Origin of the sequence: Micromonospora sp. NBC_00330 (genome assembly GCF_036136635.1) — a bacterium.
GTDB lineage: Bacteria > Actinomycetota > Actinomycetes > Mycobacteriales > Micromonosporaceae > Micromonospora > Micromonospora salmantinae.
In genome coordinates this window covers 1,609,775-1,725,117 of record NZ_CP108012.1, presented here as the reverse complement: position 1 = coordinate 1,725,117, position 115,343 = coordinate 1,609,775, and the positions used below count along the sequence as shown (strand labels likewise).

The 115,343-nt window shown below is 71.7% G+C and carries 90 protein-coding genes (1 of these 90 cut by a window edge); 48 read left to right on the top strand and 42 right to left on the bottom strand.

Annotated features, from left to right (window positions below):
• Positions 1-115: 115 nt before the first annotated feature.
• A complete protein-coding gene (locus OG598_RS07520) occupies positions 116-1,030 on the top strand; it encodes a DUF1996 domain-containing protein (protein WP_328653707.1) in 915 nt (304 codons plus the stop codon).
• A gap of 71 nt (positions 1,031-1,101) precedes the next feature.
• Positions 1,102-1,689 (top strand): DUF305 domain-containing protein, encoded by a 588-nt coding sequence (locus tag OG598_RS07515; protein WP_328653706.1) that lies wholly within the window; start codon positions 1,102-1,104, stop codon positions 1,687-1,689.
• An 8-nt stretch (positions 1,690-1,697) separates the two neighbouring features.
• Here OG598_RS07515 and OG598_RS07510 read toward each other — a convergent pair whose 3' ends face one another.
• From OG598_RS07510 to OG598_RS07500, 3 genes are all read right to left on the bottom strand, one after another.
• On the bottom strand, positions 1,698-2,381 hold the full coding sequence (locus tag OG598_RS07510; protein ID WP_328653705.1) for an alpha/beta fold hydrolase: 684 nt from the start codon (positions 2,379-2,381) through the stop codon (positions 1,698-1,700).
• 153 nt (positions 2,382-2,534) lie between these two features.
• Entirely contained in the window at positions 2,535-4,184 is a 1,650-nt protein-coding gene (locus OG598_RS07505) for an ABC-F family ATP-binding cassette domain-containing protein (RefSeq protein WP_328653704.1), read from the bottom strand.
• Between the two features lie 212 nt (positions 4,185-4,396).
• Positions 4,397-5,008: a TetR/AcrR family transcriptional regulator gene (locus OG598_RS07500; RefSeq protein ID WP_328653703.1), complete on the bottom strand. Its 612-nt coding sequence runs from the start codon at positions 5,006-5,008 to the stop codon at positions 4,397-4,399.
• A gap of 132 nt (positions 5,009-5,140) precedes the next feature.
• Here OG598_RS07500 and OG598_RS07495 point away from each other — a divergent pair, with 132 nt between their 5' ends.
• Positions 5,141-6,235 (top strand): aldo/keto reductase, encoded by a 1,095-nt coding sequence (locus tag OG598_RS07495; RefSeq protein WP_328653702.1) that lies wholly within the window; start codon positions 5,141-5,143, stop codon positions 6,233-6,235.
• Positions 6,236-6,371: 136 nt separating this feature from the next.
• On the opposite strand, the gene OG598_RS07490 is transcribed toward OG598_RS07495, so the two are convergent.
• The 4 genes from OG598_RS07490 to OG598_RS07475 all read right to left on the bottom strand — a co-directional run bounded on the left by OG598_RS07490 (position 6,372) and on the right by OG598_RS07475 (position 11,333).
• Positions 6,372-7,346 carry an alpha/beta hydrolase gene (locus OG598_RS07490; protein ID WP_328653701.1) on the bottom strand — a complete coding sequence of 325 codons (975 nt, stop codon included), beginning with the start codon at positions 7,344-7,346 and terminating at the stop codon, positions 6,372-6,374.
• A 75-nt stretch (positions 7,347-7,421) separates the two neighbouring features.
• The gene (locus tag OG598_RS07485; protein WP_328653700.1) at positions 7,422-8,318 is read right to left on the bottom strand and encodes an acetyltransferase; all 897 of its coding nucleotides are present in this window, start codon (positions 8,316-8,318) and stop codon (positions 7,422-7,424) included.
• A gap of 158 nt (positions 8,319-8,476) precedes the next feature.
• Positions 8,477-9,676 (bottom strand): low temperature requirement protein A, encoded by a 1,200-nt coding sequence (locus tag OG598_RS07480; RefSeq protein ID WP_328653699.1) that lies wholly within the window; start codon positions 9,674-9,676, stop codon positions 8,477-8,479.
• A gap of 115 nt (positions 9,677-9,791) precedes the next feature.
• On the bottom strand, positions 9,792-11,333 hold the full coding sequence (locus tag OG598_RS07475) for a flavin-containing monooxygenase (RefSeq protein ID WP_328653698.1): 1,542 nt from the start codon (positions 11,331-11,333) through the stop codon (positions 9,792-9,794).
• Positions 11,334-11,556: 223 nt separating this feature from the next.
• Between OG598_RS07475 and OG598_RS07470 the strand changes: the two genes are divergently transcribed.
• Complete coding sequence (locus OG598_RS07470) at positions 11,557-12,510, top strand: AraC family transcriptional regulator (RefSeq protein WP_328653697.1); 954 nt, start codon at positions 11,557-11,559, stop codon at positions 12,508-12,510.
• 70 nt (positions 12,511-12,580) lie between these two features.
• On the opposite strand, the gene OG598_RS07465 is transcribed toward OG598_RS07470, so the two are convergent.
• A complete protein-coding gene (locus OG598_RS07465) occupies positions 12,581-14,563 on the bottom strand; it encodes a pectate lyase family protein (protein WP_328653696.1) in 1,983 nt (660 codons plus the stop codon).
• 834 nt (positions 14,564-15,397) lie between these two features.
• On the opposite strand from OG598_RS07465, the gene OG598_RS07460 reads away from it, so the two are divergent.
• From OG598_RS07460 to OG598_RS07450, 3 genes are all read left to right on the top strand, one after another.
• The gene (locus OG598_RS07460; protein ID WP_328653695.1) at positions 15,398-17,014 is read left to right on the top strand and encodes a pectate lyase family protein; all 1,617 of its coding nucleotides are present in this window, start codon (positions 15,398-15,400) and stop codon (positions 17,012-17,014) included.
• 29 nt (positions 17,015-17,043) lie between these two features.
• On the top strand, positions 17,044-19,557 hold the full coding sequence (locus OG598_RS07455) for a pectate lyase family protein (protein WP_328653694.1): 2,514 nt from the start codon (positions 17,044-17,046) through the stop codon (positions 19,555-19,557).
• A gap of 217 nt (positions 19,558-19,774) precedes the next feature.
• Positions 19,775-20,878 carry a glycoside hydrolase family protein gene (locus OG598_RS07450; RefSeq protein ID WP_328653693.1) on the top strand — a complete coding sequence of 368 codons (1,104 nt, stop codon included), beginning with the start codon at positions 19,775-19,777 and terminating at the stop codon, positions 20,876-20,878.
• Position 20,879: 1 nt separating this feature from the next.
• On the opposite strand, the gene OG598_RS07445 is transcribed toward OG598_RS07450, so the two are convergent.
• Positions 20,880-21,773: an NAD-dependent epimerase/dehydratase family protein gene (locus OG598_RS07445; protein ID WP_328653692.1), complete on the bottom strand. Its 894-nt coding sequence runs from the start codon at positions 21,771-21,773 to the stop codon at positions 20,880-20,882.
• Between the two features lie 135 nt (positions 21,774-21,908).
• Between OG598_RS07445 and OG598_RS07440 the strand changes: the two genes are divergently transcribed.
• Positions 21,909-22,328: a PPOX class F420-dependent oxidoreductase gene (locus tag OG598_RS07440; RefSeq protein ID WP_196926210.1), complete on the top strand. Its 420-nt coding sequence runs from the start codon at positions 21,909-21,911 to the stop codon at positions 22,326-22,328.
• 59 nt (positions 22,329-22,387) lie between these two features.
• On the opposite strand, the gene OG598_RS07435 is transcribed toward OG598_RS07440, so the two are convergent.
• Entirely contained in the window at positions 22,388-23,272 is an 885-nt protein-coding gene (locus OG598_RS07435) for a bile acid:sodium symporter family protein (protein WP_328653691.1), read from the bottom strand.
• Between the two features lie 146 nt (positions 23,273-23,418).
• On the opposite strand from OG598_RS07435, the gene OG598_RS07430 reads away from it, so the two are divergent.
• Positions 23,419-24,762: a glycoside hydrolase family 18 protein gene (locus OG598_RS07430; protein ID WP_328653690.1), complete on the top strand. Its 1,344-nt coding sequence runs from the start codon at positions 23,419-23,421 to the stop codon at positions 24,760-24,762.
• A 58-nt stretch (positions 24,763-24,820) separates the two neighbouring features.
• On the opposite strand, the gene OG598_RS07425 is transcribed toward OG598_RS07430, so the two are convergent.
• The gene (locus OG598_RS07425) at positions 24,821-25,177 is read right to left on the bottom strand and encodes an effector-associated constant component EACC1 (RefSeq protein WP_328655290.1); all 357 of its coding nucleotides are present in this window, start codon (positions 25,175-25,177) and stop codon (positions 24,821-24,823) included.
• A 201-nt stretch (positions 25,178-25,378) separates the two neighbouring features.
• On the opposite strand from OG598_RS07425, the gene OG598_RS07420 reads away from it, so the two are divergent.
• Positions 25,379-28,156: a M14 family zinc carboxypeptidase gene (locus OG598_RS07420; protein WP_328653689.1), complete on the top strand. Its 2,778-nt coding sequence runs from the start codon at positions 25,379-25,381 to the stop codon at positions 28,154-28,156.
• A 72-nt stretch (positions 28,157-28,228) separates the two neighbouring features.
• Here the strand turns inward: OG598_RS07420 and OG598_RS07415 are convergent, their stop codons facing one another.
• Positions 28,229-28,420: a DUF397 domain-containing protein gene (locus OG598_RS07415; protein WP_328653688.1), complete on the bottom strand. Its 192-nt coding sequence runs from the start codon at positions 28,418-28,420 to the stop codon at positions 28,229-28,231.
• Positions 28,411-29,211: a helix-turn-helix domain-containing protein gene (locus OG598_RS07410; protein WP_328653687.1), complete on the bottom strand. Its 801-nt coding sequence runs from the start codon at positions 29,209-29,211 to the stop codon at positions 28,411-28,413. Before OG598_RS07410 ends, OG598_RS07415 begins: the two co-directional genes overlap by 10 nt.
• A gap of 445 nt (positions 29,212-29,656) precedes the next feature.
• Between OG598_RS07410 and OG598_RS07405 the strand changes: the two genes are divergently transcribed.
• Entirely contained in the window at positions 29,657-30,259 is a 603-nt protein-coding gene (locus OG598_RS07405; RefSeq protein WP_328653686.1) for a hypothetical protein, read from the top strand.
• Positions 30,256-32,607 (top strand): VWD domain-containing protein, encoded by a 2,352-nt coding sequence (locus OG598_RS07400; RefSeq protein ID WP_328653685.1) that lies wholly within the window; start codon positions 30,256-30,258, stop codon positions 32,605-32,607. Before OG598_RS07405 ends, OG598_RS07400 begins: the two co-directional genes overlap by 4 nt.
• 147 nt (positions 32,608-32,754) lie before the next feature.
• On the opposite strand, the gene OG598_RS07395 is transcribed toward OG598_RS07400, so the two are convergent.
• Positions 32,755-34,815, bottom strand: a complete 2,061-nt coding sequence (locus OG598_RS07395) for a cellulose binding domain-containing protein (RefSeq protein WP_328653684.1) — start codon at positions 34,813-34,815, stop codon at positions 32,755-32,757.
• 405 nt (positions 34,816-35,220) lie between these two features.
• On the opposite strand from OG598_RS07395, the gene OG598_RS07390 reads away from it, so the two are divergent.
• Together OG598_RS07390 and OG598_RS07385 are read left to right on the top strand one after the other, a co-directional pair.
• A complete protein-coding gene (locus tag OG598_RS07390) occupies positions 35,221-36,555 on the top strand; it encodes an extracellular catalytic domain type 1 short-chain-length polyhydroxyalkanoate depolymerase (RefSeq protein WP_328653683.1) in 1,335 nt (444 codons plus the stop codon).
• Between the two features lie 526 nt (positions 36,556-37,081).
• A complete protein-coding gene (locus OG598_RS07385; protein WP_328653682.1) occupies positions 37,082-37,786 on the top strand; it encodes a SanA/YdcF family protein in 705 nt (234 codons plus the stop codon).
• A 6-nt stretch (positions 37,787-37,792) separates the two neighbouring features.
• Here the strand turns inward: OG598_RS07385 and OG598_RS07380 are convergent, their stop codons facing one another.
• On the bottom strand, positions 37,793-38,776 hold the full coding sequence (locus tag OG598_RS07380) for a LacI family DNA-binding transcriptional regulator (protein WP_442931462.1): 984 nt from the start codon (positions 38,774-38,776) through the stop codon (positions 37,793-37,795).
• On the opposite strand from OG598_RS07380, the gene OG598_RS07375 reads away from it, so the two are divergent.
• On the top strand, positions 38,727-39,101 hold the full coding sequence (locus OG598_RS07375) for a hypothetical protein (protein WP_328653680.1): 375 nt from the start codon (positions 38,727-38,729) through the stop codon (positions 39,099-39,101). The genes OG598_RS07380 and OG598_RS07375 overlap by 50 nt on opposite strands.
• A 46-nt stretch (positions 39,102-39,147) precedes the next feature.
• Here the strand turns inward: OG598_RS07375 and OG598_RS07370 are convergent, their stop codons facing one another.
• The 3 genes from OG598_RS07370 to OG598_RS07360 form a co-directional block, all read right to left on the bottom strand.
• On the bottom strand, positions 39,148-39,771 hold the full coding sequence (locus OG598_RS07370; RefSeq protein ID WP_328653679.1) for a hypothetical protein: 624 nt from the start codon (positions 39,769-39,771) through the stop codon (positions 39,148-39,150).
• Positions 39,772-39,900: 129 nt separating this feature from the next.
• Entirely contained in the window at positions 39,901-40,614 is a 714-nt protein-coding gene (locus OG598_RS07365; RefSeq protein ID WP_328653678.1) for a hypothetical protein, read from the bottom strand.
• Positions 40,611-41,210, bottom strand: a complete 600-nt coding sequence (locus OG598_RS07360; RefSeq protein ID WP_328653677.1) for an RNA polymerase sigma factor — start codon at positions 41,208-41,210, stop codon at positions 40,611-40,613. Before OG598_RS07360 ends, OG598_RS07365 begins: the two co-directional genes overlap by 4 nt.
• 270 nt (positions 41,211-41,480) lie before the next feature.
• Between OG598_RS07360 and OG598_RS07355 the strand changes: the two genes are divergently transcribed.
• The 5 genes from OG598_RS07355 (at position 41,481) to OG598_RS07335 (ending at position 47,605) form a co-directional block, all read left to right on the top strand.
• A complete protein-coding gene (locus tag OG598_RS07355; protein ID WP_328653676.1) occupies positions 41,481-42,692 on the top strand; it encodes a chitosanase in 1,212 nt (403 codons plus the stop codon).
• 130 nt (positions 42,693-42,822) lie between these two features.
• Positions 42,823-43,215 carry a MerR family transcriptional regulator gene (locus OG598_RS07350; RefSeq protein ID WP_328653675.1) on the top strand — a complete coding sequence of 131 codons (393 nt, stop codon included), beginning with the start codon at positions 42,823-42,825 and terminating at the stop codon, positions 43,213-43,215.
• A complete protein-coding gene (trxA, locus tag OG598_RS07345) occupies positions 43,185-43,532 on the top strand; it encodes a thioredoxin (RefSeq protein ID WP_328653674.1) in 348 nt (115 codons plus the stop codon). Before OG598_RS07350 ends, trxA begins: the two co-directional genes overlap by 31 nt.
• A gap of 293 nt (positions 43,533-43,825) precedes the next feature.
• On the top strand, positions 43,826-45,076 hold the full coding sequence (locus OG598_RS07340) for an HNH endonuclease signature motif containing protein (protein WP_328653673.1): 1,251 nt from the start codon (positions 43,826-43,828) through the stop codon (positions 45,074-45,076).
• A gap of 636 nt (positions 45,077-45,712) precedes the next feature.
• Complete coding sequence (locus tag OG598_RS07335; RefSeq protein ID WP_328653672.1) at positions 45,713-47,605, top strand: ABC transporter ATP-binding protein; 1,893 nt, start codon at positions 45,713-45,715, stop codon at positions 47,603-47,605.
• Positions 47,606-47,709: 104 nt separating this feature from the next.
• On the opposite strand, the gene OG598_RS07330 is transcribed toward OG598_RS07335, so the two are convergent.
• The 4 genes from OG598_RS07330 to OG598_RS07315 all read right to left on the bottom strand — a co-directional run bounded on the left by OG598_RS07330 (position 47,710) and on the right by OG598_RS07315 (position 50,911).
• Positions 47,710-48,234: a PepSY domain-containing protein gene (locus tag OG598_RS07330; protein ID WP_328653671.1), complete on the bottom strand. Its 525-nt coding sequence runs from the start codon at positions 48,232-48,234 to the stop codon at positions 47,710-47,712.
• A gap of 106 nt (positions 48,235-48,340) precedes the next feature.
• Positions 48,341-48,895, bottom strand: a complete 555-nt coding sequence (locus OG598_RS07325) for a DUF5872 domain-containing protein (RefSeq protein WP_210781415.1) — start codon at positions 48,893-48,895, stop codon at positions 48,341-48,343.
• 28 nt (positions 48,896-48,923) lie between these two features.
• Positions 48,924-50,219, bottom strand: coding sequence for a sensor histidine kinase (locus OG598_RS07320; RefSeq protein ID WP_328653670.1), 1,296 nt, complete (start codon positions 50,217-50,219; stop codon positions 48,924-48,926).
• Positions 50,216-50,911: a response regulator transcription factor gene (locus OG598_RS07315; protein WP_328653669.1), complete on the bottom strand. Its 696-nt coding sequence runs from the start codon at positions 50,909-50,911 to the stop codon at positions 50,216-50,218. The genes OG598_RS07320 and OG598_RS07315 overlap by 4 nt, the downstream gene beginning before the upstream one ends.
• 102 nt (positions 50,912-51,013) lie before the next feature.
• Here OG598_RS07315 and OG598_RS07310 point away from each other — a divergent pair, with 102 nt between their 5' ends.
• Positions 51,014-51,478 (top strand): septum formation initiator, encoded by a 465-nt coding sequence (locus OG598_RS07310; protein WP_328653668.1) that lies wholly within the window; start codon positions 51,014-51,016, stop codon positions 51,476-51,478.
• 219 nt (positions 51,479-51,697) lie between these two features.
• Here OG598_RS07310 and OG598_RS07305 read toward each other — a convergent pair whose 3' ends face one another.
• A complete protein-coding gene (locus tag OG598_RS07305) occupies positions 51,698-51,835 on the bottom strand; it encodes a hypothetical protein (protein ID WP_328653667.1) in 138 nt (45 codons plus the stop codon).
• A gap of 52 nt (positions 51,836-51,887) precedes the next feature.
• Complete coding sequence (locus tag OG598_RS07300) at positions 51,888-52,682, bottom strand: MerR family transcriptional regulator (RefSeq protein ID WP_328653666.1); 795 nt, start codon at positions 52,680-52,682, stop codon at positions 51,888-51,890.
• 78 nt (positions 52,683-52,760) lie between these two features.
• On the opposite strand from OG598_RS07300, the gene OG598_RS07295 reads away from it, so the two are divergent.
• On the top strand, positions 52,761-53,123 hold the full coding sequence (locus OG598_RS07295; protein ID WP_328653665.1) for a nuclear transport factor 2 family protein: 363 nt from the start codon (positions 52,761-52,763) through the stop codon (positions 53,121-53,123).
• Positions 53,124-53,158: 35 nt separating this feature from the next.
• Entirely contained in the window at positions 53,159-53,947 is a 789-nt protein-coding gene (locus OG598_RS07290) for an SDR family oxidoreductase (protein WP_328653664.1), read from the top strand.
• A gap of 657 nt (positions 53,948-54,604) precedes the next feature.
• Here OG598_RS07290 and OG598_RS07285 read toward each other — a convergent pair.
• Positions 54,605-58,546 carry a ThuA domain-containing protein gene (locus OG598_RS07285; RefSeq protein WP_328653663.1) on the bottom strand — a complete coding sequence of 1,314 codons (3,942 nt, stop codon included), beginning with the start codon at positions 58,544-58,546 and terminating at the stop codon, positions 54,605-54,607.
• A 378-nt stretch (positions 58,547-58,924) separates the two neighbouring features.
• Between OG598_RS07285 and OG598_RS07280 the strand changes: the two genes are divergently transcribed.
• The gene (locus OG598_RS07280) at positions 58,925-59,215 is read left to right on the top strand and encodes a DUF1540 domain-containing protein (protein ID WP_328653662.1); all 291 of its coding nucleotides are present in this window, start codon (positions 58,925-58,927) and stop codon (positions 59,213-59,215) included.
• Positions 59,216-59,278: 63 nt separating this feature from the next.
• On the opposite strand, the gene OG598_RS07275 is transcribed toward OG598_RS07280, so the two are convergent.
• The 7 genes from OG598_RS07275 to OG598_RS07245 all read right to left on the bottom strand — a co-directional run bounded on the left by OG598_RS07275 (position 59,279) and on the right by OG598_RS07245 (position 67,642).
• The gene (locus OG598_RS07275; protein WP_328653661.1) at positions 59,279-60,052 is read right to left on the bottom strand and encodes an ABC transporter ATP-binding protein; all 774 of its coding nucleotides are present in this window, start codon (positions 60,050-60,052) and stop codon (positions 59,279-59,281) included.
• Positions 60,049-61,116, bottom strand: coding sequence for a FecCD family ABC transporter permease (locus OG598_RS07270; protein WP_328653660.1), 1,068 nt, complete (start codon positions 61,114-61,116; stop codon positions 60,049-60,051). The genes OG598_RS07275 and OG598_RS07270 overlap by 4 nt, the downstream gene beginning before the upstream one ends.
• A gap of 2 nt (positions 61,117-61,118) precedes the next feature.
• A complete protein-coding gene (locus tag OG598_RS07265) occupies positions 61,119-62,126 on the bottom strand; it encodes a FecCD family ABC transporter permease (protein WP_328653659.1) in 1,008 nt (335 codons plus the stop codon).
• Between the two features lie 31 nt (positions 62,127-62,157).
• Complete coding sequence (locus OG598_RS07260) at positions 62,158-63,180, bottom strand: ABC transporter substrate-binding protein (RefSeq protein WP_328653658.1); 1,023 nt, start codon at positions 63,178-63,180, stop codon at positions 62,158-62,160.
• Between the two features lie 151 nt (positions 63,181-63,331).
• Positions 63,332-64,792 carry a hypothetical protein gene (locus tag OG598_RS07255; RefSeq protein WP_328653657.1) on the bottom strand — a complete coding sequence of 487 codons (1,461 nt, stop codon included), beginning with the start codon at positions 64,790-64,792 and terminating at the stop codon, positions 63,332-63,334.
• Positions 64,789-66,645: a dynamin family protein gene (locus OG598_RS07250; protein ID WP_328655289.1), complete on the bottom strand. Its 1,857-nt coding sequence runs from the start codon at positions 66,643-66,645 to the stop codon at positions 64,789-64,791. The genes OG598_RS07255 and OG598_RS07250 overlap by 4 nt, the downstream gene beginning before the upstream one ends.
• 115 nt (positions 66,646-66,760) lie before the next feature.
• On the bottom strand, positions 66,761-67,642 hold the full coding sequence (locus OG598_RS07245) for an IniB N-terminal domain-containing protein (RefSeq protein ID WP_328653656.1): 882 nt from the start codon (positions 67,640-67,642) through the stop codon (positions 66,761-66,763).
• A 302-nt stretch (positions 67,643-67,944) separates the two neighbouring features.
• On the opposite strand from OG598_RS07245, the gene OG598_RS07240 reads away from it, so the two are divergent.
• From OG598_RS07240 to OG598_RS07210, 7 genes are all read left to right on the top strand, one after another.
• Positions 67,945-69,204: an Hsp70 family protein gene (locus OG598_RS07240; protein WP_328653655.1), complete on the top strand. Its 1,260-nt coding sequence runs from the start codon at positions 67,945-67,947 to the stop codon at positions 69,202-69,204.
• A gap of 5 nt (positions 69,205-69,209) precedes the next feature.
• The gene (locus tag OG598_RS07235; protein WP_328653654.1) at positions 69,210-71,771 is read left to right on the top strand and encodes a LuxR C-terminal-related transcriptional regulator; all 2,562 of its coding nucleotides are present in this window, start codon (positions 69,210-69,212) and stop codon (positions 71,769-71,771) included.
• A complete protein-coding gene (locus OG598_RS07230; RefSeq protein WP_328653653.1) occupies positions 71,768-73,720 on the top strand; it encodes a sensor histidine kinase in 1,953 nt (650 codons plus the stop codon). The genes OG598_RS07235 and OG598_RS07230 overlap by 4 nt, the downstream gene beginning before the upstream one ends.
• The gene (locus tag OG598_RS07225; protein WP_328653652.1) at positions 73,717-74,166 is read left to right on the top strand and encodes a roadblock/LC7 domain-containing protein; all 450 of its coding nucleotides are present in this window, start codon (positions 73,717-73,719) and stop codon (positions 74,164-74,166) included. Before OG598_RS07230 ends, OG598_RS07225 begins: the two co-directional genes overlap by 4 nt.
• On the top strand, positions 74,144-74,524 hold the full coding sequence (locus OG598_RS07220; RefSeq protein WP_442931461.1) for a DUF742 domain-containing protein: 381 nt from the start codon (positions 74,144-74,146) through the stop codon (positions 74,522-74,524). The genes OG598_RS07225 and OG598_RS07220 overlap by 23 nt, the downstream gene beginning before the upstream one ends.
• A 74-nt stretch (positions 74,525-74,598) precedes the next feature.
• Positions 74,599-75,336 carry a cellulose binding domain-containing protein gene (locus tag OG598_RS07215; RefSeq protein ID WP_328653651.1) on the top strand — a complete coding sequence of 246 codons (738 nt, stop codon included), beginning with the start codon at positions 74,599-74,601 and terminating at the stop codon, positions 75,334-75,336.
• 101 nt (positions 75,337-75,437) lie between these two features.
• Entirely contained in the window at positions 75,438-77,354 is a 1,917-nt protein-coding gene (locus OG598_RS07210; RefSeq protein ID WP_328653650.1) for a glycerophosphodiester phosphodiesterase, read from the top strand.
• A gap of 50 nt (positions 77,355-77,404) precedes the next feature.
• Here OG598_RS07210 and OG598_RS07205 read toward each other — a convergent pair whose 3' ends face one another.
• The 6 genes from OG598_RS07205 to OG598_RS07180 all read right to left on the bottom strand — a co-directional run bounded on the left by OG598_RS07205 (position 77,405) and on the right by OG598_RS07180 (position 82,171).
• Entirely contained in the window at positions 77,405-78,001 is a 597-nt protein-coding gene (locus tag OG598_RS07205; protein WP_328653649.1) for a hypothetical protein, read from the bottom strand.
• Between the two features lie 125 nt (positions 78,002-78,126).
• On the bottom strand, positions 78,127-78,675 hold the full coding sequence (locus OG598_RS07200) for an SLATT domain-containing protein (RefSeq protein ID WP_328653648.1): 549 nt from the start codon (positions 78,673-78,675) through the stop codon (positions 78,127-78,129).
• A gap of 1 nt (position 78,676) precedes the next feature.
• Entirely contained in the window at positions 78,677-79,444 is a 768-nt protein-coding gene (locus tag OG598_RS07195; RefSeq protein ID WP_328653647.1) for a glycerophosphodiester phosphodiesterase family protein, read from the bottom strand.
• Between the two features lie 125 nt (positions 79,445-79,569).
• Complete coding sequence (locus OG598_RS07190) at positions 79,570-80,133, bottom strand: GerMN domain-containing protein (RefSeq protein ID WP_328653646.1); 564 nt, start codon at positions 80,131-80,133, stop codon at positions 79,570-79,572.
• Entirely contained in the window at positions 80,130-81,485 is a 1,356-nt protein-coding gene (locus tag OG598_RS07185; protein WP_328653645.1) for a sensor histidine kinase, read from the bottom strand. The genes OG598_RS07190 and OG598_RS07185 overlap by 4 nt, the downstream gene beginning before the upstream one ends.
• On the bottom strand, positions 81,482-82,171 hold the full coding sequence (locus tag OG598_RS07180) for a response regulator transcription factor (protein WP_328653644.1): 690 nt from the start codon (positions 82,169-82,171) through the stop codon (positions 81,482-81,484). The genes OG598_RS07185 and OG598_RS07180 overlap by 4 nt, the downstream gene beginning before the upstream one ends.
• 151 nt (positions 82,172-82,322) lie before the next feature.
• Here OG598_RS07180 and OG598_RS07175 point away from each other — a divergent pair, with 151 nt between their 5' ends.
• From OG598_RS07175 to OG598_RS07100, 16 genes are all read left to right on the top strand, one after another.
• The gene (locus OG598_RS07175) at positions 82,323-82,652 is read left to right on the top strand and encodes an STAS domain-containing protein (RefSeq protein ID WP_328653643.1); all 330 of its coding nucleotides are present in this window, start codon (positions 82,323-82,325) and stop codon (positions 82,650-82,652) included.
• Complete coding sequence (locus OG598_RS07170) at positions 82,649-83,263, top strand: STAS domain-containing protein (RefSeq protein WP_328653642.1); 615 nt, start codon at positions 82,649-82,651, stop codon at positions 83,261-83,263. Before OG598_RS07175 ends, OG598_RS07170 begins: the two co-directional genes overlap by 4 nt.
• A 49-nt stretch (positions 83,264-83,312) precedes the next feature.
• Complete coding sequence (locus OG598_RS07165) at positions 83,313-83,693, top strand: YccF domain-containing protein (RefSeq protein WP_328653641.1); 381 nt, start codon at positions 83,313-83,315, stop codon at positions 83,691-83,693.
• A 115-nt stretch (positions 83,694-83,808) separates the two neighbouring features.
• Positions 83,809-84,657, top strand: a complete 849-nt coding sequence (locus OG598_RS07160) for a thioesterase II family protein (protein ID WP_328653640.1) — start codon at positions 83,809-83,811, stop codon at positions 84,655-84,657.
• A complete protein-coding gene (locus tag OG598_RS07155; RefSeq protein WP_328653639.1) occupies positions 84,654-91,304 on the top strand; it encodes a condensation domain-containing protein in 6,651 nt (2,216 codons plus the stop codon). Before OG598_RS07160 ends, OG598_RS07155 begins: the two co-directional genes overlap by 4 nt.
• 12 nt (positions 91,305-91,316) lie before the next feature.
• On the top strand, positions 91,317-92,705 hold the full coding sequence (locus OG598_RS07150) for an MFS transporter (protein ID WP_328653638.1): 1,389 nt from the start codon (positions 91,317-91,319) through the stop codon (positions 92,703-92,705).
• Positions 92,702-92,932, top strand: a complete 231-nt coding sequence (locus tag OG598_RS07145; protein WP_328653637.1) for an acyl carrier protein — start codon at positions 92,702-92,704, stop codon at positions 92,930-92,932. Before OG598_RS07150 ends, OG598_RS07145 begins: the two co-directional genes overlap by 4 nt.
• Positions 92,929-94,524 carry a hypothetical protein gene (locus OG598_RS07140; protein WP_328653636.1) on the top strand — a complete coding sequence of 532 codons (1,596 nt, stop codon included), beginning with the start codon at positions 92,929-92,931 and terminating at the stop codon, positions 94,522-94,524. The genes OG598_RS07145 and OG598_RS07140 overlap by 4 nt, the downstream gene beginning before the upstream one ends.
• Positions 94,521-95,552 carry a 3-oxoacyl-ACP synthase III family protein gene (locus tag OG598_RS07135; RefSeq protein ID WP_328653635.1) on the top strand — a complete coding sequence of 344 codons (1,032 nt, stop codon included), beginning with the start codon at positions 94,521-94,523 and terminating at the stop codon, positions 95,550-95,552. The genes OG598_RS07140 and OG598_RS07135 overlap by 4 nt, the downstream gene beginning before the upstream one ends.
• A gap of 81 nt (positions 95,553-95,633) precedes the next feature.
• Positions 95,634-97,517, top strand: coding sequence for an HAD-IIIC family phosphatase (locus tag OG598_RS07130; protein WP_328653634.1), 1,884 nt, complete (start codon positions 95,634-95,636; stop codon positions 97,515-97,517).
• Positions 97,510-97,758, top strand: coding sequence for a phosphopantetheine-binding protein (locus OG598_RS07125; protein WP_328653633.1), 249 nt, complete (start codon positions 97,510-97,512; stop codon positions 97,756-97,758). The genes OG598_RS07130 and OG598_RS07125 overlap by 8 nt, the downstream gene beginning before the upstream one ends.
• A complete protein-coding gene (locus tag OG598_RS07120) occupies positions 97,755-98,693 on the top strand; it encodes a thiamine pyrophosphate-dependent dehydrogenase E1 component subunit alpha (RefSeq protein WP_328653632.1) in 939 nt (312 codons plus the stop codon). The genes OG598_RS07125 and OG598_RS07120 overlap by 4 nt, the downstream gene beginning before the upstream one ends.
• Positions 98,686-99,699 carry an alpha-ketoacid dehydrogenase subunit beta gene (locus OG598_RS07115; RefSeq protein ID WP_328653631.1) on the top strand — a complete coding sequence of 338 codons (1,014 nt, stop codon included), beginning with the start codon at positions 98,686-98,688 and terminating at the stop codon, positions 99,697-99,699. The genes OG598_RS07120 and OG598_RS07115 overlap by 8 nt, the downstream gene beginning before the upstream one ends.
• The gene (locus tag OG598_RS07110; protein WP_328653630.1) at positions 99,692-100,900 is read left to right on the top strand and encodes a 2-oxo acid dehydrogenase subunit E2; all 1,209 of its coding nucleotides are present in this window, start codon (positions 99,692-99,694) and stop codon (positions 100,898-100,900) included. Before OG598_RS07115 ends, OG598_RS07110 begins: the two co-directional genes overlap by 8 nt.
• A gap of 154 nt (positions 100,901-101,054) precedes the next feature.
• Complete coding sequence (gene helR, locus OG598_RS07105; protein WP_328653629.1) at positions 101,055-103,190, top strand: RNA polymerase recycling motor ATPase HelR; 2,136 nt, start codon at positions 101,055-101,057, stop codon at positions 103,188-103,190.
• Between the two features lie 107 nt (positions 103,191-103,297).
• On the top strand, positions 103,298-104,065 hold the full coding sequence (locus OG598_RS07100; protein WP_328653628.1) for a hypothetical protein: 768 nt from the start codon (positions 103,298-103,300) through the stop codon (positions 104,063-104,065).
• An 18-nt stretch (positions 104,066-104,083) separates the two neighbouring features.
• On the opposite strand, the gene OG598_RS07095 is transcribed toward OG598_RS07100, so the two are convergent.
• The 4 genes from OG598_RS07095 to OG598_RS07080 are packed head-to-tail and all read right to left on the bottom strand — an operon-like array spanning position 104,084 to position 113,250.
• Entirely contained in the window at positions 104,084-104,290 is a 207-nt protein-coding gene (locus OG598_RS07095; RefSeq protein ID WP_328653627.1) for an MbtH family protein, read from the bottom strand.
• A complete protein-coding gene (locus OG598_RS07090; RefSeq protein WP_328653626.1) occupies positions 104,283-107,378 on the bottom strand; it encodes a type I polyketide synthase in 3,096 nt (1,031 codons plus the stop codon). Before OG598_RS07090 ends, OG598_RS07095 begins: the two co-directional genes overlap by 8 nt.
• Complete coding sequence (locus OG598_RS07085) at positions 107,375-110,671, bottom strand: amino acid adenylation domain-containing protein (protein WP_328653625.1); 3,297 nt, start codon at positions 110,669-110,671, stop codon at positions 107,375-107,377. Before OG598_RS07085 ends, OG598_RS07090 begins: the two co-directional genes overlap by 4 nt.
• Complete coding sequence (locus OG598_RS07080; RefSeq protein WP_328653624.1) at positions 110,668-113,250, bottom strand: non-ribosomal peptide synthetase; 2,583 nt, start codon at positions 113,248-113,250, stop codon at positions 110,668-110,670. The genes OG598_RS07085 and OG598_RS07080 overlap by 4 nt, the downstream gene beginning before the upstream one ends.
• A gap of 297 nt (positions 113,251-113,547) precedes the next feature.
• Here OG598_RS07080 and OG598_RS07075 point away from each other — a divergent pair, with 297 nt between their 5' ends.
• Positions 113,548-115,343 carry the 5' portion of a BTAD domain-containing putative transcriptional regulator gene (locus tag OG598_RS07075; protein ID WP_328653623.1) on the top strand. 502 nt of this gene lie beyond the right edge of the window, so the window shows 1,796 of its 2,298 coding nt (coding positions 1-1,796); the start codon lies at positions 113,548-113,550; its stop codon lies beyond the right edge, outside the window.

Here is a 115,343-nt window from a genome sequence, read left to right as displayed (position 1 = left end):
CGCTCTCTCGCACCGGCCCAACCGGCCACCACCCAGTCTGGCCAGGCACAACTCCGATGCCTTCGGCGGCGGCGCCGGAGCTGTCCCTGACCCGTCCCCCGACAGGAGTCACGAGATGGACAGGGCCGCACCCCTCTCCGGCATCCCCCGCCGACTGCGCCTCGCCACGGCGATCGGCGCACTGCTGGTGCTACTCGGCACGTACCTGGTGTCCACCACCGACCGGGCCGACGCCGCCCCCGGCCAAGCCGGCGCCGACTTCGGCGCCAACGCCATCCGGGTCGCCGAGTTCCCCGCCGACTGCACCTACAGCCACCGGCTGCCGGACGACCCGATCGTCTTCCCCGGGCTGCCCGGGGCGTCGCACATGCACAGCTTCTTCGGCAGCACCGTGACGAACGCCAAGACCACCCTCCCGGACCTGGTCAACTCGCCCACCACCTGCAACCCGCGGGTGGACGTCTCGTCGTACTGGGTGCCGACCCTGTATCGGGACAACGTCGCGGTGGAGCCGGCGATCGCCACGTTCTACTACCTGGGCGAGGGCGTACGCGCCGACGTCGTCGCGAACACCCAGCCGTTCCCGCAGGGGCTGCGGCTCGTCGCCGGCAACGCGAAGGCCACCGGGCCGAACGACAGCATCGCCCGCTGGTCCTGCCTGCACGCCGGGCACGTGCCGCCGTCGAAGGACTTCGTCAACTGTCCGTCGGGCACGATGCTGGAGTCGTACCTGGACTTCCCGCAGTGCTGGAACGGCCGTGACCTCGACTCGCCGGACCACAAGAGCCACCTGGCGTACCCGGTGAACCAGGCCTGCCCGAGCACCCACCCGGTGCACGTGCCGAAGTTGCGGCAGGTGCTGCGGTACCCGGTCACCGGCGACCCGTCGCGGTTCCGGCTGGCCTCCGGGCCGGGCTACACGATGCACGGCGACTTCTTCAACGCCTGGCCGGTGGCGGAGCTGGCTCGCCGGGTCCAGGACTGCATCCGTCCCGTCATCAAGTGCGGTCACGACGGCCGACCGATCTGAGCGACAACTCCGCACCACGGCGGCGGGTCCGGTCACCCGGGCCCGCCGCAGTGGTTGGGAAGGGAGATCGGATGCGCCAGCTCACGGCGTTCACACTGCTCATCGGCGTGCTGCTCGTGGCCGGCTGCGGCGACGGTTCACGGGACGCGGCCAGCACCCCCAATCCACCCGTGACCGCGCCACCGGCGACGACCGCGCCGACGGGCACGGCGTTCAACCCCACCGACATCGCCTGGCTGCAACTGACGGTGGCGATGACCGAACGTCTGCTGCCCGTACTCGATCTGGTGCCGGCGCGGACCACCGACCCGGCCTGGCGGCAGACGGCCACCCGGGTGGCGACCACCCGGCGCGCCGATCTGGACCGCGCCCGCCGGCTGCTGGCCGATGCCGCCGCCCCGACCACGAATCCGCACGAGGGGCACGACATGCCGGGCATGGCCACCGCGCAGGAGATGACAGCGCTGCGGGCGGCCAGCGGGCAGCCGTTTCACCGCCTGCTGGCCGGGCACCTGCGGGCGCATCTCGCGCAGTCGGTCCGGATCGCCAGCGCGGAGCAGCAGAGCGGAGTCCAGCCGGCGACCGTGGCGCTGGCGGCGGACGTGGTCCGGTCCGGCACCGCCGACCTCGCCCGACTCGATCATCTCGACCCCGCGTAGCCGCGCGCTCAGCCGCGAGCGGTGACGATCTCGTCGAGCAGCGCGGCCAGCTCGACCGGACGGGACAGGAACGGTGAGTGGCTGGATTCGATCCGCCGGGCGCTGCTGGCCCGAGCGGCCATCTTCTCTTGAAGCGGCACCGGAATGGCCTGGTCGTTGGTGCAGACGATGTAGGTCGACGGGATCGAGCGCCAGGCCGGCTCGTTCACCCGGTCCACGCATGCCCGCAGGCGCTGGTCGACCAACTGACCGATGGCGGCCTCGGCATCGGCGTCCGACAGGTCGCCGTAGAACGCCGTGCGCGGGTCCCCGGTGATCGGGATCAACACGTCGGTCTCGACCGGGTCCGGTACGCCGTGGAAGCTGAACATCGACTCGCCCCGGTCCAGCTGGTACGCCGTCAGGTAGACGAGGTGCTCGACCTCGGACAGGCCGGTGGCGGCCTCGCTGACCGGGATGCCGCCGTACGAGTGGGCCACCACGACGACCGGCCCGCCGATCGCCGCGATCTCCTTGCGGACGGCGGCGGCGTCGTCCTGCATGCCGCCGCGGGCGTCCGGCCCTGAGGTGGGCAGGTCGACGGCCCGGGTCTGGTAGCCGAGGACGTCCAGTTCTGCCCGGAGCCGGTCCCAGACGGCCGGCCGGTGCCAGGCGCCGTGGACGAGCAACAGGGTGGGGCGGGTCGAGGTCATGGCCTGCGCTTTCACTTATCGGACACAGTGCCGGACAGTGTGTCCGACGAAGCCAACGATAGCCGGCTCCGCCCAGCCGACCACCCGAGGCGGGTGAACTCCGGGCGTCGGTGCCGTGATCTGCGCGACCACCACCGGCCCAGCCCGTCGTCGTCACTCACCCCAGCTCCGAGCACGGCATCCTCCAGCCCCCGGGAGCGAGAGTTCTCGGGCTGGCCAGCGGGAGCGGAGTCTGCGGTCGTGGCTGGCCACGACGATGGCACCTGGGCCGGTGCCCAGGGCGTCCTCCAACTCGTCGCAGAGCGTCGGCGAGAGGTGGTTGGTGGGCTCGTCGAGCAGGAGCAGCTCCGGCGGATCGGCGACGAGCACCGCCAGGGCGAGCCGACGGCGCTGTCCCACCGACAGGTCGGCCACCGGGCGGTCGAGGTCCGCCGGGGCGAGCAGCCCGAGGGACGACAGCGGTACGACAGCGGCCCGCTCCATACCGACGGCCGCGTCGAAGACCTGCCGGGCCGTCCGCCGCGCGTCAGCGAAGACGGTGTCCTGGGCGAGCAGGACGACCCGCAGTTCCGGTCGTCGCCAGAGCGTTCCGGCAACGGTCAGGTGGCCGGCGAGCACGGCGAGCAGAGTCGACTTGCCAGTGCCGTTGGGGCCGGTCACCAACAGCCGGTCGCGGGACCTGAGCTCCAGGTGCGCCACCCGCAGTCGGCCGGGAACCTCCAGCCGATCCGCCGTGACGATGACCCCGTCACTGTCGCCGACGGCGAGCGCCGGCGCGTGGAAGCGCAACGGCTCCGACGGCACCGGAACGGGGTCGCGCTCGATCGTCTCCAGTCGACGGACGGCGTCGCGGACGCGACGGGAGATCTGGTTCTGAACGCGGCCGGCGGTGTGCCCGTACCCCATCTTCTCGCTGTCGCGCGGGCCCCGACCGTGGGCGACCTGGTGCCCGCTCACGGCGGCGGCCTCGCGCAGCTCGGCGAGGAGCACCTGCTCGTCGTCGTAGCGCCGTCGCCATCGTTGCGCCTCGGCCCGCTTCGCCGTCAGGTACGCGGTGTAGCCGCCGCCGAAGCGGACCGGTCCGTCGACCGCCGGGTCCAGGTCGATGAGATCGGTGCAGACCGCGTCCAGGAAGGCCCGGTCGTGACTGGCGACCACGACCACCCCCGGCATGGCACGAAGCTGGTCCTCGCAGAACGCCGCCGCGGCGTCGTCGAGATGGTTGGTGGGCTCGTCGAGCAGCAGCGCGCTCGGCCGGCGGACCAGCATCGCCGCGAGGGCGAGCCGGCCACGTTGCCCGCCGGAGAGCGCGCCCACCATGCGGTCGTGGGGCAGCCCGCCGAGACCGAGGCCGTCGAGGACCGTGTGGGCACGGCGGTCGGCGTCCCAGGCGTCGCGGTCCTGCGCCCGTTCCAACACCTCGCCGTACGCGGCCAGCAGCTGGTCGTGCTGCTCGGTGCCCTGCGGCGAGTCGGCGAGCGCGACGCCGATGCGGTCCAGCTCGGCGAGGTCGGCACGGGCCTCGCGCAGCGCATCGTCGAGGACCGCGGCGATGGTCGTGGCTGGACGAAACGGCAGTTCCTGGTGCAGGAAGCCGACGTCCGGTGGGCGTGTGACGGTGCCGGAGTCGGGTACGTCGACGCCGGCCAGGACCCGCAGCAGTGTCGTCTTGCCGGTGCCGTTCTCACCGATCAGGCCGATCCGGTGGCCGGGCGCGGCGGTCAGGGAGACACCGTCGAGCACCCGGCGGTCGCCGCGGACCCGCACGAGGTCATGGGCGATGAGAGCAGGTCGAACAGACATGGGGAACCTCGGAGACGACGATCCGGGGCGCACACCGGCGCCCCGGTGGAAGCAGGGCATGACGACGGAGGCCGCGGCGACGAGAACGCGATCACGCGCTCGTCGGCGGCCAGTCAGGGTGCTCACCCGGAGATGTCGTCGTCACCTGCCACGTCTGCTCCGATCTCCGAAAACTCGGGCGCAAGGATAACGCGGCCGTCGCTGGCCTCGGCTCAGCTCCCGCCCGTGCGGGCACCAGCGCGCAGCGAGTCGATGGTGAGGTCGAGGACGGCTTCGAGGTGGTCGATCTTGCCGGTGGAGAGCAGCAGCAGCACCCCGCCCTGGATGCCGGCGAGCAGTGCCGCGGCGGCCCGGTCGGCGTCGAGGTCCGGGTCGATGTCGCCGGTCGACTGCATGTGCCGGATGCCGTCGGTGATCGCCTTCTGCCAGCGCCACATGAGCCCGGTCACGATGGCCTGCGCGCCGGGCGCCCGCCGGCCGGTCTGGCCGAGCAGACCGTTGAGGGGGCATTTCACCCCCTGGGCGAGGTACCGCTCGATCAGTCGGTCGCGCCAGGCGAGCCAGGCCGGCCAGGACGTCAGGTTGCTGAGCATCGGCTCCTGGTCGATGAGCACCTGGTCCGCCTCGTGCTGGGCCACAGCGAGCAGCAGTCCCTCCTTCCCGTCGGGGAAGTAGTGGAAGAGCTGACCCTTGCTGGTGCCGGTGTGGGCCATCACATCCTCGAGGCGTACCTCGTCGACGCCGCGCTCGCGGATCTCGGCGGCGGCGCCGGCGACGATCCGTGCCCGGGTCGCCTCGCCCTTGCGGGTCAGAGCCCGTGTCATGACACCCCCTGGTCTGGACCTGTGGGTCCAACCCTATCTCGGTTTTTGGACTTGCAGGTCCATTTTTGCCGAGCAAAGGTCGGGAAACGCGCGGTCCGCAGGGGCCGACACCACGATCGGGAAGGCACCACGATGAACCACTACTACCTGCTCGGGCGGTCCGGTCTGCGGGTGAGCCGGCTGGCGCTGGGCACCATGAACTTCGGCGTCGACGGGTTCCACGCCGCGTACGGCAAGACCGAGGAGGAGGCCGAGCCGATCTTCCGGCAGTACCTGGAATCGGGCGGGAACTTCATCGACACTGCGGACTTCTACACCGCCGGGGAGAGCGAGAAGATCCTCGGCCGTCTGATCGACCGGGCCGGCGTACGCGAGCGGCTCGTGCTCACCAGCAAGGCCACCAACACGGTCGACCCGTCGGACCCGAACGCCAGCGGCAACGGTCGCAAGCACATCATGCGGGCCGTGGAGGCGTCGCTGCGCCGGCTCGGCACCGACTACATCGACCTGTATCTGCTGCACACCTGGGACCGGATCACCCCGGTCGAGGAGGTCGTGCATACCTTCGACGACCTGGTGCGCTCCGGCAAGATCAGGTACGCGGGGCTCTCCGACGTACCGGCCTGGTACGCGGCTCGGGCGCAGAGCTACGCCGAGGCGCACGGGCTGGCCCCGATGATCAACGTGCAGCTGCCGTACTCCCTGGTCACGCGGGACATCGAGGCGGAGCACGTGACGATGGCCCAGACGCTGGGCATGGGGCTCACCGCGTGGAGCCCGATCGGCGGGGGTCTGCTCAGCGGCAAGTACCGGCGCACCGGCGAGGGCATGAGCGGGACCGGCCGGTTGACGAACCCCGACGCCGCGGGTCGGGAGATCAGCTCCAGCGACTGGCAGGTGATCGAGGCGCTGGAGAGCGTGGCCGCCGAGTTGGGGCGCAGCATGGCGCAGGTGGCGATCAACTGGGTGGCCACCCAGCCCGCCGTCGGTTCGGTGGTCATCGGGGCGAGCAGCCCGGAACAGCTCGCCAGCAACTTCGGTGCGCTCGACTTCGAGATCCCAGCCGACGCCCGCCGCCGGCTCGACGAGGCAAGCGCCCCGAAGGTCCCGCTGCTCTACTCCATGTTCACCCCGCAGTACCAGTCCTGGGTGGTGAGCCCCGGCCTCGGCATCGGCGACAAGCCGGCCGGCTACACCCCTCCGGTCTTCAACGGCGCCGCTGCCTAGAACCTCGCACGCCCCGTGCCCCGGCCCCTATCCCCTGCCCGCGATCTTGTACTTGCTGTCCCGGCATAAGGGGCATCCCGCTCATGTCGACGACCACAAGTGCAAGATCGGCGGGGTGGGGGCGGGGGCGACGGCGCTACCGACGGATCGGCGCGTCGTTCGTCGGCGCCGGCTCACCCTCGTACAGCGCCACGTACCGCCGGCGCCACTCGTCGCCGTCGGCCCCGAGGGCGGCGAGGTTGAGGGTGTTGTGTTCGACGCCCAACGTCTCCGGCAGGGTGCACACCCGCAGCGGTATCGCGTTCGCGTCGGCGATCCGACGCGTCACGTCGACCGCCGCCCTGAGGTCCACCACGCCGTCGAGCGGGCTGATCGCGACCGCCGCGGTCCGCAGACCGGTCCGCCGGGGCGGACTCGGCAGGGTACGGGCGATCGTCAGGTACTGGGTGACGGCGGCGAGGGAGTATCCGCGCGACGTGACGCGGTCTTTCAGAACGCGGCGCCCGTACAGCACGATGAGCGGTTTCACCGCGTAGGCCGGCGCCTGTCGCGGATTCGGGCCGAAGAACGGCGACAGCAACAGCAGATGCCGTACGACGTTGCCCGGCACCTGGGCCAGCCAGGCGGCCAGCACGGCGCCGCCGGAGATCCCCACGACGCCGACCTCGTCGCCGAGGGCCGCCGCGACGGCCCAGCCCTGCGCGGCGTACGACGTCAGCTCACCGGCCTCGACCCGGTGGTGGGCCCGCCGGTCGACGGTCCCGTGCTGGGGCGCCCGGGGAACCCAGACGTTGTACCCACGCTCGAAGAACTCCTCGGCCAGCCCCTCGTACTGCTCGGGCGCGAGGGTGTACCCGTGCAACAGCAGCACGGCCCGGCCGGTACGGGAACCGTGGCTCAGCAGGCGGCTGCGCGACTCCGGTCGCACCTCCGGGTCGGCCGCCTCGGCGGCGATGATGGCCGCGGCGGCACGGGTGGCAGTGTCGAAGTCGAGCGGTCGGGCCGGCGCGACCCGTAGCCCACGGCGGCCCACCGGCCAGAGGTAGAGCCCGGCGACCGCCGCCCCGACGAGCGCCAGCCCGCCGACGAGGAGCGCGATGATCTCCGGCATGGTCAGATGCTGACAGGGGCCGCGCTCGACGCCGGCTGAGGGGGTGCGCCCGGGTGACCGGGCGCACCCGGTCAGCTATTCCTGGCTGTTCGGCGGCGCGAAGACGACCCGGGAGCGTAACTGCCGAAAGCCGGTCCGCTCCAACTCCGCGAGCACCGCCACCCGGTGGGCGTCCACGTCGGCGATGACCTCGCGGGCACCGCCGGCGGCCAGCACCCGGACCGCCTCGGCCAGCAGTTCGGGTCGGACGGCCTCGTCGAGCAGGCCGAGATAGGCGAGCAGGTGATAGCAGGCGTCGCCGGCCGTTCCGACCAGGCCCACCGGCCTACCCGCGTCCACCGCGACGCGCCACTCCTCGGTGGCGTCGCCCAGCCAGGCGAGCGGGTCGGTGGCCAGGTCGACGCCCCCGACCACCCGCGCGATCTCGACGCCGGTCAGTACGTCAGGCTCGGCGATCCTGGCGACCAGAGTGTTGATCTCTGCGACGTCGACGGGCGCGCGGAAGTCGTACCGTCCGGAGGACGCCGGTAGGGGTGTGCCCGTCCAGGAACAGCGGAGCCGCTCCCCCCGCTCGACAAGCCCGGCGAGCCGGGCGGCCTCCATGGGCGCCCGCACCACGGCCAGCACCTCGGGCCGACGCCGCCAGTGCGCCGGCAGGGCGGCGTAGTACAGACCGGGACCGCCCAGCGCCTGGTGGGCGGCGCGCAGCAGCTCGGCGCCCACCTCCGGCTCGGCGTCCAGGTCGAACCGTTCCAACCACGGGGCACCCACGGCGCCCGGCGGGAGGACCCAGGCTGCCCGACCGACCACCCGGTCGGCACGGAGGGCGACCCAGGTGTGCTCGGGACGGTAACCGCCGCCGGCGATCCCGTCGGCGTAGGCCACCTGGCGCAGTTGGGGCAGCGGATCAGGCATGGAGTCGAACAGCTTTTCCTCGCCCGCGACGAGCGGACGGATGACCAGATCAGTCATGGGTTGGTCCTCCGGGAAGCGCGCGCCCCGGATCAGATCCGCGCGGACGCCGGAGCGCGGAGGGGGCGCAGAACATCGGACATTGTTCTGACCTCCTTCCAGCTCGACGGCGTGCCCGACGACCATACGCGGGCTGGTCGCCCGCTCGCAACGGATCGTCACAGCGTCGGGTTGGTCTCCGCCCCACGCTTGTGGGCACGCTGGTCGTACACGGTGATGCCGGCCAGGATCACCGCCGCGACGGCCGCCACGGCGACCGGCGGGAGCAGCACCATCGGCGGAGCCGCCACGGCGAGCGCCACCGCGCCGTAGTACAGCGCCCGACACCGCGGCGCGGATCGGTCCTCCCGCTCCAGGGCGCTCCGCCCGATCAGGAACAGCACCGGGCCGCCGAAAATGATGGCCACGAGAGCCCAGTCGATCGGCGGGTGCGGATCCTCGATGACCTGACCGAAGCCGACGGCGGTGCAGATGATGCCACCGACGATCAACAGCAGGCTGTAGCTCGCCCACCGGGACAGCTGGATCCCCTGTCCGCTCGCGTTAGCGGCATGGCCGGATCTGACGTGGTAGAAGTAGATCCGCCAGAACGAAACGACCGCCACGAACGAGGCGACGAGGACGATGGTTCCCTCGGTGGTGAAGCCCGGGAAGCTGACCGCGGCGCCGGCTTCGAGCACCACCTCGGCGAGAGCGATCATGAAGAACTGGTTGTACCGCTCGGCGAGATGCTCCTGCGAGACGGTGACCCCCAGGCTGGTGAGCTGTGGCTTGCCCATGCGGGGCAGGGGGTAGGTGGCGGCGGCGCCGATCAGCTCGATCGCGAGAGCGAGGGTCCAGAAGATGCCCCGCCCGAGACCACCGCTGATGCCGCCACTGATCCAGAGCACGCTGGACGCCAGGTGCCAGGTCAGCACCCGGAGCGCGAACGCGTGACCCGCGTGACCCCGCAGGGCGAACGACAGAAAGAGCGGTCGGCCGACCTGGATGACGACGTAGGTGCAGGCGAAGACGACGCCGCGTTGGCCGAAGGCCTGCGGCAGGGTGACCGCCAGGACCAGCGTGCCGAACATCGTCGCCAGCAGGACGACCTGCAGTTCGGGGCGCCGGGGGTCGTAGGTGCTCGCCAGGAGGGCGTTGAGCGACCAGATCATCCACATCGCCGTGAAGAACAGGACGGTCTGGCCGGCCTCGGACAGCAGTGTGTGTCGGACGATGGTCAGGTCGTCCGCGACCCGCCCGGCGAGGCGGGCCAGCGCGAAGACGTAGACGATGTCGAAGAGCAGTTCCAGGACGGTCGCCGAGCGAGGGCTCCTGCTGTCCCCGAGCCCACGGAAGAACTCGGTGCGCGTCAGCACGGACGGCGAGACAGCTCAGCCGGCCAGGGCCGCCGGCACGGGCACACCACTGTGGTGACCCTGTTCCGCTGCCATCGTCCCCGAGCCTCCCTCGCCAACCGGCCCTGCTTGATCCCTATCTGCGTATTTTATCCATCTTCATCGGGTCTCCGTCGCTGATGGCGGATACCGGGTCGGCGGTACGCCGGATCATCTGTGCCGTCACCCTGCGGTACGAGCCCGGGTCGACGGGGAACAGCCACTGCCGGGCCCGGGTGAGCGGGCCGACGTTGAGCCCCAACTCGTCGAGCACCTCGTCGACGTTGTGCATCGAGAACGGGATGATGTTCGTGCCGCGAGCGTGGCGTCCGTTGGTGCGCTTCGTCATCCAGAACAGCCGGGCGCGCACCTCGTCGCGCATCCGGACCTCGGTCGGCAGCGTGAGACCACCCCGCAGGTACGCGGCCGTCCAGACCGCCGCCATCTCCGCGCTGAGCGGGCTGAAGAACGACGAGTTGTAGCCGGCGAACGTCAGCCTCGGCACGCCGATCGGCAGGATCTGCCGGTAGAGCATGAAGTTGCCGGCGTCGTCCTGGAGCCGGGCGTGCAACGCGTCGTCGAAGAACGGCACGTGCTGTCGGAAGCCGGTACCACAGATGACCAGGTCGGCGGGGAGCACAGTGCCGTCGGCCAGGCGGGCGGCGGGCCGGCCACCGTCGACCAGCAACTCGGTGATCACCTGCTCCCGGTGCACGGCGATGCGGCCGTCGGTGACCCGCTCGAAGAAGCCCTCGGTGGCGAGGCTGACAGTGCTGCGGGCGATGTCCTCGAAGCTGCCCTTCGGCACGAGACCCAGCTCGCGCAGGTGGAACTGCCGGGTCGCTACCGAGCCGACACTGTCGACCATGCGTTGGCGCAGACCGTTCCCCGGGCCGTGCAGGAACCGCTCGAAGCCCTTCAGGTGCAGGTAGCGGAAGAGCGCCTCACCCATCCGGGTGAGCAGCAGGTACTTGTAGTTGAGCGCATTACCGAGCTTGCGGGGCATCTTCCAGAGCAGTTCGCGTGCCACCACGTGGGTCTGGGCGGCGACCTCGCTCACCGGGACCGCCACGTCGCAGGACGACTTGCCGTACCCGACCACGAGGACGTTCTTACCCCGGGCCGCCTCGATGTCGTGGAACTCCCCCGTCGCCAGTACGCGCCCTCCGGCGGCGGTGAAGCTCGCCTGCCCGTCGAAGGACGGAACGAACGGGTCGCAGAAGATGCCGTTGGCGACGATCAGGTGGTCGTACCGTTCCACGGTCAGCGGGTCCTGGGCGCCCGCCGGCCGCGAGGTGACCAGCCACCCGGTCTCGTCGTTGACCAGCTCGGCCGAGGCGACCTCCGTGGACAGGCGCAGCGCGCTGGCCAGCCCGAACTTCTCCACGTAGCTCTCCAGGTACCGCTGGACCTGTTCCCCCGACGGCCACTGCGGGTAGTCGGCGGGCATCGGCAGGTCGGAGAGGTGGTAGGTGCCCTTGTCGTTCTGGGTGTGCAGGCCGGGGTATCGCCGGGTGCGGCTCCACACCCCACCGACGTCGGGCGCGCGCTCGAACACTGTGACGTCGAATCCGCTCTGCCGCAGCACCTTCGCTGCGCTCACACCGGCGAATCCGGCACCGACGACGGCAATCCTCATGGTCTCCTCCAAAGGAGTACGAACGGTGCCGGCGCTGACCGCCCGCGGTGCTCGCACGCTAGCGAGCAGGCCGGGACTGTCGCTATCCGCTCGACGCGGGCGCTGTCCGCGGTACGCGACAGCACCCTTTTCCTGTCGGGTCGACGGCTTTCGGGTCTGGTCCGGGCCGGTCACGCCTTACGGTCAGCGCGACGGGACGCCCGGGAGGTGTCGGATGGATGCGGTGACGGTCCGCACGGACGACGTCGACCGGGCTCGCGCCGAGGTGGGTCGGGTCTTCTGTCCACACCGGCTCACCCCGCAGGCGGGTGTTCACAGCGTGCAACTGCGGATGGCGGCTCGCCGGGCGGGCGGTGTGGGAGTCATCGACCTGGACTACGGGCAGGCGGTGCGCATCCAACCGCCCGCGCTGGAGAGCTTCTACCTCGTCCAGATCCCCAGGGCCGGCAGCACGATGGTCCGGCACGCCGGACAGAGCGTGACCTCGACCCCCGACGTCGCCTCGGTGCTGTCCCCGTACGACTCCTCGGACATGCGGTGGTCCGAGGGATCGCCCCACCGGATCTTCTACGCCGACCGGCGCGCCGTCGACCGGGAACTCGCCCGCCTGCTGGGCCACCCGGTGGACGACCCGGTCCGCCTCGACGTCGGCATGCTCATGACCACGCCGACCGCGCGGGCGTGGGCGCGCGGGGTGGCGTTCCTCGCCGACGAGCTGGCCCAGCCGGCCGACGCGTCCCTGTTCGACCACCCGCAGGTGGCCGCCCGTTTCGAACAGGGGCTCATCGGCAAGCTGTTGCTGGCCCATCAGCACAGCCACTCCCACCTGCTGGCCGAGCCGGGCCAGCACGCCCAGCCCGGGCGTCTCGTCCGCCGGGCGTGCGCCCTGATCTCCGAACACCACGGGGAGGCACTGACCGTCGGTGACGTCGCCGAGGCGCTACGGGTGAGCGTACGAACGCTTCAGGATTGTTTCCGCCGTGAGTTGCAGACCACCCCGACCGCGTACCTGCGGGCCTGCCGGCTCGACGCGGCGCACCGCACGCTCCGCTCGGCCGCGCCGGGGATGTCCGTGACGACGGTTGCCCTGCACCACGGCTTCGTGCACCTCGGTCGGTTCGCGACCGAGTACCGGTCGCGATTCGGGGAGTCACCGTCCGCGACGCTGCGGCACTGACCGGGCGGTCCCGCGTCGTACCGTCCAGGCCGCGTGCTGGGCACCACCTCGACGGTACGACCTGCGGGCGTCAGGTCAGCCGTCCGACCCCGGCACCCGCGGTGACCAGCGCCGGAACGTTCGCCGCCGGGTCGAGCTGGTACGGGTAGTAGGTTCGCGGCTCCGTGACCGTACCGGCGGTCTCGGGCTGGCCGGAGTTGACGAAGACGTTGCCGCGCTGCACGGCACGGCCGGGGCCGCTGTCCGCGTACCCGCTCGCGGAGTGCAGCGGGTACGGGACGTCCCGGAAGTAGTTTCCCTCGACCAGGACGCCGGCGTTCTCCGTCGACGCGACGCCGTAGAGGGCGTTGCCGAGGAAGTAGTTGTTGTAGACGTGCACCGGCTCGCCGAACCGGACCCGGGGATGGCGTTGGCGGCTGTGATCGAAGAAGTTGTGGTGGATGCTCACCTTCAGGTGTCCGATGTCGGTGGACGCCGCGCCGTCGGAATGCCCGATGAGCATGCTCTTGTCGGCGTGGTCGAAGTGGTTCCAGGAGACCGTCACGTAGTCGGCGCCCCGCACGATGTCGACCGAGCCGTCGATCGCGCCGGCGAAGCGGTTGTGGTCGATCCAGATGTGGTGGGAGTTCTGGCCGACGTTTATCGCGTCGTCCTCGGCCTCCGTGAAGTTGATGTTGCGGACGATCACGTTGTACGACCGGTAGAAGTCGAGCCCACCCCCGGTGATCTCCGCGTTCCCGACGCCGATGATCGTCTTGTGCGGCCGCACGCCCTGCTTGCTGCTGATCCGGATCACGCCGCTGACCTGGATGACCATCGGGCCGATGGTGTCGATGTAGTCGAGGAAGTCCGCCGCGTTGGTAGCGGTGACCACCGGGCCTCCGGCGCCGCCGGTCGTACCGTTCTGACCGAGCGCGACGACGCTGGCGAACCCGTCCGGTTGACCCGCCGGCACCGCGCTCGGCGAGGCAGCGGCGAGTGTCGACGACAGCTTGCCCACCCCGGCGCCGGCCGGCACCGTGGTCGGGACGTCGGCGGCGGGGGTGAGCTGGTAGGGGTAGTAGCCACGCGGATCGGGAACGGTGCCGCGGGTCTCGATCGGATGGTTGCAGGCGACGAGGATGTTTCCGCGGGCCACGATCCGGCCCAGATCGCCGCTGAAGTCGACCCGGCCGGGGTTGTTCACCGAGTAGAAGTAGTTGTTCTCCATGAGCACGGCGGCGTCGTAGGTGGACGCGACCCCGTAGCTGTTGTCGTAGTAGTAGTTGTTGTAGACGTGCGCCAACGCGGAGAACCGTACCCGGGGGTTGCGCTGGTCGGAACGGTCGAAGAAATTGTGGTGGTAGGTGACCCGCAGCCGGCCGATGTCCTGGGGTCCGGCGTCCTCGTCGTGACCCAGCAACAACGTCTTGTCGTGATCGTGGAAGTGATTCCAGGAGACGGTCACGAAATCGGACCCACGTTTGATGTCGACCGCACCGTCATCGCCATTCGAGAACTCGTTGTGGTCGATCCAGATGTGGTGGGAGAACATCTGCACGTTGATCAGGTCGTCGCTCGCGCCGGTCAGGTGCAGATTGCGAATGATGATGTTGTGGACGGCGTTCGCCGGCGGCGCGGTGACGTCGTCGTCGACCGGCACACCGATGTTCAACCCTCCTCCGGAAAGCGTGGCGGTGGCGCCGAGCCCGACGATGGTCTTGTCCGAGGCGACGTCGTGCATTCCGTCGTTGCTGCCCGCGGGCAGGTTGATGGTGCCGGAGACCTGGATGACGTAGGGCCCCGGCCGCGCGATGTAGTCCAGGAACTGGGCGGCGGTGGTGGCGGTGACCGTGGGTCCGCCGGATCCGCCGGTGGTGCCGGCCTGACCGAGCGCGGCGACGCTGGCAAACCCGTCGGCGGGGCCGGCGACGGCTCTGGTGGTCGGCTCCGCCGACGCGGCGGCGCGGGTGGCCTGGGCCAGCCCGGGTGGGGTGAGCAGGAGGACGGCGAGGCCGATGGCGGCGGGTGACCACCAGCGCGGCGGGATGCGGCGAGCGGGCGTGGAGAGCATGTGGCTACTGCCTTTCGCGGGACGGAACGCGGACCGGGCGTGGTCCGACGAGCCGCGGCGGGGAGCCCGAACCGGTCGGCGACGCCTGGACGTCGGCGTCGCGAGGCACGGGCCAGCGCCGGATCGGCCGGCGATCCGTGGCGGTGGGGTGCGAGGGCGGAAAGCGCTTTCCAGCACCCATGCTAGGCACGACGATTAATTCATGTCAATCAACAGATCTTGATATCCTGCAAACGGTTGCTACATTGATCATGGTCTACGTTACTGATCTAGCGACGACCGCGCGGCGGCACGGCCACACCCTCCCCCACCAACGTGGATAAATGCCACAGGTTCACGGCAGGACATTGACGTTGGTCTCGGTTCCGTGCTTACTTCGCTGCAAACCTTTGCAGGCCCGGAAGGCGCGCTCCGGTGTCACTCGGGCCCGCCGGCCGAAGCCTCACGACCCGACGCCGACCCCCCGCCCACCGACCGGCGTCGTGCCGGGCTACCACCTGCCGGGGTCGACGAATGGGCCTGCTCCACCGACCGATCCGTCATCTCGGAAAGAGCGCGTCGGGCATCGACAACTGAACGTCAGCAGCCGCACCAACAGCCTCCGGCGGCCGCACACAACGGGCACGATCATTCGGCGATAACCGGACCGAATGCCTACCGACTCGGCCGCCAGCGGCCGAGCAATAAGTGTTGCCCAAATAGGCTGCAACATACCTGCACATTCAATTTATTGACTCTCACCAGTACGTCTCCCTACCGTTCGTGTATGGCTCATTTCATATCCGTTACGCCGACGGACATCTGAGCCCGCCACCACCACAAGGGAGGCCAATGATGAAATCTTTGAATCCTCGGGGCCGGCCGAGGGCCCGGCTGATCGCGGCGGCGCTCGCCGCCGGAGCGCTCGCCGCCACGGCGGTGCTCATCGCCACTCCGCCCGCCTTCGCCGACACGCTTCTCAGCGACGACTTCTCCGACGGCAACTCGACGGGCTGGTCGCGGTCGGGAGGCAGTTGGTCGGTGGTGACCGACGGTTCACTGGCCTTTCGGCAGTCCGGCACCAGCAGCGACGCCCGGGCGTTGACCTCCGCCCCGGGCTGGACGGACTACGGCGTCCAGGCGCGGGTCAGACCCACCGGGTTCGGCGGCACGAACCGGCACGTCGGGGTGATCGCCCGGGCACAGAACAGCAGCAGCTACTACGCGCTGGCGGTCACCGCCAGCGGTGGCGTGCAACTGCTCCGGCGCGCCGGTGGAGACCCGGTGGCGCTCGACTCGGCCGCCGGCGGCGTGACCACCGGCAGCTGGGCCACGCTGCGCCTGGAGGCCGTGGGCACGACACTGCGGGGCTACGTCAACGGCGCGCTGGTGGTCGAGGCAACCGACAGCGCGTTCGCCGCCGGCCGCGCCGGGCTCGCCACGTCGTACGCCAGCGCGTCCTTCGACGACGTCCGGGTGGACACCGAAACCGGAGCGCCCGGGGAGCCGCCGGGCGAGCCGACACTGCCACCCACCGAGCCGCCACTGGACCCGGGCGCACCGCCGATCGGCTTCGCGTCGGTGAACGCCCTCGGCCAGAACGGCACCACCGGCGGCGCGGGCGGTCCGACGGTCACAGTCGACACCGCCGCCGAGTTCCTCGCCGCGATCGGCACCACCGGCGCGTTGAACATCCGGGTCAGCGGCGTGATCGCGCTACCCGGTCCGATGCACGACGTGACCTCGGACAAGACGATCGTCGGCGTGGGCGCCAGCTCGGGCATCACCGGCGGCGGCCTGAACATCGGCCTGCCGGTGAGCACCGCGACCAGCCCGCCCGCGAACGCGGTGCACAACGTGATCGTCCGCAACCTGAACTTCCGCAACACGGTGGACGACGCGATAAACGTGCAGATGTTCTCGCACCACATCTGGATCGACCACAACGACCTGGCGTACGGCTATGACGGGCTGATCGACATCAAGCGTGGTGCCAGCTACGTCACCGTCTCCTGGAACCACACCCACCACCACACGAAGAACATGCTGCTCGGACACGACGACAGCAACGCCGCCCAGGACACCAACTATCTGAAGGTGACCTACCACCACAACTGGTTCGACCGGACGCCGCAGCGCAACCCGCGAGTCCGTTTCGGCGAGCCGGTGCACGTGTTCAACAACTACTTCGTCTACAACACCGACGTCGGGGTCGCCTGCCAGCTCAACTCGGGCTGTGTGGTCGAGGGTAACTACTTCGAGGACGTCGAGGTGCCCTGGTCGATCAGCTACGCCGGGTCCAAGGGGCGGCTGATCGCCCGGAACAACGTGCTCGCCGGCACCAGCGAGCCGGGTGACGCGGGTGGCTCGGTGCAGGAGCCCGGCACCTACTACCCGTACACGGTCACCGATCCGAACACCGTCAAGTCGGTCGTCTCGGCCGGCTCCGGCACCGGAAAGCTCGGCTTCTAGCAGCGACACCCCACCACCAAGGAGGTTCCGTGCACACCACCGAAACCTGGCGAAGGCATCGCCGAGGTCTCCTGCTCACCATCGGGGCAGCGCTCGCCGCGGTCGCCCTCGCCCTCGGCATGGGCGCCACCGGCGCCTACGCCGACACCCTCTTCACCGACGACTTCGAGGACGGCAACGCCACCGGATGGACAGCGTCCGGGGGAACCTGGACGGTCGCCACCGACGGCTCCCGGGTCTACCGGCAGTCCGGCACCAGCAGCGACGCCCGGTCGTTGGCCGGTACGGCGAGCTGGACCGACTACTCGGTCCAGGCCACCGTCAAGCCGACAGCGTTCAACGGCTCCAACCGCTTCGTCGCGCTGCTGGCCCGGGCGCAGAGCAGCACGAGCTACTACTACCTGGCCCTGCGCAGCAACAACACGGTCGAGCTCAAGCGGCTCAGCGGTGGCTCCAGCACCACGCTGGACAGCGCCGCGACCACGGTGACCGTCGGCACTGCGTACACGCTGCGGATCGACGTCGCCGGCAGCTCGCTGAAGGGCTACGTCAACGGCACCCTGTTGACCGAGGCCACCGACAGCCAGTTCGCTACCGGCCGGATCGGTGTCGCCACCTTCAACGCCAGCGCGAACTTCGACAACGTCCAGGTCACCAGCGCCACCCCCGGGCCGGACCCGACCGACCCGACGGTCCCGCCCGGTGACCCGGGCACGAACGTGGCGGACGGCTGGGCGTCGGTCGACGCCTGGGGTCAGAACGGCACGACCGGCGGGGCCGGCGGCCCGACCGTCACTGTGACCACCGCGGCACAGTTCATCGCCGAGGCCGCCTCGGCCGGTCCGAAGATCATCCAGGTCAGCGGGCTGATCGCCCTGCCCGGCCCGATGCACGAGGTCACCTCGGACAAGACGATCGTCGGGCTCGGCGCCAACTCGGGCTTCACCGGCGGTGGGCTCAACATCGGTCTGCCGATCGACAACGCGGTCACCAGCCCACCCGCGAACGCCGTGCACAACGTCATCCTGCGGAACCTCAACTTCCGCAACTGGTCCGACGACGCGATGAACGTGCAGATGTTCTCCCACCACATCTGGATCGACCACAACACCTGGACCACCGGCTCGGACGGCGGCCTCGACATCAAGCGCGGCTCGTCGTACGTGACGGTGTCCTACAACCACGCCGACGGCACCAACAAGAACATGCTGCTCGGGCACGACGACGGCAACGCCGCGCAGGACACCGGGCGGCTGAAGGTCTCCTACCACCACAACTTCTTCGACGAGACCCGTCAGCGCAACCCCCGGGTCCGCTTCGGCGACCAGGTGCACGTCTACAGCAACTACTACCTCAACACCGGTGACTACGGTGTCGCCGCGACGGAGAACTCCGGCGTCATCGTGGAGGGCAACTACTTCGAGAACGTCGACGACCCGTACCACCTGGCCGAGGCCGACTCCGGCCCCGGTCGGCTCGTCGCCCGCAACAACTGCCTCATCAACTCGGGCGCGGGCGAGACCGGCGGCAGCGTGACCAACCCGCCGTACGCGTACACCATCACCACCGCCTGCGACATCAAGGCGGTGGTGACCGCGCAGGCCGGGGTCGGCAAGGTCGGCCTGCCGGGCGGGCCGACCAGCCCGCCCCCGACGACCCCTCCCCCGACCACCCCGCCGCCGACCACCCCGCCACAGACCGGCCTGGTCGGCTGGGCCACCCAGAACGGTGGCACCACCGGCGGCGCGGGCGGCCAGACGGTCACCGTCTCCGACGGCCCGGCGCTCGCCGACGCCCTGGAGTCGGCATCACCGCTGATCATCCGGGTGCAGGGATCGCTCACCATGCCGGACAAGATGAACGACGTGCGGTCCAACAAGACAGTGCTCGGCGTCGGCAACGCCACGCTGGACAACGGGCTGAACGTCAGCAGCGCCAGCAACGTCATCATTCGCAACCTCACCTTCCGGGGCTGGGACGACGACGCGGTGAACGTGCAGAACTCGCGCAACGTCTGGATCGACCACAACACCTTCGACGGCGGCTACGACGGCGCGTTGGACATCAAGCGGGAGTCCGACTTCGTCACCGTCTCGTGGAACCGGGTCACCAACCACACCAAGAGCATGCTGCTCGGTCACGACGACGGCTTCACCGCCGACATCGGGCACCTGCGGGTGACCTACCACCACAACTGGTTCGACGGCAGCAAGGAGCGGCACCCCCGCGTCCGGTTCGGTGACCCGGTGCACGTGTTCAACAACTACTACTTCGGTGCGGACTACGGCGTCGCGTCCACGATGGGCGCCGGCGTGCTCGTCGAGGGCAACTACTTCGAGAACGTGACCCGGCCGACAGCTGTCGGATACGCCGAATCGGACCCGGGCGACCTCGTCCAGCGCGACAACGTCTTCGTCAACTCCGGTACGCCGGAGAGCGCTGGCGACGTCGCCGCCATTCCCTACTCCTACCAACTCGACGCCGCCAGCGGGGTGAAGGCGAGCGTCACCGCAGGTGCCGGCGCCGGACGCATCACTGTCTGAGCCGTCGACGGGGCGGCGGTCACCGGACCGCCGCCCCACTCCTGCCTGTGGAGCGGGCCGTTCCGACCGCCCGGGCCACGCACGTCGGGCACTGGTCCGGCCGACGAAACTGTTATCCGGGTACGGCCGGCGAGTCTCCTGAGGTGAGGCGTTGGCGGGTTCCCCCGCCACCGCAGCATGGAACAGTGCTGCGACCACACACGAGGGAGTCGAGACGATGCGCGCAACCGGCCAGGGTGAAGCGGACGCCGCGAGGGGAAACCGGGGCGTCCACGCGGAACCCCGACGCGGGATGCTCGGCCGCCTCCCGATCGGCGCGAGACGGCTGCTGTGGCCGCTCCTCGTGGCCGCCGTGGTCGCCGTACTGGTGACGGGTGTGATCGTCGTGGTGCAGCCCACCGGGCCGACGCCCGCCCCGGCGGCGACGCAGGCACTCGACGCGCCGACGCCCACGAGCCCGCAACCCGGCGCACGCAGCGCGACCACGCCCGCCGCCACGACGAGCCCGGCGGGGGCGACCCCGACGCCGACGCCGACGGCGAAGCGGACGACCGGGCGTCCGGTCGCTCCGGCGGCCCCGGCGGCGACCTCGAGGCGCAAGGGCGTCGGGGTGTGGACCTTCGACGGCGTCAGCCAGGCGCTGGCCAACTCCGGGGCGAGTTGGTACTACACCTGGGACGTGGCCCACTCGGGCGTCACCAGCCCGAAGGACGCCGAGTTCGTCCCGATGATCTGGGGGGCGAAGAGCGTCACCGCCACCAACCTGCAACAGGCCAAGAACAACGGCCGCTACCTGCTCGGGTTCAACGAGCCGGACCTGAAGGGTCAGGCGGAGATGACCGTCGAGCAGGCGTTGGAGCTGTGGCCGCAGTTGCAGGCCACCGGTCTTCCGCTGGGCAGCCCGGCGGTGGCCTGGGGCGGCGACCGGCCGGGCGAGTGGCTCGACCGGTTCATGGCCGGGGCGAAGCAGCGCGGCTACCGCGTCGACTTCATCGCCCTGCACTGGTACGGCGGCGACTTCACCACCGCCAACGCGGTCAACCAGCTCAGGTCGTACCTCCAGGCCGTGCACGACCGGTACAAGCTGCCGATCTGGCTCACCGAGTTCGCCCTGATCGACTTCTCCAACGGCGTCCGCTTCCCCACCCAGGCACAGCAGGCCGCGTTCCTCACCGCGGCGACCCGGATGCTGGGTGGCCTGTCCTGGCTACAGCGGTACGCGTGGTTCGGCCTGCCCGCCACCGACAAGGACCAGACCGGCCTGTTCCGTACCGGCAGCACCGCCACCGCCGTCGGCCGCGCCTACCAGGCGGCACGCTGACCTACAGCACGTCGACGTGGTCCCGCCAGGAGTGCTGCGGCTCGTACCTCAGCACCCGGCGGGCCTTGTCGATGCTGAGCAGCGTCTCGTGCTCACCCAGTTCCCTACGGATCTCGACGCCCGGGTAGACCTCGGCCATCAGGCTGGCGCTGGACCTGCTCATGACGGTGTCGGCGTTGGCGATGACGAAGACGTCGGCACCGGGCTGGTCGTGCGCGAGCGCGCGCTCGACCGCCTGGGCCCCGTCGCGGGAGTCGATGTAGCCCCACAGGTTCCACCGGCGCAGCTGCGGGTCGGCGTCGAACGAGGGGAACGGCGCGTAGTCCTCGACGTCCATGACGTTGGAGAAGCGCAATCCCACCATGACCAGCTCCGGGTCCCACCGGCAGAAGTGCCGGGCCATCTCCTCCTCCAGGGCCTTGTTCAACGAGTACGTCGACTCGGGCCGTGGCGCGTACTCCTCGTCGACCGGCGCGTACGGCGGCGGGGTGTCGAACGGCAGCCCGAGCACCGTCTCGCTCGACGCCCACACGACCCGCTTGATCCCGGCCGCCCGGGCCGCGGCGAACACGTTGTACGTCGCGGCGGAGTTGTTGGCGAAGGTGGTCGCGTTCGACATCAGCCCGGGGGCCGGGATCGCCGCGAGGTGTACGACCGCGTCGACGCCGCCCGCGTGCTCGTCGGCGCCCCCGGTGAACGCCTCCACCACCTGCCCGTAGTCGGTCAGGTCGACCAGCAGGAACTCGCCGTTCACGTCGCGTGGGTCGCGGCCAACGGCGCGGTCCACCGCCAGCACGTCGACGCCCACGGCGCGCAGGTGTGCGACCACGGCACGGCCGAGCTTGCCGGTGGCACCGGTGACGACGACACGCCTGGGCAGTGTGGATTCGCTCATGACCACATCTTCGCCGCAGGCGACGTCAGCCCGGCAGCCGGGTGGGCTCGCCGCGCCGCGATCGCGATCCGAGCGCGATCGGGCGGGCGGGTGCGTAACGTGCAGGGGTAAACGTTGTCGCGACGAGGAGACTTCATGTCCAAGCCACCGCTTCCCGAGGCCGCGGTCGCCATGCTTCAGAAGCCGAACCCCGCCGTCATGACCACCCTTCGCAACGGTGGCCAGCCGGTGTCCGCCGCCACCTGGTACCTGTGGGAGGACGGCCGGATCCTGGTGAACATGGACGAGAGCCGTCGCCGGCTGGAGCACGTCCGCAACGACCCCCGGGTGTCCCTCACCGTGCTCGACGAGGCCGGCTGGTACACCCACGTCAGCATCATCGGGCACGTCGCCGAACTGCGCCCCGACGAGGGCCTGGCGGACATCGACCGGCTGTCGAAGCACTACACGGGCAACGCGTACCCACGCCGGGAACGGGCCCGGGTCAGCGCCCTTATCGAGATCGACCGCTGGCACGGTTGGGGCGCGCAGAAGGACAACAACCAGGTCGGCTGACCGTTGCCGTCCGCCCTGTCGCCTCGACGGCTGCCGTCGGGGCGACAGGGCACCGGCCGTCAGGGCGTCAGGGCGGTGGCGGACCGGGCGCCGACACGGGTCACCAGGTAGCCGAAGGCCGCCGCGGTGAAGAACATGACGATGCCGTAGACGGCGCCCGGGATCGCCATCTGGGTGCTGTTGAGCAGCGCCGGGCTGAGCGCGATGGTGATGGCCAGTGTGCTGTTGTGGATGCCGATCTCGAAACCGGCGGCCGTCGCGGCGCTCCGGTCGACACCGGCGAGGCGCGGCGCTCCGTACCCGATGGCGAGGCTGAGCAGGTTGAAGGCGAGCACGGCCAGGCCGACCGAGACGAAGTAGTCGGCGATGTTCTCCCGCTCGCCGAGCACCGCGCCGGCGATCACCGCGACGAGTACGACGACGGAGAGGATCCGGACCGGGCGGTTCAGCCGCTCGGCCAGGTGCGGCATCCGCGCCCGGATGAGCATGCCGATCGCGACCGGGACGAGCACGATGGCGAAGACCTGGAGCACCTTGTCGAACTGTAGGCCGATGCTCCTGCCGTCGGGCAGGAAGTACGCCGCCGACAGGTTGACCAGGATCGGCAGGGTGAACACGGCGAGCACCGAGTTGATGGCGGTCAGGGTGATGTTCAGGGCCACGTGTCCGCCGAACAGGTGGCTGTAGAGGTTGGCAGTGGTGCCGCCCGGTGACGCGGCCAGCAGCATCATGCCGACGGCCAGCTCGGGTGCCAGGTCGAACGCGAGGACGACGCAGAAGCAGAGCGCCGGCAGCACCAGCACCTGGCAGACCAGGGCGATGACGGCGGCCCGTGGATGGTGGGCCACCCGGCGGAAGTCCGCCATTGTCAGTCCGAGACCCAGACCGAGCATGATGATGCCGAGGGCGACGGGTAGTCCGATCAGAGTCACGGCGGAGTCCATGGCACAACATCGTTACCACCCGGTAACGCCGTCACAATCCTCCATGTGGCTGGACGGCTCTTGACCCCGGAGGGTGATCGGCTTAACTTCATCAATCAGATAAGTGTCTTTACTAATTCTGTTTGATGTCTCGTGGGAGTGTGCCGATGCGACCATTCCGCCACCGCCGTCTCACCGCCGTCGTCGCCCTGGCGACAGTGCTGGTCACCGCCGCTCCGCCCACCGCCGCCAGCGCCGGCGACAACCACCAGCGCCGCACCGGCTACCACCGGGTCGGCTACTTCACCCAGTGGGGCATCTACGGCCGGGCCTTCCCGGTCAAGAAGCTCGAAACCTCCGGGGCGGCGAGCCGCCTCACCCACCTCAACTACGCCTTCGGCAACGTCAGCGAAGACGGCCGGTGCTACGTGGACGGTGGGCCGGGCGAGGGCGACGCCTGGGCCGACTATCAGCGTCCCGTCCCGGCCGAGGAGAGCGTCGACGGCGTCGCGGACGCACCGGGCCAGGCGCTCAACGGCAACTTCGGCCAGCTCGCCAAGCTCAAGGCCAAGCACCCCGAACTGAAGGTGCTGATCTCGCTGGGCGGCTGGAGCTGGTCGACGTACTTCTCGAACGCGGCCCGCACCGACGCCTCCCGCAAGGCGTTCGTCACGTCCTGCATCGACCTCTACCTCAAGGGAAACCTGCCCGGTGGTGACGGCGCCGCTGGCGGCCCGGGCGCCGGGGCCGGCGTCTTCGACGGCATCGACCTCGACTGGGAGTGGCCCAACTGGGAGGGTGAGCCCGGCAACGTCATCCGCCCGGAGGACCGGGAGAACTTCACCAAGCTGCTCGCCGAGTTCCGCCGGCAGCTCGACGCGTACGGGCGCACGACCCGCGCGCACCACCCGCTGACCGCGTTCCTGCCGGCCAGCCCGGCCACGATGGACGCCGGCTACGAGGGCCGCAAGATCTTCAAGTACCTGGACTTCGCCACAGTGCAGGGGTACGACTTCCACGGCGGCTGGGACGCGCGGGCCAACCAGCAGTCCGCGCTTCGCGTCCCGGCGGGCGCCCCGGACAACCCGGACTTCTCCGTCGAGGTCGCCATCGACGGGTGGATCGCCCGTGGCGCGCCGCGGGACAAGCTCGTGCTCGGCATCCCCTACTACGGTCGCGGCTGGACCGGCATCACCGGCGGCGGCAACGGCCTGTTCCAGCCGGCCACCGGGCCCGCTCCGGCGACCTTCGAGGCCGGGTACGAGGACTACAAGTTGCTCAAGACCCTGGCCGGTAACGGCTACACAGTGCACCGCGACCTGCGTGCCGGGCACGCCTGGTTGTTCGACGGTACGACGTTGTGGACGTACGACGACCCGGCGGTCGTGATGCAGAAGATGCTCTACATCCGGCGGGCCGGCCTGGCCGGCGCCATGATCTGGTCGCTCGACGGCGACGACGACAACGCCACGCTGACCAAGACGATCGGCCTCGGCCTGACGACCTGGTAGCCGTACCCGATCTACCCGGCCCGTCGCCGGCCGACCTCTCGGCCAGCGGCGGGCCGTTTTATCGCTGCGCGGGTGTCACCGCGCGCACCGCTGCCTCGATGAGCGCGGTCACCTGGTCCATGTCCCGAGCCCGGTGCACGTCCACCTCGGCCGACCACCCGTCCGGCCGGGTGAGCCTCACCGTCACATCATCGCGGCGGTGGGTCAGCCAGCCGGCGATCGCCTGCACCAGCACCATGGCAGTGCCCGCGTCGCTGGCCGCCACCCGCAGTTCGTCAGTGGTGTCCGCCGACATCCCGTCGGGGGACGTCGTGGTCACCCCCTCCCGAAGCCGATCCTCGGCGCGCAGCCAGGACGCCAGCGAACGCCGAGCATCGGCGGACGGAAGATCCGGATGGACCGAGAGCGTGATCATCTCCGGCACGTCTCCTCCTCCCAGACGACGACAAGCCCACGCCACCATCCTGCCACTCCGCGTCGGGACCGGCACGCCGAGTAGTCAACAATATCGATCAACCCTTGACCGCCGTATCGACGGTTCATAGGCTCCGGCCACTGCGAGGTTGTCCCGAGAGGGGAAACACGACCCATGGCCCAATCGACACGTCCGATCCGGATGGTTCCTGCCAGGCGGCTGGCGAGTGCCGCCACGATCGCGCTCCTGCTCGGCATGACTCCCCTGCTCGGCGGCACACCGGCCGCGAACGCCGCCCAGCCCTCCCGGTGCAGCGACGACCCGACCGCCCGGCTGACCACAGTGCCCAGCCCGGACGCCGTGCTCGGCTTCCCACTCGGCGCGGGGCAGGACCGGGTCGTCACCAACGACGAGGTCCGGACCTACCTCGGGGCCGTCGATCGCGCCTCGAACCGGGTCGTGACCGGCGTGATGACCACCAGCGTGCTCGGCCAGCCACTGCCGTACGCGGTGGTGTCCAACGAACGCCACGTGCGCCCCGCCGCGCTACGCGAGATCGCCGACGACGTCCGGGACCTGCGCGACCCGCGCCGGACCAGCGCGCGAACGGCCGCCCGGACGGCGAAGGACAGCCCGGCCATCGTCTGGGTCACCGCGAACGTGCACGGCGGAGAGAAGAGCGGCGCCGACGCCGCGCTCAAGACGCTGTACGAGTTGGCCGCCGGCCTGTCCTGCGCTGTCGCCCAGCGCAACGACAACCTGGTCACCATCATCGTCCCCTCCCAGAACCCGGACGGCCGCGACGCGACCCGCCGACAGAACGAGTTCGGCTTCGACCTGAACCGGGACTGGTTCGCCCGCACCCAGCAGGAGACCGACGGCAAGCTCGAACTGCTGCGCCGCTACCCGCCGCAGGTCTTCATCGACGCACACGAGATGGGCGGCCGGCAGTACTTCTTCCCGCCCAACGCCGACCCGATCCACCACGAGATCGCCGGTGAGGCGGTCGACTGGATCAACCGCATCGGCGAGGCCAACAAGGCCGGCTTCGGCTTCAACGGGGCCTGCGACGAGACCGCCTTCACCGAGTGCTACTTCAACTACGACACGTACGACATGTTCTTCATGGGCTACGGCGACACGGTGCCCACCACCGGTTTCGGCGCGGCCGGGATGACCTACGAGAAGGGCAGCGCGTCGGCGGTGGCCGACCGGGTCCAGCAGCAGTTCCACACCCAGTGGTCGACGCTCGGCTGGGCCGCCGCGAACAAGCGCGAGGTGATGGACGGCTACTTCGACATCTGGACCGACGCGCTCGCCCAGGGCAGGGCGGCCACCCTCGAACCGAACGAGGTGGTGCAACCCACCAACGAGGTGCAGTTCCCGGTGCCGGACCTCACCATCCGCTCGTACTTCCTGCTGCCCGACCGGCAGCTCGCCGACGTCCGCCAACTCGTCGAGCGGCTGCGCCGGATGGACGTCGAGGTGTACGAGGTGCAGAAGGCGACCCGGGTGCCCACCGCGCGGGTCTTCGGCGGGCGCAGCGCCACAAACGTGACAGTGCCCAAGGGCGCGTACTGGATCCCGATGGACCAGCCGCAGAAGCACTGGATCCAGGCCATCATGGGCGAGGACCCGTACGTCCCGTTCCCGTACTTCTACGACGTGTCGTCCTGGAGCAACCCGCTGCTGATGGGCATCAACACCATCTACACCGGAGACACCGTCCGGCCGAGGGCCGAGCTGGTGCGCAAGGTCTCCGGCGGTCGCACCGGTGCGGCGTGGCCCTGGGGCTCGTACACGTACCCGCTCGACTCGGCCGCCGCCGCGGAGCTCACCTTCAGCCTGCTCGGCCGCGGCGTACCCCTGGTCCGTGACCTCACGACCAGTCGGGTCGCCATCCCGGCGACCGCTGTGAGCCGGACCGTGGACGGGCTGGCCGAATCCCTCGGGGTCACCCTCACCCCGGGCGGCCGGCCCGCCGGCACCCGCCTCGACCTGCCCGACGTGGGGTTGTTCCAGGGCACCGGCATCTCCACCACCTCCGGCTCGCACGGCGAGGCCCGCTACGTGCTCGGCAAGCGGTGGGGGCTCGACCTCACACCGGTCACCACTGCCGACATCAACGACAACACCGAGGCGTTCACCGGGCGTACCGTGCTGCTGGTGCCGGACGGCAGCAGCGCCACCGGCGGTCTGACCGCCGCCGGGCAGGCCAACCTGCGCGACTGGATCGGCCAAGGCCACACCTACCTCGGGCTGCGCAACGAGGGCACCCGGGTGGCCCGGGCCGCCGGGCTCACCTCGACCACGGAGAAGACCAAGCCGGCGGACTACCTGGTGATCGGCTCGCACCTGCGCGTCGACGTCGACCAGGACAGCCCAATGGCGCTGGGTCGCCCGGCGGAGGACTTCGAGTTCAACAACAGCGACCCGATCCTCACCCCGAGCACCACCGGAACGAACGTGCTCACCTACCCGACGGGTGACACCTTCTGGGCCAACGGTTTCACAGTCGGGGCGGAGACACTGAAGGGCACCGCCGCCGTCGTCGACGAGCCGACCGGCGCCGGTCGGGCGGTGCTGTTCGCGTTCAATCCGCTCTTCCGCGCGTACAACGAGAATGGCCTGCACCTGGTCGCCAACGCGCTGCTCTACCCGACGGCCGCCGGGCCCGAAGCCCGGCGCCCGGCCGGTGTCGCCGCGGCGCGCGCCAGCGCCGCCGCCGCGCCGGTGTCGCCGGACCTGGGCGGCGGCTGGCGGCCGATCACCATCCAGGTGGCGGCCGGCGACCTGCCCCGCACCCGGGCGATCGTCGAACGCTTCACCGCCGACGCGCAGGCGTCCGAGAAGAACGGTTCGGCGTACGTCGTGATTCCGAACCCGCAGGGGCTCCAGGTGGACGAACACCCGTTCGCGAGGGATCTGGTACGCGCGCTTCGCGACGCGCGAGTGCCGCTGCGGTCCGTGGTCAGCTAACCGACTCCCGCACGGCGAAGCGCCCGTCCCCTCAGTTGGGGGACGGGCGCTTCTGCGCGTTCGGGGTTGGGGCTATGGCCGCCGGGCGACCTCGGCGACGAACGCCCGCCAGGCCAGCGGCCCGAAGACCAGCGCCGGCCCTTCGGGGTCCTTCGAGTCCCGCACACCGACGATGCCGGGCAGGTTGTCGGCGACCTCGACGCAGTTGCCGCCGCCGGAGCCGCTGCGGGTGGACTTGCGCCACGTAGCGTCGATCAGGTCCATGACGTCACCACTTCCTTCATCAGATCCAGCGACTGCCGGCGGGGTAGCGCCTCGCTGCGAACCATCTCCCACCTCGACATGAGGGTATCCACATCGTCGTCGCGGTCGATGACGACGCCGCCGAGTTGGTTCTCCATCTCGGCCACCCACTTGTGGTCGGGCAGCCGGGCCAGGCTGAACGGCCCGGTGAGGCCGACGTGCATGCTGACCTCGTCCGGCAACACGTGAACGCTGATGTTCGGTCGCTCGGCGAGGGTGGTCAACTGCTTGATCTGCCCCGCCATGATGTCGCGGAAGTCCGCGCGGGCACGGCGGAGCACCGCCTCGGCGATGACGGCGACGAAGTGCGGGGCGTTCGCCTTCGTGAGGGTCTCCTGCCGGTCCATCCGGTGGGCGAGCCGCTTCTCGACCTCGTCGTCGCTCAACGTGTCGTTGCAGCGGATGACGGCGCGACCGTAGCTCTCCGTCTGGAGCAGGCCCGGAACGAGGCTCGGCTGGAAGCACCTGAGCTGCGTCGCCGTGCGCTCGGCGTCCAACCACGGCAGGAACCAGGATGGTGCCCCCAGCTTCGCGACCATGCGCTCGAACAGGCCGCCGTTCTTGAACGCCCGGTCGGCGCCCTTGATGAAGTCCAACGTCAGCGCCCGCGTCTCGCTCTCCACGGCGCTGACATGGGAGGCGCTGAAGCCGGCACCCCGACCGAAGGCGTCCTGGGTCATCCCGGAGGCCCCTCGGGCGCGGCGAATCTCGGCGACGATGAACGCGGCGAGCGGGTGCGGCAAGTCGGCCATTCGGTATTCCCCCACAACTACTCACACCGCTATCCGGCGTGGAGAGCTTTGTCAGCTCGCCCCGCACGGGCGGGCATCGCCTGAGCGTAGTTGCCCACCGAGCGGAGTGTCACCAACGGCGCGGCTGGTGGGAGGACTCGAAACGCGGCGGCCCCGTTCGCGCCGGGGCCCGTGCAGATCTTGGACACTTTCCGTTACGCCGGTTGAGCCCGCCGGCGTAACGGAAAGTGTCCAAGATCTGGTGGCGAGGAGGGGCTCAACGGCGAGGGCTGTCCGACGTCGGCGGTGGTGGGCCAACCGGGTTGCCCGTTCAGGACAACACCGGCCACCCGGGTCGGTTAGCGGACATCCACCGGGCCGGATCACGACAGCGTTCCCACCACCTGCGGCGCAGGCTGGCCGGGATCTGTGCCGACCGTCGGCACCTGGAGGAGGCTCGCGGCCCATGGGCGTACCCCGCGCAGGGACTGTGGTGCTCGCCGGCGGTCTCGCCGTGCTGCTGATGGTTACCGCGGCCGGGTGCAGACGGTCGCGTCCGTCGCCGACGCCGTCCAGCGGCACGGCGACGGTCGGTCTGACCGTCAGCGCCGGGCAACCGTCGTACCGGGTGGGTGAGCAGATCAGTCTGCGGCTGAAGCTTGTCAACAACCGCGACGCCGAGTGCCAACTCAGTCGGGTGCCGGACGGGGCGGTGACGGTCATGTCGTTGGCCCGCGACGGCACGGCGGTGGCGCCCGCGGTTGGCGGCGCCGCCTACTACCGGGACTTCACCGCGTACCTCGTCGAGAACCTGGTACGGGTGCCACCGCGTGGGTCGGTGGAGCTGACTCTGGGCAGCGACCCGCAGAGCCCGGTCGGCGCGGCGTTGGCCACCTCCGCGCCGGACGGGCGGGGTGGGGCCACCGTGACCTGGTGGCCGGTCGACCAACCGGGGGCGTACCGGCTGGTGTTGGGCTACCTGCGGGCGCCGCTGCGCGGTGTGCCGGCGGATGCCTGCGCCGCGACGGCCGAACAGGGCACTGTCGCGTTCGAGGTGAGGAGCCGATGACCGGGATACGCGTGATCCGGACGGGCGTGGTTCTGGCGGGCGTCCTGGTGCTGATCGCCCCACAGTCGGCGTCCGCCGTGGTCAGCGTCAACGCCGACCTGCAAACGGAGTACGCGGGCTGCGTCGGACAGATCCGTAGCTCTGGCAATGGCGCCGTGCTCGACGAGCTGGAACGCTCCGGCAAGCAGATCAAGGTGCGCAGACCCATCTTCGGCTCGGAGAGCAGCACCACGACGTACGTCCCGGGTAGTGACGTGCAGATCAACTGGGTGCCGGAGAACGACGGGCGGAAGCTGGACGACGAGGGTTCCGGCTTCACCGAGGACCAGTGCGCCACCCTCATCCACGAGATGAACCACGCCCTCGACGAGGTGAACGACACCGACCGGGGCCAGTTCTGCACGCAGGGCGGTCAACAGGCGAGCACTGTGGATCCCGCCGAGGTGCACGCGGTGTTGGCGGAGAACGCGTATCGCAAGGCGGTCGGTGTGCCGCTGCGCCCCTCGTACAGCGGTCAGAAGCTGCCGTCGAACGGCAAGGACTGCGACAAGCCCAGGCCCCGACCACCCGGCGGTGGTGGTTGTTCGATCTCGGTGATCGGCAAGGGTTACCGGTGCGCGAACAGCAACGGCGACCCGCACCTGCTCACCTACGACGGTCTGCGGTACGACTTCCAGGCCGCCGGGGAGTTCGTGCTGACCCGCTCGACGACAGACGGCTTCGAGGTCCAGGTACGACAGGCGATGTTCCCGGCCAGCTCGGTGGTGGCCGTCAACTCGGCCGTCGCGGCTCGGGTGGCCGGCGACCGGGTCGGTGTGTACGTCACACCGGACGGCCCGGCGGTCCGGGTGAACGGCGCCGCGCCGGTGTCGGCGCCCGACGGGGTGAAGCTGCCGCGCGGCGGCACCGTCACCTCCTGGGGAGACGGCACTGTGACAGTGGAGTGGCCGGACGGCGCCCGACTGACCGCGCAGCCGATCGGGGTGTGGGGGCTGAGCGTGAGCGTCAGCGCGCCCACCGCCCGGGCCGGGACGCTGGAGGGTCTGCTCGGCGACCACGACGGTGACCCCGGCGACGACCTGACGGTGCGCAACGGGAAGCGGGTGGCGCAGCCGCCCACGTTCGAGGCGCTGTACCCCGGCTTCGCGGACAGTTGGCGCGTCGAGGCGCAACGGTCGCTGTTCGACTACGAGCCGGGGCAGAACACCGGCACGTTCACCGACCGGCGCTTCCCGGACCGACTGCTCACCGTCGGGGACCTGCCCAACCGGGCCACCGCCGAACTCGTCTGCCGGCGGGCCGGTGTCACCGATCCGCAGATCCTCGCCGACTGTGTGCTCGACGTCGGCCTCACCGGGCAGGTGGCGTTCGCCGAGGACGCCGCCCGCGCGCAGCGCGACGCGCCCGCTGCCGGTGACGTCGACCTGGCGGTGACCCGGGCCGGTGCCACGGCAGCGATGAAGGTGCCGGGCCGGGCCGGCCAGAAGATCTTCGTGGAGGTGCCCGCCGCCACAGTGCCGGATCGCTGCGGTGTGTTGCTGCTGCTCGACCCGCAGGGCCGTCAACTGGCGACCGGATGCGTCATCTCCGGCATCGGCTTCATCGACACCACCACGTTGACCGCCACCGGCGACCATCAGGTGGTGCTCGACCCGTGGGATGCCGACCTCGGTCGAGCGACGGTACGGGTCGTTGCGGTGACCGACGAGGAGAAGACCCTCACGCTGGACGGGCCGGCGGTCCGGGCGACGCTCGCCCAACCGGGTGCGGTCAGCCGCCTGTCCTTCGACGGCCGCGCCGGTCAGAAGGTCTTCCTCCAGGTCACCGACGCCACACTGCCGGACCGGTGCAACCTGCTGCGCCTGCGCGACCCGGCCGGCGAACAGGTGACCAGCGGCTGCGTGATCGGCGGCCAGGGGCATGTCGACGGGTTCGTCCTGCCGGCCACCGGCCGGTACGTGCTGGAGGTCGACGGGACCTCCACCGACACCGGCTCGGCGAACGTGCGGCTACGCGACGCCACCGACGAGCAGCGGGAGACAGTCGCGGATGGACGCGCCAACGCCCTGTCGGTCAGCCGCCCCGGTGCGGTGAGCCGTCTGCGGTTTCCCGCCGACAGCGGCAAGCGCCTCACCGTCGAGGTGAGCGCCGCCAGCCTGCCCGACCGGTGCGGGATTCTGCTCCTGAACAGCCCGGCCGGCGACGCGGTGGGAAGCGGCTGCGTCATCGGCGGGACGGGGCGGTTCGAGACGGGTCCGCTGCCGAAGAGCGGCACGTACACCCTCGTGCTCGACCCGTGGGCGGACGACACCGGCTCGGCCACGGTCATCATCCGCCAGGGGCGCTGACTGCGGCGGCTGTTGTGGGGGCCGGCCCTTCCCGGAGAGCGTGATGCCTGTGAGTCATCTTGATGACCCACAGGCATCACACACTTCGGGGATTGCGTCAGGGGCCAACCCGAGCCGCCCTGACCATCGACGCGCCTGACCAATCGGTCAGCCGGTGGCGCAGACGGTGCCGTTGAGGGTGAACGCCGTGGGCAGCACGTTCGGTCCGCCGTACGCGCCGACGAAGCCGGCGCTCACGGTGCCGCCGGCGGCGATCTGCCGGTTGTCGGTGGTGGGCGTGACCCGCACCGCGGTGCCGACCTGCTCCCAGGTGGCGCTCCAACCGCTGCTCACCTGTTGCCAGCCGGTGGGCCAGGTCCAGGTGAGCGTCCAGCCGTTGATCGGGCTGGACCCGTTGTTGATGATCTCGACGCCACCGATGTAACCGTTGCCCCAGTCGTTGTTGGCGCTGAAGCGGACGGTGCACGCACTGGCGGCGGGGCTGCCGGTAGCGAAGGTGAGCGGCGGTGAGGCCCAGGAGACCCGTCCGGCGGTGTCGCGGGCCAGCACGTTGACGGTGTACCTGCTGCCCGGCACGAGGTTGTCGACGGTGAACGAGGTGGTCGTCGTCTCGCCGAGCTGCTCGCTGACCGCGCCGTGCTGCCGGTGCACCTCGTACTTGGCGATCGGGCTGGCGCCCGGGATGGACGCCGGCCAGGTGATCGTCGCGGCGCGGTCGGTGACACCGCTCGCGGTCGGCTGGCCGGGCGCCGCCGGTCGTCCGGCGGTCGCGCCGGCCGGGCGCAGCACCAGCGTGGTCAACGAGTACGCCGGCAGCGTCCGGCTGGTCGCCGAGCCGGACTGGCTGGTGGCGATGCCGGTGGCGCCGTTGGTGAGGGTGGACACCGTCGGCGCGACGGCCGACGGGGTGAACCCGGCGTAGTCGATGGTGACCGGGTGGTCGTTGTCCGGGTCCTTGTTCACCAGCAGCACGGCGAGGTCACCGTTGCTCCGGCGGACGGCGTGGGCGGTGACCAGGGGCTCGTCGGTGCCGGCGCGAACGAACTGGTCGCCTGTCTTCGCGAAGAGCTTCATCATGCTGAGCCCGTGGTACGGCGCGAACGGTGTGTTCAGCGACGGTTGGCAGACCGAGCCGTCCTCGGTGCAGGCCCCGCTGGAGAGCATCCCGAAGTCGCCGTAGTCGGTCTGACCGGCCACCTGCGTCACGGTGCCCATGCCGTTGTGCACGTTCCACCAGTGGGCGGTGAAGACGCCGTTCTCCAGCAGACCGCTGTAGACGTCGGCCAGGAACAGCGCGGCCGGTTGGGTGTTCCGGCCGGCGTCGACGTTCAGCTCGGTGAAGCTGATGCCGATGCGGTCGGCGTTCGGGCCGCCGTACCGGGCGAGCTGCTGCCGCAGCAGATAGGTGGCGTCGGGGAGGTGGTTGACGCGGGCCAGCGACTCGGCGGCGGTGCCGCCCGGGTACCAGTGCACGTCCACGAAGTCGATCTTCGGGCCGGCGATGGAGAGCACCGTCTGGTTCCACGGGCCCGGATCGCTGCCGGCGGTGATCCCGTCCGGCCAGTTGCCCGGCATGGTCAGCACCGCTCCGACCTTGATGCTCGGGTCGACCGCCTTCATCGCGTCGGCGTACTCGACGACCAGCCTCGCGTACTGTGTGGCGCTCTTGTCGGGGTGGTCGTCGGCCTCCCACGCGGACCCGTAGTGGCCGTTGCCGTAGTTCTCGTTGCCGACGGTCCAGTAGCGCGCGTCGTAGCCCTTTGTCACGTTGGCGTACCGCACCCAGTCGGCGGCCTCGGCGGGTGTGCCGGTGCCGTAGTTCGCGATGATCATCGGCTGCGCGCCGACGCGCCGGACCGCCGACATGAAGGTGTCGAAGTCGGTCCCCGGCGCGACGTAACCGCCGGGCGCGGTGTGGTCCTTCCAGTGGTAGATGTCGGCGTACGAGCCGCCGGGGTAGCGCATCATCTGCACGCCGGCATCTTTGAGCAGGTCCGACGTCTCGGCGGTGCCGAGGTTCGTGTCCCAGATGGCGTGGTTGACGCCGAGAGCGGTGTCCGGCACGGTCGCCAGTCCCGCGCGGGTGTTGACGGTAACGGTGACCGGGTCGGCCGCCGCGCTGGCGGTTGGTGGGTTGACGCCCGCGAGCGCGCTCGCGGCGAGCAGCAGGCCCGCCAGGAGTGCTGTTCGGGTCTTCGTTCTACGCATGGGCGGGGTTCCTTCACGCAGATGAGCCGCCCGGCCGGTCACTGTGCGACCCGGGGACGGGCGATCTCGTGGACGGCGGACCCTGGTTGGTCCATCGCTCGTGTCACCGTCCCCCGAGATCACATCTGGATCCCGGTTGCCCAGTGGACGGACGTCAGCCCCGCGCGCGGCTCTTCATCGACGTACCACAATGGCACTGTCGGTTCGACAATCTCAAGGTGCGTCAGTGAACGCTCGACACGAGATCGATAGACGTCATACGTTACGGCTTGACGAACGGCATGTTATCGCTCACAGTCGATGCGGGGCGATCAGCGTCAGTGGCTCACCGGAAGGCCCCCTCGCTGGTCTGACCTCGGTGGTCAGCACCGCCGGGTCCCCGACTCACGACTTGAGGAACCGCCGATGAGATCAAGGATCGCACTGTTGGCCGCCGCGCTGGCGACGGCCCTGGCGACGATGACGGCCGTGGTCACGGTCGCCACCCCGGCGTCGGCCGCGACGCTGACCCAGGTGACCAACTTCGGCACCAACCCGACGAATCTCCAGATGCACCTGTACGTGCCGGATCGGGTCGCGGCCCAGCCGGCCCTGCTCCTCGCCCTGCACTACTGCACCGGCAGCGGTCCGGCGGTGCACAGCGGCTTCGGCCTGAGCACCCTCGCCGACCGCTACGGCTTCATCGTCATCTACCCGTCGGTGACCCGGAGCAGCAAGTGTTGGGACGTCTCGTCACCGCAGGCCCTTCGGCGCGACGGCGGCAGCGACCCGGTGGGCCTCAAGTCCATGGTCGACTACGTCCGGAGCCGCTACCCGGTCGATGCCGGCCGCATCGGCGTGGGTGGGTTCTCCTCCGGCGCCATGATGACCAACGTCATGGTCGGCCTCTACCCGGACCTGTTCCACGCCGGGTTCAGCTCCTCCGGGGTCCCGTTCGGGTGCTTCGCCACCACCAACGGCGCGGAGTGGAACAGCGAGTGCTCCGGCGGACGCATCGTCAGGACCGGGCAGCAGTGGGGTGACCTGGTCCGCAACGCCTACCCCGGTTACTCCGGCAAGCGTCCCCGATTCCAGATCTGGCACGGCACCACGGACACCACGCTGAGCTACGTCAACTTCGGCGAGCAGATCAAGCAGTGGACCAACGTGCAGGGCGTGTCGCAGACCCCCAGCTTCACCGACTCCCCGCAGACCAGCGCCACCCGTACCCGGTACGGGGGCGCCGGCGGCACGGCGCCCGTCGAAGCGATCAGCTTCCAGGGGTACGGCCACTCCATCCCGTTCGACGCCGCGCAGGCCATCCGGTTCCTCGGCTTCGACACCACGAGCCCCACCACCCCACCACCCGGCGGCACGTCGGCGCCGCTGCGCAACACCGGTGCCAACCGCTGCCTCGACGTCCCGTCTCGGTCGCAGACCAACGGCACCCAGCTGACGTTGTGGGACTGCAACGGCGGCACCAACCAGCAGTGGACGTCGACCGCCGCGAAACAACTCCAGGTGTACGGCACGAAGTGCCTGGACGCCGAGGGCGCCGGGACCTCGCCGGGCACCCGGGTGATCATCTGGGATTGCACCAGCGGCACCAACCAGCAGTGGAACGTCAACACCGACGGCACGGTGACCGGCGTGCAGTCCGGCCTGTGCCTGACGCCCAACGCCGCCGGAACCGCCAACGGCACCCCTGCGGTCCTGTCGAGCTGCAACGGCACGAACAGCCAACGGTGGACCCGAATCTGACGCGGTGACCGACGGCGGCGTACCCCGCCGTCTGCTCGTGCGGGTGGCGTCCCGCTGCTCGGGCCCGGACTCCGAACAGCGGGACGCGACCCGGCGGCCAGGGCTGGGGCCGACGGTCGCCATCAGGGCGGCCCAGGTTCGGGCTCCTGGCCAGCGGCGTCCGCTGGGCAGATGAGCGGACCGGTTGTCGTCGCACGACTGTCCCGGTTGCTGCGGTGCCCTGGAATCCCGGTGGCCGTTCATGCCTCGGCCGCGTGGCGCGCGGGTCGCCCGGTGGTGGTCTCGGGCCGTCTCGCGCCGGCCACGTGCCACCCGCCCCACGCCACGATCGTCGTCCAGCACGCCCCGGGCCAATGGCGACAGCTCCGTCACAGCGGCCCGAAGTCCGTCGAGGATCGACGACTGTCCGTCACGTTAGCGCTAACAGTGAGCGATTGTCCATAGACAATGATCTTCGTTCCCTGGTCAGGATGGTTCGCGGGTACGCCGACGACAGTCGTGGGCGCGGGCGGAATAGCCTTGCGGCATGCGGGGACGATTCGGCGCGGCCAGACGGTGGTACGGGGAGCACCGGCTCGTCCGCCGTACGGTCCTCGCGCTCGCGGTGGGGGTCTTGGTGCTGACCGGCGGCACGGTGGCCAGCGTGACGTGGATCCGCGACACGGCGGAGGGCCACCTCTACGGCGAGGCCGAGGTGCCGGACGCCCCGGTCGCCCTGGTCCTGGGCACCAAGGTGGACGCCGACGGCACGCCCTCACCCGTCCTCACCGCCCGGTTGGAGATCGCGCGGCGGCTGTTCGACGCCGGCAAGGTGCGGGCGATCCTCGTGTCGGGCGACAACATGAACGCCGACTACAACGAGCCCGCCGCGATGCGGAACTGGCTGGTGCAACGGGGTGTACCTGCGCACAAGGTGGTGCCGGACTACGCCGGCTTCGACACGTACGACTCGTGTGCGCGCGCTGAGCGGATCTTCGGGGTGCGGCAAGCCACTGTGGTGACCCAGACCTTCCACCTTCCGCGCGCCGTGGCGCTGTGCCGGCGCCTCGGCATCGACGCCAACGGCGTGGGCGACGACAGCGCGAAGCGGTACGCCCAGACGTGGTGGTTCAGTTCGTCCCGGGAGAACGGCGCCTGCCTGAAGGCCGCGCTGGAGCTGCTCTCCGGTCGGGACCCGGCGCACCTCGGCCGCCGGGAGACGGGCGTCGACGACGCGTTGCGTGTCGGCTGAGGGAGGTCACGAGCGTGGTGGTGCGGCGCTGTCGCGGACGATGAGTTCCGTGGCGAGTTCGATCCGGTGGCTCTCGGTCCTCTCGCCGGCGGCGAGGCGCAGCACGGTCCGCGCGGCCAGCATGCCCATCTCGGCCAGGGGTTGCCGGACGGTGGTCAGCGGTGGCGAGCACCAGCGCACCTCCGGCAGATCGTCGAAGCCGACCACGCTGACGTCGTCGGGCACCCGCAGACCCCGTTTGCGGACCGCCTCGTAGACGCCGAGCGCCATCTGATCGCTGGAGGCGCAGATGGCGGTGGGCGGGTCGGGCAGGGCCAGCAGTTGGGTACCGGCGGTGAAGCCGGCCTCGTGGTAGAAGTTGCCGGGGCGGATCAGGGCGGCGTCGATGGGGATCCCGGCGGCGCCGAGGGCGGCCCGGTAGCCGTCCATCCTGGCCCGACTGCACATCAGGTGCGGTGGGCCGGCGATGAAGCCGATGCGGCGGTGGCCGAGGCTGATCAGGTACTGGTTGGCGCTGAGGCTGCCCGCCCAGTTGGTGGCGCCGATGGTGGGTGACTCCTGCGGGTCGACCCCGGCCGGGTCGATGATGACGACCGGCAGGTGGAGCCGGCGCAGCTCGGCCTGCAACGGTGGGTTCACCATCGAGGTCACGAAGATGATTCCCTCGGTGGAGCGCGTCCGCATGTTGTCGAGCCACTGCTTGGCCGAGGAGATGCGCCAGTGGATGGCCGACACCACGGTGCCGACGCCACTGGTCTGGCCGACGTCCTCCACCCCACGGATGATCTCGACGGCCCACGGGCTGTCCAGGTCGTTGAAGACCAGGTCGATGAGGGCGGCGTCGGTACGCCGGGACGGTGAGCGGCGGCGGTAGCCATGCCGGTTCAGTAGCGCCTCGACGCGTTCCCGGGTGTCGGGGGCGACGTCGGAGCGGCCGTTGATGACCCGGGAGACGGTGGGCACGGAGACTCCGGCCAACCGCGCGATCATGGCGATGGTGACGTTTCGGCCGTTCTCCGTGCCCACGGTCCCCCCTGCGGAGCTATGGATCTCCGAAACTTTCAACGCTTCGCCGATAATGCCGATCGATGGCCGGCACGCTACGAGCTGTTGTCCCAGCGGTCAAGACCTCTGTCCTATCGCGAAAGGACCGGCTAGCGTAAGCACGGCTTCCAGTGATCCGGGACCACGATTTCCGGAAGTTCCAGATACCGCGTGGGGCTTCACCGGGGCATTTCTCGGCCTGTGGGCGCAGGACCTGGGCGGCGACGACGTACACGCCGACTTCGACCTGGCCACCTATCGGGAACAGTGACCACGCGGACGGCACTCGTCGGGTGCCGTCCGCGTGCCCAATCGTCCTACTTGGCCTGGGCGGCGACCGCCCGCAGTTGGCCGAGAGTGGTGCGGAAACCGTGGCCGGACGCGGCCGGGTCCTCGGCGTTCAGCCCGCTGACGGCCATGGTCTGCGAGCGGGTCGTGGCGACGGCCTCCGCGCCGGACCCGTTCAGGTCGAACACGCCGAAGTCGCCGCTGAGCGTCCGGAACGTCGGGGCCGCCGGGTCCTGGGCGAGGTAGAGCACCACGACCTGGCCGGCCTCGAGCTTCGACATGTGCGTCATGTCCGGCACACCGGCGGGCAGCGAGGCGAGCGTGATCCGCGCCCCGGCCCGCACTGTCGATCCGGTCGTCGCGCGCAGCACCTCGTCGACCCGGAATCCGGCCGCCTCGACCTCACCGCGTACGACCAGGTCCGCGGTGTCGCTGAGCTGCCGCACTGTGGCGTACCCGCGCAGCTTGCCCTTGACCGGCGGGGGCGCGACCTCGGTCGGCGTGGCCGCGCTGCTCGGGGCGGCGCTGCTCGGGGCGGGCGCGGCGGCCGGGCCGGCGCCACCGCCGCTGCCGCAGGCGGACAGGGCCGCGGCGGCCAGCACGGCGGCGGCCGTGGCCCACAGCGGCCGGGTACGGCGAAGGTCGACTGCCATGGAACGCTCCTCGCGTCTCGGTGCCGTCCCGGGCCGTCTCGCTCGGAACGCGGCACTGCTTACGCCTTCTATCTGTGCGTCCCGGGCACCGAGTTCCATTCTTTTTTTCGCGCTCAGCTTTGCGGGGGTTCAGCGGCGCTCGCGCGCGAGCTGACGAAGCTCGGCCAACGTGGTGACGAACGCCCGACCAGCCGCGGTGGCGTCCTCGGTACGCAGACCGGTCACCGACATCGCCGGTGACCGGCTGGCGGCCGTCTCCCCGGCGAGGTCGAAGATCCCGAACTCGCCGCCGAGCGGGTGGTAGACGCCCGCACCCGGGTCAGCGGGGCCCAGGTAGAGGACGCTCGGTCGGCCGGCCGGCCCGGCCAGCTCCGCGGCCACCGTGATCTCGGTGGGCACCGAAGCGCCCGGGACGCGGTAGAGCACCTCCGCCACCCGGTAGACCGCCCGCCCGCCCGTCACCGTCGCCACCTCGCCGCGGACCACCAGGTCGGCCGTGTCGGTGAGTTGGCGCACCGTGCCGTACCCACGATTCTTGGCGGCCGTGCCCGGCGGCGCCGCCCGAGCGGCCGGACGGGTCGCCTCGGGTGACGGGAGCGCGGCCGGGGGCGCGTCGCCGGACCGGGTGGCGAGCCCTCCGCCGATCCCCGCCACGACCACTACCAACACGGCCGCCGCGAGCGCGGGCCGCAACGGCACGAAAGCCCTTCTTCGGGTACGCGGCTCCTGCGTGATCGCCGCCAGCAGGCGGCCCCGGTGCAGCTCGTGCCGACCCGCCGGCAGGTCGTGGTCACCGGGGTGGGGGGCGATCTTCGCCCACTCGGCCGGGTCCGGCGCGCTCACTGGCTGCCCTCCCGCACGAGCGAGGCGTCCACGACCGCCGGCCGCGCGACGCGCGGCGGGGCGTCGACGAGGGTACGGAGCCGGGCGCGGGCCCGCGACAGCCGGGAGCGCACAGTGCCGACCGGAACGCCCAGCGCCTCCGCAGCGGACTCGTAGTCGAGGCCCTCCCACAGGCACAGGGTCAGCACCTCGCGCTCGGGTCGGCGCAGCCGGGCCAGCGCGTCGATCGCGGCGGCGATGCGTCGGCTGTCGTCGAGTCGGCCGGCGACCTCGTCGGCGTGGTCGGGCACTGTGAAGTCGGCGGCGAGCAGCGCGGCGGCGACCCTGCGGTAGCGGCGGTTGCTGCGGGTGTGGTTACGGGCCTCGTTGGTGGCGATGCCGAGCAGCCACGGCCGCAGCGACCCGCCCTCCTCGCTGACCCGCTCCCGGGAACGCCAGGCCTGCAGGTACGTGGCGGCCATGACGTCCTCCGCCGTGGCCCAGTCGGCGGTCAGCCGGAACGCGTGGTTGTACACCGACCGCGCGTACGTGTCGAACAGCTCGGCGAACGCGCCGGGGTCACCGGCTCGCACCCGAATGCGCAGACTCGACTCCATGACCATCTTCTGTCCGTCGGACGGTGCTGGTTCCGACGGACCGGCCCGTTGATCAGTTGCGGCCACGACGATAGCCACCGGCAGGTACGTTCCGCCAACGACGGGATGAACAGACGCCGTCACGCCTCGCGGTCGTCGATTGACGAGGAATCGACGTACTGGTATCTGTTAATACAGTTTCCTATGCTCGCGGGTGCCCGCCGGGGCCGAACCGTCGCGCCGGGCCACCGACCGGCTGGCGGCACGCCGCCCCTTCCCCGAGGAACACCCATGGTTCACAAGAGAACAGCCGCCTACGTCGTGGGCACCCTGCTGATCGGCGTCGCCGCCGTCGGCTACGGCCTGCCGTCGGCGAGCGCCGCGACCGCCGGTCCGATCACCGGCCTCGGCGGCAAGTGCATCGACGTGGCCGGCGCCAGCTCAGCCAACGGCACGCCCGTCCAGCTCTACGACTGCAACGGCAGCGCAGCCCAGACGTGGACCGTCGGCAACACCGACAACTCGATCCGGTCACTCGGCAAGTGCCTCGACGTGACCGCCGCGTCGACCACCAACGGCGCCAAGGTGCAGCTGTACGACTGCAACAACACCGCCGCGCAGAAGTGGACCGCCAGCAACGGCGCGCTCGTCAACTCCGGCTCCGGCAAGTGCCTCGACGTCACCGACCGGAGCACCGCGAACGGCGCCCGGTTGCAGATCTGGACCTGCGGCGGCACCACGAACCAGCGGTGGACCCTGCCCGGCGGCGGCAGCACCCCCACGCCCACGCCCACCACCCCGACCGGCACCAACCTCGACGACCCGGCGAAGAAGAACGTCGCCATGCAACTCGTCTCGGCCGCGGAGAACTCCTCGCTCGACTGGCGCGCGCAGTTCTCCTACATCGAGGACATCGGCGACGGACGCGGCTACACGGCCGGCATCATCGGCTTCTGCTCCGGCACAGGCGACATGCTCGAACTGGTCGAGGCGTACACCCGCACCAAGCCTGGCAACGTGCTCGCCGGCTACCTGCCGGCGCTGCGCAACGTCAACGGCACCCCGTCGCACGCCGGCCTCGACCCCAACTTCCCCCGCGACTGGCGGAGCGCGGCCACCGACTCGGTGTTCCAGGCCGCCCAGGAGGCCGAACGCGACCGGGTCTACTTCAACCCATCCGTACGCGACGGCAAGAACGACCAGGTCCGGGCGCTCGGCCAGTTCGCCTACTACGACGCGGCGGTCATGCACGGGTACGAGGGCATGCGCCAGATCCGCAACCGCGCCCTGAACCGGGCCAAGCCGCCAGCCCAGGGCGGTGACGAGCGGACCTGGCTCAACGCGTTCCTCGACGAGCGGGTCATCGAGATGAAGAAGGAAGTGGCCCACTCGGACACCTCCCGCGTCGACACCGCCCAGCGGGTGTTCCTCAACAACGGCAACTTCAACCTGAACACGCCACTGGTCTTCGCCGTCTACGGCGACCAGTTCCGCATCGGCTAGTTCGGAGCCCGCAGACGCTCAGGGCGCCGCCTCGCGGCGCCCTGAGCCGTGCTCGGGACCGGAAGCAGCCTTGCCTTGACGCTGACGACAAGGTTTAGCCTGGTCGCGACAGGCTGGTCGAGGAGGTCTGATGCTGATCGGCGAGCTGGCGGAACGAGCAGGCACGAGCACTCGAACGCTGCGCTACTACGAGGCCCACGGGTTGGTACACCCGCAGCGCTCGGCGAACGGCTACCGCGTCTACGACGAGGCGGAGCTGCGGGTCGTCCGGGAGATCCGGGCGCTGCTCGACGTCGGCTTCGGCCTCGACGACGTCCGTCCGTTCGTCGCCTGCCTGCGAGCGGGTAACGCGTCCGGCGACGTCTGTCCGGATTCGGTGCTGGTGCTGCGACGCAAGCTCGCCGAGGTCGACGACTACCTCGATCGGCTCGGAGCGGTCCGTCAGCAGTTGCACACCCAGCTCACCCACGCAATCGCGCACCGGGAGGAAACATGCCCCAGGAGACGAGCGTCAGCTCCCTGATCACCGTCACCGACGACACGTTCGCCGAGCTGGTGCTGGCCAGCGACCGGCCCGTTGTCGTCGACTTCTGGGCGGAGTGGTGCCCGCCGTGCAAGATGATCGAGAAGAGCCTCGTCGAGCTGGCAGGGGAATTCGGCGATCGGATGGCGATCGCCAAGCTCAACTCCGACGACAACCCGCAGGCCACGCGGCGCTACGCAGTCATGTCCCTGCCGACGCTGCTGGTGTTCCGTGGGGGCGAAGTCGTCGGCTCGGTCGTCGGGTCCAGGCCGAAACTCCACCTGCGGCAGAGCCTGACCATGCACGCCGGCCTGTGACCGTCACCGCCGGTCGAGTGCCGCCTCCTGCTGTGGAGCGTGGCGACGGTGGTCCTCACGGTGGCGGCACGGGTCCTCGCCGGGCGGGTGGTGGAGACGATTGCCGATGGCGCCGACATCGGCGTCGTGATCTGCGGGTGAACTGACCCCTGCTGCTGCGGCGGTGTCCTCGACCCATACGGCAGTCCCAACCGCCGCCCGGGAGGAGTCCAGCACCGGCGAGTCTCCGGCGACCAGCCGGCACATCGATCATGGTGACTGAAAGTGTCGTACACCTGTTCTAGCGTCGGGTCATGCTCAAGGAGTTGGCGCAGGCAGACGATGCGGTCGCCGCCTGCGCTGATGCCGCCGCCTGGGCCCTGCCGGAACACGAGCTGATCGGCGCGCTCGACGCCGCGCACCGCCTTCAGCAACGCCTCGCCGCCGTCGCCCTCACCCTCATCCGCGAGATCGACGGCCGCGGCACCGCCCGCACGCACGGCGCCTCCAACACCGCGGTGTGGCTGCGCGAACGACTGCGACTCACCGTCCCGGCCGCCCGCCGCCTGATCGACCTCGCCACCGCCCTCGACACCGGCAACCCCGGGATACGACAAGCCCTCGCCGACGGACACATCACCCTGGACCAGGCCCGGGTCATCGCCGACACCGTCGACACCGTGAACAGGTCGGCCGACGCCGAGACCGCCGACAAAGCCCTCGGTGTGCTCGTCGCCTGGGCCAGCCAGTTCGACCCCACCCACCTACGCACACTCGGCACCCGCATCCTCGACCACGTCGCCCCCGACATCGCCGACGCCGCCACCCACGCCGCCCTCGACGCCGAAGCACGCCGCGCCACCCGCGACCGGCACCTCACCCTGTCCGAGCAGACCGACGGCCGACTCCGGCTCACCGCCACCCTCGACGCCGAAACCGCCGGCCTGTTCCGCGCCGCCATCGACCCACTAACCGCACCCTCGGGACCAGACGACACCCGCTCCCCCGGACAACGCCGCCACGACGGCCTCGCCGAGGTGTGCCGCCTCGCTCTCCGGACCGGCGAGCTGCCCGACAGCGGCGGCGATTCCGCTCAGATCGTCGTCACCACCACCTACGACGCGCTGACGGCGAAGCTCGGCGCCGGCACCCTCGACACCGGTCTGCAGCTCACCCCGGACACGGTGCGTCGGCTCGCCTGCGACGCCACCATCCTGCCCACCGTCCTCGGCGGCACCGGCCAGGTCCTCGACGTCGGGCGACAACGCCGCCTCATCACCGGGCCGCTCCGACGAGCCCTCGTCCTGCGCGACCGCGGCTGCGCGTTCCCCGGCTGCGACCGACCACCGCGCTGGTGCCAGGCCCACCACATCCACCACTGGGCCGACGGCGGCACCACCAGCCTGGCCAACGCCGTCCTACTCTGCGGCCACCACCACCGCCACCTGCACCACAACGACTGGACAGTGCACCTGGCCGGCGACGGCCGTCCCGAGTTCGTCCCGCCGGCCTGGCTCGACCCCGAACAACTCCCCCGCCGCAACCACTACCACCGACGAACGTAGAGGGCTGCCAGCCGAGAACGATCAGCCCCTGTCGGGTCGACACCGTCGTCCACCGCACACCGCACACCGCCTGAGGCATCCTAGGAGGCTGGTTGGCCAGGGGCCCGCCGCGAAGGCCGAAGCGCCGAGTGGCGCGTCCCCGGGCGCATGCCGGCTGAGTCGAGAAGAAAGCTGATCGCAGCGGCTCGCACTGACCCGCAGCAGCTCACGACGATCTGTGCCGGGCCGCAACGCCGCATCGGCCTGCGAGCCAGGTGGCGGTGTCGTCGGCCAGCAGGAGCCCGACCCGCAACAGCTCACGCCACCTTCGACGGCACACCACGACCCGCAACGCATGCAACCACCACCCCGCTGGCGACGACCCCTGACGACCCGCAGCGACGCGCGATGGCCCGCAGCGGCCCGTGACGACCCGCAGCGGCCCGTGACGGCCCGCAGCGGTTCGTGAACCAACCTCCACGCGCCAGTGCCTCACGGGCGCGAGGTCGTCGTTGTTGAGCGCGGTACCGCATGCCGTCGACGGCATCGATGCGTCGTTGGCTACGAGCACCGTGAACAACCCGCAGCCACAGCCTCGCGTGGCGACTTGACCTCAAGCTCGGGTGAGGTCCTAGCCTCCGGTATTGGAGGTACGGAATGAGCATGGAAGTTACCGCGTGGATGTCCCTGCACCACGCGATGAACGCGCAGGACGAGCGGCCGCTGTCCCGCGCCACCTTGAAGCGGATCGCGCAGTTCGCACGGCCACACCGCGCCTTGATCGTCAGGTTCCTGTTGTTGAGTGTGGTGACGGCGGTTCTCACTGTGGCGGCACCCGTTCTCGCCGGTCGGGTGGTCGACGCGATCGTCGACGGCGCCAACAGCAGCGTGGTGATCCGGTTGGCCGTACTGATCGCCGTGATCGCCCTCGCCGAGGCCGGGCTGGGTCTGGTGACGCGATTTCTCTCCGCCAGCATCGGTGAGGGGCTGATCGTCCAACTGCGGACGGCTGTCTTCGACCACGTTCAGCGCATGCCGGTGGCGTTCTTCACGAGGACCCGCACGGGTGCACTGGTCAGCCGCCTGAACAACGACGTGATCGGCGCGCAGCGGGCCTTCAGCGACACCCTGTCGAGTGTGGTCGGCAACGCCGTCACGCTGATACTGACGTTGGCCGTGATGCTGACCTTCTCGTGGCAGATCACGCTGCTGGCGCTCGTCCTGCTGCCCATTTTCGTCCTCCCGGCCCGCCGGATGGGATCGAAGCTCGCTCAGTTGCAGCGCGAAGCGGCCGAGCACAACGCGGCCATGAGCACCCGGATGACGGAGCGGTTCTCCGCACCCGGTGCCACGCTGGTCAAGCTGTACGGGCGGCCGGCCGAGGAGTCCGCCGAGTTCGCGGCGCGGGCCCGTCGGGTCCGGGACATCGGCATCCGCGCCGCGATGCTCCAGTGGGTCTTCATCACCGCGCTCACCGTCGTCGGCTCGCTGGCACTGGCCCTGGTGTACGGGCTGGGTGGTCTCTACGCCCTCCGGGGCAGCCTCGACGCCGGGACGGTGGTGGCCCTCGCGCTGCTCCTGTCGCGGCTCTACGCACCGTTGACCTCGCTGGCCAGTGCTCGGGTCGAGGTGATGAGCGCGCTGGTGAGCTTCGAGCGGGTGTTCGAGGTCCTCGACCTCAAGCCGCTGATCCTCGACAGGTCCGACGCCCGGCCCCTTCCGGAAGGGCCGGTCGCTGTCGAGTTCGACGGGGTCCGGTTCGGCTACCCCTCGGCGGACAAGGTGTCGCTCGCGTCCCTGGAGGACGTGGCGAAGCTCGATACCCGCGGTGGTGAGGAGGTGCTGCACGGGGTGTCGTTCCGCGCCGAAGCCGGGCAGATGGTGGCGCTCGTCGGCTCATCCGGGGCGGGCAAGTCGACGATCGCGCAGCTCGTGCCTCGCCTGTACGACGTCGAGGGCGGCGCGGTGAAGCTGGCCGACGTCGACGTACGTGAGCTGTCGGCCGAGTCGATCCGGACGGCGCTGGGTGTGGTGACCCAGGACGGGCACCTCTTCCACGAGAGCATTCGCGCCAACCTGGCGTTCGCCCAGCCGGATGCGACCGAGGACGAGATGTGGGACGTGCTCCGGCGGGCCCGTCTCGAGGACCTGATCCGCTCACTTCCCGATGGGTTGGACACCGTCGTCGGCGAGCGCGGATACCGCCTGTCGGGCGGGGAACGGCAACGGCTCACCATCGCGCGCCTGCTGCTGGCTCGTCCGCGCGTGGTCATCCTCGACGAGGCCACCGCGCATCTCGACTCCACCTCGGAGGCGGCGGTTCAGGACGCCCTCGCCGAGGCGCTGGCCGGCCGGACGAGCGTGGTCATCGCGCACCGACTCTCCACCATCCGGGCGGCCGACCAGATCCTCGTCGTGGAGGCGGGACGCATCGTGGAGCGCGGGCGACACAGTGACCTGCTCGCGGCTGGTGGCCGCTATCACGAGTTGTACCGCACCCAGTTCGCCCAGGACCAGCCGACGGTCCAGGAGCAACGCGTCGCCATCTGACGCACGCGGTGGTCGGTCAGCCCACGAGGGACGGTCCGACCACCGCGTCACAGCACGCCGCCGCTCATCCCCATGCGAGCACCCGGGGTGAGCGGCGAACGCGGTCAGTCGTTGTCGTCGTCGTCGTTGTCGTCAGCGTCTTTGTCGTCAGCGTCGTCGTCGTCAGCGTCGTCGTCGGCGTCGACCGGCTCCTGCTCGGCCTTGACCACCGAGCCGTTGTCCCGGTCGACGTCCACCTCGTGCTCGGTGTCGCCAGCGACGATCTCGACGCTCCACACCGGTCGGCCGTTCTCCTGCTCGGCCTCGACCTCGACGATCTGACCGCCACCGGCCTTGGCGAGCGCGATCTCACCGGCGCGCTTCTCGTCGACCGCGCTGCCCGCGGGCGCGCCGCCGGTCGAGGGCGTACCGGACGGCGTGCCGGACGACGGCGTACCCGATGGGGTGCCGGCCGACGGCGAACCGGTGACTACCGGCGCATCGGTGGCCGTCGGCGCGACGGTTGCCGCGGCGAGTGCCGTGCCGCCGGTCCGCGAGTCGTTCGCGGCGTTGACGCCGAGCGCGATCCCGGCCACCGCCAGCACCGCCGACCCGCCGACCGACGCCAGAAGCAGATTGGTGCCCTTCATCGTGGTGTCCACCTTTCCTCGGTTGTCGACTTCGAGGATCGGCCAGATCGGGATAGCACCGCGCTGTCCGGACACTAAGGGCGGGTTAAGGCGGTCGAGGGCCAGGTCAGCCGCGCCGGTTGAGTTCCGCTTCGAGGCGCTGGACGAGCGTCTTGCGGTCCTTGCTGGCGCGCTCGTTACGCAGCGCGGTCTTGAGCTGTCGCGTGTCGAGGCCACGGACCAGCTTGGCCGCCTCCGCGACCGACATCTCCGTCATCCGTCCGGCCGTGGTGGCGTCCCGACGCGCCCGTTTGGCCGGCCCGGTGTTGGCGACGTACTGCTTGCCGGATCGGGACGCTTCGCGCTTCTTCGTGTCGGTCGCGCGCTTCTGGTTCTCCGACATCTCCTCCCAGGCCTTCTTGGGCAGGTAGCGACTCGTCGTGGCGCCCTTGCGCGCACGGGTGTCGCCCTCCTTCGTCTGCCATTTCTCATTGCCCCAGCGCTGGAGAGACTTCTGCCGCTCGTCCTTTTCGCCCAGGAATCCGCCGCCGCGCTTCTTGTACTCCTGAGTGACCAGCTGCGACTTGCGCGCCGACCACTGCCCCGGCCGGCCGCCCTTGTCGGAAGCCTTGATCTCTTCCTTGATCTGCTCTCTGAGCTCGGGTTTCGTATACCGCGCCATGACTGGCAGCTACCCGGCACCGCAGCGGCTATGCGTCCCGCGGCGACGCCGGAGGCCCGAGCCGGAGCAGCACCTGTGCACCGCCGTGCGGGCCGGCCCGCAACTCCAGTCGACCGCCGGCGGCCTGCGCGGCACGACGGGCGATGTCCAGGCCGAGGCCTGTGGACCCGGCCGCGCTGGCGCCCCGCCGGATCGCCCCGGCGGGCATGCCCGGGCCCTCGTCGGCGACAGTGAGGACCACCTCGCCCGCCTCACCCGCCTCACGGGCCAACCGGACGGCGAACGGCGTCCCGTCGGGGGTGTGCGCGAAGACGTTGCCGAGCAGAGCGTCCACTGCCGCCGTCAGATTGTCGGCGGCCACACCGACGGGAAGAGGGCCCGGCGTCAGGTCGAGGGTGACGGCCCGGCCGGTGTCCTCGGCCAGCACCGACCAGAACGCGACCCGGTCGGCGACGATCGCCGCCGCGTCCGAGGAAGCCGGTTGCGCCGGTGCGTGCCGCCACCGGGCCTGCCGGATCAGCCCGGTGACCGCCCGTTCGAGCCCGTCGGCGGCGGCGGTGATCCGGGCGGCGTCGTCCGGGTCACGCAACGACTCCGCCTCCAGCCGCAACGCGGTCAGCGGCGTACGCAGCTGGTGGGACAGGTCGGCGACCTGTTCGCGCTCCTGCACCAGGAGCACCTGGATGCGGGTGGCGAGATGGTTGAGCGCGCCGGCCACCTCGCGCAGCTCGGGCGGGCCGGCCGGCGTGACCCGGGCGTCCAGTTCGGCGTTGGCCAGCCGGTGTGAGACGGCCGAGAGGTCGCTGATCGGCCGGACCAGGGTGCGCGCCAGCCGGTCGGCGACCAGCAGCCCGATCAGCACGAGGATCACGCCGAGCAGCGCCAGCACCAACCAGGCCCGGGTGACCCCGGCGGTCAGCTCGTGCTGCGGCACCGCGATCCGGATCACCCCGGTGCCGTCCGCCCGACCCTGAACGGCGATGACCACCTCCCGGCCGGCCGCCGACTCGCCGGTGAGGCTCTGTCCGCGCGCGGCGAGGGCCACCGCGGGCGTACGCGGTGTCTGGGCGCCGAGCACCGTGCCGTCGGGCAGGAAGACGCTCACCGGGCGACCGGAGTCCGCGGCGAGTTGTTCGACGGTGAGCCGGATGGTCGCCGCGTCGGCGGTGCCGACCACCGGCACCAGGCTCTGCGCGTCGGCGGTGGCCCGAACGGTGGCCCGGTCCTCGGCGACGGTGCGGACCAGCAGCGCCAACGGCACCAGGAACGCGATGAGGGTGAGGACGCTGACCGCGGCGACCAGCAGCGCGAGACGTGCCCTCACCGCTGCGCCGCCGGGGCTTCGAGTCGCACCCCGACACCCCGCACGGTGTGCAGGTAGCGGGGCTGTTGGGCGTTCTCCCCCAACTTGCGACGCAACCAGGACAGGTGCACGTCGACGGTCTTGTCGGCACCGCCGTACGGGATCTGCCACACCTCCGTGAGCAGCTCACGTTTGGTGACCACCTGACCCGGTCGGCCGGCGAGGTGGTGCAGCAGATCGAACTCACGGGGCGTCAGCTCGACCGCGACCCCGTCCAGTGTCACCTGCCGCGCCCGGGGGTCGACGCGGAGCCCGCCGACGACGAGCGCCGGGACCTGCCCGTCGGTGCCGGAGGGGCCCCGCCGCAGCACCGCCCGCACGCGGGCGTCGAGCTGCGCCGCGGTGAACGGTTTGACCACGTAGTCGTCGGCGCCCGCGTCGAGTACCCGGACGATCTCGGTCTCGTCGTCGCGCGCCGTGGCCACGATGACCGGCACCGAACTGACCGCGCGCAGCATCCGCAGCAGCTCGCGGCCGTCCAGGTCGGGCAGGCCCAGGTCGAGCACGACGAGGTCGGGTCGGTCCTCCAGCGCGTCGCGGAGCCCGGCCATCGCGGTCGAGGCCGCCGCCACCGCGTGGCCGCGTTCGCGCAGGGCCCGGATCAGCGGGGTACGGATCGTCAGGTCATCCTCGATGAGCAACAGGCGGGCCACAGCTGGCAGGCTAACCGCTGCGCCTGGCAGCGCGGCGCACGTTAACCACGCCTTAGCGTCCGGATGTGCAAACGACAAGGACCGATCGGGGATAGTCAGGGGATGGGCCGTCGTTCGATCCTCGTCGCCACCGGTTGGGTGGCCACCGCCGCCATCGCCACAGTGATCGGCCTGGGCGCGATCCGGTTGGTGGGCGAGAGCCTCACCGGGACCCCGGGCGGGGTGCGCAGCGAGGCCGAGATCGAGCGGGCCCTCGCGTCGCCGGAACCGGTGCCGACCGGCACCACGGGCACCGCCTCGGCCGGGCCGGGCACGACGGGCCCCGCACCGAGCGCCAGCTCCGGGGCCCGCCGGGGGTTCGCCACCGACGGCGGCACGGCGGTCGCCGAGTGCGGCGTTGGCGGCGTACGCCTCGTCTCCTGGGCGCCCGCGCAGGGTTACCGGGTCCGCGACGTGGACCGGGGCCCGGACGACGACGTCGAGGTCACGTTCCAGGGGGCGACCCGGGGGTACGAGTTGAAGGTGCGCTGCATCGGCTCGGAGCCGGTGGCCGTCGCCGATGACTAGGCGGGACGTACATGAGTGACTTTTCGCCTACCACCACCGAGGCGCACGAGGCCATGCTCGCGTGGGTGGTGCCCAGTGCGATCCGGTGGTACGCGGTCGAGGCGGGTCCGGTCTTCCGTGCCCACCCGTGCCGGAGAACAGATCCGACCAGATGATGCAGACCTAGGCGGTGAAGTTGGTGAAGCCGGGCACAACATTTCGCACCCGGCCTCGCTCGCACTAGTGCCGGCTCCGGGCGGTAAGTCGCTTCCGCAGCACTACCGCGATGGCGCTGATCGCGGCAACCCCCACCGCGCTGGCCGCCGCCTGGCCGATGGCGTCGATCCGCTGGCCGTAGGCCAGAGCGATCCAGAGCACGGCTCCGATGGAGATTACCGTGACGTTCTCGACCGTCGGTCCGCCGACCCACTCAGGTCACTCGGAACACCGGCCACCCGATCTCGGTGCGCCACGCGGCCGGATCGCTTGCGTCCCGAGGTCCGACGAGGTAGACCTCCCGCACAGGACCCGCCACCGACATGGCGTTCTTCACGACCCAGGTACCGAGCTCGCCGTAGGTGACCTCGATACCATCATGCTCGCCAACATGGGTGGCCACTGCCAGTTCCGCGGCGGGTAGGGTCGCGGCGTGCACCCGCCCGGTACGAGGTGGATCGGCCGTCGGCAGGTAGACCAACACGTGACCGCGGCCCTGCTCGAACAGGGAGTTGTCGTAGGTGCCACCCGGTGGACCGGTCACCGCGTCGCCAACGGCCACCTCCAACTCGGCCATTGCGCCCGCAAACCAGGCTTCGACCTCGCCCTCGTCGACCACGGCCGCCACCGCCGCGACCGTGCGGGCGGGCTCGGCGCGGAGCTCCACCTTGATCGTTGCGGGGTCGGGCCGGAGCAGGCGGCGCAGCGACGCGACCGCGGCTCGGGTGCGGTCTAGTTCGGCCTCCAGGCGTTGGAGGTGGTCGGCGATCAGGGTCGCGCGGACACCGGGGTCCGGGGATCGCAGGATCCGCTGCACGTCGCCCAGGGGGACGTCGAGTTCGCGGAGCCGGTTGATGACCTGGGCGGTCGGGATCTGCTCGATGGCGTAGTAGCGGTAGCCGGAGGTCTCGTCCACCACGGCGGGTTCCAGCAGGTCGCTCTCGTGGTACCGACGCAGGGTCCGGACGCTCAGGTGGGTCAGGCGCGAGAACTCCCCGATCGTCAGCACCTTCGCAGTATGAAGGCTCCCCCAGGGGGAGAGTCGAGCGCTTGACCTTCCTGCACCGCGAGGCCACACGGTGGGCTCATGACACACCACAACGACCTCCGGTCCGATCCACTCCCAACCACCGTCCGCGGTTTCCTCGCCGCTCACGTCGTTCGCGACGCCGACACAGCATCCTCGTTCTTCGCCGAGGACGCGGTGGCCGTCGATCAGGGCGAGTCCTTCCGCGGCCGAGAACAGATTTACGCGTTCCTGCGGGACGCCGGCTCCGAGTTCGAGTACACGACCGAGCAGATCGGCGCCGCCTGCATCGACGACAACCACTGGGTGGTGACCCTGCGGCTCGAGGGAACCTTCCCAGGCGGCGTCGCCGAACTCGACTACCGGTTCACGATCCGTGAGGACCTCGTCACTGAACTCGTCATCGCCAACCACGGGTCCTGATAACCCGCACCACGTCAGTCTTCGGAGGAGAGAGAATGCCTACTTCAGATCGCGATCGTCTCGATGGACGCCGTGCGTTGGTCACGGGCGGATCGAAGGGCTCAGGCAAGGCCGTCGTCGAGAGACTGCGGGAGATGGGCGCCGACGTCTACGTGACGGCCCGGACGATGCCCGAGGGGTACGAGCACCCCGACCGGTTCATCGAGGCCGACATCTCGACGGTCGAGGGCGCCAAGGCGGTGGCCGACCGAATTGCCGAGACCGGCGGCGCACTGGACATCCTGGTGCACGTCGTCGGAGGTGCCTCGACGCCGTCCGGTGGGTTCGCGGTCATCACCGACGAGCAGTGGATGATCGAGCTGAACTTGAACTTCCTCGGAGCGGTGCGGCTCGATCGAGCTCTCCTCCCGGCGATGATCGAGTCCGGGTCGGCGGTCGTGCTGCACTTCACCTCGATCCAGCGCGAACTTCCTCAGTACGACGCGTCCCTGGCCTACGCGGCAGCGAAAGCCGCGTTGCGCACCTACAGCAAGGGGCTCGCCAACGAGCTCGCCCCGCGCGGCGTCCGCGTCAACGCGATCAGCCCCGGCGGGATCGCGACGGATGCCTACGAGAGGTTCGTGGACCGAATCGCCGAGGGCAACGGGATCAGCCGCGAACAAGCCAAGCAGAGCATCTACGACTCCCTTGGAGGCGTACCCCTGGGGCGGTTTGCCAACACTGAGGAGATCGCCGACCTGGTCGGGTTCCTGGTCTCGGACCGCGCCTCGGCCATCGTGGGCGCCGAGTACGTGATCGATGGCGGAACAGTCCCGACCGTCTGAGCCCGCAAACGGGTTCGAGCAGCCACGTGCGAGTACTGCGAGCAGGCTTAACCTGACCGGCCTGGCACCGACCTCGGATGGCGCCGCCCTCGCGCAATGGCGCCGCAGCACCGTGACACCGGGCGGCGCCTCCGCGTCCGCCACGTTCGGGCACTGCCGGGGTGTCGGTGTATGACCTGCCGCTGCTACTCGGCGAAGAGGAGGGCTAGTTTGGCGAGCCAGGAGCGGCCACGCTTGCACGTCTTCCACCAACCACACCGCTCCCCCGGCCAGCCGATCGAACGGCTCAGGGAAGTCTGACCGACTGGTGATCTGCACGACGCGGGCGCGGGACACGCTCAAGGCGCACCGCAGGTGATCGAGCGGGAATTGCCCCGGTCAGTGCGGGTGCCGATGCTGGCCCGGCAAACCATCACGCAGCACCAGGCGCATGGATCGTGCCGGCGCTGCCGACCGGACGGCTGCACGGAACTGCGGTGGGCGAGGGACCGGTTGAAGACCCGCCACGCGCCGTGGCGGAACAAGCACAGGGTCGCACCGTGATCACTTGATGAGGAGTAGTTGCCAGACGGCCCTCGGAGCTACTGAACATCACGTGATCGAGGCGAGTCCGCCCCCACCGTCCAATCGACGGTGGGGGCGGACTCAGGTGGTGGTTCAGCTCGCGTACGCCTCCAGCTCCCAGAGCGAGTGGCCATATCCGGTGCCCCGGGCCGTGCCGTTGATCCGCAGGTAGCGGCCGTTGGCGCCGAGGGCTGTGTGCTCGTCCACCCCGCCGTCGGCCCCGGTCACCGTCTTCACTGTGGTCCAGGTGGTGCCGTCATTCGAGGTCTGGATCTGGTACGCGCTGCTGTACGCCGCCTCCCAGCTCAGCTTGACCCGGCCGATCGCGGTGGCGCTGCCCAGGTCCACTCGAATCCACTGCGGGTCGGAGAACGTGCTCGACCAGCGGGTGGTGAGGCTGCCGTCGACCGCCTGAGCGCCGGACACGTCGGCCCCCTCGTTGCTGGACGTCGACGTGGGCTTGTTCAGCAGCAGGTTGCCGCCGGTCGGGCTTCCGGTGCCGCCGTACACCTCGAACTCGAACAGCGAGTAGCCCCAGGCGGTCCCCCGGGCCGTGCCGAGCAACCGGATGTACCGGCCGGACCCGCTGAGCCCGGTCAGGTCTTCCACCCCGCCGTCGCCACCGGTCACCGTACGGATGGTGGTGAAGTTGACAGCGTCCGGTGAGGTCTGGATCTGGTATCCGCTGCCGTACGCCGCCTCCCAGGTCAGCTTGACCCGGTTGACGGCGTACGTGGCGCCGAGGTCCACGTCGATCCACTGTGGGTCACCGAACGCGCTGCCCCACCGGGTGCCGGCCACGCCGTCGAACGCGTTGGCCGCGGTGAACGCGCCCTCGAAGCTCGACGCGCGCGCCGGCTTGCCCCGGGCCAGGTTGGCGCCCGGCTCGGGATCCGGGTCCGGGTCCGGGTCAGGTCCGGGACCACCGGGGCTGGTGGAGAGGGTGAACTCGTCGATGTCGAAGTACGGGCCGGTGCCCTTGAAGACCAGGAACAGCGTCCGGGTGCCGGTCACGGCGGTGACCCCACCGGTGACAGTGGCGAAATTGGCGTACCCGCCGGTGGGCACCACGGTCGCCGAACCGACCAGCGGCCCGGTGGGCGAGTCGACCCGCAACTCCACAGTGCCGCCGCCACCGGCCGGGGCGCCGACCCGGGCACTGAACGACTGGACGCCGGTCAGGTTGTACGGGCGGAACGAGATCCAGTCGTTGTTGTCGACGTAGCCGACCGCCGCGCCACCGTGCCCGGCCGCCCCGGCGACGACCTGGACGCCGGACGAGTCACCGAAGTGCTCGGCCTGACGTACGCGCGGTTGCAGCACCGCCTGGGTGTGCGTGGTCAGCGCCGGCTGGCCGCCCCCACCCAGGTCGGTGTACTCGGCGTCGATGATGCCGAAGATGTTCGCCGCCGTGTCGTGCTCGCCGTCGGCCGAGGTCTGGATGACGCCGGTGCAGCCCTGCACGCTGCCGAGCTGGTGGCCGTGCGAGTCGTGGCCGAGGACGTAGTTCACAGTGACCCGGGCGCAGTTGATCGCACCGTCCTGGGCGTCGGTGACGGTGACCGAGAACGGCACCGCGTCCCCGAAGGTGAAGGTCTGCCCGTTCAACGGGGTGTTGACGGTGACCACCGGGGCGCTGTTCCCGACAGTGACGACCACGCTCGCCGTGGCCGTCTTGCCGGTGGTGTCCCGGACGGTCAGCGTCGGGCTGCGGGTCCCGTTGGTGGTGTACGTGAAGCTCGGGTTCGCAGCCGTCGAGTCGGTGGTGCCGTTGTTGTCGAAGTCCCAGGCGTAGGTGAACGGGTCGCCGTCCGGGTCGAGGGTGCCGGCCGAGGAGAAGGCCACTGTCAGCGGCGCGGTGCCACTGGTCGGGGTGGCGGACGCCTTGGCGATGGGTGCTCTGCCCTCACGGGCGTACTCGATGCGGTAGAGCGCCGAGTTGGCGTCGCCGTTGAACCAGCCGGTGCCGTAGTCGAGCACGTAGAGCGCGCCGTCGGGGCCGAACTCCATGTCCATGACCTGGGTGCCGGTCCACGGGAACGGGTTGATCTTCAGTGGTTGGCCGGACGCGTCGAGCTTGATGTTCTTGATCCAGCGGCGACCGAACTCACCGGCGAAGAAGGTCCCGTCGTAGTACTGGGGGAACGCCACGGGCGAGGCGTTGTTCGGGTCGTAGCGGTAGACCGGCCCGCCCATCGGCGACAGGCCACCGCCGGTGAACTCCGGCGGCGAGCCGGAGCCGCCGTACGGCAACCAGGCCGAGACGGCCGGCGGTAGCTGGGTGATGCCGGTGTTGTTCGGCGAGTTGTTCACCGGCCCGCCGGCGCAGTTGAACTTGGCGCCGGACGGCCCGGACGGGAAGGTGTAGTCGTTGTAGGCGTCGTTGCGGGCGGTGCAGTACGGCCAGCCGTAGAAGCCGGGCCGGTCGATGCGGGCGAACTCGACGTTGCCCGCCGGCCCCCGGTTCGGGTCGGCGGTGCCCGCGTCGGGGCCGTAGTCACCGAGGTAGACGATGCCGGTGGCCTTGTCCACGCTCATCCGGAACGGGTTGCGGAAGCCCATCGCGTAGACCTCCGGGCGGGTCCGCGCGGTGCCCGGGGCGAACATGTTGCCGGCCGGGATGGTGTAGCCGCCGGCCGCGCTCGGCTTGATCCGGAGGACCTTGCCGCGCAGGTCGTTGCTGTTCGCCGAGGTGCGCTGCGCGTCGAACGCCGGGTTGCGCCCGGCCCGCTCGTCGATCGGGGTGAAGCCGGCCGAGTCGAAGGGGTTGGTGTCGTCACCGGTGGACAGGTAGAGGTTGCCGGCCGCGTCGAAGTCCATGTCACCGCCGACGTGGCAGCACATGCCCCGGCTGGTCGGCACGTTGAGGATCAGCGTCTCGCTGGCCAGGTTGATGGTGTTGTCCGCGTTGACGGTGAACCGGGCCAGCCGGTTGACGCCCTCCCAGACGGCGAATTGGGCCGGTGTGCCCTCGGCGGGCGCACCGCCGCCGGGGGTGCTCAGTGGTGGGGCGAAGTAGGCGTACACCCAGCGGTTGGTGGCGAAGTTCGGGTCGGCCTTGATGCCCTGCAAACCCTCCTCGTCGCCGGTGTAGACCGGCAGGGTGGCGGCGATCTTGGTGTTGCCGGCGGCGTCGGTGTGCCGGATCACGCCGTTGCGGGAGGTGTGCAGCACGCCCCGGTCCGGCAGGACGGTGAGGCTCATCGGCTCACCGGTCTCGGCCGCGCCCTTGGCCAGCTCCACCTGCTGGAAGCTGCTGGTGACGGTGGGGCCACAGTCGGCGTCGACAGCGCCGGCGGCCGTCCGGATGCCGCCGAGCAGGTGCTGACGGAAGTTCGCCTCGGTGTACGACGCGTCGGTGTGCCCCAGGCCGGTGTACCAGGCTCGCCCGCCGGAGTAGTTCTGGCACCAGGAGATCGGGTGGTCGGCGCCCATGCTGCCACCGGTGTAGGTGCTCTCGTCCAGGGTGGCCAGCACGTGCGCGTTGCCGCGGGGGTTGGTGCGGTAGTTGTACAACTCGTCGAACCGGCTCCACCGCTGCGGCAGCGTCGCTGTGGACGGGTGCACCTGGTCGGCGACCTTCACCGTGACGTTCTGCTCGGCCGGGTGCGAGGCGAAGTACGCCCCGACCAGTCCCCCGTACCACTGCCAGTCGTACTCGGTGTCGGAGGCGGAGTGCACGCCCACGTACCCACCGCCGCCGGTGATGTAGCGCTCGAACGCGGCCTGCTGGGCGGCGTTGAGCACGTCGCCGGTGGTGGAGAGCCAGATCACCGCGGCGAACCGGTCCAGGTTGGCGTCGGTGAACTGGGCGGCGTCCTCGGTGGCCTCGACGGTGAAGCCGTTGGCCGCGCCGAGCTGCTGGATCGCGGCGATGCCCGGGGTGATGGATCCGTGCCGGAACCCGGCGGTCTTGCTGAAGACCAGCACGGTGAACGGTGCGGCGCTGGCCGTGGGTGGCGAGGCGACGATGCCGCTCGCCACGAGGATCGCGCTCAGCGCGAGGCCGAGCCACGATCTCAGGGATCTGCGCACAGTGGGGTCCTTTCGCGGTGCGAGGGACGGCGTGCGCCGATCACGCCAGGCGGTGGTGGGAAGGGACATGTAAATGCATCGTTGCGTTCGGATCACGGGCGCGTCAAGCACTCTCCCACCATCCGTGAGAGCGTTATCTCCGCAGGTCAGGGTGACCGTGTGGAGTGAGATCGAATAACGGTTTTCGGGTCGCGATCCACCCGCGAGTCCGCCGGGAGCGCTCGACCCTGGGGGGTCCGATTCACGCTTCGCCCTCGTCGGCGGTTAGGCAAGGCTCGCCTACGCAGAACATCCCGAAAAGAGACGGCTGGTAGGGAGTTGTCCCGTCGAGGCCGGGTAAGACGGTGACCCGGCACCACCGACGGAAGCGAGATCGCCATGACGGACATGCTGGAGATGCCGCGGGTACACGAGTGCACCGTCACCGACTGCGGCTACAACCACGACGGCTGCCACGCGTTCGCCATCACCATCGGGCAGCAGAACGCCAGCTGCGCCACGTTCATCGACACCTCGGCGAAGGGCGGGTTGGACCGCGTCATCGCGCAGGTCGGTGCCTGCAAGCGAGACGACTGCCGGCACAACGCCGAGCTGGAGTGCCACGCGCCGTCCATCCGGGTGGGTCCGGGTCAGGACATCGCGGACTGTCAGACGTACGAGCCGCGCTGATCCCGGCGCGACGCGGATGAGGGACGGCCGCCACGGCCGTCCCTCATCCGCATTTGGGGCCGGTTACGCGGGGACGACCATCGGCGTGCCGGCGATCGGATCGGGTACGACGAGGCAGCTGAGACCGAACACCTGCTCGACGAGGTCGCCGGTGACCACGTCGACCGGCGCCCCCTCCGCGACGATCGCACCGCCGGACATCGCGATGAGGTGGTCGCAGTAACGGCAGGCGAGGTTCAGATCGTGCATGACGATGACGATGGTCTTGCCGGACTCCGCGTTCAGTTTCCGCAGCAGCCGCAGCAGCTCGACCTGGTGGTTGATGTCCAGGTAGGTGGTGGGTTCGTCGAGCAGCAGCAGGTCGGTGTCCTGTGCCAGGGCCATGGCGACCCAGACCCGCTGGCGTTGGCCACCGGACAACTCCCGGATCGGACGGTCGATCAGGTCCGCGGTGCCGGTGGCGTCGAGAGCCCGGGCGACGGCGTCGTGGTCGTCGTTGCTCCACCGTCGAAACCACCCCTGATGGGGGTAGCGACCACGGGCCACCAGGTCGGCGACGGTGATGCCGTCGGGCGCGACGGGAGTCTGCGGGAGCAGCCCGACCACCTTTGCCACGTCGACGTTGCGCAGATCCGCGAGGGGTCTGTCGTCGAGGAAGACGGCGCCGTCGCGCGGTGCCAGCAGTCGGGCCAGGCCGCGGAGCAGTGTGGACTTACCACAGGCGTTGGCACCAACGATCGCGGTGACCTTGCCGTCGAGCACGGCGACGTCGAGGTGGTCGACGATGGTCCGGTCGTCGTAGCCGAGGGTGAGGCCCTCGGCGCGTAGTCGGGTCATCCACCCGCTCCTTGTCGGTTGGTGGTGGCCAGCAGCCACAGCAGGTAGGGCGCGCCGACCGCACCCGTCACCACGCCGGTGGGCAACGGTGTGGGCAGCACGTGCACGGCGACGAGGTCGGCGGTGAGCAGCAGCGCGGCACCGACCAGGGCGGCGGGCAGGACACCCTGGGCCGCCGGGCCGAGGAGCCGGTTGGCGATCGGCCCGGCCACCAGGGCGACGAAGGCGATCGGGCCCGCCACCGACACCGCCAGGGCCACCAGTACGACGGCGGTGCCGAGCAGCCCGGCCCGGCTGAGCTCGGCCCGGACACCCAGCATCCGCGCGGCGTCGTCACCGAGCGCGAGGGCGCTCAGTGGCCGTTGCAGCAACGTGGCGACCGGCAGCAGGACGATCAGGGCGCCGGTGAGCACCCACAGCTCCGTGGTGCTGGCCTGCCCGACCGACCCGATCAGCCAGTGCATGGCCTGGCGGGCCTCGAAGAGCTGCGCCCGGCTGAGCACGTAGCCGATCAGGCCCTCGAAGAAGACCGCCACCCCGATGCCGATGAGGATGAAGCGGTAGCCGCTGACGCCGTCGCGCCAGGCCAGCAGGTACATCGCCAGGGCGGCGGCGACCGCGCCACCGAGGGCGAGACCGCTGACGACGAGCCCACCGGCCTGGAGGAGCACGATCCCGGTGACGGCCGCCAGCCCTGCCCCCGAGGTGATCCCCACGAAGTCCGGGGACGCGAGGGGGTTGCGCAGCAACTGTTGGAAGATCGTCCCGGACGCGCCGAGGGCGAGCCCGACTGTCAGGGCGGCGGCCGCTGTGGGCAGCCGCAGGCCACGGACGACGAAGTCGACACTGGGATTGTCGGACAGGTGCAGGACCGAGGCGATCACCTCGGCGGCGCCGATGCGGAAGCTGCCCACCATCATGGTGAGCACGAACAAGGCGATGACCGTCGCGGTCAGTGCGCCGGTCACCACGACGGACCGGCCGGCTCGACGCCGCCGGTTGGCGCGCAGCGCCGCTGCCGTACCGGACGGAGCGGAGCGGCGGGCGCTCGTTGTCGTTGCCATGCTCAGACCTCCGACAGCCGGCCGTAGCGCACTATCGCGATGAACGCGGGCGCGCCGATCAGCCCGAGGATCACGCCGACCTGAACCTCGTCGGGGGCGGCGGCCATCCGGCCGAGCACGTCGGCGAGGAGCAGGACGATGGGCGCCAGCAGCATCGAGTACGGCAGGATCCAGCGGTAGTCGGGGCCGCAGATGAACCGCGCCAGGTGTGGCACGACGAGCCCGACGAAGACGATCGGCCCGCAGGCCGCGGTGGCGGCGCCGGCGAGGATCGCGACCACGGCGAAGGCGGCCGCGCGGGTACGTGTCACGTTCTGGCCGAGGCCACGCGCGACGTCCTCGCCGAGCGCGATGCCGTTGATGGCCCGCCCGAAGCCCAACGACGCGGCGAGGCCGATCAGCAGGAACGGCGCAACCCCGGTCAGGATCGGGGTGTACCGACCGGCGAGCGACCCCACCTGCCAGAACCGCAGCTCGTTGAGGGCGTCCACGTTCGTCATCACGATCCCGCTGGTCACCGAGGCCAGGCCGGCGGTGACCGCCGCGCCCGCCAGGGCCAGCTTCACCGGGGTGGCGCCCTCCCGGCCGAGCGAGGCGACCGCGTACACCAGGGCCAGCGCCGCTATCGCGCCGGCGAAGGCGAACCAGACGTAGACACCGATGCCGCGCACCCCGAGCACAGTGATGGCCAGGACCACGAACGCGGCGGCGCCGGAGTTGATGCCCAGGATCCCCGCGTCCGCCAGCGGGTTGCGGGTGACGCCCTGGAGGATCGCCCCGGCCACCCCGAGCGCGGCGCCGACCAGGATGCCGAGCAGAGTGCGGGGTACGCGCATCTCCAGGGTGACGGTGCTGCTGATCGGCCCGTCGCTGTCGAGGCTGAACAGGGCGTGCAGCACCTCGGAGAGCCCGATCGAACGCGAGCCCATCGTCACGCTGAGGAAGCCGACGAGGGCGAGGACCGCACAGAGGACGGCGAGCCCCGGCCCGAGGGCAGAGGCTCGCCGCACGCCTCCCGTCGAGGTGCGCGTCCCGATCTGGTTAGTTGCCGACATTCGGATCAGCGGCCTTGACCGCCTGGGTCAGCTTGTCCAGCTCGGTGGCGAAGTCCCCGTACGTGTGCAGCCAGAACGCCGGCCAGGAGACGGTGGCACCGACCTTGGCAGCCTTGATCCTGGACCAGGTCGGCTGCTTCGTGGTCCACTCGGCGTTGGCGGTGGGCGTGAAGGATCGGCCGTCCCACAGGATCAGGTCCGGCTGGTACTTGTCGGCGTTCTCCCAGCTCAGGTTCTCCCAGTACGGGAAGGCCGGGTCCGGGCTGGCCGGGTTGATCACCTTCAGGCCCCAGGTCTGCAGGTCCAGCAGCTCGGGCGCGTACTCGGGGTTCGCGACGTAGACCTTCTCCGTCGAGGGCGACATCGCCGCGACCGTCAGGTCCGGCTTGGCCGAGGTGGCCGCCTTGAACGCGGCCACCGCGTCCTCGAAGCGCTTCTTGTTCGCCGCGATCTGCGGGCTGGCCACGTCGGCGCCGAGGCTCTCGGCGAGGTCCTCGTACCCCTCGGCCAGCGCGACGATCGACTTGCCCTGCGTGACACCGACGACGGGGGCCAGTTCGGCGAGCTTCTTGCTCTTCTCGTCGACGCCCTCCTCCATGCCGCTGTGCGCCTTCTCGGCCGGCCACCAGTCGCCGACGATCAGGTCGGGACGCAGCGCGGCGGCCTTCTCCACGTCGATCTTGCCCCACTCCTCGCCGAGGATCTCGATCCCGGTGAGGTCGAGGTTCTTCAGGTTGGGGTCGGTCTTGACCGACTCGTCGGCGTAGACGCCGACCGGCTTGATGCCGAAGGACATGAGCGCCGCGGCCTCGCCGGCGTGCGCGATGATCCGCGTCGGCGTCTTGTCCGCCTTGACGACCTTGCCCGAGCCGTCGTTGAAAGACCAGGGACCGGAAGCGGTGGCAGCGGCGGCGGTGTCACCGGTGCCCGTGTCGGTGCCACAACCGGTGAGCCCGCCGAGCACGGCGCTCAGCGCCGCGACGGCCAGGACCGGACGCCATGAGTGCATGGTGAAGTTCCCGATCTTTCGAAGAGAAGCGAGCCATCCGGCCCGAAAGTTAGGTTAGGCTAACCAACACTCCCGGTTTTGGCCAATGGCGGGTGCCCGGCCCCACCTCGAAAGACGGCCCACCACCGCCGCCAGAACGGCGGTCGGACGCTCAGCGCCCGCCGGCGGCCAGCTCGGCAATCATCCCCTCGCAACTGCGGACGACGACCTGAGCGCCGCGCCGCTGCGCCAGCGGGAGCAGCGGATCCTCCGCCCGGTCCCGCCACCGCCACTGCGCGTCGGAGGCGACCTCCCAGAGCTGCCGTACGTCGGCCTCATGCTCGACACCGAGCCGGGCCGCGAGGCCCACGCCGTCGCCGCCGACAAGCCGTTGCGCCTCGGCGGCCAACTCCGCGTCGAACCCCAGCCGGGTGTTCCGCAGCGCCACCAGCAGGCGCAGCTCCCGGAACTCGTGCGCACCGGCGAGGATCTGCTCCACCGCGCCGACCAGCTCGGCGGACCCCCGGGTGGGCTCGGCCCGCAGCAGCGCTTCCACCGCGGCCAGCGCCGACCGCGCCTTGAGGGCGTCGCGGCGATCGATGAAACACCGCGTCACCGACTCGCGCAGCTCGGTGAGACCGCTGCGCCGAATCAACTCCGCGGAGAGTTTCACCCGGCTGTCGAACCCGCTGCGCACCAGCGTGGCCGCCAGCCGGACACCGAAGACCCCGAACCGGCCCAGCAGCGCGGCACGCACCTCGGTGTCCAGCCGTACCGGCAGCTCGCCACGGAGGAAGCGATCGGCGGAGATCAGGTGGGTGTCCAGCTCCGCCCGGGGCACCTGGGCCAGGGTCGCGAGCGCGGCGAAATCGGACTCACCGAGCATCCGGCCGGCCAGACCGATCATGCCGCTGCACGCCACGACGTTGACGCTGAGCGCGTTCACCCTCGGGTCGCGATAGTGCCGGCGGGCGATCTGGCGGGCCGTGAGCAGACCGTCGATCCGGCCGCCGCCGGTCTCGTCGGCACGGGACAACACCATGATCACGTTGACCGGAGCGGACTGTCCGACGGCAGTGTCCCGTGCGGACTCCAGCACCCGCAGGTCGCTGTCGCGACCGTCGGGGGTCAGGTACAACACCGCGTCCGAGTCGCGCAACACCCGCTCCAACACCGGTGGCCGGCCCTGCTCGGCGCCGCCGCTGACCGCCGGGGTGTCGATCAGCGTGATCTGTCGCAGCGCCCGGGTCGGCCACCGCACCACGATGTCCCGCACCTCCCCCGCACCCCAGCCCAGATCCACCCGCAGCCCGGTCGCCGACTTCACCACTGCCAACTCCTGCGGTGGCTGCCCGACCGGGTAGGCGGTGGCACGCGGCGCGGCCCCGTCCTCATACCAGGTGAAGGCCCCGTCCGCCCGCTCGACCGGCGCGACCTCCTCGCCCATCAGCGCGTTGAGCACCGTCGACTTGCCCGATCGCCACGGACCGACGATGGCGATCCGCAGCGGCTGCTCCAACCGGGCCACCTGTTGCCGAAGCTCAGCGACGGCCCGGGGATTGTCCTGGTACAGCTCGATGGCCTGGTGCAGCAACCCCCACGCCGCCTCGTCCAGGCGCACCCCCACCGTCATGCCTGCGGCTCCAGCAGCAGCGGGGCGGAACGGGCGCCGGTCAACTGCTGAGCCTGCTCGTACACCGCCGCCAACCGGGTCATCTTCAACCGGATCTCGCGCTGCCGCTGCTCGCGCAGGGAGGCGTCCGTGTCGGCCTCCTGCTTCGCGCTGCGGAACGACTGCACGATGGCCTCCTGGAGCTCCTCGGTCAGCCCCGTGAAGTGGTCCCGCAGCATCCGCTGCACCTGCCGGGCGGCGTCGCGACAGTCTCGGATGATCCGGACGAAGAAGTCGTCGACATGCCGCTGGATGGCCGTCTTCACCGTCGCCTGCCGACGACGGAGCAACTGCTTGCTCTCGTCACGGATGCTCTTGCCGCCGAAGAGCGCCCCGATACCGACCGAGACCGGATTGATCATCGGCATACCGGCCAGGGTGGTCGCCAGACCGAACATCAGCATGCCGCCGTAGGACCCCTTCATGCCGGTGAACAGCTTCTGGCCGGTGGTGAACCGGTCGATCGTCGGCCGTTGCAGCTCGGGCAGTCGCTCGCCGATGTCGTCCGGCATCGTCATCGACCAGGGCGGCAACACGTCGTAGCCGTACCTGTCGAAGTTGGCGGCCACCCGCCGGGCGATCCAGTCACAGCGCTGGATCAGCCACTCGTGGTTCGCCTCCGCCGCCTCCACCAGGCTCCGCTCCAGCCAGTCCTGGAAGGTGTCCCAGGCGACCAACGGGTCGGCGGTGTCGAACGCCTCGTCCACCGCGCGCAGGATCTGTCGGGTCCGGTCACGCAGGTCGTACTCGAGGTCGGCGAGCAGGTCGGTGATCTCGTCGGTCAACGTGTTCTGCCACCGGGTGGAGCACCGGCGCAGCTCGTCGACCTCGCGCTGCGCCGCGTGCAGCCGGGAGATCGGCCCGGACTGCTCCTCGGCCTCCTGGGTCGCCAACTCGGCACGCAGCGGCGCGGCCAACTGCTCCACCACCGTCCGGGCCACCGTCTGCACCGCAGCCCGGGCCAGGTGGTCGGCCTTGCCGCCCAGGTCACGTTGCAGGCGGGCGATCAGCGCCGGGAAACCCGACTCGGCGTTGAGCACACGGTCGTCGGCCGCTGCCGCGCGCAGTCGCAGCGCCGCCGAGACCGGGATCAGCGTCGCCGGAACCCCCGCCTCGGCCAGGTGCTGCCGGTTGCGCTCGGCGACAGTACGCCAGTCCGCCACCAGATCGGTCTTGCTCTGCACCACCACCACGTTCGGATGCGAACGCATGATGTGCAGCAGCATGTTCAGCTCGGCGACCGACAACTCCCGAGTGGAGTCGGAGACCAGCAGCACGGTGTCCGCGCGGGCTGGCGAGGCGACAGTGGCGGCGGCGCCGATGCCGGCGACCTCGTCGGTGCCGGGAGTGTCCACCAGCACCAGCCCGGCACCGAGCAGCGCACGGGGCAGTCCGATCTCGACGTACGCCGGGCCGCCGCCCGGTCGACGGCCGACCAGGCCGGCCACGCCCGCCGCGACCTGGTTGAGCGCCACCGGGATCCGCTCGACGGCCACCGCGTCGGCGGTGCCGGTGGGATGCCCCGGGGCTGGTGGCGGCGCCTGCGCCACCGCCGCGGTGGGGGCCTCGGCGTGCCGCACCACTGTCGGCAGGACCGTCGTCCGGCCGTCGCCGACCGGGCACGCCGGAGCGTTGATGATCGCGTTGATCAGCTGACTCTTGCCCTGGTTCGGCTCGCCGACGACCAGGACACGCAGCGTCGGGTCCAGCAGTTGCGCGCGCTTCTGCCGCACCGTCTGAAGGAGGTCACCGCGACCGTGTGCAGTGCACGTGCGGGCGATCTCGTCCAGCACGTCCAACCAGATCCCGGCCATCACCGCACCAAGTGTGCGGATTTCGGCTCAATTATCAAGAGGGACCGGATGTGGAACCGGGAAGGGCCGGATCGCCCGAGACGATCCGGCCCTCCGCTCCGACCGGAGATCCGGGTCAGAGCAGGCCGCCGGTGATACCCAGCAGCCCGTGATCGGACGAGGCGTGCGAGTCGCCGAGCACACCATCGGTGACCCCACCGGTCACGTCACCGACAGTGTCGGTGACACCGGGGAGGAGGCTGTCCACCTGGTGCGTCACGCCGCCCACAGTCGACGGCACGTCGAGCGGCGGGACCCCGCCGACGAGACCGTCGCCGTGCCCGAGGCCCAGCCCGCCCAGGGTGTCGTCGACACCCAGCGAGCTGACGACCCCGCCGAGCTGACCGTGGGTGCCGGAGAGGACACCACCGGTCAGGTCGCCGCCGATCAGGTTCGAGTCGGTGACGCCGAGCAGACCGCTCGGGTCGCCGACGGTGCCGGTGACGTCACCGAGCACCGGGTCCGCGATCGCGTCCACCGGCTGCACCACATCGGCGTCGAGGGTGTGCGCCACGTCGGAGACACCAGCCAGGTCGGTGTCGAGGCCGTACGGACCGACACCCAGACCGATGCCCGGCAGCACGGTGACCCCGGCGGCGGCGGTCGACGGGTCGACAGCGATGGCGCCGAGCACGCCGGCCTTGACGTCCACGCCACTGGGCGAGCTGGTGACGCTGATCTGCTGCGCCACGCTCTGCAACTGACCCACCACGTCGGTGGTGTCGGTGAGCAGCGGGTCCAGCCCGAGCTGCCCGACCGGCGAGGCCAACGGCGCGAGGCCCGCACCCGGCGCGTAGTCGACGACCAGCGGTACGACGTCCTGCACGTCCGCAGCGGTGATGTCGGTGAGCCCGGCGCCCCGCAACGCACCCTCGGGGTCGAGGTCGAAGGCCGACCGCGCGTCCGGGTTCGTCAGTAGGTCGAGCACGAAGTCGTGGAGCGTCTGCTGCGAGTCCATGTGCCGGTTCTCCTCGGATATGGCGTGGGCGGGGTGTCGTACGTCGACAGTGACGACGCTATTGCCGGGGGTCGCCCCCGGGCATCGGGGCTGAGCCCGCATCCGGGCCGGTTGAACTAGGGGCTCCCCCACCTCGTACGTTAGGGGGACAGGGGGAAACCGTCCCGGCGAGATTAGGGTCCCGACCAGGGACTGATCTCTGGTACGAACGTAGGAGCCCGCGGGGTTCGCCGGGGGTGGGTCGTCGGGGCAACCGACGCCATCGCCACCGACCGGCCGACTCACGGGGAGAGACAGAGACGATGCCGTACGTCCTGGGGATAGACATCGGAAGCAGCAACACGGCCGCCGCCGTCGCACGGCGACGCGGCGCGACCTGGACCCGTCCCGAGGCCGTCCAGTTGAGCGCCGGCTCACCTCTCATGCCGTCGGTGTTGTGCCTGGCCGAGGACGGTTCGCTGCGCGTCGGCGAGCCCGTGACCGACGACGGCAGCCGCACCACCCGGGACTTCGTCCACCGGATCGGCGACGACGTGCCGGTGCTGCTCGGCGGCGAGCCGTGCGCGCCGCAGACCCTGACCGCCGAGCTGGCGGCGTGGGTGGTGGAGCGGGTCCACGCCCTGGAGGGCGGGGCGGCCGAGGCGATAGTGCTCAGCCACCCGGCGGGGTGGCGCCCCTACCGGCGGGAGGTGCTGCACCGGGCCCTGTCGGACCTCGGCCTACGGCACGTGACGCTGCTGCCCCGCACGGTCACCGTCGCCGAGAGTCACGCCGCTCGCGGGTTCGCGGGCAGCACCGCTGTGGTCTACGCCCTGGGGGGCAACAGTTTCGAGGCGGCTCTGGTGCGCCGCACCCCGCGCGGCACGTACGAGACGTTCGGCACCCCGCAGGGTCTCGACTCGATCGGTGGCGCCGACTTCGACGAGGCGCTCGCCGAGCACGCACGTACCGTGCTGGCCCGGGAGTTGGCCGCGACCGGGCGTCGCGGGGCCCAGGTCGCGCTGCGCGGGCTGCGCGCGGAGTGCGACCGGGTCAAGCGGGTGCTGACCGTCGACCTCACTGCCGACGTGGTGCTGACCCTGCCGAGCGGCCCGGCGCGGGTGCCGGTGACCCGGGCACAGTTCGAGGCCATGATCCGCCCGACGGTGCAGGCCACCGTCGACCTCCTGCTCCGGGCCGTGCGCAGTGCCGACCTGACTCCGGCCCAGCTCGACGGCGTGCTGCTGTCCGGCGGCTCCACCCGGGTTCCGCTCGTGACCGAGCTGATCGGCGCGGCCCTCCCGGTGCCCGTCGAGGTGGAACCGGACGCACAGTTGACCGCTGCCACCGGGGCGGCGATGGCCGCCTGTCAGGTGGTGTCACCACGCCCTCGCCAGCCGCCACCGGCCCGCGTTCCGGCACCGGTCAGCGGCGCCGGGCGGGCCACCCTTCCGGCACCACGCCGAGCCCATCACACCGTTCCGGGCGATCCGCCACCGCGGCCCCCGGTCCGGGTCCTCCCACTGGAACTGCCGAAGCCGTCCCGCCTGGCGCTGGCCCGCGGTCGCGGACGCGAAGGATAAACCGGATGATCATGAATGACCTCGCCGCACCAGGGTTGACAGTGGACAAGGGGTTGCAGGCGCTGCTGGACACTGTCGCGCAGGACCCGACCGGCCCCCTCGCCGTCGGCGTCGCCGGCCCGGCCGGTCACGGAAAGACAGCGCTCCTCGCCGAGCTGGAGCGCATTCACCAGCGCGCCGGGATCGCCGTCCGCACGGCCGCCCCGGAGCCAGACGAGCCGGTCGACCCCGACACGGTGCTGCTGGTCGACGACGCGCACCTGCTCGACGACGCGCGGACCGAAGCGCTGCTGCGTCTGGTCGCCGGCCGGCGTCACCGGTTGGTGGTCGCCCACCGCCCGTGGCCCCGGTCAGCGGCGTTCAGCGAGCTGGTCGACGCCCTGCGACGCGACGGGCAGGCCGTGCTGCTCACGCCGTTCACCCGGGAGCAGACGGCCGCCCATCTCGCCGCCACACCCGAGCTGGGCCGCCCCGCCGACCTTGTCGACTTCGTCCACACGCAGACCGCCGGCGTACCCCGGGACGTGGAACGGTTGGCCCGCGGCCTGGTCGGCACGGAGACCCGGACCGGCACCGTGGACCCACCCCGGTCGGTCATCCTCGAATTCGGGCCGGACCTGGACGTTCAGCCCGCCGCGGTACGACGACTGCTGCTGGCTGTCGCGGTCGGCGGGGCGATGCCGGTGAGCATGCTCGGCGAGCTGCTGGGCCGGGACCCGGCCGGGGTGGACGAACTGATCGCCACGACCAGGGCGGCCGGGCTGCTCGGGGCGGACGGCCGGCTCGCGCCGATCGTCCGACGGGCCGTCGCGACGCTCAGCCCCACCACCGAGCGGACGGCGGTCTGGCGGCGGCTCACCGAGTTGCAGCTCGCTCGGGGTGGCGCGGTGCTGCCGCTGGTCCGCTCCCTGCTCGCGGTCGGCGCGCTCGGTGACTGCCCGGCCGCGACCCTGGCCGGCGCGGCGGACGAGGCGCTGGCCGACGAGCCGGCGTTCGCCGCCGAGCTGTTCGCGGCGGCCACGGCGGCCGGGCGGCCACCCAACGCGCAGCAGGCGCTCGCCGCCGCGCTCGCCGGTGACCTCGACGACGCGCTTCGGCTGGCGGACCGACTCCTGGCCACTGCCGCTGCCCCGGAGCGCTCCGAGGCGGCAGTGGTCGCCGCCACCGCCCTGGCCCACCGTGGTCACGTCGGTCGCAGCGTCGAGCTGTTCCGGTGGTCGGGCACCGCCTCGGCGGCGGCGTTCGCCATCGTCGGCGGGCTGGCCGCCGGCGACCCGGCCGCCAGCACCGAGTCACCGGCGGGTGACCGGGCGGGCGAACCCCCGACCCTGCACGCGAGCGCCGCCCGACTGATGGCCAACGGTGTACGGGAGAGCGTGACCGGCCCGCCGACCGCCGCGCTCTCCGCGCTCGTGCAGGCCGCCGCGCTGCTGGAGCCGGACGGCCGGGCCGCGCTGCTGCCGGACAGCCCAGCGGCCCTCGCGGCATTGACGGCGGTGCACTGCGGTGAGCTGGACATCGCCGAGCGGGTGCTGCACCGCGCCCTGGGCGCCGGTGTCGGCGGCCCGCTGATGGCCCGCCGCCACCGGCTGTTGCAGGCCTGGATCCTGATGGTCCGTGGCGAGATCCACGCTGCCGGCGAGCGGCTCGCCACCGTGACGCTCGACGGGCGGCCACTGGAGTCACGCGATCAGCTCTTCGCCGCCGCGATCCGGATGGGCATCGGTCGGCGCAACAGTGACCTCGGTGCGCTCAAGCGGGGTTGGGGGCAGGCGCTGGAGGCCGTGGTGCGGCACCCCGTCGACCTGTTCACCCTGCTGCCGCTGGGTGAGCTGGCCATCGCGGGCGCGCGGCTGGGTGACCTGGCCCGGCTGGAGCCGTACCTGCACCAGGGGCGTGCGCTGCTCGACCGTCTCGGCAACCCGCCACTGTGGAGTGTGCCGCTGCACTGGAGCGGGCTGCACGCCGCGATCCTGACCGGCGAGCCGACGATCGCCGACGAACACGTAGCGGCGTTGCTCGCCGCCGCTGGTCACAGCCGGTACGCGGCAGTGGTCGCCGCCGCCGCGGAGAGCTGGGTGGAGGTGCTCAGGGGGGTCGTCGACCCGACCCGGGTGGAGGCCGCCGCCCGAGGGCTGCACGACACCGGGTTGTGCTGGGACGGCGCCCGCCTCGCCGGGCAGGCCGCCATCCGCACCGCGGACCGACGGGCGATGACCACCCTGCTGGAGTGCGCCCGAGCGTTGCAGGGGCGGCCCTCCGGCGGGCAGAGCGGGCAGACACCGACAACCGGCGCGAGCACGGCACGGGTCGCCGGCCCCACGCAGCACGGGCTCAGCGACCGCGAGTACGAGGTCGCCGAGCTGGTGCTGGCCGGATTGACCTACCGGGAGATCGGCGACCGGCTCTTCATCTCGGCCAAGACCGTCGAACACCACGTGGCGCGGATGCGCAACCGGCTCAACTGCGCCAACCGCACCGAGCTGCTGGCGCTGCTGCGCACCCTCGTCGCCGACCGCGCGAGCGACACGGCCGGGCAACCGTGGCCGCAGCGGGCGACCCGATGACCCGCAGCGACGTCCGGCTGATCCGGACCAGGCTGGCCGTGCTGGCCGCCGTGCTGGTCACGCTCTGGTCGTACGCGGCCTACGTGTCCACCCAGGACGCCGTCGACCTGCTACGCGTCCGGGCGCTGGCGGACACGCTGGGCCAGCCCATCGACCGCCTGATTCTGAGCCTCCAGACGGAACGCCGGATCACCGCCGAGACGATCGCCGGAGCGGTGCAGACGACGCCCGCGCTGGTCGGGGCCCGCGAGGGCACCGACCGGGCCGCCGCCGAGATCCGCGAGTTCAGCAGGGGCCGCGACCTCCGGTTGCTCAACGCCGGCGCCGTCCGCGACCGGGCCGGCGAGCTGGTCCGACGGCTCGACGGCCTGGGCACGACCCGATCCCAGGTGGACACCGGCCGGCTCGACCAGGGCGCGGCAGTCGACGGGTACGACGAGGTCATCGACGTCGCCTTCCGGGTGTACGGCCCGGAGTGGGGCGCGTACGAGAGCGGGTTGGCCGCCGACACCCGCGCGGTGATCGCGCTGGCCCGCGCCCGGGAGTTGCTCGCCCGGGAGGACACACTGGTCAGCGCAGCCCTGACCGGCGGGCAGTTCGGCGTCGACGAGCGGCGCCGGCTGACCGCGCTGGTCAGCATCCAGCGGTACGCGCGCACCGAGGCCGCCACCGGGCTTCCGTCAGACGACCAGGGCGAGCATCAGCCCCTCGCGGCCGGCCCCGAGTTCGCGGATCTGCTCGCCCTGGAGGACCGGCTGCTGCTCCAGGCCGGCACCGCCAACGCCCTGGCCGGTCTCACCGTCCAGGGCTGGCGGGCTGCGGCGGACGCCGCCCTCGGCGCGTTGCAGACACTGGTGACGAACACCGCCCGCAGCAGCGTCGAGCGGGCCACCCCCGGTGCCGCCGTGCTCATCGCGCGTACCGGGGCCGTCGTGGGGCTCGGCCTCATCGTCGTGCTCGTGCTCCTGCTGAGCTGGGCGGGCACCGTCCGACGCCTGACCGACGAGCTGACCACTACCGACGCCGGCCTCCCGACTCCGGTGCCGGACACGCCGGCCCCGGCCCAGCAACCGGCGACGCCGGGGGGTGACGCCCAGCGGGAGCTGTTCCTGGGGCTGACCCGACGCAACCAGGTCCTGCTGCGCGACCAGCTCAGCCTGCTGGACGGGATGCAACGTCGCGAACGGTCCACCGAGGAGACCGGCGAGCTGTTCCAACTCGACCACCTCACCACCCGGGTCCGCCGCAACGTGGAGAAACTGATCACCCTGGCCGGCGCGACACCCGCCCGCCGCTGGCGACGCCCGGTGCCACTGCTCGACGTGGCGCGCGGCGCGGTCGCCGAGGTGCCGGACTACCACCGGGTCCTGATCGCACCGCACTGGCCGTGGTCGCTGGCGGGGCCGGCCGTCACGGACGTCATCCACCTGCTGGCGGAGCTGATCGAGAACGCTCTGGCCTTCTCCGGGCCGGAGACCACCGTCCGGGTCAGCGGCGAACGACGACCGCAGGGGTGCGCCGTCCTCGTCGTCGACGACGGGCCCGGCCTGGACGCCGCCACGCTGGTCGAGGCGAACGACCTGCTCGGCAACCCGCCACCGGACGGCCCGCCCGCGGGTCTCGCCGGCTGGTACGCCGCCGCCGTCCTGGCCGGCCGCTGCGGTGCCCACGTCTCGCTGCGCCCCAGCCGGCGCGGTGGGACGGCCGCCGTCGTGCTCCTACCCTCCCGGCTGATCATGGTCACCGACACCGGCCGCACACCGGCCGACGCACCACCCGACAGCCCGCACCCACCGGCCCGCACCGGCGCCGACCTGACCGACCCCAACGGCAACGGCGCGCTGCCGACGCGGGTGCGCCACCCCGGGCCGACCGGCCCGGAACACGGCGGGACCAGCCTCGACACTGTTGAGTTGCCAGTCGCCAGAACAGCAAGGAGACAACAATGACGTCTGCAGTGGTCACCGAGGACGGCCTGACCGACGCCCTGAACGACCTGGTCGACCGGGTGCACGGCGCCGAGTTCGCTGTGGTGCTCTCACCGGACGGGCTGCCGCTCGGCGGCTCACGGCAGGTGGGGGCAAAGCTGGCCGAGCAGATCTCCGGCGTGGTCGCCGGACTGATCGCATTGGGGCTGGCCGCCACCCGGACCTGTGACGCGGGTCGGCTGCGTCAGGTCGTGGTGCAGATGTCGCGAGCGTTCCTGTTCATCGCCACCATCCCGAACGGGACCATCCTCACCGTGCGGATCGCCGGTGACGACGTCGAGGTCGGTGACATGGCGTACGAGGTGGCGCTCTTCGTGGGGCAGGCCGAGCAGCACCTGCCGATCACGCTGGGCCCGGCCTCCTCGGTGACGATCGGGGACACTGGTGCACACCAGCGGCACCCCTGACGAGGCGTGGTACGACGACGACGCGGGCCCGGTCGCGCGGCCCTACACGATGACCGGAGGGCGCACCGCGCCCGCACGCGGCCAGTTCGACCTGATCTCGCTGGTCGTAGCCCGGAGGGGGGTCACGCCTGCCACACCGCTCTTCCCCGAACAGGCGCGGATCGTCGAGCTGTGTCACCATCCAGTGTCGGTGGCCGAGGTGGGCGCCGAGTTGGATCTTCCGCTCGGGACGGTCCGGGTGCTGCTCGGTGACCTGCTCGCGGCCGGGCTGATCGAGACGCACGAACCGCCGATGCTGTCGGAGCTGCCGACCGAGGACCTGCTCGAGGCGATACTCGTCGGGCTTCGCGGGTTGTGACCGGGCAGGCGCCACCCGCGATCCGGACGGATCGTGGGCGCGTACCCGGCGACGAACTGAAGGAGAGACTGGCAGTGCCGGCAACACCACCCCAGCCACGCCGTACCGTGGCGATCATCCTGCTGGATCGGGTCGTGGCCCTCGTCACGGCCGCACGGCGGGTGCTCACCGGTCGGGAGGACGTCTCGCGGGCCACCTGGGTGGCCGTCGTCGCGGCGCTCGGGGTGCTGATCGCGACGGCCGTGTCCGTCGTCGGGGTGCTGCGTACGCCGGAGAAGTTGACGCCGGTGACCCTCGACCCGCCGCCGTCGGTCGAGCAGGTGGGCGCGTCGCCGTCCGCTACCCCCCGGGCGCAGGCACGACCGGCGGCCACCAGCCCGGCGCTGCCCGCTCCCCCGTCCGCCTCGGCCTCCTCTGTCCCACCGGCCGTCGCGTCGTCGACCCGGCCCACGCCGACCGGTGCGACAGCCGAACCCACCCCGGCGGCCCTGGGCGCGGCCTTCGCCATCACTGACAACGCCCTGCTCAGCTACGGCGCGGCAGTGACGATCAGCAATCCCGGCTCGGTCCCGGCGCCGGGGTGGACGCTTGTCGTCACCCTGCCCCGGGAGTCGCTGGGGGTCAGCGGGGTCGAGGGGGCGCAGGCCAGCCGGGACGGTGCGGTGTGGACGTTCGTACCGGACCCGAGCACCGGTCAGGTGCCCGGCAACGCGTCGGTCCGGGTGACGTTCCGGGTCAATGGATCGTTGACCGGTTCCGCCCCCAAGGCGTGCACGATCGACGGGGTCGCCTGCTCCGGCCTGCCGAACTGACCACTCCGAGACGCCCCGATCGAGCGCGGTACACCCGGCGTTCCGGCGGCCGCCATGCTTGATTGATCATCAGTTCGGGCGTGCTTCGTACCGTCGCGACCATGACTGTCCTACCCGCATCACCGTCGCCTCGCCGCGCCGGGTCACGCCTCGGCGTCCTGGGTACCCGGGCCGCCGCCTCCGTCGCCGCTCTCACCGTCACCGGCGCTGCCGTCGCGGTCGCCGTCGCGACCTCGTCACCCGCCACCGCCGAGCCGGGCAACGTCGTCGTCTCGGAGAACTTCTCGGCCGGGTCGCTGCCCGCCGGTTGGCACGCGGTCGACGGCACCTGGAAGGTCGAGAACGGCCGACTGTACGGAACCTCCGCCAGCTCCAGCGAGAACAACAAGATCACCTTCGGTCGGCACCTGAACGACTTCCGCCTCGAGGCGACAATGCGCTTCGAGTCGGTCTCGGCCGCCACCCGATGGGCCTCGCTCGGCATCGACGTCCCCGCCAGTGGCGCGACCCCCTGGTGGATCGCCACCATGCGCAGCGGCACCACCGCCGCCAACGGCCTCGAATTCGCCCAGCGGACCACTGCCAACGCCTGGGTCGTGACGAACACCGCCTCCGCCCCGTCCGCCGCCGGCACCGGCCGGGACGTGCACGTCGCCGTCGAGGTGCACGGCAACCAGGCCCGCTGGATCTTCGACGGGCGGGAGGCGATGCGGACCAGCAGCCTCCAGCGATCCGCCGACGGCGTCCAGGGGCTCTTCGTCAACGGCGCGACAGTGTCGTACGACGACGTCACCGTCACCGAGCTGGCGCCGAACGGCTACCTCCGCCCCGAGGGCAGCCCGTTCACCGTGATCGCCCACCGGGGCGCGTCCGCCGCCGCACCGGAGAACACCCTCGTCGCCCAGGAGATCGCCCGCAAGGGCGGCGCCGACTGGATCGAGAACGACGTCCAGCCGAGCAAGGACGGCATCCCGTTCATCCTGCACGACGGCACCGTCGACCGGACCACCGACGGGACCGGCAACATCCGGGACCTGACCGCCGCGCAGATCAAGGCCTTCGACGCCGGCTCCTGGTTCGGCCCGCAGTACGTCGGCGAGCGGGTGCCCACCCTCGCCGAGCAGCTCGCCGACCTGCGGACGCGGGGCGGCAACCTGCTCGTGGAGATCAAGGGCAAGCACACCCGCGACGAGGTCGCCACGATCATCCAGGTGATCCGGGACGAGCAGATGACGGGCCGGGTCTTCATCCAGAGCTTCGAGGTCGACGCCCTGAAGTACACCTACGAGATCGCCCCCGAGCTGCCGCTCGGCCTGCTCCGCAGCACGCTGGACGCCGACCCGGTGGCGATCGCGAAGGAGCTGCACCTGACCGCGTACAACCCGGACGGCAACGCGCTGTTGGCCAAGCCGGAGGTGCTCGCCCCGCTGCACGCCGCCGGGGTCGCCGTGATGGCCTGGACGATGGACTCCGCCGGCCTGTGGCAGCGGCTGGAGCGGATCGGCACCGACGCGATCATCACCAACCGCGCGGCGGAGCTGGTCGGCTGGAACTCGGCGTTCGTCCAGCGGGCCTCCGCCGACCCGACCGTGCAGATCACCTCGCCCGCCAACGGGGCTCGGCTGGACCGGGCGCAGTCCCCGGTGATCGCGGTCGCCGCGACAAACGCGGACACCGTCACCGTGACGCTGGACGGTAAGAAGTCGGCCGCCGGGCGCAAGCTCGACCTGGCCAAGCTGACCGCCGGACGGCACACCATCACCGCCGAGGCGACCGGCCCCGAGGGCACCGCCACCGCGACCAGCACCTTCACCGTGACGGTGAGCCAGGCCGGCCTCGGCTACCTGATCCTCACCTCGGGCGCGGACCCGGCCGCCGTCACGGCGATGACCACCAAGCTGGCCCACGCCCAGTACGCCGAGCTGGCCACCTACGCCGACCGGCAGGCCGGCAAGCTGGTGCCGGCGGAGGTCGCCAGCGTCATCGCCGCCGACGCCCGCACCCTCGCTTTGAAGTAACGACTCGAAAGGTGGCGCTGGTCCGAAGGGACCAGCGCCACTTCGAATCCTCAGTGGACGGCGACGGGCGACTCGGCCCGCTCGCCCTGCTGTCGCACCAGCGGCAGCGCCGGGGCCAACGCCAGCGCCATGCACAAGCCGCCGATCGGAAGCAGGTCGAGGGTGACCGCCGGCAGGACGATGCCGGTCAGGAGCAGCGGCACACTCCACCACGGCAGCCGCCGTCGGGCGGCGAGCATGCCGGCGAGGACGAGCAGGCCGAGGAAGAAGAACTGGGGTACGACGTCGTAGAAGGCCACCTCCACGCCGGGGATGTCCTTGAACTCCGCGCCGAGCCTCGACATCTCCGCCCGGTCCGCGGCCAGGAGCCCTTCCACGATGTCGGCGACGAACTGCACCATCGTCGCGGCGAGCCCGACCAACGTGAAGGCCACCACCCCGGTGCGCCACGGACTGCTGGGCAGCAGGCGGGACAGCGCGAGCACTCCCGGCACGAAGAACACCATGCCGGCGAGGGCGACCAGGTGCGCGGCCTGCCAGTCGGGGCCGGGGCCGTACACCCCGTCAGATCTTGCCCAGAGACGGACGAGGCCATAAGCCGTGATGCCGACCGGACCGGCCAGCACGTAGAGCGCAGCGCGTTTCATGCCCGCCATCATCTGGCCGCCGACGCCAGCCGACCTCCGGGAGCTTCCCTCGGGTCGCCCTGGCTTTCGTCTCAGGTCTTCCACCGAGCAACCCCGAGACCCGCCCGACCGCCACGTGCCGGCGGTCAGGGACGGAACGGCTTGCCGGTCAGCGCGGACTCCTCCGGGAACGCCAACGAGCTGAAGAACTTCTCCGTCTCGGCACTGCGGATGCCCTCGATCTTCGCCAGCAGCACCTCTGTCGCCGCGTAGGCGCGCTGCTCCCGCTCGGCCGGATCAGCGGTCGCCTCGGCGCGCGTGAACGCGAGTCTCCACTGGTTGCTCGCCTCCATGAGCCCGAAATGGGTACGCCGCAGCAGTGCCCACATCTGATCCCACTGATAAAAGGTGCGTAGCGCGGTGGCCGTGGCGATCACCACGCCCGAGACCGCGATTACCAGGTTCTTACCCGGATAGCTGAAGCCGGCGAGCAGCGGCAGTGACGCACTGACGACGATGACCAGGATGCCGGTGAAACGAAACAGTCGACGGTGCCATTTCGCCCGCCAGTCGTAATGATCCCTGAGCTTGTTGACGCTTTCTTCGGCCAACGCGCGGTAGATCTGCAACGGATCACCGGGAGCGCCGTTCTGCGACTCGGCGAGCAACCGGCTCTGTCCTTGGTCAACAGACACGTCACGATGCTAGATGCCGGCCATGCGACGGTCTATAGCCCGAGAATACGATGTTGTCGGAGTATTGACGGGCGAACATCTCCCGCTCCGGTGAAGCGACTGGCCAGGCAATCACCGGAACACCGCGGCGACGCCACCACGCCGTCAGATTGGACGGAAACGCGTCCACCTCGTAGGCCAGAAAATCGGGTCGAGTGACCAGGTTGCTGACCATACTGCGACCCACCATCCGGGTTAGCGGCCCGGCGGTGCGCAGCAGGCCGCAGATGCGCCCCACCGGCACCCGGCGGTGCGGCGGCAGCTTCCGCACCGCGACCCGCAGCGCCGCCACGAGTAACGGGTCGAAGGATTCGACCGCGTACCGCCCCGGGTAGTCGGAGGTCTGTCGCAGCACCTCGTCGACGAGATCGAAGTTGAGGGCGAGCGTCGGCCGTTTCAGCTCGATCAGCAGGGGCACCCGTCCGGCGACCCGGTCGAGCACCTGCGACAGCGTGGGCACCCGCTGGTCGGTGCCCTGCAACCGGAGCCGCTGCCGATCGGCTGGGGTCAGCTCCACTGTGGCGATCGCCGCACCGGTGAGCGCCGTCAGGTCGTAGTCGTGGACGACGACGAGCTCGCCCGAGCGGGTGAGCTGCACGTCCAGTTCGCAGGCGTAGCCAGCGTCGGCGGCTGCCTCGAACGCCGCGAGCGAGTTGGCGGGTCGGTTGTCGCCGGTCAGCCCGCGATGCGCGATCGGGGTGTCGAGTAGCCAACCGTCGTCGGACGACACGCGACCTCCTGAGCTTCCGGGAGCGGGCTACCCGCACTCCGGAGCACGCCGTGGAAGGGTTTTCGCGTACCTTACAGCGGCCGGTCCCGCGGCGGCGGTCTCCGTGCTTCCGGTGGTGCGCGCGCTCAGCGTTCGCTGATGAGGGGGGCGTAGTCGCCGCGGGTGAGCGGTCTGCTGGACAGGGAGCCGTCGGCCCGGGGCACGCCGAGAGCCCTGCCGTCGCGCAGGAAGGCCACTGTGGAGACGTCCTCGCGGCTGGTGAGAGTGCAGACGATCTGCCCGAAGGCGAGGACCTCGTCGCTGCGACCGCCCACCTCTGCGGGTTCGTCCACCGCGACGAGGGCCTGCGTCCCGGTCACTGTCGCGCGGGCGGCGTTGACCGCCCCCGGCAACGCGCTGGTCAGACCGCTGTCCCGTTCGGCCCCGCTGGGCCCGGCGAGCAGGTGCCGCAACTGGTCCGCGATGGTGGGTGCACTGTCGACCCGCCGGACCACGGGGACGATGCGGTTGTCCCGGACCAGGCAGAGCGTCTCGACGGCGCTGCCGGCCGGTGCTGTGGTGTCGGCGGGTGCGGCGCTGCTCAGCGGCCCTCGTGGCGGCGGCACCGTGCGCGGGGTGTCGTCAGTGGGGATGCCGCATCCGGTCAGCAGCACAGCGAGGGCCAACGGGACGAGACGACGACGCCTCACGACAGGCTCCCCGGCACTGTGACCCGGAAACAGGCACCCCCGCCCGGACGGTCGGCGACCGTCACCTGCCCCGCGTGCGCGGCGGCATGCTGGGCCACCAACGCCAGCCCCAGACCGGTGCCGTCGCCGGCGCCACGGGTGTGGGCGGCTCGCCCCCGGACGAACCGGTCGAAGATCGCCTCGCGGTCCTCGACGGGAACGCCCGGACCGTCATCGTCGACCTCGATGACGCCGCTGTCCCCGTCCCGGTCCAGGCGAACAGCCACCGGGCCACCGCCGTAGGTGACGGCGTTGTCGAGCAGGTTCGCCAGGATCTGGGCGATCCGCCGCCGCTCGACCTGCCACGTCGGGGGCACGTCCGGTGCCAGCCGGACGAGGGTGCCCGGCAGGTCGTACGCGTCGCAGGTCTCCCGGGCCAGCTCCACCACGTCCACCGGGACACGGTGGGCCGGCTGGTCGCTGCGGGCCAGGTCGATCAGGTCGTTGACGAGCCGTTGGAAACGGTCGATCTCGTCGGCGACGAGCCCGGCGGCGGTGGCCGTCCGTTCGTCCTGGTGTTCCCGACGGCGGGCCAGGACGCTGGCCGCCGCGGCGAGGGTCTGCAACGGGGAGCGCAGTTCGTGGCTGACGTCGGCGGCGAAGCGGCGGTCCCGTTCGATGCGCCGGGCGAGGCGGTCGACCATCTGGTTGAACGACGAGGAGAGGCGGGTGAGGTCGGGGTCGGTGGCCGGGTCGAGCCGGGCGGTGAAGTCACCGGCGGCGATCTTCTCGGCCGCGTCGGCGACCGCTGTCAGCGGTTGTAGCCCGTGCCGGGTGGCGTACCAGGCGAGGGTGGCGCCGGATCCGGCGACCAGCACCGCGACGCTGGTCAGCGCGAGGGCCAGCACCCGGAAGGTCTCCTCCAGCTCGCGCAGCGAGTTGACCTCGAAGTACGTCGCGGACGCGGACAGCGGCACACCGACCACCAGGGCGGGTTGCCCGTCGACGCGGACACGCTGCACGGCCGGCTCCCCGGCGGAGACGACCCGGAGCAGTTCGTCGGGGATGGCGGCAGTGGTGCCGGGATCGGCGGCGCGGGCGTACCACTCGCCGTTGAGGTGCAGCACCGGTCGACGGCTTCCGCCGGTGTCCAACGACCGGAGCACCTCCACCACGTCCGGGGTGTCGGTGTCGAGGCCGGCGTGCACCACGGCGGCGTCGAAGTAGGCGGCCCGCAGGGCGATGCGTTCCCGGTCGTCGAGCAGGGACCGGCGGGTCAACTCGTAGGAGATCAGGGCCATCGACGCCGAGAGCAGTAGCGCGCCGACGGCGAACGCGGCGGTCACCCGGGTGCGCAGTCCGAGGCGTCTCATCGTTGCAGCTTGTAGCCCAGGCCCCGCAGGGTGACCAGGTGCCGGGGGTTCGCCGGGTCCGGCTCGATCTTCTGCCGCAGGCGGCCGACGTGCACGTCGACGAGCCGTTCGTCGCCGCTGTCGTACCCCCAGACCCGTTGCAGCAACTGCTGACGGGACAGCACCCGCCCGGCATGCTCGGCCAGCTCACAGAGCAGCCGGAACTCGGTGCGGGTGACAGTGACCTGTTGGCCGGCGCGGCGCACCTCCCCCGCCTCCGGACTGATCTCCAACTCCCCGAAGGCGACCGCCGGCACGGGCTCCGGCGTCGAGGTCGTGACCACCGGCCGGGCACGGCGGCGCAGAGCCCGCAGGCGGGCGGTCAGCTCCCGGATGGCCACGGGTTTGACCACGTAGTCGTCGGCGCCGGCTTCCAGGGCGGCGACGATGTCGTCGGTGCCGTCGCGGGCGCTGACCACCACGATCGGGACGTCGTCGTCACGGCGCAGCTGGCGGATGCACTCGAAGCCGTCGAGGCCGGGCAGCATCAGGTCGACGAGCACGTAGTCGGCCGGGTGGTGGCGTTGGGCGCGCAGGCCCTCCTCGGCCGTGGCCGCGCCGAGGGCGTCGTAGCCCTCGTCCTCGAGTGCGAGCAGCAGCGCGAGCCGAATGCGGTCGTCGTCCTCGATCACCAGTACGGCCGTCATCCCGGAATCATGCTCGGCGGACCGCCGGGCGGCCAACCGTGCCCACCGGCCGGCGGTTTTGTCACACAACTGTCACAGAGCCTTGCAGTGACCGCCAACCCCGCGAAGCACGGTGGGGAGCGAGCGAGGGGCGACGGAGAGGGGTGCGGCGATGGCGACGCCGGTGCTGCCCGCGAGGTACACGCTGCCGCTGGTCGAGGTTCGCGTCACCGAACTCGATCTGGCCTGTCTGCCGGAGGTCGGCGCGGTGTTCGACCGGCTGCTGGCGCTGCGCCCGACGCAGGTCGTGCTCGACCTGTCCGACTGCCGGCACCTCGACGCCGCCGCCATCGGCCTGCTGCTCGACGTGCACCGGCGGCTGACTCGCGCCGACGCGGCCCTCACCGTCCGCGATCCGAACCCCCGGGTCCGGCGCATCCTGCACATCACCCGCCTGGATCAGGTGCTCTCGATCGTGAGCGAGGAAGGACCAGCAGCATGACCGTCGTCCCGGACGAGTATCTGATGACCCTGATCTGCGACACCTGCGGTGAGACCATCCGCGGCACCGCCTGCGTGCTGCCCGACGCCGAGGTCGTCTGGACCCTGGTGGCCGAGCACGGCTGGAGCGGTTCCCCCTTCGCCACCGGGCCGCACCGCTGCCCGCACTGCAGCCTCCTGCCCGCCTCGACCGGTGGCCACGCGCCGCGCGACGACCATGGCCCCGGCGGCATCCTCGGCATCGACCACCTCGACGGCACGACGGTCATCGCCGCCACGGGTGACATCGACCTCGACACCGGCGAGAACCTGCGCACGGCGCTGCGGCACGTGGCCGAGGTGGGCGGGCATGTCGTTGTCGACCTGAGCCGGGTGCACATCATCGACTCGACCGGCCTCGGTCTGCTCGTCCGCGCCCACCGTGACGCCCGCGAACGCGGTGTCACGCTCTGCCTGGCCGCACCGTCGCGGTTCATCCGCACCGTCCTGCACACCATGCGTCTGGACGGGGCTTTCCCGATCTTCGACAGCCGCGACGACGCCCTCGCCCAGCTCTCCGACGGTGGCGAGAGGCCCCTGCCCGAGGGCCACGCGGTGGCCGTTCCCCGCTGAGGGAACGGGGCGAGCCGACCGGGTGGCGAGCATGTTTCATGCTGGAGTAATGATTCGGTTCGTACTGAATGTGCTGTGGCTCGTCTTCGGCGGTGGCCTCGTGCTGGCGGTCGGCTACGGCATCGCCGCGCTGATCTGCTTCGCCCTGGTCATCACCATCCCGTTCGGCGTCGCGTCGCTGCGCCTCGCCGTCTACTCGCTGTGGCCGTTCGGCCGCACAGTGGTGCCCAAGCCGGGCGCGGGCGTCGGCTCCGGCCTGGCGAACATCCTCTGGGTGGTGCTGGCCGGATGGTGGCTGGCGCTCTCCCACATCCTCGCGGGCATCGCCCTCTGCGTCACGATCATCGGGATCCCGTTCGGCATCGCCAACTTCAAGCTCGTTCCGGCCGCGTTCTGGCCCCTCGGCCGTGAGGTCGTCGAGGCACCGTGACCCGCTCCGGGTCGGTCCACAGCGGACCCGGCCCGGCCACCCGCAGCGCACACCGCAGCTAACCCTCATCCGACGCTAAGACCGCCGTCACGGGCCGTTCCTAGCGTGTGCGGGCATGGCGACACCACCCGTCGTCGCCGTGCTGAGCAGGAACGGGGTTCGCATGCCACCGCCGACGACCGCCACCCGACCGACCGGTGCCGCCGCCTGGTTGAGCTGCGCCACACCACGCCCGACCGCCCGACTGCGACTGGTCTGCCTCCCGTACGCCGGTGCCGGCGCCGGCGCGTACCGGCAGTGGTCGACGCTGCTGGGCGACGACGTGGAGGTGTGGACCGCGCAGTTGCCCGGCCGGGAACGCCGGCTGGCCGATCCGCCGCTGAGCACGATGGCCGACCTGGCGCCGGCGCTGGTCGACGCGATCGTCGAGCGGGTTCCGGCCCCGTACGCGATCTTCGGGCACAGCATGGGCGCCCTCATCGGGTACGAGGTGGCCACCCGCCTGCTCGCCCGGGGCGGCCCAGCGCCGCAGCGGCTGGTGGTCTCCGCGGCCCGCCCGCCACAGGACAGCGCACCGATCGGGTCGGCGCACCACCTCGACGACGCGGCGCTGACCCGGTGGCTGCGTGACCTCGGCGGGGTGTCCGACGAGGTGCTCGCCGACGCCGGCCTGCTGGGTCTGATCCTGCCCACCGTCCGGGCCGACCTGGCCGTCGTCGCGTCGTACCGACCGGCCACCGTGACGCCGCTGCCGCTGCCGGTGGACGCGGTGGCGGCGGCCGACGACCCCCTGATCAGCCCGGAGGAGATGGCCGGCTGGGCTTCCTGCACCGCCGCCGGCTTCTCGTTGACCGTCGTGCCCGGTGGCCACCTCTACCTGCACGACTCCCCTCCCCCGCTGGCCCGCCTGTTGAGCGGCCCGCCGACGACTGTGGACGCGGACGTCGAGGGGGTCACCCGGTGAGCCAGGACCTGCACCCGGACCTCGCCGGCCTCACCCCCGAGCAGCGGGAGCTGCTGGCGCTGCGACTGCGCCAGGCTCGTCCGCAGCGCCCCGACGCCGCCACCGCCTACCCGCTCTCCTTCACCCAGGAGCAGCTCTGGTTCCTCGACCGCCTGGAGCCCGGCACCCCGGTCTACAACGTGCCGTTCGCCGAGCGGATCACCGGCCGGCTGGACGTCGCGGCACTGCACCGGGCGGTGAACGCTGTGGTGGCCCGGCACGACGCGCTGCGAATCGTCTTCGTGCCGGGCGACGCCCGCGACGACGTCGCCGTCACCACCCAGCGGGTCCGCGACGCCGTCGAGGTGCCGCTGCCGGTGGTCGACCTGACCGCGCTGCCGCCGGAGCAACGGCGGGACGCCGCCGACCGGGAGTCGGCCGCCCACGCGGCGATCCGGTTCGACCTCACCACCGGCCCACTGCTCGCGGTACGACTGCTCGCGCTGGCCGACGACGAGCACCTGCTGCTGGTCGCCGCGCACCACATCGTCTTCGACGCCTGGTCGGCCGGCGTTTTCGTCGAGGAGGTGGTGAGCTGGTACGGCGAGTTCGCCGGTGACGTGCCGGCAGGGCTGCCGGCGCTGCCCACCCGGTTCGTCACCCACGTCGCCGCCCGCCGCCGTCCGGAGGCCGAACGGGAACTCGCGGGGCACCTGGCGCACTGGCGGGAGCGGCTCGCCACCGCGCCGGCCCGATCGACGCTGCCACCGGACCGCCCCCGGCCTCCGGTGCAGACCCACCGGGGCCGCAGCCTGCCCTTCACCATCGACGCCACGACGACGGCGGCGCTGGGCGGGCTGGCCCGCTCGGCCGGCGCGACAGTCAACGCGGCCGTCCTGGCCGGGCTCAGCGCACTGTTGGGTCAGGCCACCGGCCAGGACGACCTGCTGCTCGGCATGCCGGCCGCCGGTCGGGCGAGCACCGACCTGGAACCGCTGATCGGCTGCTTCGCCAGCATGGTGGTGCTGCGGGTGGACGCGAGCGGCGACCCGACGGCGCGCGAGCTGGTGCGCCGGGTCCACCGCACCATCAGCGAGGCGTACGCGCACCAGGAGGCCCCGTACGCGCGGGTGGTGGAGGAGGTCCGCCCGGTCCGCGACCCGAGCGTGAACCCGCTGTTCCAGGTGCTGGCCACGATGACCGACGGTGGTGTGGCGCAGCGGCAGGCAGCCGGCGTGACCTTCACACCGGTGGCCGCCGAGAACGGCCTCACCGACTTCGACCTCTTCGTCAGCCTGACCAGGCACGGCGACCGGATCGAGGGCGCCGTCGACTTCAACGCCGACCTGTACCTGGACGAGACGATCGCCGCGACGGTGGGCCGGCTGCCGGAGCTGCTGCGCGCTCTGGCGGACACCCCGGAGCGGCAGTTGTCGCAGGTGCCGGGGTTGCACCGGCAGCGGATCGCGCTGGCGGCCACCTTCACCGTCGACCCGGTACGCGATCCGGTGGAGTTCTGGCTGCGCTTCCTGCGGGTGCCCGCCTCGGTCGAACTGGTCGGGTACGGGCAACTGGTGGCGCACCTGCTCGCCGGGCCACCGGCCGACGCCACAGTGTGCCTGTTGCGCTGGGAGGACTGGCTGCGCCGGCAGGACGGCAACGCCGGGGCCCTCGATGCCGCCATGGACGACCTTGTCGCGGCGGTGGCGGCGTACCGGCGGCGCACCGACGCACCGCTGCTGCTGGTGGTCTGCCCCGCGTCGCCGGGCGTCGACCGGCGACCGGCCGACGGTCGGCTCGACGACCGGCTGACCGCGCTGGCCGCCCGCACCCCGGGCGTGCACGCCGTCTGGGCCGCCGATCACGCCGACACCTACCCGGTGAGCGAGGTCAGCGACGAACGCGCCGACGCGCTCGGGCACGTGCCGTACACCGGCGAGTACTTCGCGACCCTCGGCACGATCCTGGTGCGCGAGCTGCGCCGGGCCGCCGGTCAGCCCCGCCGGCAGGTGCTTGTCGACGGCGACCGGTTGCCGGTCGACCGGCTCACCGGGGCACTGCCCGGCCACGAGGTGCGGGCCTGCCCACCGGATGCGCTGACCGCCGCGCTGGCCGCCGCCGACCCGGCGACGACTGTGGTGCTCGACAGCGACCCGGAGACGGTGGCGGCGCTCCGGCGCGACCACCCGGGCCTGCTGGCGCTGGCGGTGCCCGCCGGGTGGGACGACGTGCGCCGATTCCTCGCCCATGTCTGGCCACTGGACCCGCCCGGCCCGCGAACCGACGCCGGACTGGCCGCGCCCGACCCGCGAACCGACGCCGGACTTGCCGCGCCGATCGGGCCGGAGCGGGCCGCGTACCTGATCGAGGAGTTGAGCACCGCCGCCGCCGTCGCCGAGCGGAGCCGACCCGCGCCGACCCGGGCGGCCGGGCCGGACGTCGCGGAGACGGTCGCGCCGCGCACCCCGACCGAGCAGCGCCTGGCCGACCTGTGGGCCGCCGCGCTCGGCGTCGAGCAGGTGGGTGTGACAAGCGACTTCTTCGGCCTCGGCGGGCATTCGTTGCTCGCCACCCACCTGCTGTCCCGCGTGCAGGCCGAGTTCGGCCGGGAGGTGTCGCTCTACACGCTGTTCACCAACCCGACAGTGGCCGGGCTCGCCGCGCTGCTGGACGCCGACACCGACGCCACAGCACTCGCGCCGCTGAGCACCGCCGCACCCGGCACACCCGCCGTCGCGTCGTCGGCGCAGGTCCGGCTCTGGGCCCTCGACCAGCTCGGCGACGACGTCGTCCGGCACAACACCACCGCCGCGCTGGAGCTGCGCGGCGACCTGGACGAGGCGGCGCTGCGCCGGGCGCTGGACGACGTGCTGGCCCGACACGAGGTGCTGCGGACCACCTTCCGGGACCGGGGCGGTGAGCCCGAGCCGGTGGTGCGGCCGACGGTGGATCCGTGGCTGGAGACACTGGACCTGACCGGTTCGCCGGCGTCGAAGCAGGCCCGTGCGTTGCGGCGGGCGGCCGGCGACCTGGCCGCCCACCGGTACGACCTGGCCGCCGGCCCGCTGCTGCGGGCCCGCCTGGTCCGGCTGCCCGAGCACCGCTGGCACCTGCTGCTCGGGATGCACCACATCATCTGCGACAACACCTCGTGGAGCATCCTGCTCGACGAGGTCGCCACCCGGTACGCGCACCACGCCACCGGCGTCGACGGGCCGCTGACGCCGTTGCCGGTGCAGTTCGCCGACTACGCCCGCCACCAGCGCGACTGGTTGACCTCCACGGCGGTCGAGCCACACCTGACGTACTGGCGGGAGCGGCTGCGGGACGCGCCGACAGTGCTGGAGCTGCCCACCGACCACCCGCGTCCCGAGGAGCGCTCCGACGTCGCCGGGTACCAGTCGCAGCGGCTCGCCACCGGCCTCGGTGCTGCCGTACGGGAGCTGGCCCGCGCCGAGGGCGTCACCCCGTTCGCCGTCCTGCTGGCCGGATTCGCGGCCCTGCTGCACACCGAGAGCGGCCAGTCGGACCTGGTGCTCGGCGTACCGACGGCGGGCCGGGAGCGGGCCGAACTCGCACCGCTGATCGGCTGCTTCGCCGATTTGCTGCCGCTGCGCGTCGACGTGGCCGGCCGGCCCACGTTCCGTCAGCTGGTGGCCCGGGCCTACCGGACCGCGCGGGAGGCGTACCGGCACCAGGGGTTGCCCTTCGCGTCCATAGTGGAGGCGCTCGGGCTACCCCGGCAGACCGCGCACCACCCGCTGTTCCAGTGCGTGCTGAACGTCATCGACGGCCCCGACGAGGTGCCGGAGTTCGCCGGACTGACCGCCACCGGTGTGGAGGTGCCCAGCGTCGGCGTCGACTTCGACCTGTTCCTCAGTCTCACCTGGCAGGGCGAGGAGTTGCACGCCGACCTGGCGTACCGCGCCGACCTGTTCGAACCGGAGCGGATGGTCCGGCTGCTGACCGGGCTGGGGCGGATGCTCGACGACGGGATGCGGCGACCGGACGAGCCGATCACCGGCGCGGCGCGACCCGCGGCGACCCCGCGTCGACCCGCGCCGGCGACGCCCCGCCTGGTGGTCGGCGGCACCGTCGAGCTGCCCGAGCTGGCCGCGACCGTCCGCTTCTGGACGCAGCTGCTCGGCCTGCCGTACACCCTCGGCCAGCTTCCGTCCGGGGCGCTGCTGCGGCTGCTGCGCGACCCGGCGGCCGGCCTGGCGACCACCGCGCGGGACCGCAACGTGCTGGTGCTGCGCTGGGACGACCGGCTGGTGCCCGGCCCGCTCGCCGCGGCGGCCGTCGCCCTGCGTGACTTCCACTGCGAACTGTTGGCGGCGGTGGACGTCTACCGCGCCCGGAGCGCGGCCCCGTTGACCATCGCGGTCTGCCCCGCCGCACCGGCCCACCGGACACCGCCGTGGGAGGCGCTCTTCGCCGACCTGACCGGGCGGTTGCGCGACGCCCGGCCCGATGTCGACGTCGTGTCGGTGCAGGCCTGGGCGCGGCGCTACCGGGTGCCGGAGCTGAACGCGAGCGACGAGTGGTCGCCGGAGCTGGCCGCGGTCGCCGCAACCCTGCTGGTGCGACGCGCGGTGCGGCATCCGGCGGTCGGCCGGCTGGTCGTACCGGCCGGGCCGGCGCCGCGCCAGGCGGAGCTGGCCCGCCTGCTCGCGACCCAGGCCGGGACCGGGCGCGAGGTGCTGCTCAGCTCGGCGCCGCAGGCCCCGGAGCTGTCCGCGCTGGTCGCCGCCGGGATCATCGGGTACGCCCCGACGCCGCCGGTCGACGCGACGACGCTGCTCCTGCACCCGGGCACCGAGCCCGGCCCCGTGGACACCCGGGCGCTGCCCTTCGACCCGGCGACCGGGCCGGCGCCGGTGCTGCGCGGCCTCTGGTCACTCGACGCGGCCCCGAGCACGCACGCCGACGAGCCGGTCGACGCGATCGCGCCCGGCCTGCTGGCCGAGGTCGCCACCGAACTGGCCGACGCCGCGGCCGTGCGGGTCGCCGTCACCGACGGGTACCGCCGGTCGGCCGACCGGGCCGCCGCCGCCCCACGCACCGAACGGGAACGCCAGCTCGTGGCGATCTGGTCGGAGCTGCTGCGCACCAACCAGCTCGGTATCCACGACGACTTCTTCGCCGTCGGCGGCGACTCGCTGCTCGCCATGCAGCTGGTGGCCCGCTGCGCGACGGCCGGCATCGACGTCACCCCCCGCCAGCTCGTCCGTCACCCCACCGTCGCCGAGCTGGCCGCCAGCCTCGGCGAGCCGGCGGCGACAACGCTCGACGCCGAGCAGGGCGAGGTACGCGGCGACGCGCCGCTGACCGGAGCGCAGCGCTGGTTCACCGACCTGCTCGCCCCCACGATGGCCCGGCCCGCACTGTTCAACCACCCCTACTACCTGGAGCTGGCCCGCCCGCTCCCTGCCGAGCTGCTCCGCGAGGCGGTACGCCGTCTGGTCGCCCAGCACGACGCGCTGCGGCTGCGGTTCACCCGCCTCGCGGACGGAAGCTGGCAACAGCGGCACGCCGACCCGACCGACGCCGTGCCGTTCATCAGCCACGACCTGACCGGCGTGCCGGTGCAGGAACGGGAGGCGGCGGTGCAGGCGCGCTGCGCCGAGGCACAGACCTCGTTGGATCTCGGCCTCGGCCCACTGACCCGGGTGGCGCACTTCCGGCTCGGCCCGGAACTGCCCGACCGGCTGCTGATCGTCAATCACCACCTGGTGGTGGACGCCGTCTCCCGCGGTCTGCTCCTGGCCGACCTGGAGACCCTGTGCGGCCAGCTCGAACGCGCCGAGCAGCCGGCCCTGCCGGCGAAGACCACCTCGTACCGCGCCTGGGCGCAGCGACTGGCCGAGTACGCCGGTTCGACGCGGCTCGCCGAACAACTCCCGTTCTGGCTCGCCCAGGCCGACGACGGTGTGCTGCGCCGACTCGCAGACGACCCGGAGACCGGGCCGTTCCGCCTCGGTGACCTGGAGTTGGCCACCGTGACGCTGGACGAGACGGCCACCAGTGGGGTGCACGCCGCCGCGCGGCGGCTGCGGGCCAGCGTGCGGGACCTGCTGGTGTGGGCGGTGGTGGCCACCATCGCCGGGCGCACCGACGGCGGCGCGGTGACAGTGGCCACCACCGGGCACGGCCGGGAGGCGCTCTTCGACGACCTGGACGTGAGCCGCACGACCGGCTGGTTCCAGGTGCTCTATCCGCTGCGGTTGCAGCTGCCCTCCACCGCCGACCCGACGCGCTCGGTGCGCTCGGTGATCCGGCAGCTCGCCCGGGTGCCGAACAACGGCATCGGCTACGGGCTGCTGCGCCACCTCTGCCCCGACGAGAAGGTACGCACCAGGTTGGCCGCGACGGCACCGCCGATGGTCGCTGTGAACTACATGGGTGGCTTCGGGTTCGACGACGTCGCCCCGGCCAACCAGCTCCTCGACGTCTGCGCGGCACCGTTCGGGCCGACCGAGGACAGCGACGGGCACTGGCCCTTCCCCTTCGACGTGACCGGGTCGCTCACCGGCCCCCGGCTCCGCGTCGACCTGAGTTACGCCACCCCGGCCTTCCGGTCGGGGTCCGCTGAACAACTGCTCGACGGCATCCGGACCAGCCTGTTGCGCCTGGCCGGAAACCACGGGCAACCGCCACGGCAGTAGGAGGAGACCCCCATGGCGTTCCGACGCCCGACCCGGTTCGCCGGGTTCACCACGATCTGGTTCGGCCAGCTGCTGTCGGCGCTCGGCACCCGGATGACGAACTTCGCCCTGAGCATCTGGGTGTGGGACGCCACCGGCCGGGCCTTCGACCTGACCATGCTGATGGCGTGCGCGTTCGGCGCGACGGTCATCTTCAGCCCGATCGCCGGCGCGCTGGTGGACCGGTGGGGCCGGCGACTGACCATCGTGCTCAGCGACATCGGGTCCGCTGTCACCACCGCCGCGGTGCTGCTGCTCTTCCTCACCGGCTCGGTCGAGGTGTGGCATCTCTACCTGGTCAACCTGGTCACCGGCGCGTTCCTCGCGTTCCAGCTACCGGCGTACCAGGCGACCATCACGGTGATGATGGAGAAGGGCCAGTATCCGCGGGCCAACGCGATGATGTTCGCGGTCCGGACCATCCCGGTGATCTTCGCGCCCGGCTTCGCCGCCGCGCTGCTCGGCCTGATGGACATCAAGGTGATTCTGTTCATCGACGCGCTGTCCTACGTGGTGGCGATCGGCGCGGTGCTGCTGGTGCAACTGCCGCCGGTGCCCCGCTCCACCGAGCCGGACGACGCCGGCTTCTGGTCCGACACGATCTACGGCTTCCGCTACATCATGGCCAGCCGCGCCTTCACCGGGCTGGAGGCGATCATGTTCTCCATCAACGTGCTCGCGGCGGTCGGCTTCGCCCTGCTGGTACCCCAGATCCTCGCCCGCACCGACAGCAGCACCAACGCTGTCGGGTTGGTGCAGACCATCGGCGCGGTCGGTGGCGTGGCCGGCGCCCTGCTGCTGGGGCTGCTACCGAACACCCGGCACAAGATCCGTCGGATGCTCATCGCCATCCTGGTCTTCAGCGTCCTCGGCCGGATCGTCTACGGCGTCGGAGACAGCATCATCGTCTGGTCGGTCGCCCTGCTCTTCCTGCACCTGTCCATCCCCTTCATCGACGGGTACGCCCAGTCGGTCTGGCAGGAGAAGGTGGAACCGTCGCACCAGGGTCGGGTCTTCGCCGCGCGACAGTTCATCGAGGACCTGGCGTACCCGGGTGGCACCGCGCTGGCCGGCATCGCCGCGGACCGTTGGTTCGAGCCGATGATGCGCGAGGGCGGGGCCGGAGTTCCGTACTTCGGCTGGTTGGTGGGGAGCGGACCGGGCGCCGGCATGGGCCTGATCTTCGTGATCGTCGGCCTGTTCGGCATCGGCGTCGCCGCCGCCGGCTTCGCCTCACCGAGCATCCGCCGGATGGAGGTCGACCTGCCCGACTACGACGAGACCCCCGCCGTGCCGGCGCCGCTGCCGGCACCCACCGGCACCGACGAGCTGACCGACGACCGCGCGGTGGTGGCGAAGTGACGCTCACCGAGGTGGTCGCCGGGGTGCTGGAGGTCGACCCGGCCGAGGTGACCGACGACTCCGGGCCGCAGACCATCGGCACCTGGACGAGCCTGCGGCACCTGCAACTCGTGGTGACCCTGGAGGAGGTCTACGGGCTCTCCTTCGCCTTCGAGGACATCCGCGACGTCCGCAGCGTCGCCGACCTGCGCGCCGTGCTGCGCGCCAAGGGCACGGTGGCGGCATGAGCACCGACCTGCTCGCCCGGCGCACCCGCTGGCAGGCCGTCACCCGGGAGCCTCCGGAGCCGACACTGCGGGTGGCGCTGCTGGCCAGCTACACGGTGGACCCGCTGGTGCCGTACCTCGGGTTGGGCCTGCACGACGCCGGGCTGCCCGCCGGCCTCAGCGTCGGCCCCTTCCAACAGGTAGTGCAGCAGTGCCTGGCCACCGACGGCTTCCTCGCCGAGACTCGGCCGGACGTGCTGGTGGTGGCGCAACGCCTGGAGGAGGCCGGCGAACCCGGCCCGGCCGGCGCCGGCTGGGCGAGCGAGCTGTTGGCCGGCGCGGAGGCGGCGCTCACCGCCGCGCGTCGCCACGGCGCACTGCTGGTGTACGTGCTGCCGGCCGTGCCTGCCACCCGTCCGCACGGCCCGGCCGACGGGATGCACGCCGACGGCGTGACCGCCAGCGCCACGGCGGTCCGGGAACGACTGCGCGACCTGCTGGCCGGGGACCCGGGGGTGCTGCTCGTCGACGCCGACGAGGCGGTGCGGACGGTGGGCGACGGACGGGCGTACCACAGGGCGCTGTTCCGGTTCGCCAAGGTGCCGTACGTCGAGGAGGTCTTCGGGCGGCTCGGTGCCGCCGCGTCCACGCTGGTGGCCGGCTTCTTCGGCGCGGTCTGCCGCGCGCTGGTGCTCGACGGCGATGGGCTGACCGGCGCGGCGCACCTGCTGCCGATGCTGCGGGAGCTGCGCGAGGCCGGGGTACGCGTGGCGCTGCGCGCCAGCGGCCCCGGGTGCTGGTCGACCGGCGACGCCGTGGAGCTGCTGCCGGTGTTGGACGGCTGGGTCACCGACGACCGCCCGCTCGCCGACCAGCTCGCCGAGATCGCCGCCGAGGTGGACGTGGCGCTCAACCAGCTCGTGCTGGCCGGCGCCGGCCCCGCCGACGGAAACCCGGTGCCCCGACGCGTGGCGCTCGGCGCCGATCCGCGGACGTGGTCGGACGAGCTGCGCGCGGCGAGGCTCACCGACCGGCTGCCCAGCCGACGCTGGAGCGGTGGCACGTCCGCGCCGACCGCCGCGCCCACCGCGTTGTCGCTGGACGACTTCGTGGCCGGCCTGGACGTCCAGGTCGACTACCGGCCGGTGACCGCCGACACCGTCGCCGAGGTCGCCGAGCTGGTCGCCCGGGCGCACGACTTCGCCCTGGCCCCGGCCCCACCGGCCGCCGCGCTGGCCGAGCGGGCCGGTGACCTGCTGGCGGTCCGGGTACGCGACCGGCTCGGCGACTACGGCACGTCGGGGCTCGTCGCGCTCGACAGGTCGGCCCGACGGTGGACTGTCGACGTCTTCTCGCTCTCCTGCCCGGTGCTCGGCAAGGGCGTCGAAGCGGCGGTGCTCCGGGAGCTGACCCGCCGCGCCACTGTGGCCGGGGCCGACGAGGTGCTGGTCCGCTGGACCGACACCGGTCGCAACGGCACCGCCCGACGCTTCCTGGCCGACCTGGACGCCGTCGTACCCGCCGACCCGGAGGTGCGGCTGCGGGTCGCGCGCGTCGACGACGACGCTGACGCGACAGCGGCGGCGGACCCTGTCACGGCGGTGCGGCGATGAGCGCGCCACCGCCGGTCGGTGTCGGGGTGGCCGCCCTGGCGCACGTCCTCGGCGAGCGGGTCGACGTGGCGGCGGCAGCCGCCGCGTACACAGAGGATCTGGATCGGGTGCGGTCCTGGGAGTACCGGGGCTTTCACCGGGCCGGGCCGGGCGTCGGGGTCACCGACCTCGCGGTGGTGGCCGGCGGCACCGCGCTGGACCGGGCTGGTCTGTCCGCGACCGACGTGGACCTGGTGGTGCTGGCCATACCCGACCTGGCCGAGTACCTCTACTGGGACCCGGCCGCCCACACGCAGGCGCGCCTCGGCGCGCACCGGGCCGAGGCGGTGCTGCTCAACCAGGCATGCGGCGGTGGGGTGGCCGCGTTCGACACGGTCGCCGGCCGGTTCGCCACCCACCCGGAGTATCGAACCGCTCTGTTGATCGGGGCGAACCGGGTCGCCGAGCCGTACTGGAACCGGATGGAGGTCAACACCAGCATCTTCTCCGACGGCGCGGCGGCGGCGGTGCTGGTCCGCGATCACGGCCGGTGCCGCTGGTTGGCGACCGAGACCATCAGCGACGGCCGGTACGCGGGGTTCATGCGGATGCCGGTCGGCGGCGCGGCGCGGCCGTTCACCCCGGACGGCGACACTCCCCGCGTCGGTGACCCGGCGGACCGGCTCAACGAGTTCTTCGCCGGTGACGTCCGCAGGATGTTCGGCTTCGTCGCCACCATCCGGGAGCGCAACCGGCTGGTGGTGGAGGCGGCCTGCGGTCGGGCCGGCGTGACGCTGGCCGACGTCCGCCGGTTCCTGCACTTCCACGACAACGCCCGCCAGTTCGCCGAACTGGCCAAGGACCTCGGTGTGGAGCTGGAGCGGACCAACGTCGAGCTGGCCCTCACGCACGGCCACGTCGGCTGCGCCGACCAGCTGATCGGGCTGGAGCACCACCTCGGCACCGGTGAGCTGACCGACGGGGACCTGGTCGCCCTGACCAGCACCGGCAGTGGCATGCACTGGGTCTGCACCCTGCTGCGGGTCTGACCGGCAGTGCCCACCGACGGCGGCGCCGTGACCGGCCTGTCGACAACGACCCCGCCCGGCGGGAGAGGAAGGAAGACGGACATGAGAGTAGAGGAGGTCCTCCTCCGGATCCGTCGGCTGCGCCGCGCCGACGCGCCCGCGGACCCGGAGCTGGCACCCGGCCTGGTCCACCTGGACGACGCCGCGGTCACCACCGTCGCGTCCGCCGGCAGACTGCTCGCCGACGTGCCCGCCGAGAAACTGGCCAGCCCGAACTTCCCGCTCCGGCCGCTGCGGGTCGCCGTCACGGGCACGTTCACCCCGGGCACTGTCGAGCCGCTGCTGCGGGTGGCGTTGCTGCGCATCGGCATCGCCGCCGAGATCCACGTCTCCGGCTTCGACCAGGTGGTCCTCGACCTCAGCGACCCCGGCTCCGCGCTCGCCGAGTTCCGGCCGGACGTCACGCTCTGCCTGCTGCACGACGGCTGGTTCCTGCCCGCCGAGTGGGATCCCGGCGACCTGGACGGCCTGGCCGACGCGCTGGGCCAGCGGGCGGCCGTCCTGGAGGCCGCCGTTCGCGGGTACGCGTCCCGCAGCGACGGCGCGTTGCTGCTGCACACGGTGCCGCTCTCCCCGCTGGAGCACCGCAGCCTGGTCAGCTTCCGGGGCAGGGCGGCGTTGGGACGGGTCTGGCGGGAGCTGAACTGTCGACTGCTGGAGCTGGGCGAGCGGGACACGATGTACACCCTCGACCTGGAGACGTTGCTGGTGGACCACGACGGCCCGGTACGCGACGAGCGCCTGTACCGGTTCGCCAGCATGGCCTGGACGCCCACAGTGGAACGCCGCTACGCCCACGAGGCCGCCGCCTTCTGCCGGGCCGTCCTGGGCCGTACGGCGAAGGTGCTCGCGCTGGACCTGGACAACACGCTCTGGGCGGGAGTGCTCGGCGACGACGGGCTGGCCGGCATCATGCTGGGCACCGACTACCCCGGCAACTGCCACCGGGACGTGCAGCGACGTGCCCTGGCACTGCGTCGGCAGGGCGTACTGCTGGCGGTGTGCAGCAAGAACGACCCCGACCTGGTGACCGAGGCGTTCGCGCAGCACCCGGATCTGCTGCTGCGGGCCGACGACTTCGTCGCGCAGGCGGTCAACTGGGGGCGTAAGGACGACAACCTGCGTCAGCTCGCCAGCACCCTCAACCTCGGCCTGGACGCCGTGGTGTTCGCCGACGACAGCCAGTTCGAGTGCGAGCTGGTACGCCACGAGTTGCCCGCCGTGCGGGTGGTGGAACTGGCCGGCGACCCGGCCGGCTTCTCCAACAGGCTGCTCGCCGAGGGGCACTTCACAGTGCTGGCCACCGGTGCCACCGACCGCGAGCGCACCGAGTTGTACCGGGCCCGCAGCGGCCGGGAACGCTTCGCCGCCACCTTCGACTCGGCGGCGGACTACCTGCACGAGTTGAAACTGCGGGTCACCGTCCGCCCGGTGGACGACCTCAGCCTGCCCCGGGTCGCGCAGCTCGGGTTGCGCACCAACCAGTTCACCATGACCGAACGGGCGCACACCGAGGCGCAGACCCGACAACGCGCCGCCTCACCCGACCACCTGGTCCTCACCGTCGAGGTCACCGACCGGTTCGGCGCCGAGGGGCTGGTCGGTGGGGTGTGGCTCGACCGGCGCGACCCGGCCGCCTGGGTGATCGAGAACTTCGTGCTCAGTTGCCGGGTCTTCTCCCGCGGCGTCGAACAGGCCGCGCTGCACCGGGTGGCGGAGTTGGCCGGCGCGACCGGCGCCACCCGGTTGGAGGCGCTGTTCCGACCCACCACGCGCAACAAGCCCGGCGGGTCGGTCTGGCCCGCCACCGGGTTCACCGTGGCGTCCGAACAGGACGGCACCATCCGGCACGTGCTGCCACTGCACCCACCGCCCCGGCTGTTGCCGGCGTGGATCGCCCTGGAGGAGGGAGACGTCCGTGCCTGATCTGTTCACCACCGTCGCGGACCTCATCGAACAGGTCGCCGACGTACCGGCCGAGCAACTCTCGCCCGACGTCCGGTTCGCGACGCTGACCAACTGGACCAGCCTGGAGGCGCTGGGGCTGCTCGCCGCGCTGGAGGACGAGCTCGGTGTCCGGCTGGACCTGCGGGCGTACCTGGCGGTGACCGCCGTCGGCGAACTGGTCGACCTGGTCGCCGGCGAGTTGGACGGGGCAGCGCGGTGACCGCCACCCGCACCGAGGCGCCGCCGACCACGCCGACCCGGCTCGCCGACGTCGACCTTGACCTGCTGCTGCTGATCCGGCACTTCGAGCTGGCGCTGCTGGACATGTTCGGTCGCGGCGAACTGCACGGCACCACACACACCTGCCTCGGCCAGGAGTACGTGCCGGTCGCGCTGCGTCCGCTGCTCACCGACGGCGACTTCGTGTTCAGCAACCACCGGGGCCACGGCCACTACCTGGCCCGGTTCGACGATCCACACGGGCTACTCGCCGAGGTGATGGGACGCGAGGGCGCGGTCTGCCACGGGGTCGGCGGCAGCCAGCACATCCTGCGCGACCGTTACCTGTCGACAGGGGTGCAGGGCGAGAGCGCGCCGGTGGCCGCCGGGGTGGCGCTGCACCTCAAGCGCGCCGAGCCGGGACGGCTGGCGCTGGTCTACCTCGGCGACGGCACCTGGGGCGAGGGCGCTGTCTACGAGGCGTTGAACATGGCGGCGCTGTGGGGGCTGCCGCTGCTGCTGGTGGTGGAGAACAACGGCATCGCCCAGTCCACGCCGACGACCGCGCAGCTCGCCGGGAGCATCGGCGGGCGGGCCCGGGCGTTCGGGGTGGACCACCTCCGGGTCACCTCCACCGACACCGCAGTGGTCCGGTCCGCGCTGGGGCCGGTGCTGCACCGGGTCCGGGAACGCTCCACGCCGTACGTGGTGGAGCTGCTCACCCACCGCGTGGGACCGCACAGCAAGGGCGACGACAACCGCCGCCCCGACGAGCTGGCGTACGCGAAGGCGCACGACTGGTACGCCCGCTACGCCGAGGCGTACCCGGAGCAGTTCACCGCGCACGACGAGCGGCAACACGCGTACGTGGCGCAGGTGGTCCGGGAGGTCACCGGCCGGCCGGCGAGTCGCTGGGCGGAGGCGGATCGTGGCTGAGCGGGTGGTGGAGAACCTCAACCAGGCGTTGCACGCGTTGCTGGCCGACGATCCCGGGTTGACGGTGCTCGGGGAGGACGTGGTCGACCCGTACGGCGGGGCGTTCAAGGTGACCCGCGGGCTGTCGACGCGCTGGCCGGACCGGGTGCGGTCCACCCCGTTGAGCGAGGGAGGCATCGTCGGCGTGGCCGGTGGCCTGGCGCTGGCGGGGCAGAGCGCGATCGTCGAGATCATGTTCAGTGACTTCGTGGCGTTGGCGTTCGACCAGATCCTCAACTTCGCCAGCAAGTCCACAGCCATGTACGGGCGGCGGGTGCCGATCCGACTGGTGGTGCGCTGCCCCACCGGCGGCAACCGGGGGTACGGGCCGACGCACAGCCAGAGCCCACAGAAACACTTCGTCGGCATCCCCGGCCTGAGCCTGCACGAGGTGTCGCCGTTCCACGACAACCGGACGGTCCTCGCCGGCATGCTGGCCACCGGGCGGCCGGGGCTGCTCTTCGAGGACAAGGTCCTCTACACCAACCGGATGTACGCCGACGGCGTGGTGGACGAGCTGTTCCGCTACGACCTGATCGGCCCGGACTCCGACGTGGCCCGGGTCTGGGTGGACGACCCGGGGCAGGCCGACTGCGTGCTGGTCGTACCCGGCGGGTTGGCCGCGCGGGCCGTGTCGGTGGCCCGGGAGCTGCTGCTGCGCGACGACATCGTCTGCCAGGTGCTGGTGCCGTCACGGCTCTGGCCGGTGGACGCGGACACCCTGCTGCCGCCGATCGCCCGGGCCGGCCGGGTGGTGGTGGCCGAGGAGAGCACCGCCGGCGGCACCTGGGGCGCGGAGCTGGCGCACGTGGTGCACCAACGGCTCTGGGGCGCGCTGCGGGCACCGGTGCGGCTGGTGCACTCCGCGGACAGCGTCATCCCGACCGCCGCGCATCTCGAACGCACGGTGCTGGTGCAGGACGCCGACATCCACCGGGCCGTGAAGGAGGTGGTCAGCGGTGACTGACCTGGTCGTTCCCAAGCTCAACAACAACGACACGACGTACGTGTTGATCGACTGGCTGGCAGCGGACGGCGAGCAGGTGCGCGCCGGTGAGCCGATCGCCGAGGTGGAGACCTCCAAGGCGGCCGAGGAGCTGCTCAGCGACCACACCGGCGTGCTGCACCGGGTCACCGAGGTCAATCAGGAGTGCGCTCCCGGTGATGTCATCGGCCACGTCTTCGACAGCGAAGCGGCCCGGCAGCGTTTCCTCGCCTCGGCGGTCGCCCCGGGCGGACCGGCGCCCGACGCGCACCCGGGCGGGCCGGTGCTCACCGACTCGGCCCGCGAGTTGGCCGCCGCACACGGTCTCGGTGACGACGAGCTGCGCGGGCTCGGCAAGGCGGTGGTGCGGCGTACCGATGTGGAACGCCTGCTGGCCGACCGGTCGGCGGCGCCCGCGGCGGCGACCGAGCCGGTGGTGGTGGCCGCGGCCGCCGCGCTCGCGGCCGGCGACGGCCCGGAGCCGGAGGACCCCCGCCCGGTGCACGCGCTCTCCCGGGCCCAACGGGCGGTGGCCGCGGTGGTCACCGAGTCGCACCGGGAGGTGCCGGCGGCGCTCGCCGTCATCAAGGTACGCGTCGACGCCGCCCTCACTGTGGCCCGGCAGCTCACCCGCACCACCCGCACCCTGGTCGGCCTGCCGGAACTGTTGGTCAAGGCGATCGGTGGGCTGCGCGAGGAGCACCCGTTGCTGTTCGCCGCACCGGGCGACGGCAGCAGCGTACGGCTCGCCGAGGCGGCACACGTCGGCGTCACCATCGACGTCGGCACCGGGCTGTTCATACCGGTCGTCCGGGACGTGGAGGAGCTGACCTGCGCGGAGATCGCCGAGACGCTGATGGATTTCCGCTCCCGGGCGGGTGGGACCGGTTTCCGCGCCGGCGAGCTGGCCGGCGGCACCATCGTCGTGTCCCTGCACACCGACCCGGACGTGGTGCTCGCCGGGCCGATCGTCTTTCCGGGCCAGACCTGCGTGGTGGCGATCGGCGGCACGCAGGACGAGCTGGCGCTGGACGCGGCCGGCCAGGTCGTCACCCGCCGGTTCGTGAACCTCAGCGCCGTCTACGACCACCGAGTGGTCAACGGGCGGGAGGCGGTGGCGTTCCTCCAGGCGGTGAAGGCGGCGCTGGAGGCGCCGGCCCAACTGGCCGAGGAACTGCCCTGAACACGGAAAACGGGAGACACCTGGTCTCCCGCCACTTCTAATTTATACCGCACTGGGGGGCTTGCGGCAAGACCCCGTTTATGACGCAGAATCGTCGGCCGAGGCCACATTCTGCCGAAATGGAAGTCATGAATTGGATTCCTTGCCTACCTCCGTGTTCGAATTTCCCGATCACCTCGCCCCCAAGGCCGACCCGGCGCTCATCGCTCAGGATGAGCGGCACTTCGCGGCCATGGCGCAGGGCCTCGCGCAGCTGAGCGCCGAGCTGTCCGACCGTCTGGACACCGCTCGCCGGGCACCCGGCGGCAAGGGCCGGCAGGCCGTCGACCGGGACGAGGAGGTCCGCCGGCTGACCGCCCGCCTGCGCTCGCTGAGCCGCTACGGGCTGGACCTGTGCCTCGGCCACGTGGTCGAGGCGGACAACCCGGAGCCGGTGTACGTCGGGCGTCGCGGTCTGACCGACAGCACGGGCCGACGGCTGCTGCTCGACTGGCGCTCACCCGCCGCCGAGCCGTTCTTCGGCGCGACCCACGCCAACCCGATGGGCCTGGCGAGCCGCCGCCGGTACCGCTGGACCCGCGGCCGGATCAGCGACTACTGGGACGAGGTGTTCACCGCCGACGGGTTCGTGGGGCACGCCGTCGCGCTCGACGACCAGTCCGCGTTCATCGCCAGTCTGGGCAGCGCCCGGTCGGCCCGGATGCGCGACGTGCTCAGCACGATCCAGGCGGACCAGGACGCCATCATCCGGGCCGGGTCGGCCGGCGCCCTCGTGGTCGACGGCGGTCCGGGCACCGGTAAGACCGTCGTCGCCCTGCACCGCACCGCGTACCTGCTCTACTCCGACCCGCGCCTCGGGCAGCGCCGGGGTGGGGTGCTCTTCGTGGGGCCGCACCAGCCCTACCTGGCCTACGTCGCCGACGTCCTGCCCAGCCTCGGAGAGGAGGACGTGCAGACCTGCACTCTGCGCGACCTCGTCGGAGAGGGGGCCACGGCAACCGCCGACGCCGACCCGGACGTGGCCCGGCTGAAGTCCTCGGCCGAGCTGGTCCGGGCGATCGACGCGGCCGTCCGGTTCTACGAGGACCCGCCGACCGCCCCGATGACGGTCCCGGTCGGCGACTCCGACGTCCGCATCAGCGCCGACGACTGGGCCGACGCGTTCCAGACGCCGGGTCCGGGCACCCCGCACAACGAGGCGCGCGAGGAGATCTGGGAGGAGTTGCTGACCATCCTCATCGACCGGTACGACGGCGAGGAGCCGGACGCCGTGCTCCGCGACTCGCTGCTGCGTAACCGGGAGCTGCGGGCGACGGTCAACAGTGCCTGGCCGTTGCTCGACGCGGCCGATCTCGTGGGTGACCTGTGGTCGGTGCCCGCGTACCTGCGCAGATGCGCGCCGTGGCTCAGCGCCGAGGAGGTCCGCAAGCTGCAACGCGACGAGCCCCGGGCCTGGACCGTGTCCGACCTGCCGCTGCTCGACGCGGCACGGCAGCGGCTCGGCGACGCGGAGAGGGCGGGGCGCACGCGGCGGCGTGACCCGGCCGCCGCTGCCGAACGCGAGCACATGGACCGGGTCGTCGACGAGCTACTCGCGGCCGACACCTACGACGACGGCGAGGGTCTGCTGGCGATGCTGCGCCAACCCGACCTGCGCGACGTCCTGGTCGACGAGTCCGCGCTGCCGGACGCCGACCCGGACCTGCTGGCCGGCCCGTTCGCGCACATCGTCGTGGACGAGGCGCAGGAGCTGACCGACGCCCAGTGGCAGATGCTGCTGACACGCTGCCCGTCGCGCAGCTTCACCATCGTGGGAGACCGCGCCCAGGCCCGGCACGGGTTCACCGAGTCGTGGCAGGAACGCCTCAAGCGGGTCGGGCTCGACCGGGTCACAGTGGCCTCGTTGAGCATCAACTACCGGACGCCGGCGGAGGTCATGGCGGAGGCCGAACCGGTCATCCGGGCCGTGCTCCCCGACGCCAACGTGCCGACCTCCATCCGCGGCAACGGACTTCCCGTCGTCCACGGATCGGTCGCCGACCTGGGATCGATCCTCGACACCTGGCTCGCCGCGCACGCCGACGGGATCGCCTGCGTCATCGGCGACCCGACGTTCCCGCCCACGGCCCGGGTCCGGTCACTGAGCCCGGAACAGGCCAAGGGGCTGGAGTTCGACCTGGTCGTCCTCGTCGACCCGGACACGTTCGGCACCGGCATCTCCGGGGCGGTCGACCGCTACGTCGCGATGACCCGGGCCACCCAGCAACTCGTCCTCCTGACCAGCGACTGAGGGCGTGCCGAGCCGGCCGGATCACTGTGGCGTGCCGCCGGATCAACCGGTAGCGTCACGCTCTTCGGCAGCCGCGCGCCCGCCGGAGTCCGCGAAGGCGCATCTCCATGACGCAACCCACGCCCTCACGGCGTCGACTCGACGCCGCCCTGGCCCATCTCGCCACCACCTTCCGGGGCATGGTCGCCCACCCCGACGACGGCAACTGCGAGTGCCACTGGGGCAGCGCCGAGGAACTCGCCCTGCTCAAGACCCCGGACGTCGAGCTGGACCCGGATCTGTTGCGCCGCACCTACTGGGCCGGCGACTGGGACTTTCCCGCGGCCATGCTGCGCCGGATCCTGCCCCAACTCGCCACGGCGTTGGTCAACGGCGAGGTGGAGCGTCTGAGCAGCATGGACTATGCGGGGCGGTCGTTCGCGCTCGGTCGCTGGCAGGAGTGGCCCGCCGAGCAGTCGTCGGCGATCGGTGAGTTCCTGGACGCCTGGTGGGTCGTCACGCTCACCGACCCGGACGCCGACGTGCCGGCGCACGCGGTGCTGGCCATGCTCGTGGAGGCATCCGGCGCGCTCGACCGCTGGCTCGGCGCCTGGGTGACGGAGAACAGTCAGGTGGCGAACCAACGGCTCGCCGAGGCTTTCGGAGAGTGGAATTTCGACCTGCTCCACGACGAACTGCCGTGGAGCACCTGGACGTTGGCGGACGACGACAAGGAGATTCTCCGCACGGAGCTCACCGCCTGGCTGCTCCAGCACGCCCCGGCCCGGCTGCGGACGGTCGACACCGACCCGGAACTACCGCACCGGATCAGGCTGCTCGGCATCCCGGACCCGGCCCGCTGGGACGACCCGCACTGGCCGACCTACACCCTCTGACCGGGCCACACTGACCGCTCAGCCCAGCCGGGCGGTCTCGACGGCCAGGTGTTCGCGGACGCTGCGGGGGCGCATGTCGGTCCAGGTCCGTGCCACGAAGTCCAGGCACTCCTGGCGGCTGCCGGCACACCCGGCGTCCCGCCAGCCGTCCGGGACCTCCTTGTGGCGGGGCCAGAGGGCGTACTGCTCCTCGTCGTTGACCAGAACGCGCTGCTCGTCAGCCATCACGGTTTCCTTCCTCGTGTCGGGCCAGGTGCAGCTCGCGGGCGAGACTCTCCGGGGACAACGCCCGGATCTCCGCGAGCAGGTCGGCCAGGTCGCCGTCCGTGGGTGGGACAACCGACGGGGGTACGTCGGCGGTCGGTCGGGCCAGCGCGGCGACGGTACGGGCCAGCGTGGCGGGGGTGGGTGATTCGAAGATCGCGGCGGGTGGCAGGTCGACGCCGAGCGCGTCGCGCAGCCGGGCCACCACCCGGGTGCCGAGCAGCGAGTGCCCGCCCAGCTCGAAGAAGTCGTCGTGCGGGCCGATCTCGTCCACCCCGAGCAGGTCCATCCAGATCCGCCGCACCACCTCGTACGGCTCGTCGGCCGGCGCCGGTGGCGAGGTTGCCGGGGACGTCGGGGTGGGCTCCGGCGCGACGTCACCGGGGTCGAGCGGGCCCGACCGCTGCGGCTGGAACCGCTCGACCCAGTGCCGTTGACGGGCGAACGGGTACGTGGGCACCGGCACCCGCCGCCGTCCGTCGGCCCGGCCGTCGGGCCAGCGCACCGGCACCCCGGCCAGCCAGAGCCGGCCGACCGCCAGGGCGACGGTGGCGTCCTCGCCCTCGGGTGTGCGGTCGGCGGGCAGGGTGGTCGACACCGGCACGCCGCGCGCCGCCTCGTGTTGGCGGGCCAGGGTGGCCAGCGTGCGGCCGGGGCCGACCTCCAGCAGCGCGAACCGCTGGCGCAGCAGCAGGTCGACGCCGGCGGTGAAGTTGACCGGTCGGCGCAGCTGCCGCACCCAGTAGCCGGGGTCGGTGGCGTCGTCGTCGGCGAGCCAGCCGCCCGTCACGTTCGACACCACCGGCACTGTGGGCGGGCGCAGCGGCACCTCGCGCAGGTGCGCGGCGAACCCGGCGAGGGCCGGTTCCATCATGGCCGAGTGGAAGGCGTGCGAGGTGCGTACCTCCCGGCAGGCCACCCCCTGCTCGCGCAGTTCGACGGCGAGCGCGGCGACGGCGGCGGTCGGGCCGGACACCGTGGTGAGCCGGGGCGCGTTGGCGGCGGCCACCTCGACCCCGCCGGGCAGCAGAGGCGCGACCTCGTCGGCGGGGAGATGCACCGAGAGCATCGACCCGGGCTGCTGGGCCTGCATGAGCCGGCCGCGTACGGCGACTGTGGCGAGCGCGTCCGGGAGGGTGAAGACGCCGGCCCGGCACGCGGCCACGTACTCGCCGAGGCTGTGACCGGCGAGGGCCGCCGGGCGTACGCCGTGGTGGTGCAGCAGCTCGGCGAGGGCGTACTCGACGGCGAAGAGGGCCGGCTGGGTGAGCCGGGTCTCGTCCAGCTCCGGCGCGGCGGGGACCGGGTCACCGGGTGGGCAGAGCAGCGTGCGCAGGTCCACGTCGAGGTGCGGGCGGAGCAGGTCCGCGCAGTCGTCGAAGGCGGCCCGGTAGACGGGTTCGGTGCGGTACAGGGTGCGGCCCATTCCGGCGTACTGCGCGCCCTGCCCGGGAAAGAGCAGCGCCACTCCCGCGGGTGCGCCGGAGGCGACGCCGACGCGGACCAGCGCCGAATCTCGATCGGCGAGCTGTGCGGCGGCGACAGTCGCGGTGGCGGCGACGGTGACCAGCCGGTGCCCGAGCTCCGGCCGGGACCCGCGCACTGTGAACGCGACGTCGGCCAGCGGGAGATCGGGGTGCTCGGCCAGGTGGGCCGCGAGCTGGGCGCGAGCCCGGTCGAGCGCGTCGGCGTCCCGGGCGGAGAGCACCAGCAGCTGGGGGGCGTCGCTGTCGGCGGGTGGACCGGGCTGGGCGGGCTCGGCGGCCTGGAGGACCACGTGGGCGTTGGTGCCGCCGATACCGAACGAGCTGACAGCGGCGCGGGGCGGCGTGTCGAGGTCGGGCCAGGGCAGCGCGGCGGTGGGCACCCGGAACGGGCCGCCGGTCAGCTCGGGATGCGGCTCGGTGCAGTACGGGCTGGGCGGCACGACACTGTGGTGCAGTGCCAGCGCCGCCTTGATCAGGCCGGTCACCCCGGCCGCGACGTCGAGGTGCCCGAGGATCGACTTGACCGAGCCGAGCGCGCACCGGCCGTCGGCGGCGCCCCGGAACGCCTCGGTGAGGGCCCGCAGCTCGATCTGGTCGCCCAGCTCGGTGCCGGTGCCGTGCGCCTCGACGTACCCGATGCTCGCCGGGTCGACCTCGGCCATCTCCTGGGCGGCCCGGATCACCGCGACCTGACCGTCCACACCGGGCGCCGTGAAACCCACCTTCACCCGGCCGTCGTTGTTTATCGCCGAGCCACGGATCACCGCGTACACGGTGTCGCCGTCACGGCGGGCGTCCGCCAGCCGACGCAGCACGACCACTGCCACGCCGTCGCCGCCGACGGTGCCGCTGGCCCGCACGTCGAACGGGCGGCAGTGCCCGTCACGCGACATGATGCCGCCGACCTCGTGGCGGTAGCCGGTGCCGGCCGGCAACAGCAGGTGCACGCCACCGGCGAGCGCGACGTCGCACTCGCGGGCCAGCAACGCCTGCGCGGCGAGGTGCACCGCTACCAACGAGGACGAGCAGGCCGTCTGCACCGCCACGGCGGGACCGCGCAGGTCCAGGTGGTACGCCACCCGGGTGGGCAGTGAGTCCTTGTCGTTGGCGAGCATCAGCTCGTACTCGCTGACCGAGTCGAGGCGCGGGTTGCGGAACAGGTGGTGCAGCAGGTAGCCGCTGGCCGCCGCGGCGGCGTACACCCCGACCAGCCGGCCCGGGTCGCCGGTGAGGTGACCGGAGCGCTCCAGCGCGGCCCAGGCGCACTCCAGGAAGAGCCGTTGCTGCGGGTCGAGCAGCCGGGCGTCGCGGGGCGAGTAGCCGAAGAAGGCGGCGTCGAACCGGTCGACGTCCGGCACCGCGCCGTGCGCCGGTACGTGGTCGGGGTGTCGCCGCTCGCCCTCGGTCACCCCGGCGGCGGCCAGTTCCGCGTCGGTGAAGCGGGTGATGGTCTCCGTACCGGCGAGGACCCGCCGCCACAGCTCGTCGACGTCGGCGGCGCCGGGGAACCGGCCGCCCATCCCGACGATGGCGATCTCCAGTCCGGTCTCCTGATCGGTCATTGTCGTCCCTCCCCTGCCGCCACCGGACGGGCACGTCGGGCCCGCTCGGCGAGGGCCTGCTTGCGTTCGTCGCGACGGCGACCGGCGTTCGGATCCGCAGGTGGCGAAACCACCGACGGCCCGCCGGCGAGAAACCGGGCCAGCAGCGCGATGGTCGGGTACCGGAACAGCTCGACGGCGGGCACCGGGCGTCCCAGCCGTTCGGTGAGCCGGACCTGCGCCCGGGCCAGCAGCAGTGAGGTGCCGCCCAGGTCGAAGAAGTTGTCGTGCACGCCCACGTCGGCGAGCCCGAGCACGTCGCGCCACACCTCGGCGACGGCCCGCTCGATGTCCCCGTTCGGGGCCACGTACGCGGCGCCGAGGTCGGCGCGGGTCACGGCGGGGGCGGGCAGCCGGGACGGGTCGAGTTTGCCGCTGGCGTTGACCGGCAGGTCGTCGACCACCACGAAGGCCGCCGGCACCAGGTATCGGGGCAGCTGCCGGAGCAGGTCCTGGCGCAGCTCGTCCACCGACAGGTCGTCACCGACGAGGTAGCCGACCAGGCGGCGCCCGCCGGGCGAATCGGTGCGGACCACGGCGGCGGCGCGGCGTACACCGGCGCACTGCCGCAGCCGGGCCTCCACCTCACCCAACTCGATCCGGTACCCATTGATCTTCACCTGGTTGTCGGCCCGGCCCAGGAAGACCAGTTGCCCGTCGGCGCGCCAGCGGACCAGGTCGCCGGTGGCGTACATCCGCGCCCCGCGCGTCGGGGCGTACGGGTCGGGCACGAAGCGCCGCGCGGTGAGGGCCGGGTCGCCGTGGTAGCCACGGGCCACGCCGACGCCGCCGAGGTGCAGTTCACCGGGCACGCCGGGGGGCACCGGCCGCAGTTCGGCGTCGAGCACGTAGGCGCGTACCCCGGTCAGTGGCCGGCCGATGGGCAGTTCGGTGCCGTCCGGGGCGCAGTGCGCGGCGGTGGCGGTCACAGTGGCCTCGGTCGGGCCGTACCCGTTGATCAGGAGCCGGCCGCGCGACCAGGCGGCGGCGACGTCCGGCGCGCAGGGTTCGCCGCCGACGGTGAGCACCCGCAGGTCCGGCGCCCCGGCCGGGTCCAGGGCGTCGAGCACCACAGGGGGCAGATCGGCGACGGTGACGCCGTGCCGGACGAGCGCGGCGGCCAGGTCGGGGCCGGGGGTGCGCTCGTCCGGGCCGAGCAGCCGTAGCGTCGCGCCCACTGTGAACGCCGTGACCAGGTCGGACAGTGACACGTCGAAGCTGATCGAGTGGAACTGGAGGACCCGGTCGTCGGGGCGGACGCCGACCAGTCGGGTCTGCGCCTCGGCGAGGTTGCCCAGCCCGCGATGGGTGCCGACGACGCCCTTGGGCAGCCCGGTCGAGCCGGACGTGTAGATCAGGTAGGCGGCGGCGTCCGGATGGACGGTCGCCGGCAGCGGGCCGACGGCGGGCGGCAGTGGCTCGTCGAGTCGCAGCAGCGGCACGTCGCTGGCGGGCAGCGCCAGCCGCGCGTCGGCTCCGGTGAGCACCAGGGCGGCGTCGGAGTCGGTGAGCAGGTAGGCCAGCCGGGCCGCCGGCAACTGCGGATCCAGGGGCAGGTAGACAGCGCCGGCCCGGAGCACGGCGAGCAGCGCGACCACCCAGTCCGGGCCGGCGGGCAGGCAGACCCCGACGGCGGTCTCGGCCCGCACCCCCCGGGCCACCAGGGCGTGGGCCAGCCGGTCCGCCCGCACGTCCAGCTCCCGGTAGGTCAGCGTCTGCTCGTGGTACGCCACGGCGATCGCGTCGGGGCGGGCGACGGCCTGTCGGGTCACCAGCTCGGGAAGGGTCGGCTGCGGTGCCGACGCGGTGGCGGTGGCGGCCCAGCGGTCGATCAGCTCCCGACCGGTGTCCGGGCGCAGCAGCGGCAGCCCGGCCACCGGGGTGTCCGGGGCGGCGAGGGCGGCGGTGAGCAGCGTGGCGAGCTGGTCGGCGAGCCCGCGGGCGGTGGCCTCGTCGAAGAGCCGGGTCCGGTACTCGATCCGCCCGTCGATCCGACCCTCGTACGGGATGACGGTCAGCGTCAGGTCGAACATGGAGGTACCGGTGTGCGTCTCGCCGCTGGCCAGCACCGTGACCCCGGGCAGTGTCAGGCGCTGCTCCCAGCCGTCCTCTACGGCGAACATCACCTGGGCGAGCGGGTGGCGGCCGGGGTCGCGGACCGGTCGGATCTCCTGCACCAGCGCGTCGAAGGGCACCGGGTCGGTCAGCGCGGTCAGCGCCGTGTCGCGCAACTGGTCCAGCATCGCGGCGAAGGTCACCTCCCCGTCGACCCGGCTGCGCAGCACCAGCGTGTTGACGAAGAAGCCGACAGCCGTCTCGCTGTCGAGGGTCTGCCGGTTCGCCACCGGAGTGGCGAGCAGCAGGTCCGGCTGTTGGCTGTGCCGGTGCAGCAGCGCCGCCCAGGCCGCCGCGAAGATCATGTACGGGGTGGCGCCGGTGCGTCGCCCCGCCTCGGCGACCCGGTCGGCCAGCTCGGGCGGCCAGGAGAACTCGATCTCGTGACCGGCGTCCTCCAGCTGCGCCGGTCGGGGCCGGTCGGTGGGCAGGTCCAGTCCCGACGGCGCGCCCGCGAGGGCGTCGCGCCACCAGCTCAACCGCCGGGCCAGCTCGTCCGGGGCGAGCAGCCGCTCCTGGGCCAGGGCGGCCGGCACGTCGCGCGGCACCGGCGGTAGCTGCGCGACCCGTCCGTCCCGCGCCGCCGCGTACGCCGCCGACAACTCCTCGAACAGCAGGCCCATGCTCCAGCCGTCGCAGACCACGTGGTGCAGGGAGAGCAGCAGCGACCAGTCGGCCGGCCCGGTGCGGCACAGCGTGGCGCGCACCAGCGGGCCCCGGGCCAGGTCGAACGGGCGGACCGCCTCGGCGGCGGCGTACTCGTCGATCCGGTCGGCCGCGACGTCGCGCACCTCGATCGGCACGCCGCCGGGCGGCAGGATCAGTTGGTACGGCTCCCCGTCCAACGGCACGAACACCGTGCGCAGCGCCTCGTGCCGCGCCACCACCAGGTCCAGCGCGGCGCGCAGGGCCGCCACGTCCAGGTCACCACGCAGGTCCACCCGGTACGGGACGTGGTAGGCCGGGCTCTCCGGGTGCAGCTGGGCCAGCAGCAGCATCCACTCCTGGGCGGCGGTGAGCCTGTGGATCCCGTACCGGTCACCGTCGGCGCGCAGAGCGGCGAGGAAGGCCCGCCGTCGCTCGGGCGGCAGCGCGTCCACCCGCTCGCGCAGCCCGGTCGGCGTGAGGGCGGCGCTCATCTCGCGCTCCCGTGCTCGTACTGGTCGAGCAGGCCGGCGAGATCGGCGGGTGGAGCGGCGTCCGGCGGGAGCGCGTCGACCGGCCCGGTGGGCGGGACCGCCGCCTCGCGGAGCCCGGTGATCTCGTCCGCCGCGGCGGCCAGCGCCGCGACCGTCGGGTGGTCGAAGATCAGTCGCAACGGCACCTCCGCGCCGATCGCGGCGGACAGCCGGGACCGCACCCTTGTCGCCTTCAACGATCGGCCGCCGAGGTCGAAGAAGTCGTCGTCGCGTCGACGCACCGGCACACCGAGCACGTCCTGCCAGATCTCGGCCACCGTCCGCTCGGTCCCGGTGCGCGGGCCGGCGTCCTCGTCGTCGGCCGGGGCCACGTCGGGTGCGGGTGGCACGTCGGGCGCCGACGGGTTCTCCGGTACGGCCAGCGCGTCGGGTGCGGGCAACGCGTTGGTGTCCACCTTGCCGTTGCGGTTGAGCGGCAGCCGGGGCAGCGTCACGAACACGGCCGGCACCAGGTGATCGGGCAACAGCTCCCGGGCGCGTTCCCGGATCGCCTCGACGCGCACCCCGTCGGCGGGCACCACGTACGCGACGAGTCGAGCGTCACCCGCCCCGTCGCGGTCGGCGCGCACCATGGCGTCGCGCAGCAGCCTGCTGCCGCGGAGCACCTCGGTCACCTCGCCCGGCTCCACCCGGTACCCACGGATCTTGACCTGGTGGTCCAACCGTCCGACGAACTCGATCAACCCGTCGGCGCGTTGTCGGACCAGGTCGCCGGTGCGGTACAGCCGGCCCCCGCCGCGCGGCCCGAACGGGTCCGGCACGAACCGGTCGGCGGTGGTCTCCGGTCGGCCCAGATAGCCCCGGGCCACCCCGTCCCCGCCGATGAACAGCTCACCGAGCACGCCGGGCGGCACCGGCTGGAGGAACCGGTCCAGCACGTACACCCGGGTGTTGGCGACCGGGCCACCGATCGGCACCACCTGCTCGTCGGCGGTGAGCAGGGCGCAGTCGTACGTCGTGGTGTAGGTGGTGCCCTCGGTCGGGCCGTACCCGTTGACCACTGTCGTGGCCGGGCAGGCGGCCCGCAGCCGGCTGACCGCCACCCGGTCGGCCTGCTCCCCGCCGAAGGTCAGGTAGCGCAACCCGGCCAGGGCGTCCGGGGCCTCCGTCGCCAACTGTCGGGACACGGAGGTGGCGAGGAACATCATCGTCACACCGGTGTCGCGCAGGCGTTCGCGCAGCCGTTCCGGCACGATCACGTCGTTGATGTCCAGGTCGGCCAGGCAGGCGCCGTTGAGCAGCGCCCCCCACACCTCCAGGGTGGCGGCGTCGAAGGACATCGTGGCGGCCTGCCCCATCACGTCGTCGGGGCGTACGTCGACGAAGTTCGTGTCACGGACCAGCCGGACGATGTTGCGGTGGCTGACGCCGGTGCCCTTGGGCCGGCCGGTCGAGCCGGAGGTGTACATGACGTACGCGAGCTGGTCGGGGTGGATGGTCACCTCCGGCGGGTCCGCCGGGTCGTCGGCGGCCGGCAGCCGGTCCAGGACGATGCGCGGTGTCCCGTCGTCCGGCAGCCGGTCGGCCAGCGCGGCGGTGTGCAGGATCGCTCCCGGGACGGCGTCGCGGCACATCAGTGCCAGCCGTTGCGGCGGGTACCCGGGGTCCAGCGGCAGGTACGCGGCACCGACCTTGAGCGTCGCCAGGGCGGCGATCACCCAGCCGGCGGTGTCGGTGAGGCAGAGGCCGACCAGCGCCTCGGCGCCGATGCCCAGTCGCCGCAGGTGCCCCGCCAACTGGTTGGCCCGCCGGTCCACCTCCCGGTAGCTGAGCACCTCGTCGCCGTGGCGCAGCGCCGGGGCGTCCGGCGTCTCCCGGGCCCACTGGGCGAACAGGTCGGGCACCGACCGCTCCCGGGGGTAGGCGGTGTCGGTGGCGTTCCACTCGGCCACGACCTGCCGTTCCGTCGCCGGGTCGAGCAGCGGCAGGTCGGCCAGGCGCGCCTCGGGCCGCTCCCCGACGCCAGCGAGCAGGACGGTCAGCGTGGCCCCGATCAGCGCCGCGTTCGGGTGGGTGACGGTGACTGTCGGCGATCCGTCGTCGTCGACCAGCAGCCGTAGCAACCCCCGTGCCCCCGGCGGCGACGCCCCGAGGCCCACCGACACCACCGGTCGGTGCTCGGGGACCGTCGCCGGCAGCCCCGACTCGTGTGACCGCGCCTCGCGCAGCGCCGTCCGGACCAGGTCCCGCAACTCCGTCCAGGTGGGATTGTCGGGGACTCGCACTCGCACGGGCAGCCAGCGTCCCGGCGCGGTCGAGCCGATCGGCGTCTCGGCGAGCAGGTCACCGGCCCCGGTCCACCGGTGCAGCAACCCGAACACACCGGCCAGCGCGTCGACGAACGCCTCGGACGAACCACCCGGCAGCGCCACGCCCGCCGTGCCGCCGGACGCAGTCGGGTCGCCGGCCGCCGTCGTCTCGGGCACGGGCGGGAACGGCAGGTCCGGTGGCTCCGGAAGGGCGTCGAGTTGTCGCTGCCAGAAGGCGACGAGGACAGGCGCGGCGGTCTGTTCGGACATCGGATCTCAGCTCCGATCGGGCAGGCGAAACGCAGTGCCCGGAATTCTGCGGCGGACCCGTGCCGGTTGCTTGTACGGGCCGTGCGCGTGCTGTGGGGGCTGCCTGAGGGAATCCTGAGGGCGGCATTATGCCGATACCGCATAGCAGTCAGTAAGTACACCGACTCTTTTGGTTATGGCGATGATGCTCAATGAAGACAATGATCGTGCCGGGGGGAAGCCACGCCGGGCGTCGGCCACGGACGACCGGTTGTCTCTTCACTCACCTCAGCCTCCACGAGAAAACGGGAGTGGTGGATGTCCGGAGACAGACTCAACCATGCCTTGCGCCCGCCAACGCCCACCCGCGATCAACGCGGGGGCGAGGCATCGCCACCAGGTCAACCGCACCGAGGCGGTGATCCGGGGCGTGCGCTGCGCCGCCTCGCCGACGCCGGCGACCGCACGGCCGCGCACCTGTGGCTGACCATCCAGCCGGATCTGCTCACCTCCACACCCGACCCGGCCGACGCTCTGCTGGCCGACATCTGGCGCGTCGCGCTGCAACACCACCTCGACGGTGAACCGCAGTTGGCCGCCGCCCGGCTGGCGATGATCCCGATCGACGCGGCCGGCCCGCACGCCGTACAGGTGCATTGCCACGCCGCCGTGCACCACCTGATCGAGGGCGACATCGAGCGGGCCACCACCGACGCCGAGGAGGCCGCCCAGGCCGCGCACGGGTGCGACTCCCCCGCCGCCCATGGGGCGTACGCCCGACTGGCCATGCTGCTGGACGCGGCGACCGGCGACGCGTCGGCGGCACGGCGGCGCGCGCAGCCGGCGGAGGGGCTGCGCCACGCCGACGTCGGCCTGTTCCGGCTGATGATTCACCTGGACCTCGCCGGCTACCTGCTGCGGGTCGGTGACGCCTCCGACGCGTTGCGGCACGCCGAGGCGGCCGTCCGGCTGGCCGAGGTGACCGGCGACACCGGTTACGAGCCCTACGCGCTGGCCCTCACCGCGACGGCGAAGTGCCTGCTGGGTCGCCTGGAGGAGGCGCTCGCCGACAGCGCCGCCGACCAACGCCTACGGGAGCTGACCGGGATCGGCGCCGATGAGGCGTTCTCACTCACCACGCTCGGCATGGTGCACCGCCGCCGGCGTGAGCCGCGCCAGGCCCGCAAGGCGTTGGAGAGCGCCCTGGCCATCCTCGGCAACGGGCAGCACCGGCCGATGTCCCGCGCCCTGATCCTGGCCGAGTTGGCGCGGATCCGCGCCGCCGACGACCTGCGGGCCGCACGGGACCTGGCCGAACGAGCGGTCACCATGGCCCGCGAACCCGACCGGCCGTACGCGCTGCTGGCCCGAGGTTGGGTGGCGCTGCTGCGCGGCGACACCGACGCGGCCCACTTCGACGCCGCCGAAGCCCGCACCGGCGCCACCGTCGGGCGGCGCCGAGCGACCCTGATCGAGGCACTGCAACTCACAGTCCTGGCGGCGGAGGACCCCCGGGCCGCCGCGGGCCTGCTCGACGACGCCGCCGCGCTCTGCCGGGATCTCGGCGACCCGGCCCAGGAGGCCGCCGTCCGACTGATAGCGGCCCGACTCCAGGGCCGGCAGGCGCGGCGCGGCGCGGAGGGGGCCGAGCAGAAGCTGCGCCGCTGCGGGGTACGCCTCGACCCGGGCGTCGCCGACGGGCTCACCGCCATGACGCTGCGCGTACCGGCGGTGGTCATCCACACCCTCGGTGACTTTCGGGTGTTCCGGGCCGGTGCGGTGGTGCCGTACGGCGAGTGGCAGTCCAAGAAGGCACGGGACCTGTTGAAGATCCTCGTCGCGCATCGCGGCCGGGCGGTGCCACGGGCCCGGCTGATGGAGTTGCTCTGGCCGGACGAGTCGCCGTCGCGGACCGCGAACCGGCTGTCCGTGCTGCTGTCCACGCTGCGCCGCGTGCTCGGCACCGGACACCGCACCAGCGGGCGGGGCGCGGTGCTGGCCGACCGGGGCTCGGTGGCGATCGACCTCGACGTGATCGACGTGGACGTCGAGTCGTTCCTCACCGCCGCCGAGGAGGCGCAGGCCGCACAGCGCGCCGACCACCCGACCGGCAC

Bases quoted from the DNA above. Each gene is read 5' to 3' on its own strand.
- OG598_RS07520 (WP_328653707.1), top strand. From the start codon at position 116: ATGGACAGGGCCGCACCCCTCTCCGGCATCCCCCGCCGACTGCGCCTC.
- OG598_RS07515 (WP_328653706.1), top strand. From the start codon at position 1,102: ATGCGCCAGCTCACGGCGTTCACACTGCTCATCGGCGTGCTGCTCGTG.
- OG598_RS07510 (WP_328653705.1), bottom strand. From the start codon at position 2,381: ATGACCTCGACCCGCCCCACCCTGTTGCTCGTCCACGGCGCCTGGCAC.
- OG598_RS07505 (WP_328653704.1), bottom strand. From the start codon at position 4,184: ATGTCTGTTCGACCTGCTCTCATCGCCCATGACCTCGTGCGGGTCCGC.
- OG598_RS07500 (WP_328653703.1), bottom strand. From the start codon at position 5,008: ATGACACGGGCTCTGACCCGCAAGGGCGAGGCGACCCGGGCACGGATC.
- OG598_RS07495 (WP_328653702.1), top strand. From the start codon at position 5,141: ATGAACCACTACTACCTGCTCGGGCGGTCCGGTCTGCGGGTGAGCCGG.
- OG598_RS07490 (WP_328653701.1), bottom strand. From the start codon at position 7,346: ATGCCGGAGATCATCGCGCTCCTCGTCGGCGGGCTGGCGCTCGTCGGG.
- OG598_RS07485 (WP_328653700.1), bottom strand. From the start codon at position 8,318: ATGACTGATCTGGTCATCCGTCCGCTCGTCGCGGGCGAGGAAAAGCTG.
- OG598_RS07475 (WP_328653698.1), bottom strand. From the start codon at position 11,333: ATGAGGATTGCCGTCGTCGGTGCCGGATTCGCCGGTGTGAGCGCAGCG.
- OG598_RS07465 (WP_328653696.1), bottom strand. From the start codon at position 14,563: ATGCTCTCCACGCCCGCTCGCCGCATCCCGCCGCGCTGGTGGTCACCC.
- OG598_RS07460 (WP_328653695.1), top strand. From the start codon at position 15,398: ATGAAATCTTTGAATCCTCGGGGCCGGCCGAGGGCCCGGCTGATCGCG.
- OG598_RS07450 (WP_328653693.1), top strand. From the start codon at position 19,775: ATGCGCGCAACCGGCCAGGGTGAAGCGGACGCCGCGAGGGGAAACCGG.
- OG598_RS07445 (WP_328653692.1), bottom strand. From the start codon at position 21,773: ATGAGCGAATCCACACTGCCCAGGCGTGTCGTCGTCACCGGTGCCACC.
- OG598_RS07440 (WP_196926210.1), top strand. From the start codon at position 21,909: ATGTCCAAGCCACCGCTTCCCGAGGCCGCGGTCGCCATGCTTCAGAAG.
- OG598_RS07435 (WP_328653691.1), bottom strand. From the start codon at position 23,272: ATGGACTCCGCCGTGACTCTGATCGGACTACCCGTCGCCCTCGGCATC.
- OG598_RS07430 (WP_328653690.1), top strand. From the start codon at position 23,419: ATGCGACCATTCCGCCACCGCCGTCTCACCGCCGTCGTCGCCCTGGCG.
- OG598_RS07425 (WP_328655290.1), bottom strand. From the start codon at position 25,177: ATGATCACGCTCTCGGTCCATCCGGATCTTCCGTCCGCCGATGCTCGG.
- OG598_RS07420 (WP_328653689.1), top strand. From the start codon at position 25,379: ATGGTTCCTGCCAGGCGGCTGGCGAGTGCCGCCACGATCGCGCTCCTG.
- OG598_RS07415 (WP_328653688.1), bottom strand. From the start codon at position 28,420: ATGGACCTGATCGACGCTACGTGGCGCAAGTCCACCCGCAGCGGCTCC.
- OG598_RS07410 (WP_328653687.1), bottom strand. From the start codon at position 29,211: ATGGCCGACTTGCCGCACCCGCTCGCCGCGTTCATCGTCGCCGAGATT.
- OG598_RS07405 (WP_328653686.1), top strand. From the start codon at position 29,657: ATGGGCGTACCCCGCGCAGGGACTGTGGTGCTCGCCGGCGGTCTCGCC.
- OG598_RS07400 (WP_328653685.1), top strand. From the start codon at position 30,256: ATGACCGGGATACGCGTGATCCGGACGGGCGTGGTTCTGGCGGGCGTC.
- OG598_RS07395 (WP_328653684.1), bottom strand. From the start codon at position 34,815: ATGCGTAGAACGAAGACCCGAACAGCACTCCTGGCGGGCCTGCTGCTC.
- OG598_RS07390 (WP_328653683.1), top strand. From the start codon at position 35,221: ATGAGATCAAGGATCGCACTGTTGGCCGCCGCGCTGGCGACGGCCCTG.
- OG598_RS07385 (WP_328653682.1), top strand. From the start codon at position 37,082: ATGCGGGGACGATTCGGCGCGGCCAGACGGTGGTACGGGGAGCACCGG.
- OG598_RS07375 (WP_328653680.1), top strand. From the start codon at position 38,727: ATGACCCGGGAGACGGTGGGCACGGAGACTCCGGCCAACCGCGCGATC.
- OG598_RS07380 (WP_442931462.1), bottom strand. From the start codon at position 38,776: ATGATCGCGCGGTTGGCCGGAGTCTCCGTGCCCACCGTCTCCCGGGTC.
- OG598_RS07370 (WP_328653679.1), bottom strand. From the start codon at position 39,771: ATGGCAGTCGACCTTCGCCGTACCCGGCCGCTGTGGGCCACGGCCGCC.
- OG598_RS07360 (WP_328653677.1), bottom strand. From the start codon at position 41,210: ATGGAGTCGAGTCTGCGCATTCGGGTGCGAGCCGGTGACCCCGGCGCG.
- OG598_RS07355 (WP_328653676.1), top strand. From the start codon at position 41,481: ATGGTTCACAAGAGAACAGCCGCCTACGTCGTGGGCACCCTGCTGATC.
- OG598_RS07350 (WP_328653675.1), top strand. From the start codon at position 42,823: ATGCTGATCGGCGAGCTGGCGGAACGAGCAGGCACGAGCACTCGAACG.
- trxA (WP_328653674.1), top strand. From the start codon at position 43,185: ATGCCCCAGGAGACGAGCGTCAGCTCCCTGATCACCGTCACCGACGAC.
- OG598_RS07340 (WP_328653673.1), top strand. From the start codon at position 43,826: ATGCTCAAGGAGTTGGCGCAGGCAGACGATGCGGTCGCCGCCTGCGCT.
- OG598_RS07335 (WP_328653672.1), top strand. From the start codon at position 45,713: ATGAGCATGGAAGTTACCGCGTGGATGTCCCTGCACCACGCGATGAAC.
- OG598_RS07330 (WP_328653671.1), bottom strand. From the start codon at position 48,234: ATGAAGGGCACCAATCTGCTTCTGGCGTCGGTCGGCGGGTCGGCGGTG.
- OG598_RS07325 (WP_210781415.1), bottom strand. From the start codon at position 48,895: ATGGCGCGGTATACGAAACCCGAGCTCAGAGAGCAGATCAAGGAAGAG.
- OG598_RS07310 (WP_328653668.1), top strand. From the start codon at position 51,014: ATGGGCCGTCGTTCGATCCTCGTCGCCACCGGTTGGGTGGCCACCGCC.
- OG598_RS07295 (WP_328653665.1), top strand. From the start codon at position 52,761: ATGACACACCACAACGACCTCCGGTCCGATCCACTCCCAACCACCGTC.
- OG598_RS07290 (WP_328653664.1), top strand. From the start codon at position 53,159: ATGCCTACTTCAGATCGCGATCGTCTCGATGGACGCCGTGCGTTGGTC.
- OG598_RS07280 (WP_328653662.1), top strand. From the start codon at position 58,925: ATGACGGACATGCTGGAGATGCCGCGGGTACACGAGTGCACCGTCACC.
- OG598_RS07275 (WP_328653661.1), bottom strand. From the start codon at position 60,052: ATGACCCGACTACGCGCCGAGGGCCTCACCCTCGGCTACGACGACCGG.
- OG598_RS07270 (WP_328653660.1), bottom strand. From the start codon at position 61,116: ATGGCAACGACAACGAGCGCCCGCCGCTCCGCTCCGTCCGGTACGGCA.
- OG598_RS07260 (WP_328653658.1), bottom strand. From the start codon at position 63,180: ATGCACTCATGGCGTCCGGTCCTGGCCGTCGCGGCGCTGAGCGCCGTG.
- OG598_RS07255 (WP_328653657.1), bottom strand. From the start codon at position 64,792: ATGACGGTGGGGGTGCGCCTGGACGAGGCGGCGTGGGGGTTGCTGCAC.
- OG598_RS07250 (WP_328655289.1), bottom strand. From the start codon at position 66,645: ATGGCCGGGATCTGGTTGGACGTGCTGGACGAGATCGCCCGCACGTGC.
- OG598_RS07245 (WP_328653656.1), bottom strand. From the start codon at position 67,642: ATGGACTCGCAGCAGACGCTCCACGACTTCGTGCTCGACCTACTGACG.
- OG598_RS07240 (WP_328653655.1), top strand. From the start codon at position 67,945: ATGCCGTACGTCCTGGGGATAGACATCGGAAGCAGCAACACGGCCGCC.
- OG598_RS07235 (WP_328653654.1), top strand. From the start codon at position 69,210: ATGATCATGAATGACCTCGCCGCACCAGGGTTGACAGTGGACAAGGGG.
- OG598_RS07230 (WP_328653653.1), top strand. From the start codon at position 71,768: ATGACCCGCAGCGACGTCCGGCTGATCCGGACCAGGCTGGCCGTGCTG.
- OG598_RS07225 (WP_328653652.1), top strand. From the start codon at position 73,717: ATGACGTCTGCAGTGGTCACCGAGGACGGCCTGACCGACGCCCTGAAC.
- OG598_RS07210 (WP_328653650.1), top strand. From the start codon at position 75,438: ATGACTGTCCTACCCGCATCACCGTCGCCTCGCCGCGCCGGGTCACGC.
- OG598_RS07205 (WP_328653649.1), bottom strand. From the start codon at position 78,001: ATGAAACGCGCTGCGCTCTACGTGCTGGCCGGTCCGGTCGGCATCACG.
- OG598_RS07185 (WP_328653645.1), bottom strand. From the start codon at position 81,485: ATGAGACGCCTCGGACTGCGCACCCGGGTGACCGCCGCGTTCGCCGTC.
- OG598_RS07180 (WP_328653644.1), bottom strand. From the start codon at position 82,171: ATGACGGCCGTACTGGTGATCGAGGACGACGACCGCATTCGGCTCGCG.
- OG598_RS07175 (WP_328653643.1), top strand. From the start codon at position 82,323: ATGGCGACGCCGGTGCTGCCCGCGAGGTACACGCTGCCGCTGGTCGAG.
- OG598_RS07170 (WP_328653642.1), top strand. From the start codon at position 82,649: ATGACCGTCGTCCCGGACGAGTATCTGATGACCCTGATCTGCGACACC.
- OG598_RS07165 (WP_328653641.1), top strand. From the start codon at position 83,313: ATGATTCGGTTCGTACTGAATGTGCTGTGGCTCGTCTTCGGCGGTGGC.
- OG598_RS07160 (WP_328653640.1), top strand. From the start codon at position 83,809: ATGGCGACACCACCCGTCGTCGCCGTGCTGAGCAGGAACGGGGTTCGC.
- OG598_RS07150 (WP_328653638.1), top strand. From the start codon at position 91,317: ATGGCGTTCCGACGCCCGACCCGGTTCGCCGGGTTCACCACGATCTGG.
- OG598_RS07140 (WP_328653636.1), top strand. From the start codon at position 92,929: ATGAGCACCGACCTGCTCGCCCGGCGCACCCGCTGGCAGGCCGTCACC.
- OG598_RS07135 (WP_328653635.1), top strand. From the start codon at position 94,521: ATGAGCGCGCCACCGCCGGTCGGTGTCGGGGTGGCCGCCCTGGCGCAC.
- OG598_RS07130 (WP_328653634.1), top strand. From the start codon at position 95,634: ATGAGAGTAGAGGAGGTCCTCCTCCGGATCCGTCGGCTGCGCCGCGCC.
- OG598_RS07100 (WP_328653628.1), top strand. From the start codon at position 103,298: ATGACGCAACCCACGCCCTCACGGCGTCGACTCGACGCCGCCCTGGCC.
- OG598_RS07095 (WP_328653627.1), bottom strand. From the start codon at position 104,290: ATGGCTGACGAGCAGCGCGTTCTGGTCAACGACGAGGAGCAGTACGCC.
- OG598_RS07090 (WP_328653626.1), bottom strand. From the start codon at position 107,378: ATGACCGATCAGGAGACCGGACTGGAGATCGCCATCGTCGGGATGGGC.
- OG598_RS07085 (WP_328653625.1), bottom strand. From the start codon at position 110,671: ATGAGCGCCGCCCTCACGCCGACCGGGCTGCGCGAGCGGGTGGACGCG.
- OG598_RS07080 (WP_328653624.1), bottom strand. From the start codon at position 113,250: ATGTCCGAACAGACCGCCGCGCCTGTCCTCGTCGCCTTCTGGCAGCGA.